This is a genomic window from Kribbella sp. NPDC004536 (genome assembly GCF_042873835.1).
GTDB lineage: Bacteria > Actinomycetota > Actinomycetes > Propionibacteriales > Kribbellaceae > Kribbella.
The window spans coordinates 57,029-168,945 of the sequence record NZ_JBIALY010000003.1 but is presented as its reverse complement, the minus strand read 5'-3'; the positions used below and the strand labels follow the sequence as shown (position 1 = coordinate 168,945).

Below are 111,917 nucleotides of genomic sequence, written 5' to 3'. Positions count from 1 at the left end.
GGTTGGTCAGCCTCGGATGGTAATCGCGGGGTACGGGGGCCGCCGGATAGCCGGCCGCGTGCACGAGGTCGTCAGGTACGCGGGATTCGGTCGCCATGCTGTGCTCCTCCGGACCGGGCCACAACGCGGGATCGTGCGGCCGAGTAGCACGGAAAGCTAGACCTGCGGGTTTTGCGAAGCCAGGAATAATTCTGAATTCAGCTCAAATATATGATCTGCCCTTGCAAATATAGGAAAACCACGTTGTCAGGCCGGATCCGCGAAGCACTCGGGGTCGTCGGCGAACTCCGCGATCGCGGCCTTCAGGTGGGCGTAGTGCTGCTCCGACCCGGCCAGCAACGCATCGGTGTCGCGGGCGAAGTACGCCGCCACCAACTGCTCGTGGTCGGTGTAGAACCCGGCCCGTTCGTGCACCGGCACCCGCGCCATCGGCCGGGCCGGCTCGGTGATGTTCCAGGCGGTCTCGTACATCCGGATCAGCCGGTGCATCCCGGACGGCTCGATCAGCGCGAAGTGGAACCGGCGGGTCGCGGCGGCGTACGTACGGTCGTCCATGGACGAATCGGCGCCGGCCAGCGCGGCGTGGGCGGCGCGGATCCGTTCGTGGTCGGCCGCTGTCGCGTTGACGGCGGCCGCCCGCAGCGCCGCGGACTCCAGCGCCTGGCGGACGTCGTACAACTCGCGGAACTCGAGGAACGTGAGCTTGGCGACCCGGTATCCGACGTGCGGGCGGTGCTCGACCAGCCCCTCCCCGAACAGCGTCTTCAGCGCCTCCCGCACCGGGATCGCACTGACGCCGAAGAACGCCGCCACCTCGTCGATCGGCACCGACGTCCCGGGCGGCTGGTCCCCGGTCAGGATCGCGTGCCGCAGATCGCTCTCGACCGCCGGCATCTCCCCCGCCGGGGCCGCAGTCCGTACCAGCCGCGACGTGAACTCCGACGGTCTCCGCATCTCCGGACGATAAGCCTCCGGCGAACCGCGTGTCGAGGAACTACCGGAGGACGCGAAAACGCAGGTGGGTGACGCCGCTGCCGGCCTCGACGACGCGGTCGCGGGCCAGGTTCACCGTCGGTCCACCGAGCAGGTCGAACAGCCGGACGCCGTCACCGAGCAGCACCGGCACCAGGTGCACCTGGATCTCGTCGAGGAGTCCCGCGGCCAGCGCCTGCTGCGCGGCGGTGGCGCCGTGCAGGCCGACCGTACGGTCCCCGGCGGCGGCGCACTGCTCGGCGCGCTCGACAACGCCAGCCAGCGGTACGGCCTGGCGACCACGGCCGGCAACGTCTCGCACACCGGCGTCGGCGGACTGACGCTCGGCGGCGGCATCGGCTGGCTGGCCCGGGCGTACGGACTGACCTGCGACAACGTGGCGTCGTACCAACTGGTCACTGCCGACGGCGCCGTCCTCCGCGTGACCGATTCCGAACACCCGGACCTCTTCTGGGGCCTGCGCGGCGGCGGCGGATCGTTCGGAGTGGTCACCGAGTTCGAGTTCCGCCTGCATCCGGTCGGTACCCAGGCAATGACCGTCGACCTGTACTACGACCTGGACCAAGCCGGTACGGCGCTGCGCCGCTGGCGGGACCTCTGCGCCGAGGCACCGCGCCAAGCAACCCCGGTCGCCCGGGTCGGCCGCGCCGACGACGGCCGCCCGATCGCGAGCGTCGGCTACGTGTGGGTCGGTGACATCGAGGACGGGCTCCGGCTGCTCCCGTCGTACCAGGCGATCGGGCGGCCGGTCGAACAGCGGATCAGCGAGCTCAGCTACCTGGACCTGCAGACCCGGTCCGACGACACCGAGCGGCACGCGCTCCGCCGCTACTGCAAGGGTCACTACCTGCGCGCGCTGCCGGACGCGGCCATCGACGCGTTCCTTGCCCAGGACAACAACCCGGGCGCGCGGCTCACCCTCAACGGCGGCGCCGTCACCGACGTACCCGACGCCGCCACCGCCTACAGCCACCGCGATGCACTGTTCGAGTTCACCACGGGCGACGACTGGACCGACCCCGTCGAGGACGAGCCCCGGATCAGCGCCACCAGAACCTACGCCGCGGCGCTGGAGCCGTACACCAGCGGCACCTACGTCAACACGATCGCCGACGAGGACCCGAACGCGGTCCACCGCGCCTACAGCCAGGAAAAGCTCGCCCGCCTGCACCAGCTCAAGCAAACCTACGACCCGGCCAACGTCTTCAACCGCACGGCCCTGAAGATCTGACCGCAAGCGGGCGGGCACCCGACCAGGTACCCGCCCGCCCGCCCGTCCTCCTTAGGTTTGGACCGGGCCGACCCAGCTCTGGTTGCGGGTTCCCACGCAGTCGTAGATCTGCAACTGACGCCCGTTGGTGAAGTCGGCGTCGGGCAGGTCGAGGCAGCGCCCGGACGCCAGGTTGATCAGGCTGCCGAAGTTGCCCTGTCGCCAGTGCTGGTTGCTGCCGCCCGTGCAGGTCGCGACCCGGACCAGTGTGAAGTTCGCCGTCTGCCCGGACGGCACCTCCATGCAGACGCCCGCCGTCTCGAGCTGGCCGAGACCGTCGAGGCTCCAGGTCTGGTTGGCGTTCGCCAGGCAGGTCCACAACTGAACCTTGCCGGAGGCCACATCACGGTCGACACACATGTCCTGCCGGGTGGTCGAGACGATGCCGCCGGCCGGAGCGGTACCGGCGCGCGCGGGCGTCCAGGTCGACCCGATCGGAGAGAAGCTCAGCGACGTCAACGTGACCCCACCACCGGCCGCGTACAACTGGATCCCGCGGCTGCCGGCCCCCGAGTCGAACGCGACGTTGTCGCTGACGACGGTCTTCCCGCCGTTACCGAACACCTCGAGCTGCCCGCGGTCCACCAGCAGCCGGATCGTGACCTGGTTCGAGATCGGTGGCATCGACACCCCGTACAGCGTCTGCGCCCCGACCGCGTACGCGACCGTGCGGTCGCTCGAGCCGTCCGCACGTACGTGCAACCGGAACCCGAACTCCGAGGCCGTCACCCCGGTCAGGTCGAACTGTGCGTTGATCTCGTAGGTGTCGGCCGAGATCCCGGTGAACGGGTCGGTGGCCGGATCGGTCGTGATCGTGCGGGATCCCCAGGTCTGGGTCGACGTCCGGATGGACGAGATCTCGCTGACCGGATTGCGGGTGATCCGGATGCCGTCGGAGTAGGTCTTCAGCCCGAGCTCGACCGGAAACGACGCGTTGCCGGTCCAGGTCACGCCGGCGTTGCTCGGCTGCCAGCCCAGCTGGACGATCCGGCCGTTCGGCAGCTGGTTGAAGGTCTGCGACGCGTACCAGGTGGACGGCGGGAACGCCGCGCCGGACACGCCCCACTCCATCCGTTGCTGGGTCGTCGAGTCCGCGACGAACAGTCCGTTGGCGTCCAGCGATCCGATCACGTACTCGCCGCTGGCGTCCTGGAGCACCCATTTCTTGTTGTTGGTGTCCCCATCGACCGGCAACTGGTACAGGTCGGGACACTCGACGAACCAGCTCGCCGAGTAGGCGCCCCGGTACGTCCAGTCGAGCAGGTTCGTCGAGGTGTAGAAGGCGGCGCCGGTTCCGGCCCGGAACGTGACGAGTTCCCAGCGGTTGTGCTGCGGGTCCCATTGCACCTTCGGGTCGCGGCTCTCCACCGGATCGGTGATGACCTTCGCGCCGCCGTTGTACATCTGGAAGGTCTTCGCCCCGTCGGTCGAGTACGCGATGCTCACGCCGTTGGTGTTGGTGAACAACAGGATCGGGTCGTCGGACCCGGTCTTCAGACCCGTCACGTTGTTCACGTCGACCCAGCCGGAACCCGACCACAGGGTGGCGTTCTGCACGCCCGGTTCGAGGCTGATGGGTTGCTGCGTCCAGTGCACCAGGTCGGTACTCGTCGCGTGTCCCCAGTGCACCGCCGCGTCCCAGCCGAGTCCGTGGGGATTGTGCTGGAAGAAGAGGTGGTACACGCCGCGGTAGTACAGCGGGGCGTTGATGTCGTTCATGAATCCGTTCTGCGGGCTGAAGTGGAACTGCCCGCGGAACGGTTCGGTGTAGTCGGTGGAAGCGTACGGGTACTCGGGGTAGTCCGACGGCGAGCCGGCCGTCGCGGACGGCAGCACCGTCAGCCCGGTCAAGGCGAGGACCGCGGCGAGGAACGCGGCGACCCGCCTCATGGCGTGGCTCGGAAGCCGTACGTCGCGCCGGTCAGGGCCTGGAACTCCGCGGTCGTACCGCAGTCCAGGACCTTGGTGTTGACGGTCGATCCGTCCAGGACGACCGTGTGGACGGCGACGTTCGCGGCCGTGTGGTTGGTCGCTACGTAGTTGTTGCTCCCCGACTTCACCAGGACCATCGTCGGGGTCGCTCCGGACGGCGTGATGTTCGCGGTCGGCACGTCGTACGAGAAGTGGTTGCCGACCACGGTGTTGCCGCTGCCGTTGAGTTGTACGAGGCCGAACAGGTCGTCCAGACCGTTGTTGAAGCCGGTCATCGCGGGGAACGATTCGGGCACCCGGAGGAAGTGGTTCGACCCGATCAGGTTGTTGTGGCAGGCGCCTTCGCACTGGATCATGCCCGGGTAGAAGGCGTGCAGGCGGTTCGCGCTGATGTTGTTGTTCGTGGAGTTCTTCAGGTGCACCGAGCTCTTGCCCCGGGGGAAGATGTTGTTGCCCGAGATGATCAGGCCGAAGTGGTTCTCGGCGAAGATCGAGAAGCCGACGTAGCCGGCCCCGATCATGTTGCCGCTGACCATGCTGGCCTGTCCGGAGCTGACCAGCTCGACGCAGTTGCCGTTCTCGCAGAGGAAGTTGTCCTGGATGTGCAGCGCGTCGGCGTCGGTGATCACGATCGCGTGCTCGAGGTAGATCATCCCCAGGCCGCGGATCCGCAGCGAGTCGGTGGCGGTGGTCGACCGGATGCCGTACTTGCCGTTGAGGTAGCTGTTCTGGTTCGGCGTGAACGAGACGCCGTCCAGGCAGAAGTCCAGCAGTTCGATCGAGCTGAGCCGGGGGTCGCCGCTGCGGCTGATCAGGATGGCCTCGGCGTTCCCGTCGGTGTTCTCGACCCGGATCCGGCTGCCGCCCGGCCAGATCTCGTGCCAGGCCGAGGTGTTGCCGGCGTTGTAGCGGATGCTCGACGACGTGAAGCCGTGGCCGGATCCCTTGATCTGCAGGTAGCTGATGTCGATCACGATCCGGGTCTTGAGCGAGTAGTCACCCGGCGGGATGTAGATCACCGCGCCCGGCTTGGAGGCCTGGTTCGGCTGGTTCGTCTTGATGTCCGCGATGATGCTGTTCACGATCGCGCCGATGTCGGTGTACGCGGTGGTCGACGGGCTGCTGGGGATGGTCCAGGTGGTGACGTCGTAGATCGTCGAGGGCATGGTCGTCCTTTCGTACGGTGAACTGCGGAGGGTCAGAGCAGGCCGAGGAGCGTGTTGTGCGGCCGCGGCGCGGGGGTGGCGACGACGACGGCCGCGGCTGCCGGCGTCCGCGGAAGCTGGAGGTAGCCCGCGGCGCCCACTGCGGCCGCGGCGGTCAGCAGGGCCCGGCGCGACAGGCGTGCGTACGGAGGGGTGGAGGAGTTCACGGCGGCTCCTTCTCGAGATTGCCAAAAGGTTTTGGCAGAGCTGAATTGATCCGAAGGTAGGACCGCGGCCAGGCGGCGGCAAGGTCGCCGCAGGTGCCAAAAGTTTTGGCACCTGTTTGGCGGAAGTTTGGCGTTGACCGACCGGCCCCAGCGGGCCAACACTGCAGCCAAGACGTTTTGCCAAAACGTTTAATCACCTTGAACGGAGTCGGAGTATGAAGCTTCGCAGCACGGGCGGTCGTCTCCGGACCGCGGCGGCCGGTATCGCGGTCCTGACGAGTGCGGTCCTGGCGATGGCCGGGTGCGGCGCCGGCGGCGGCAGCCCGGCGGGGACGGCCGGCAAGCTCACCGTCCTGGTCGAGGGCGGTGGCAAGGCCGAACTCCAGCCGATCGCCGACCTCTACCAGAAGCAGACCGGTACGACCGTCGACCTGGTCGAACTGCCGTACGACGGTCTCTACGACCGCATCCAGACCGAGCTCGGCGCCGGGAAGGCGTCCTTCGACGTCGCGGCCCTCGACGCGATCTGGCTGAGCGCGTTCTCGGCCGGTCTGTCGCCGCTCGACGACCAGTTCACCGACGACGTCAAGCGCGACCTGTTCCCGGGCCTGGTGACCGAGGCACAGGTAGGCGGTTCGTACGTCGGCATGCCGGTCTGGACGAACTCGGAGATCCTCTACTACCGCAAGGACCTGTTCGACAGCCCCAAGGAGAAGGCGGCCTTCCAGGCGAAGTACGGGTACCCGCTCGTACCGCCGACCACCTGGAAGCAGTACAAGGACGCGGCCGAGTTCTTCACCCGCGACACCAACGGCGACGGCCAGACCGATCTGTACGGCACCGACGTGAAGGGTGCGGTCGAGACCGAGTGGCTGGCCACCGTCTCGCAGACCGGCGAGAAGACGATGGTGCTCGATCCGAAGAGCGGCAACGTGACCATCGACGACGCCGACCACCTGGAAGCGCTGAACTACTACACGAGCCTGTTGCCGTACGCGCCGCCGGGCGCCGCGCAGCTCGACTGGGCCGGCGCACAGAACCTGTTCTACCAGGGGAAACTCGCGATGATGCGGTTCTGGGGCCACGCGTACACGCAGACCCCGGCCAACGCCAAGGTCTTGGGCAAGATCGGTGTCGCCCCGATGATCGCCGGCCCGGGCGGTATCGCCGGCGTACCCGGCGCCTGGTACCTGTCGGTGCCGAAGGCAACCAGTAAGCAGGCCGAGGCGAAGAAGTTCATCGCGTTCGCCTACCAGCACAACGATCTGTCGATCAAGACGTCGCTGGGCCTGGTCTCGCGGATCTCGGCGTTCGAGTCGCAGGCCGGTGTCGCCGGGCACGAGAACTACCCGGCCATCCTGACGACGCTCAAGTCCCCCGCGACGATCGCGCGGCCGGCGACGCCGAAGTGGCAGCAGATCGTCACCTCGGTACTGACCCCGATGCTGCAGAAGGCCGTCGTGAAGGGCGCGGACAACGCGGCCCTGCTGAAACAGGCGAAGACCCAGATCGAAGCCATCGAGAAGTAGCCGACTCCGAAGGACACCCCTGTGCGCTTCACCGACCGCCGGTTCGCACTCGCCCTGATCACGCCGGCCGCACTGTTCCTCGCCGCCTTCGTGGCGTGGCCACTGCTCAGATTCGTCAGCAACGCGTTCTACCAGATCTCGCCGATCGCCGGCGGCCCACGGAAGTTCGTCGGCTTCGGCAACTTCGCGACGGCCTTCGGCTCACCGGCGTTCCAAGGCGCGGCGCTGCGGACGATCGTCTACACGCTCATCGTGGTCACGCTCGAGTTCACCTTCGGCCTGGCCGTCGCGTTGCTCTTCGCGGCGCTCGGCGACCGGTCGGCGGTGTTCCGGACCGTGTTCATGTATCCGCTGATGGTCGCGCCGGTGGTCGCCGGCCTGCTGTGGCGGTTCCTGTTGATCGACAACTTCGGCATCCTGAACGAGCTGCTGCGCCGGATCGGCCTGCTGCACAGTACGGACCAGATCGGCTGGTTGAGCGACCCGAAGATCGCGTTGTTCTCGGTCGCGATGCCGGACATCTGGCTCACCACCTCGTTCATCACGCTCGTCCTGTTCGCCGGGCTGCAGAACGTGCCGGGCGACGTGATCGAGGCGTCCCGGATCGACGGCGCGCGGTTCCCGACGTTGCTGTTCCGGATCCTGCTGCCGCTGCTGCGGCCGGTGATCGCGGTGGCGCTGATCGTCCGCGGCATCGACGCGGCCCGGGCGTTCGACATCATCCTGATCCAGACCAACGGCGGCCCGCAGGACAGTACGACCACCCTCAGCCTGCTGATCTACCGCACGATGACGCGGAACGGGGACCCGGGCCTGGCCAGCGCCATGGGCACGGTGTACCTGATCGCGATGCTGGCCGTCGCCGCGGTCGCGATCCTCGCGATCTGGCGGCCGGGTGGTGGGCAGGCATGAACGGTCTCGAAACCCGTCGCCGGCCGACGCGGATCGTACTGTGGGCCGCGCTCGCCGCGGTGCTCGTGCTGTACGGATTTCCGTTCCTCTATCTGCTGCTGACGTCGTTCAAGACGCCGCTGAACGCGATCGCCGTACCACCTCAGGTGCTGCCGTCGCAGTGGACGCTCGACAACTACGTCGCCGCCCTCAGCAAGGAAGGTGTCGTACCGGCACTGATCAACAGCGTCGCGACCGCGGTTCTCAGTACCGCGTTCTCGCTGCTGCTGGGAGTGCCGGCGGCGTACGCGATCACCCGCTACCGCACACCGAGCGGCCGGGTCTTCGTGATCGCGGCGCTGGTCACCCGGATGGTGCCGACGATCGCGATCGGGGCTCCACTGGTCGAGACGATGCGCAGCATCGGCATCTCCGACACCACGATCGGCCTGGCGATCGCGCACACCACGATCTCGTTGCCGCTGTCGATCTGGCTGATGTCGAGCTTCTTCGAGGCGGTGCCGGCCGAACTCGAAGAGGCCGCCAAGGTCGACGGCAGCGATCGGCTGCAGGCGTTCCGGCACGTCGTACTGCCGGTCGTCTCCGGCGGCCTCGCCGTGACCGCCATCTTCGCCTTTCTCGCGTCCTGGAACGAGTTCCTGTTCGCGCTGCTGCTCACCTCGGTGCGGGCGCAGACCACACCGATCGTGATCGCCAACTTCCAGACCCAGTTCGGTCTGGACTGGGGCGGGATGACCGCGCTGTCAGCGGTCTACTCGGTCCCGGTCATCCTGCTCACTCTCGCGCTCCAGCGACACATCGTCGCCGGTCTGACCCTCGGCGCCGTCAAGGGCTGACACCACACCTCACTGGAGAAGACATATGGAATTCTGGCAACCCAACAGCCCGCTCGGCGGCCTCGCCCACGTGAAGTCCGGCCGCTCGCGCCGCGAGTCGAGCTGGGACCGCAGTGGGGGCAACCGGGACTTCAAGGTCGTGCCGGCCGGCGAGACGTTCGTGATCGCCGACATCGCCGGTGCCGGACGGATCGAGCACATCTGGCTGACCACGCGCTGCTACTCGGAGAAGTACCTGCGCAAACTCGTGATCGAGATGTTCTGGGACGGCGAGGACAACCCGAGCGTCCGGGCGCCGCTCGGCGACTTCTTCGGGGTCGGACACGCCGTCGCGAAGCACTACATCTCGCTGCCGCTGAACGCCGTGTTCGGTCCGCGGCGAGGTCCGAAGGGGCCGTTCGCGGCCGCGATGAACAGCTACTTCCCGATGCCGTTCGGCAGCCACGCGAAGATCCAGATCCGCAACGAGAGCGACCAGCCGATCGAGAACCTCTTCTACTACGTCGACTACGAGCTCAGCGCGGAGCCGATCCCGGACGACGTGGCCCGCTTCCACGCGTACTACCGGCAGGAGAAGCCGACGACCGCCGTACGGCACTCGACCGAGCTGGAGAACCCGGCGCCGTGGGACCTGCCGGGGACGAACCTGACCGGTGACGACAACTACGTGATCCTCGATGCGACCGGCACGGGGCACTACGTTGGCTGTGTGCTCAGTATCGACAACTTCGACGCCTCCAACCAGGTGTTCACCTGGCCTGGCGAAGGCGACGACATGTTCTTCATCGACGGCGAGGTCTGGCCGCCGTCGTTGCACGGAACCGGTACGGAGGACTACTTCGGTGCGGCCTGGGGATTCCCCAGCGGAGAGTACGCCGGTCCGTACCACGGCATCACGCTCGGCGCGAGCCCGCAGGAACACTTCGGGCTCTGGAGCATGTTCCGCTGGCACATCGAGGACCCGGTCCGGTTCGAGAAGAGCCTGCGGGTGTCGATCGAGCACGGCCACGCCAACGACCAGGGCAACGACTACTCGAGCGTCGCGTACTGGTACCAGCTCGGTGCGCACGCGCCGCACGCCGACCTGCCACCGGTGGACGAACGGTTGCCGCGGCGCTGGCCGGAGCACGGCCTCTGGGACGAGTGAGGTCGAACCGATGACCGGGGCAGACCAGGAAGCGGTCACGCCGAAGGTGGGCATCCGGGACGTCGCGCGCGTCGCGGGCGTCTCGGTGACGACCGTCTCGCACGTACTCAACGAGACTCCGCACACCCGGACGAGCGAGGCGACCCGCGAGCGGGTGCGGTCGGTCGCGCGGGACCTCGGGTACACCCCGAACCGGCTCGCCCGCGGCCTGCGGACCCGGACGTCGGACATGATCGGGCTGCTCACCGAGGAGATCGCCACCACCCCGCACGCCGGCCGGATCATCCTCGGCGCGCAGGAGGAGGCGAGCCGGCACAACCTCACGCTCGCGATCATCAACTCGCACCTGGACGCCGGCGCGGACGCGCGCCGCGCCGACGCCCGGGCGCTGATCGAGCGCCAGGTCGACGGGATCATCTACGCCACCGTGTTCCACCACGAGGTGTCGGTACCGCGCGAGTTGCGCGCGGTACCGGCCGTGCTGATAGGAGCCCTGGACCGGCAGGGCGTCGTACCCGCCGTACTGCCCGACGAGGCCGGCGGCGCGGTCGACCTGGTCGGGCTGCTGGCCGAGGCCGGGCACCGCCGGATCGCGTTCGCGAACTCGAGCATCGAGGTGCCGGCCACCCAGGGCCGGCTGGCCGGCTACCTGCGCGGCCTCGAGCAAGCAGGCCTGCCGCACGACGACCGGCTGATCGCCTCCGGGGTGTCGGAGGCGATCGGTGGCTACACGGCCAGTCTGGAGTTGCTCGACCGGGCCGACCGGCCGACGGCGATCTTCTGTTACAACGACCGGATGGCGATGGGGGCCTATCGCGCGGCGCAGGAGCTCGGCCTGCGGGTCCCCGACGACCTGTCGATCGTCGGGTTCGACGACCAGGCGCCGATCGCTGGCAGCGTTCATCCGGCGCTCACGACCGTCGCCCTGCCGCACTACGAGATGGGCGCCTGGGCGGTGGCCACGCTGACCCGGCTGATCCAGAGCAGCAGCAAGACCTGGTACCGCTCGACGCACCCGACCTGGCTGCCCTGCCCGGTCGTGGTGCGCGAGTCGGTTGCCCAGGTCAACCGCTGACGGCTACCAGATCCGGACCCGGTCTTCCGGGGCGAGCCACATGTCGTCGGAATCCGTTGTCTTGTAGGTGGTGTGGAAGACGTCGATGTTCTTCACCACCGCGTTGCAACGGAACTCCGGCGGCGAGTGCGGGTCGATGGTGAGGCGGCGGGCAGCTTCCTCGGGGCGGGTCTTGGTCGCCCAGGCGTGCGCCCAGGCGGCGAAGAAGCGTTCGGCGCCGGCCTGCAGTTCCTCGTCGGGCTCGGTGCCGTCGAGGGACAGTTGGTAGGCGACGTACGCGATCGACAGGCCGCCGAGGTCGCCGATGTTCTCGCCCAGGGTGAGCTTGCCGTTCACATTCTGGCCGGGGACCTCGGCGGGTGAGAGCGCGTCGTACTGCGCGACGAGCTTGTCGGTGCGCTGCTCGAAGGCCGCGCGGTCCTCGTCGGTCCACCAGTCGTTGAGGTTGCCGGCCGCGTCGTACCGGGAACCCTGGTCGTCGAAGCCGTGGCCGATCTCGTGGCCGATCACGGCACCGATCGCGCCGTAGTTGGTGGCGTCGTCGGCGTCCAGGCCGAAGAACGGCGGCTGCAGGATGCCGGCCGGGAAGACGATCTCGTTCATCCGCGGGTTGTAGTACGCGTTCACGGTCTGTGGCGTCATCCGCCACTCGTTCCGGTCGACGGGCTTGCCGAGCTTGTCCAGGTCGCGCGCGGTCTCCACCGCGACCGAGCGGCGGACGTTGCCGAACAGGTCGGCCGGGTCGATCTCGAGCGCCGAGTAGTCCTTCCACTCGTCCGGATACCCGATCTTCGGCACGAACGTACCGAGCTTGTCCAGCGCCCGCTGCCGCGTCTCCGGACCCATCCAGTCCAGTGCCTCGATCCGCTGCCGGTAGGCGGCGACCAGGTTCTGCACGAGCTCGACCATCCGGGCCTTGGCGTCCGGCGGGAAGTGCTCGGCGACGTACAGCTTGCCGAGCGCCTCACCGAGCGCGGACTCGACCGCACCGACGCCGCGCTTCCAGCGCTCGCGCAGCTCCGGTGCACCGGTCAGCGTCTTGCCGTAGAAGGCGAAGTTCTCGTCGACGAAGGCCTGGCTCAGCAGTGGCGCGGCGTTGTGCACGACCCGCCAGCTCAGCCACTCCTGCCACCGGTCGACGTCGACCTCCTGCAGCGCGGCGGCCGCGGCGGTCAGGAAGTCCGGCTCGCGGACCACGACCTCGTCGAACGCGCTCTCCGGTACGCCGGCACCGGCCAGCCAGCTCGACCAGTCGAACCCGGGCGTCAGCTTCTCCAGCCCGGCCCGGTCGAGCTTGTTGTACGTGAGCTGGACGTCGCGCTCCTTCACCCGGTCCCAGTGCGCGCCGGCGATCCGGGTCTCCAGCTCGAGGATCCGGTCCGCTGCCCCGGCCGGATCGGCGACGCCGGCCAGCTCGAGCAGCTTCGCGACGTGCGCGACGTACGCCGTGCGGATCTCGGCGAAGCTGTCCTCGCGGTAGTACGACTCGTCGGGCAGGCTGAGGCCGCCCTGGGTCAGGTGGACGATGTTCTGGTCGGACTGCTTGGCGTCGGCGTCGACCCAGTAGTGGAAGACCCCCGGCACGCCCTGCAGCTCGAGCTGCCCGAGCACCGAGACCAGACCAGCGGAGTCCGTCACGCCCTGGACCAGCGCGAGCTGCTCGGCGATCGGCTCGGCGCCCAGCCGCTCGATCGTCTCGGTGTCCAGGAAACTGGTGTAGAGGTCGGCGATCTTCCGCGGCTCGCTGCCCTCCGGGTGCCCGGCGGCGACGGTTTTCTCAACGATCGCGCGCACGTCCTGCTCGGCGGTGTCCCAGAGCGCGTGGAACGCGCCGTGGATCGCCTTGTCCGCGGGGATCTCGTGCTCCGCCAGCCACGCGCCGTTCACGAACCGGTACAGATCGTCCTGCGGGCGCACCGCCTGCGCGCCGTCGCTGTCTGCTGTCATCCCTGGCCCCTTGTCCCAAGTCGAGTTGCTGCCAGCGAACATACCCGGTTCGCGTTCGGCGGGTCCGGGGATATCCACAGGACCGGTGGTCGAACCGTTCCCCGCAGGCCGTTCTGAGATCTACCGTGGGCAGTGGAGGACTCATGAAGATTCGTCGCGTCATCGCCATCCTCGGCCTGCCCGTCCTGCTGCTCGGCCTCGTCACCACCTCGGCAGCCGCCGGCAGCGCCCCCTCACAAGCACCCGCGATCGTCAACCATTCCGTAGATCACGAGCACTGCGACCCGATCCGCTTCCTGAAGCCCTAGGTCACAGTCCGTCGTGGTCGTGCCAGTGGTGTTGCCAGCGGGTGTCGATGGCGGCGTCGGCGCGTTGGTAGCGGATGTCGGTGGAGAGGCGCATGTCGTCGGAGACGTTGTCCAGTGCGGCGTGGACGGTGTGTGCGCTGTGTACGACGACGTCACCGGCCCGGTAGTCCGTGACGAGCCAGTTGGCGTCGTACTCCGTGGCCAGTGCGGGTAGGTCTGCCGTGATCGACGCCGCAGGCCGTTTGAGCCGGCCGGCCGCCTCTTCGGCTAGTACGCGGTGGTGACTGCCCTCGAGGTAGGTCAGACCGCCGCGGCTGACCGGACAGTCGCCCAGGGGGATCCAAGCGGACAGCACCTGGTCGCTGCCGCCACGCAGGTACACCAGGTCGTAGTGCGCCTGCGTCGCCGTACCAATGCCGTTCTCACCCGGCGCGGTCTGCCGGATGATCTTCCTGCGGTGCAGGAACGGCTCTCCGTCCAGGAACCACTCGAACCACCCCTTGAGCGCCGGCTGCGCGCAGAAGGCGGCGTACTCCGGCCCTGGCACGATCTCCTCGAACAGAACCTTCCTGTACGTCGCCCTGTCCGCGGCAGCACCTGTGAGGCCGAAGTAGTACTCCCGGAACGCCAACACCACCGCGGGGTCCAGCAGGCCGGTCAGGTACAGGTACCCGTCCCGCTGCAAGCGCGCCCGCAGTACGTCCCGATCAGCACGCTCCGCTTGCGGTACTGGGGCCAACTCACCGAGTCGTCGCTCGTCCAGTACGTATCCGTTAGACGTCAGCACCTGTCCATTCCAGCGGCGCACTGCAGCGGACGGAATGGACGCCAGTGATCCGATTCTTGGACTCTGGTTCGCTCTTGGGGCCGATTTCCTCCCTTCGGAGGAGGCGCCCGCTACTTTCCGACGTGTAAAACCGTTCAGTGGGGTGACGTGTCCGGGGCCCTGGCACCGATACGGTCATGGGTATGAGTGAAACGCAGCCCATCGACCCGCGCTACGCGAACCCGTCGCCGCGCCGCCCGAAGAAGCGGCGTAACTGGTTCCTCCGGACCGTCGGACTGATCGTCCTGCTGTTCGTCCTCATGCTCGCCGGCGTCCCGCTGTACGCGTGGAGCCGGATCGACAAGATCGACGCGATGCCGACCGGCGACCGGCCGGCCAAGACCTCGGGTACGACGTACCTGATGGTCGGGTCGGACGCCCGCGAGGACCTGTCCCGGGCCGAGCGCGCGCGGCTGCACACCGGCGGTGACGCCGGGCCGGCGCGGACCGACTCGATCATGCTGATGCACGTACCGAAGTCCGGGCCGACCGTGCTGATCAGCATCCCGCGGGACAGCGCGGTGAACATCCCGGGCGTGTCCGGCAAGCAGAAGATCAACGCTGCGTTCAACAAGAGCCCGGCGCTGCTCATCGAGACCATCGAGAACGTCACCGGGCTGCACATCGACCACTACGTCGAGGTCGGCTTCGGCGGGTTCGCCTCGGTCATCGACAGCATCGGCGGGATCAAGATGTGCTTGCCGAAGGCAATGAACGACGACAAGGCGCACATCAACCTGCCGGCCGGCTGTCAGAAGCTCGACGGCGTGAACGCGCTCGGTTACGTCCGTTCCCGGCACGCCGACGGCCAGAACGACTTCGGCCGGGTCGAGCGGCAGCGGCAGATGGTCGGCGCGATCGCGAAGAAGGCCAGCTCGCCGTCGACGTTCCTGAACCCGTTCCGCTACTACAACGTCGCGACCAAGGGCGTCGACGCGCTCACCGTCGACAAGGACATGAGCCTGTTCGACTTCATCCGCTTCGCCCGCGGCATGCGCGCGATCTCCGGCAGCGGCGGCGTGACCCTGACAGTCCCCGTCAGCAACGACAACTACCAACTCGGCCACGGCCGCGGCGTAGCCGTCAAATGGGACACCACCAAGGCCAAGGCCCTCTTCGACGCCATCAAGAACGACAACACGAGCGGGCTGAAGAGCAGTTGAACCTCGACGACCTGGCCGGGTTGGCTCTCACCTACGACGAGGTGGGGTGTACGCATTACGACGAGACTCCGCCTGGGATGCACCGGCTGGAGTACCGGGAGCTGATCGGGCGTGGGGACGAGGTGTTTCGGCGGGCGGGTGATGCGTTGCTCGCGTGGCGGATGCAGCGGGTTGCTGGGTTGGCTATGACCGCGACGGACACGCCTCCTCGCGTTGGTACCAACACGTTGGCCATGCTCGGGCTCGGCATTCTCAGCAGGCGACTGCAGAGCCGCGTAGGGCTGCCTGTCCCTTGCCGGGTCGTCTGGACTGCTGACGAGCCGGACCGGATCGGTTTCGCGTACGGAACGCTGGAGGGACATCCTGAGTCCGGGGAAGAGTCCTTCCTCGTCACGCGCGACGGTGACGCCGTGTACGCCACGATCCGCGCCTACAGCCGCGGAGCCGCCTGGTACGCACGTCTCGGCGGCCCCGTCACCCGCAAGGCCCAGCACTACGCAGCCAGGCGCTACGTATCCGCCCTACGCCGACTGGCGACATAGCAAAGGCCCCGCAAGCTCATACCTTTGCGGGGCCGCATCCTTTGTACAGTCCGTAGCAAGACCAGCGTTTGATCGACACGCGAACAACAGGCAACAACCCGGGATCCAAGCGAACCGCAGGACTGCGCGACTGTGGCCGGTGACGCAACGCGCCGGTGAGGTGCTCAGACGATTATCGGTAAGGTCACCTGCTGATTGGCGCCACCATCGCAGGTGTACTGCCAGACGCGCGCCCCGGCATTCGTGTAGTCGCCTTCAACGTCCATGCACTTGCCAGTGGCAGCATTCACCACCTCGTAGCCATTGTCGACCGGTACCAACCGCCACTCCTGACGGAGCGTGAGGTTGCCCCAGACACAATACTGCTGTGCAATGCGTACACGGTCAGCCGAGCTACTGCCTTCGGGAGCGAGGCACTTGTTGTTGTCTTCGACGCGAAATGCCCACGCATCCGTATCCTGGTCGTACCACATAGTAAAGCGGCTGAACGGATTATAAGTGCACCCAGCCTGGATCGCGCGATTTTGATCGGTATACCCCGACGGGATGATATGCAAACACAACTGACTGTGCTCGAAACGCATCGACACCGGGCCTGTAGCAGCGTGTGCACCCCCAGCCCCAACCACACAAGCAATCAATGCCGCAAGCGCCGCGACAACTACCGCCCTGATTTTAATCGAAATCCTCCAATGTTGCATGAAACCTCCGTCTTCGCTTCCAATGCCCTCCGACGTGGGTATCTGATTCAGATGAGCATGTCCCCCGTCGAGCCACACATAAGTTAGTGTGACGGCTGAATTTCTCCTGATCCGGATCAGAAGGGGCGCCCCGGGGTGCAGCGCGGGCCGCAGGACTGCAAGACTGTGGCGGGTGAGTCCTAAGACGTTGGCGGATCTGGTGGCGCCGGACTGGGCCGAGGCGTTGGCCCCGGTCGAGAACACAGTGACGCAGATGGGTGAGTTCCTGCGCGGAGAGATCGCCGCGGGTCGCGCCTACCTCCCGGCCGGCGAGAACGTACTGCGTGCGTTCCACCGGCCGCTCGCGCAGGTGAAGGTGCTCGTCGTCGGCCAGGACCCGTACCCGACGCCCGGCCACCCGGTAGGGCTCAGCTTCTCGGTCGCTCCCGACGTACGGCCGATCCCGCGCAGCCTGCAGAACATCTACCGCGAGCTCATGGCGGACGTCGGCGTACCGGCGCCGTCGAACGGTGACCTGACGCCGTGGGCCGACCAGGGCGTACTGATGCTCAACAGGGTGCTCACAGTGCAGCCCGGGAAGTCCGGCGCACACCGCGGCAAGGGCTGGGAGTCCGTCACCGAGCAGGCAATCCACGCACTGGTGAACCGCGGCGGCCCACTGGTTGCGATCCTGTGGGGCCGCGACGCCCAGACCCTCAAGCCCATGCTGGGCAGCACACCGTACGTCGAAAGCGCCCACCCGAGCCCCATGTCCGCCGACCGCGGCTTCTTCGGCTCCCGCCCCTTCAGCCGCGTCAACACCCTCCTAACAGACCAAGGCGCCGAACCGGTGGACTGGCGCCTTCCTTAGTGCAGTCTGAGGTGCATGACGCGCTACGTGATCGATGCACCCACCCTCCTCCACCTGGCCGACGGTGAGCTGACCGTCGCCACACACCATCAGCTGGTGGCGCCCGTGGCGATCCGCTCGGAAGCGCTCGAACAACTGCTGCACGACGTACGTCTGGGCACGCGCACCGAGCAGCAGGCGCGGCAGCTGCACACCCGGATGACCGAGGTGAAGCTCCGCGCGCTCGGCGACCGGGTGTCCCGGTGGACCGCGTCGAAGATCGCCCGCGAGCAGGACTGGGACACGCTCCGGGACGCGGAGTATCTCGATGTCACCCGGCTACAGGCGGACGCCCTGGTCACGGTTGATCCGCGGCTTGCCGCAGTGGCCGCAGGAATCGTCGCGGTGCAGCCGGTGGAGAATTTGTTCGAATGATCCATTGCAGGATCGTTCAACAATCTCCTATGGTGAGCGGAATCGCCCTCTCCCCGGGAGGAACCATGTGGGTTCTGCTCGCCATCGCGGTGGTGGTCGTCGGGTTCGCGCTCCGGATCAACTCGATGCTGGTCGTCACGGCGGCCGGGATCGTGGCCGGGCTGATCGGCGGCCTGTCTCCGGTCAAGATCCTGGATGCGTTCGGCAACGGCTTCGCCGGTAGCCGGTCCGTCACCGTCTTCATCGTCACGCTGCCCGTCATCGGGCTGATCGAGCGCTACGGCCTGCAGCACCAGGCCCGCAAGCTGATCAGCAAGCTCAAGGTGCTGACCACCGGCCGGCTGCTCGCGCTGTACATGGTGATCCGGCAGGGCACCGCGGCCGTCGGCCTGACCAGCATCGGCGGGTACGCGCAGGCGGTCCGCCCGCTGATCCACCCGATGGCCGCCGGCGCCGCCGAGCGCAAGTACGGCAAGCTGCCGGAGAAGATGCAGGAGAAGATCAAGGGCTTCGCGGCCAGCGCCGACACGGTCGGGGTCTTCTTCGGTGAGGACATCTTCGTCGCGATCGGCTCGATCCTGCTGATCACCGGCTTCGTCGACACCACGTACGGCCTGAAGCTCGAGGCGATCGACATCGCGGTCTGGGCGATCCCGACCGGTATCTGCGCGCTGCTCATCCACGGCACCCGGTTGTGGCTGCTCGACCGCCAGCTGGACAAGCTCGCGGCCGAGGCGGACCTCGAGGCCAAGGAGGCCGCGCGATGATCAAGGTCGAGTGGTTCTACTGGCTGTGCGGGATCCTCTTCGTGCTGATCGCGCTGCAGGTCGTCAACGACCGCGGCAACCCGAAGCGGCTCGGCAGCGCCGCGTTCTGGGGCCTGCTCGGGTTGTCGTTCGGCTACGGCACGTTCGTCGTCCACAAGCAGGCGCCGGCCTGGGCGCTCGGCATCGCGGTGATCGCGATCGCGGCGCTGGCCGGTTTCGGCTTCCCGGCGCGCGGCCAGGAACGTACGACGTCCCCCGCCGAGCGGGAGCACTTCGCGAACAAGTTCGGCAACAAGCTGTTCCTGCCGGCACTGGTGATCCCGGTCGTCGCGGCGATCTTCGGCGCCTGGCTGGCCAAGGTGAAACTGGGCAACGGCAAGCTGCTGCTGGAGACCGGCTCGGCGACGATCATCGGCCTCGGCGTCGCGTCGGTCCTGGCGCTGATCGTCGGCCTGGTGCTGTTCCGGCCGAAGGATCCGGCCGCCCCGCTGCACGAAGGCCGGCGGCTGCTGGAGCACATCGGCTGGGCCGCGATCCTGCCGCAGATGCTGGCCACCCTCGGCCTGCTGTTCACCGCTTCAGGCGTCGGCAAGGCCGTCGGTCACGTCACCAACCACCTGATCCCGAAGGGCTCGCTGATCGCGGCGGTCGCGCTGTACTGCATCGGGATGGCGATCTTCACGATCATCATGGGCAACGCGTTCGCGGCGTTCCCGGTGATGACGGCCGCGGTCGGCTGGCCGCTGCTGGTGCAGCAGTTCCACGGCACGCCGGCGGTCGTGTTCGCGATCGGGATGCTGGCCGGCTTCTGCGGCACGCTGTGTACGCCGATGGCCGCCAACTTCAACCTGGTCCCGGCGGCGCTGCTCGAGATGAAGGACCAGTACGGCCCGATCAAGGCCCAGATCCCGACCGCGATCCCCTTGCTGGCCTGCAACATCGTCCTGATGTACGTCTTCGCGTTCTAAGGGAGCCTCATGAAGTTCGCCGCCGCTTGGGCCGACATCGCCTGTCAGGTACTCGACACCACCTACCCGTACGCGACGCAGCACGCGTCGACCGGTCCGGACGACGTCGACGTGACGCCGGACCGTCTGCACCCGGCGTTCCACGGTTCGTACGACTGGCACTCCAGCGCGCACATGCAGTGGTCCTTGGTCCAGCTGCTGACGCTGGCACCAGAGGAGGTCGGGCAGCGTCCCGTCGACCTGCTGAACCAGCGGCTGACACCAGAGACGATCGCTGTCGAGGCGGACTATCTGCGGGCACGGCCGTCGTACGAACGCCCGTACGGGTGGGCGTGGGCGGCCATGCTCGTCGCAGCAGCCCGCAAGGCGCAGTGGGCTGATGCGCTCACACCGCTGGGTGACGTGATCGCGGACCTAGTACTGGCGTGGCTGCCGAAGCAGGTCTACCCGGTGCGGCACGGCGTACATCTCAACTCCGCTTTCGCGTTGGCGTTGTTGCACGAGGCGTACGACGAGCTCGGCCGGCCGGATGTGGTCGAGGCGATCCGGCTGCGGGCGCTGGAGTGGTACGGCGCGGACACGGCGTACGACACACGCTTCGAACCGTCCGGAACCGACTTCTTGTCGCCTGCGTTGACCGAGGCGGAGTTGATGCGGCGGGTGCTGCCTTCGACCGAGTTCGCCGACTGGTTGACGGCGTTCCTGCCAGGGCTCGGCGCGGACGCGCATCAGCATCTGCTGGACGTGCCGGTGACTGACGACTCGGGGGACGGCCAGCTGGCACACCTGGGTGGACTGGCGCTGTCGCGCGCCTGGCAGCTGCGGACGATCGCTCCGGCGCTTCCTTACGTCGGAGATGTACTACTGGCCGCGGCTGATCGTCAGATGGAGGCCGTGCTGCCGACGGTGACCGACGGGGACTTCATGTCCACGCACTGGCTGGTGTCGTTCGCCCTCCTGGCCGACCAGGCGTAGCCGTACCCGTCCCCCCTGCAGGCGTTGACACCCGCGTCACTTCCGCCGTACGGTCTCGCGATAATAGGAAACTTTCCTAACAGTCTCGCGATTCAGCGCGGCGAGTACCCGCGGGCGGCGAAGGGAGGCAGGGTTGGCTCATGGCAACGACACCCGGAACGCCGCGCCTGCTGCGCGCGATGAACGACCGCGCCGCCCTGGACCTGCTGCTCAGCCAGGGCCCGCTCTCCCGGACCACGCTGGGCAACCTGACCGGGCTGTCCAAACCGACCGCGTCGCAGCTGCTGGCGCGGCTGGAGGCGGCCCACCTGGTGCGCCCGAGCGGGACCACCGCGGGCCGTCCGGGGCCGAACGCGCAGCTGTACGAGATCAACGGCGAGATCGCGTACGTCGCCGGGCTGGACGTCACGCCGACGCGGATCCGGGCCGCGGTCGCAGACCTGACCGGGAAGGTCGTCGGCCGGTACGAGCTGGCCACCCCGGGCCGCAGCGCCAAAGGCACGGTCGACCGGGTGGTGAAGGCACTCGAGGGCGCGGCCGGCGAGGCGGGCCTGAGCCGTGACCGCCTGCGCCGGGTCTCGATCGGTACGCCGGGTGGTTTCGACCCGACGACCGGCCGGCTGCGGTACGCGACCCACCTGCCCGGGTGGCACGCCCCGCACCTGCTCGAGGAGCTGGCGGCGGCGGTCGCCGTCCCGCTCGAGGTGGAGAACGACGTCAACCTGGCCGCGGTCGCCGAGCAGCGGATCGGCCATGCCCGGGAGCACGACAACTTCGTACTGCTCTGGGGCGAGGAAGGCATCGGCGCGGCGATCGTCATCAACGGCCGGCTGCACCGCGGCGCGACCGGCGGCGCCGGCGAGGTCGCGTTCCTGCCGCTGCCGGGTACGCCGCTGATCCGCAACGTCGGCCGCAACAACGCCGGCGGCTTCCAGGAGCTGGCCGGTGGCGAACCTGTCCTCGAACTGGCGCGCGAACACGGCCTCAAGGCCCGGACGGCGGACGCCGCGATCGCGGTCGCGCTGCAGACCGAGGGCGCCGGCGACGCCGTACTGAACGAGTTCGCGCACCGGCTCGCGGTCGGCCTGGCGGCGATCGTCGCGGTCGTCGACCCGGAGCTGATCGTGCTGGCGGGTGGCGTCATCACCGCAGGCGGCGAACGCCTGCGCGGGCTGGTCCAGGACGAGCTCGCCGAGCTCGCCGTACCGCGCCCGCAGCTGTTGATGACCGCGATCAGCACCGACCCCGTGCTCTCCGGAGCACTGCAGTCCGCACTGAGCACCACCCGCGACGAGGTCTTCGACACCGCGGGTCCACCGATCACCTAGTAGGAGCGTGCAGCGTGAAACTCACAGTCGTTGGTGGCGGATCCACGTACACGCCGGAGCTTGTCGACGGGTTCGCCCGGCTCCGCGACACGTTGCCCGTATCGGAGCTGGTGCTGGTAGACCCAGTGGCCGACCGGCTGGAGCTGGTCGGTGGCCTGGCCCGGCGCATCTTCGCCAAACAAGGGCATGCGGGCCGGGTGATCACCACCTCCGATCTGGATGCCGGCATCGACGGCGCGGACGCCGTACTGCTGCAGCTGCGCGTCGGTGGACAGGCTGCGCGCAACGAGGACGAGACGTGGCCGCTTGAGTGCGGCTGCGTCGGCCAGGAGACCACAGGAGCCGGCGGCCTCGCCAAGGCGTTGCGGACGGTACCGGTAGTACTCGACATCGCAGAGCGCGTACGGCGTACCAACCCGGACGCGTGGATCATCGACTTCACCAACCCGGTCGGCATCGTGACGCGGGCGTTGCTCTCACACGGGCACAAGGCCGTCGGACTGTGCAACGTCGCGATCGGGTTCCAGCGCCGGTTCGCCGCGCTGCTGGGGGTTACGCCGGACCAGGTGGCGCTCGACCACGTCGGATTGAACCACCTCACCTGGGCGCGCGCAGTACACGTCAACGGCGAGGACATGCTGCCTCAGCTGCTCGACAAGCACCTCACGGACATCTCGGACGACCTCCACCTTCCGGCGGACGTAGTACAGCAGCTCGGCGTCGTACCGTCGTACTACCTTCGCTACTACTACCAGCACGACGCTGTGGTGCAAGAGCTGCTCCACAAGCCGTCGAGAGCGGCCGAGGTCGCGGCACTCGAGAAAGAGCTGCTGGAGCTGTACGCGGACCCGAAGCTCGACGAGAAGCCCGCACTGCTCGAACAGCGTGGCGGCGCGTACTACTCCGAGGCAGCGGTCGCTCTCGCCTCGTCTTTGCTCAACAACACCGGCGACGTACAGGTGGTCAACACCCTCAACAACGGGACGTTCCCGTTCCTCGCGGACGACGCAGTCATCGAAGTACCAGCCACGGTCAACGCTACGGGCGCGACGCCTGAGCCTGTCTCCCCGCTGGAGCCCCTGTATGCCGGACTGGTCGCACATGTGACGGCGTACGAAGACCTGGCGCTACAGGCGGCCGTGAAGGGTGGAGCAGACAGGGTGTTCCAGGCACTGCTGGCGCATCCGCTGGTCGGGCAGATCTCTACGGCACAGGAGCTGACGGACAAGCTGCTCGCACACAACAAGGCGTACCTCCCGTGGGCGCGCTAGTCCCTGGCGGCGTACTCGCCTTCGACGCCGGCAACAGCAAGACCGACGTCGCACTGGTCGCCGCGGACGGCACAGTGCTCGGTACGGCACGTGGCGGCGGGTTCGAACCGCAGAAGCTCGGTGCAGACCTCGCGGTGGACGGGCTGGAGCCATTGGTTCGGGCCGCGGCCGCAGCAGCCGGCTTGCGGGTTGGCAACGTACCGCTCGTGCAGCAGGTGTCGGCGTGCCTGGCGAACGCCGACCTACCCGTTGAGGTCGAAGAGCTGACCAGGGTCTTCGAAGAACGTGGCTGGGCAGAGTCCGTGTACGTCACCAACGACACGTTCGCGCTGCTGCGTTCAGGAGTGGACGAGCCGCGTGGTGTGGCTGTCGTGTGCGGTGCGGGCATCAACTGCTCGGGCATGCTGCCTGACGGGCGTACCGCACGCTTCCCGGCGCTGGGGAAGGTGACCGGCGACTGGGGAGGCGGTGCGCAGCTCGCCGAGGAGGCGTTCTGGTCGGCATCGCGCGCGGAGGACGGGCGGGGGCCGGCGACCGCGTTGGTAACGGCACTGCCCGCCCACTACGGCAAGCCTTCCTTGAATGCGGTGATCGAGGCGTTCCACTTCGGCGAGTTTCCGATCGAGCGTCAACTCGAAGCCGGACCGGTGCTGTTCCAGGTCGCGGCGGCCGGCGACACCGTTGCCCTGGGCATCGTTCAGCAACAGGCCGAGGAGATCGTCGCGATGGCGTCGAGCGCGTTGCGGCGCCTCGACCTGCTGGACGAGCGCGTCACCGTCGTACTCGGCGGTGGCGTCCTGACGGCAGGGCACTCCGTTCTGCTCGAACGGGTCTCGCGGTTGCTCGCCGAGGTCGCACCGAAGGCGGTGCCGCGGGTGGTCGACGTACCGCCGGTGGTTGGTGCCGCTTTGCTCGGGCTTGATCACACCGCGGCGGGAACGACGGCTCAGGAACGGTTACGCGCAGCATTCGCACCACCGCCCGCCGCTTGATATTGCAAGCATGTTGCAGCGGCGTCGGCGGCAAACTCCCGGGTCGGATCTGGCGTCCCACAAGTAGGACCACATCCACTCGGGAGGTCGATGATGATTCGAAGGATCATGAGTCTTGGCGCCACGACGGCACTTGCGGTCACCGCACCGCTCGTCCTCGCCGGCGCCACACCCGCCAGCGCCGCCGCCTGTGCGGGTTCGGTGGCGGGCGTTTCCGCTACGACGTACGCCGACCGGCTCGTCCGCGCCTGGGGCAGCGGCAACACGGCGACCGCGAACTGCTATGCCTCGACCGCCACGTCACGCACGCTCTTCGGGCAGGCGTCGCCGGGCGGGATCCACTGGCGCCGCGTCTCCACCGAAGGAGCCGCCGGGACGATCTATGTGACGTACCACGACGACGCACGCGGCGGGAACCTCACGATCGGCGTACAGAACGTCGGTCTGCGCGCGGGCAACGGCTGGCACGCGGCGTACACCGCCAAGTTCAGCAACGAGCCGAAGGCGTGGAACGCGGTGCAGTGGTCGGACAACCTGGTCCGGGCCTGGGGCCGTGGCGACGCCAAGTGGACGGCGTACTACGCGACACCGGCCGCGGTGCGCAGCCTGCACAAGGTGGCCGCCGTGGGTGGCTCGCACTGGACGCGGATCGCCACGGAAGGTGCGGCCGGTACGACGTACGTCACCTACCGGAACGACGTCACCCGGCACACCCTGGTGATCGGCGTGTCCAACGTCGGCCTGTCACAGGGCGACGCGCACGCGGCGTACACCGTGCAGTACCACTGATTACTTGAGCTCGAACTGCTTGGGTGTAATCATGATTACATGAGTACACAGACCGAGCATGAGAAGGTGCGGGGCTGGCTGACCGGGCGGTTGCCCGGCGACTGGTTCGACGGTGAGACCGAGCTGTCGATCGACCGGGACGAGATCCTGATCGTCGGCCGGATCCCCGCACCCGAGCAGAACCAGGACGTGAGCGCGGCGGAGCGCTCCGCCGCCGAGGACGGCCGGATCAAGCAGTTCCGCGAGGACACCCGCGAACGCCGGATCGAGATTGCCCGCGAACTCGAACACGCCGCCCGCCGTAAGGTCGCCTGGGGCGTGCGCTGCGGCGAGACCAGGACCGTCTTCACCTCGCTGTCCGCGCCGGTGATGACCCGCCTGCGTCAGCCCGAACGCCAGGTCCTCGACACCCTCGTCGACGCCGGCGTGGCCCGCTCCCGCAGCGACGCCCTCGGCTGGTGCGTCAAACTCGTCGCCCAGCACAGCGAAACCTGGCTCACCGACCTCCGCGCCGCCATGACCAAAGTAGAAGACGTCCGCCGAGCCGGCCCCGACACCGACCAGGACTGAACACAGGTGACGGGCGGCAACCCGGTTCGGATTGCCGCCCGCCGGTAGGGGTTCTACTGGCCCTGTTGCCAGTTGCCGTTCTGGGGGGTGCCGTTGGACCAGCCGGCGCTGTGGGTTGCGGGGTGTTGTTCGGGCTGGGTGGGCTGCTGGTAGCCGCCTTCGTAGTTGCCCTGGTAGTTGCCCTGGGTCGGGTAGGCGGCCGTCGTGCCGTTGTCCATGGTGCCGTTCTGGCCGGCCGGCTTGACCATCTTGTCCTTGTCGAACAGGTTGCCCAGTGCACGGCCGGCCATCTCGCGGCCCCCGAGACCGAAAGCGAGGCCGAGAGCAAGCGCAGCGCCCGCGAGAACGATCAGCAGGGTGTTACCGGTCAGCTGGACCGCCACCCCGAGCTGGGTCAGCGCGGCGAACGCGGCGTACACGAGAACGGCGTACCGGGCCACCTTGGCCAGGGTCTCGTTGCCGGTGGCACCGCGGATGATCGCGGCCAGGAAGTTCGCGAACAGCGCCGCCAGGCAAACGATCACGATCGCGGCGAAGATCCGCGGGATGTAGCCGAGCATGTCGCTCATGAAGTTCGAGATCTCCGGCACGCCGAGCGCGGAGGCGAACATCGTGAAGCTGATCAGGAACACGAACCAGAACACGACCTTGCCCAGTACTGCCGAAGCGGTCAGCCCCGTGCCCGACCGTTGCAGGATCCCGGACACGCCGGCCCGTTCCATCCAGTGGTCGAAGCCGACCCGGCCGAGGAGCTTGCCGACGAGCTTGCCGAGCACCTTGGCGACGAAGTACCCGATCACCAGGATGACCAGGCCGCCCAGCAGGTTCGGGATGAACGACAGCAGCTTGCTGAAGGCATCCTCGAACGGCTGGGTGAAATCGATAGCTAACGCTGACATCGGATAACCTTTCAGACCTGGCCCGCATCCGCTGTCGGCGCATGACTGCCCCAACCCCGGCACGGGCGGATGCAGTGGTGTCCAGTATGACTCGTACCCCTTGATGCCTGAGGCAAACAACGCAACCCGGCGAGGCGTCCAACGAAAGGTGTTTGCGTAAGGCAATCACCGTCGTCGCAGTTCGCGCCTTACCCCGAAGACTGAACCGCTTCAGGTGTTTGCGATCCTGGGCGCATGAACGAGCTCGTCATCCGCCGCGCCACCGCCGCCGACGTCGGCCCGATCGTCACGATGATCGCCGACGACCAGCTCGGCGCGACCCGGGAGTCCACCGCCGACCTGACGCCGTACCTGGCTGCCTTCGAACAGATCGACGCCGACCCCAACCAGCTCCTCGTGGTTGCCGAACGCAACGACGAGGTGATCGGCACGCTGCAGCTGACGATCATCCCCGGCCTGTCCCGCCGCGGCTCCACCCGCGGCCTGATCGAAGCCGTCCGGGTCGCCGCGCCCGCGCGCGGCTCCGGCCTCGGCAGCAGGCTGATCAACTGGGCCGTCGAGGAATCCCGCACCCGCGGCTGCACCCTCGTCCAACTCACCTCGGACAAGTCCCGCACCGAAGCCCACCGCTTCTACAGCAACCTGGGCTTCGAAAACACCCACGAAGGCTTCAAACTCAAGCTCAGCTGACCCGTTTTGATGGGGCGGCCCACGTGTTGCACGCTGCGGGTGACTTGGCGGTGAAGGCCTTGTCGGACCAGTACGTGCTGCTCTTGCTGGAGCCGTGGTCGCGTGGGGTCGACGGGTCCTCCTCGTCGCCGACGTACGCCGCGTCGTGGTAGGCGGACAGGCGTTCGCCGTGGAGGTTCAGGGTTTCCTGGTTCGCGCCGAGGAAGGCCGCGGCGAAGCAGGTTGCCTGGAGCTCGTGGCGGCGGGTCTGCTCGAGCTGCGCGGCACCCTTGGTCCGATCCCAGCGCTCGTCGTAGTACTGCGAGATCGCGACCAACTGCTGCACGTGGTGCCCGTACTCGTGCGCCATCACGAACTCCAAGTACGTCTGCGCCCACACCTTGTCGTAGTCCTCGTCCGCGACATGGTCCTTCCACCCCAGGTAGATGGCGTCGTTGCCGTCGCAGTAGAACGCGTCCGCGCCGTCCTCGTCGAACGGCCCACAGGCCGTACGGTCACCATCGTCGACGACGTACACCTTCGTCGGCTCGTAGACGACGTCCGACCGCTCCACCACCGGTTTCCAGGCACGCTCGAGACAGGGCAGTACTGCGGTCGCGTACTCCCGTACGTCCTTCCGCGTCACCAGCGGGCTGTCCGGCAACTTGCACGCCACAGCAGGCACCCGCCCCGCCGAGTAGACCTTGCTGTGGAGGAGATAGATATCGTCCAAAGACTCGTACGACGGTGAACTCCGCGTGGGAGATACCGCCGACGGGCTCGGAACAGGGGTGGGTGTAGGGGTCGCGGTCGGTGTGGAGACGGCAGCTGGAGCAGTGGGTGTGCAGGCAGTAGCCGCGAAGACTACGAACAACACAACCAAGACCCGACGAGACATCAGCTGACCTTCGGTGGTCGCGCCGTGAACGTGTTGCAGGAGCCTGCACTCCCACCGCGGAATCCTTGGTTACTCCAGTAGGCGTGGCTCTTGCGAGAACCGTGGTCCCGCGGCAACTTCGGCGCATTCTCGTCGCCGGCCGTGCTGACGTAGTACTCGAACTAATCGAGCCTGCTGCCGCTGAGCCCCAGCGCATTCTTGTGTATCCCCATGAACACGGCCGCCAGACAACTGGCCTGTAGCTCCATGCGGCGGTTGCGCTCGAGATCGCTGGACGCGGTCTGCAGTTGGCCCAGGTCGTAGGTCGTCATGATTCCAGTCAGTGTCTGGAGGTGATGGCCGTACTCATGAGCGACGGTGTGCTGCAGCTGGACCGTTCGCCAGTCTCGGTCCGACTCGGCGGCGAACGTACGGCCGTCGAGACAGATGGTTGACTTGCCGGTTGCGTAGTAGGCACCACGATGGAAGACGTCGTCCTGCCGGTCACAGTCCCCCGTCCCCAAGGCGACGAGTCGGGCCGGCATGAACACAGCATCGGCGCGCGGGAAAAGCGGCGCCCAGGCGCTGTTCAAGCAGCCGACCAGGGTCCGGGCGTAGCGGAGTACTCCGGCGCCGTTCGTCGGTACGACGTCGGGCAGGGTGCATCGGACCGCGCGCATCGTACCGGCCGCGTAGAGGCCGTTCGCGACCAGGAGCGGCTCGGGTGTCGGAGATGGCGCGGCGACCGGCGGCACCACCTTCGTACGGCGTGGAGCCGGCGGCGGAGTCGGCGTCCGAGTTGCCGACGCGGCCGGCGTCGGTGTGGGCACGGCTGCCGGTGCGGTGGTGGCGCAGGCGGTTGCCGTCAGTACGAGGAGCGCCGTCACCATCGCCCAGCGGGGCATCAGCTGACCTTGGCGGGTGGGGCTGTGAAGGTGTTACAGGACTTGGGGTTTGCGGTGGTGAAAGCGGGGCCGGACCACGCCCAGTTGTTCTTGCGGGAGCCGTGGTCGCGGATCTTCTTCGGGTTGTACTCGTCGCCGGAGTGCTGGACCTCCCACTCCCACTTCGCCAGCTTGTCGCCGGTCAGGCCGAGGGACTTCTTGTTCGCGCCGAGGAACGCGGCACCGAAACAGGTGGCCTGCAGTTCGCGGCGGCGGGCCCACTCGAGCTTCATCGCCTTCGAGTTCGTCCAGCCTTCGCGGGAGAACGAGGCGGTGATCATCTCGGTCATCTGCTGGACGTGGTGCCCGTACTCGTGCGCCATCGTGTCGAGCATCCACACCCGGGCGGCCACCGGCTCGTCCCGGTAGTACTGGAGGTCCTTCTTCCAGCTGATGTTGATGCTCTCGTCCTCGCTGCAGTAGTACGCCGTGTTCGACTCGCCGGTGCAGTCCTGGTCGTCGGTGACCTGGCTGGTCTGCAGCTTGACCTTCGGCGAGCGGAAGTCGTACCCGGCCTTCGTCACGATCGGCTCCCAGGCCTTGTTCAGGCAGGGCAGCAGCGCCTGGTAGTAGCGCAGGATCGCGGACTGCGAGTTCGGCTTGATGTCCGGCTCCTTGCAGCTGACCGACACCACCTGGCCGGAGGTGTAGATCTTGTTCTGCTGCAGGCGGACCATGTCCGGGATTCCCTGGACCGTGACCGTGACGGTTGGGTCGGGGGGTACTGGGATGGGGGCCTGGGACTTTTTGACCGATGGCTGGGAGAGGGGGCGTTGGACGCCGTACGAGTTGACCAGTTTGAAGCCGCCGATGCTCGCGGCGGTCAGCATGACCACCACCAGGACGGACAGGCCCGCGACGACCAAGCGTGAGGACTGGCGGGGTGGTTTGAGCGGCGGGGGCTCCGAGGTGAACTGGGCGCCGGCGCGGGACGGGTTCGCGTGCCAGCCGGAGGTACGGGGGCCGCCGGGGCGGCGCGTGCCGGTCAGCAGGGTCGGGGGCGGCGCGGTGAGCGGCGCCGCGGGCGGGCCGCTGTACTCGCTCTCGGTCCCTGGGTCGGTCGGGAGCGGACGCGCCTTGCGGCGGGCGGACGAGTCGTCGAACCCGATCGAGCGTGCCTTGCCGAGGCCGGCGGGCTGGGCGCTGCGCAGGGTCAGCGGCCGGCTGCCCGGCGCGGGCTCCCCGGTGCTGAAGTGGCCCGGCTTCGGTACGCCGTCGTCGGAGTCAGGCATCGATCGTTCCCATCTGGGGTCAGCTCACCTTGGCGGATGCGGCCACGAAAGTGTTGCAGGCCCCGGGGTTGGTTGTCGCGAAGCCCTGGTTCATCCACAGCGTGACGCTCTTGGTGGAGCCGTGGTCGCGGGTCTTGTCCTTGGACTTCTCGTCGCCGCTGCGCTTGACCAGGTCGTTCCACTGCGCGAGCAGTTCGCCGCGGAGCGGGAAGCTCGCCTGCGCGGCACCGAAGAACACCGCCCCGAAGCACGACGCCTGCAGCGCGGCCCGCCGGTGGACCTCCAGTTCGGCGGTCTTGTTCGCGGCGGTGTCGGCGAGGTTGTCGGCGGCCTCGGCCATCCCGGTCAGGTTCTGCACATGGACGCCGTACACGAAACTGAAGGTCTGCGCCATCTCGGCGCGGGTCTCCGCCTTGTGCTTCGGGTAGTTCTCGACGATCTTCTGCCACGGCATCGTGACGCTGCCGCCCTGGTCGTCCTGGCAGTACAGCGCGAGGTTCTGCTGTACGCCGCACGCAGTCTCCTCGCCGTCGTCGAAGACGATCAGCCGCGGCGAGCGGAACGTGAACCCGGCCTTGGTGACGATCGGCTCCCAGGCCTTGTCCATACATGCGGTCAGTGCCTGGTAGTACGAGCGCACGTTCTCCTTGGAGGTCGGGCGGAACGCGGGCTCCTGGCACTTCACCACCGGCAGCTTCCCAGCACTGTAGATCGCGTTCTTGCCGACGATGTCCGCGTCCGGCGTGCCCTTCGCGACCGGGCCGGTGGTGGCCGTCGCTCCGTCGCTCGGCCGCACCGACGGCGTACCCATCGGGTTCGCGACGTAGTCGTCGAACTTCGGCAGGACCTTGAGCACGAACGTCACGCCGCCGCCGACGGCGAGCAGTACGGCGACGACGATCAGTGCGACGAGGCCTTTCGAGCGCTTCTTCGGTACGAACGGGATCGGTTCGGGACGGAACACCTCGCGGTACGCCGCGGCCGCCCGGTCTTCCGCGGGCGGCGGGCCGAGCCGCGTGCCGGACAGCGTCGTACGGCGGGAGTCGAGCCGGCTACCCGCGAGCTGCGGCTGGACCGCGTCCCGGTCGCCGCCGAGCCGTGGTGTGGGTGCCGCCAACGGTGCCGCGGCACCTGGATTCCGGGTTTCGGCCTCTGCCGCGCCCTGGTCACCGTCGCCCCCGGGTAGGAAATGACCAGGCTTCGGTGCCGGCTTGTCCGCCATGTTCTTCCGCTTCTCCCCAGTACCGGACGAAGGCCGGTCCCCAACAGAATGGCCGGAACACCCCCAGTGCCGGCCGCCGGCTGATATTACGGCCTGGACCGCCATTCGGAGAACCGGATTGCAGCTATTGACATCGTTTCGCGACCGCTGTCACGGAACGCGGTCAGCCGGCTACCCGACCGTAGGCGAGGAAGTGCGGGCTTCCGGCGCGGAGATTCGGGTCGGACTCGACGAGGCGCGCGAAGAGGACCGCGGACGGGAGCAGGTTGTCGATGTTCTCCGGCGCGGCGTTCTGGAGGATGTTCGCGGCCGGGCCTTCGACGCCGAGTACGTCGACGTCCTGCAGGCCGGCGGTGGTGAGTTCGCCGGCCAGCTCGTCGGCGTGGTGGAAGTACGCGACCGTGAAGCCGTACGACCCGTCGATCGCGCCGGACGCGAACGCCTCGGTGAACAGGTGCACGTTGTCGTCGGTCAACGCCCCGTTGCTGCCCGCCTCGAGCAACCCGCCGTACCGACTGATCCCGGCCGCGACGACCACACCGCCGGGCCGGGTCACTCGTACCGCCTCCGCGAGCGCCAGCGCACGATCCGCCGGATCGACCAGGTGGTACAGCGGCCCGAGCAACAAGGTCACGTCCACGCTCGCGTCCGCCTGCCGCAACGCCCGCGCATCGCCGACCTCGGCCGCGAAACCTCCGACCGCGGCGGCCGCCGCGACATGCTCCGGTACGGGATCCACCAACGTCACCTGGTGCCCGTCACCCGCCAGCCAGCGCGCATGCACGCCGGTCGCACCTCCAACGTCCAGCACGACGGCCCCAGGCGGCAACCACCGCCGCAACAACTCCTGCGTCCGCAGGAACTCGAGCCGCCCGTGCCCCCGCACCACCAGCCGCTCGTCCTCGGCATACCGATCCCTGTAGAACGCCCGAATCACCGGATCAAGCTCAACCATCCCCCAACCCTCCCGCACCAAAATTCTCCCCACACCCCCTTTTCCCCCCGCTACCCTGTGGGAGCTCTGTGCGCCTGGCATGCTGGGGGTATGAGTTGGGCTGTGTATGCGGTGCGCGGACCAGGAGGCGTACGTCGCCTCGACGACATGCCGGTGGATTACGAGCCGCCTTCAGTGGGGACGGCGACCGATGTGGTGGCGGCGGTTCGGGAGGTGGTGCCGGACGTCGACACCAGCAAGCCTTCGTGGCTGGCGTTGCGGAGTGCTGACTTCGATGTCGAGATGACGATCGGCAAGGGTGTCGAGGTCCGCGACATCACGTTCTACCTGAACGACGGTCCGCGGTCGATCCCGATCGTGATGGAGATCAGCCGCAAGCTCGGCGTCACCCCGTACGACACCGAGTCGGGCAACTTCCTCACCGAGGAGTCGCGGCCACCGGTCCCACCGCCGATGGAGCCGGACGAGATCAAGATGAACAAACCGAAGTGGTGGAAGTTCGGCCGCAAGTAGGTCTCGCCCAGCCCGGGTCTTGTGCCCGGGCTGTTCTCGCGGTGCCGACGGCATCCATTCCGCCGTACGACGGGAGGTGTTCGGGTCGTCGTACGTCAGGTTTCTCGGGTTTCACACGGCGTCGTCGTTCGCGGTGCAGCGTACGGCGGATCCCGGCGTACCGGCAGCTACCCGGGCCGCGATCAGGTCGGCGTACGAGGGCCTGGGGTGGGTGGTGCCGCAGGCGCTGGCGTTGTGTCCGGACCAGGTTGCGCAGGTGGTGATGCCGCGGTGGAGTTCGGGGCGGGTGGTGCTCGTGGGTGACGCGTGTGGTGCGGTGTCGTTGCTGTCCGTCAGGGCGCTTCGCTGGGAATCGCGGGTGCGTATCTGCTCGCGGACAAGCTGGTCGCGGCATCGTCTGTCGAGGTGGGGATGTCCGCGAGGCTGCCGGTGTACCGACGAACGGGTAGTGGTGGCGTTTCGGCGGTGCTCGGAGCGTGAGGGTGGCGGGTGAAGTGGGGGTACTACCCGTTCTTCGGTACAAGAGTGAGGTCGGTGGGGCCTAGGCGGAGGATGCCTGAGGTGAGTGGGGTGGCGCGGATGCCGCCGTGGTTGCGGAGGGCTTTCATGGCGCCGGGGGCGAGGACCTTGTCCATCCAGGCGCACGGGTTCGCGGGGCGGTTGGCCTGGAAGGTGATGCCGCCGAGGGTGAAGCGGCGGCCGGGGACGCGGGTGCCGTCGGGGGTTCGGCGGGCGGCGAGTTCGTCGATCGGGAAGCCGCGGAGGGTGATGTTGCGGCGGGTCAGGTGCGGGTCGAGCGGCGCGGGCAGGCCGAGTACGCGGACCACTTCGTCGAGGGAGGCCTCGTCGATGAGGGTGACGGCGGCGTTCTGGTGGATCGCCTGGCCGTAGTACCGGTCGCCGACGATGCCGAGGCCGGCGCGTACCTCGACCTCTGTCCGGGCGACCGGCTCCGGGTCCGGGCGCGGCCCGTCGTCCGGACGGCCCTCGAAGGCGTGCCGGCTGGATACGGTGAGCGCGACGATCTCGACCGCGGTCATGTTCAGCCCCAGGTCAAGGGATCGAGGAGCCGGAAGAAGTGCAGGCGGCGCGGGTCCGGGTCGGGTACGCCGTACGCCTCGAGGAACGGCGCCGGGTCCGCGGACCACTCGTCGTGCAGCTGGATCGTGGTGAGCGCGAGGTCGGCGTACCGGTCGGCGATCCCCAGCCGTCCGAGGTCGATCAGGCCGGTCACCTCCAGGGTGTCCGGATCGAAGAAGATGTTGGGCAGGCAGGCGTCGCCGTGGCAGACGACGGGTTCCAGCACCTTCTCCACGTAGGTGCTCTCGGCAACTACCTCCGCGAGCAGCTCCTCCGGGGCAACCTTCCGCCACTCGTCGGTCAGGAAGTCCGGGTTGACAGCACCCCGCCGTACGACGTCCGCCGCCGAGCTGATCACGTCCCCCAAAGGCCGCTCGAACGGACAGTTCTCCAACGAATGCAACTCCCGAAGAACCCGCCCGAGACTACGCATCGCCCGCCCATGCGAGCCAGCAGGAAGCAGATCCCCAGCCACACCAGGCACCGCAGTAGTCAGCAGGCACCCACCTTCGACCGACTCCAGCCAGTCCACAACAGTTGCTCCGGGCAAGCCAGTCCCGGACAACCAGCTGATTCGGTCGCGTTCGGCGGACAGTTCGGCTACGCCGGACGGAGCGCAACATTTGGCATAGACGTCTCCGCGGCGGTAGACCGTCGTGTCGGACTCGCCGACCTCGACCGGTACCCAACCGTCACCCGATGGCTTGAGCAAGTTTTTCCCTGGTGTGGTTGAGGATCGGAGTGACCGGGCGGCCCGTCACCAGCTCGCCGCCGGCGACGAAACCTTCCTCGCGGCCGGTCAGGTCCTGGATCAGCCGCGCACGCCAAAGATCTCGCAGATCCGGCCGCGCCGCCACCAGATTGTGCAGCTCCCCCGGATCCTCCTCGAGGTCGAACAGCTGCTCCACGCCGCGCCCCGAACCCCACACGTACTTGATCTTCCCGTCGGTCACCCACTGCAACGACTGATCGAAGTGCAGATGCTCCCCGTGCAACCACTCGCGCACCGGTACTTCCGACCCCCGCAGGAACGGCGCCAGCGACACCCCGTCCACCGACGGCGGCACCGGCACGCCCGCCAGGTCCAGCAACGTCGGCATCAGGTCCCGCAACTCGACCACCTGGTCAACCACGCCACCACGAACAGCACCACCGGCCGAAGCACGATCCGCCACGATGAACGGCACCCGCGCCGACCCTTCGTACGGTACGGACTTCCGGAACATCCGGTGGTCGCCCATCATCTCGCCGTGGTCGGACGTGAACGCGATGATCGTGTCGTCGTACACCCCGAAGTCGACCAGCGCCTCGCGGATCCGGTTGACCTGCAGGTCGATCTGCGCCATCAACCCGTAGTACCCGGCCCGCGCCCGATGCACTACGTGATCCGGCAGGTCCCCGATCGACGCCTGGTAGTCCCCGTCCCGCCGGAACTCGTCCCAGTCCGCCTCCCAGTCGCCAAGCACCTGGGAGTACGGCGGCAACGAGGCGTACCGGTCGAACGCCCACGCCGGCGGATCGTACGGCGGATGCGGCCGATGGAACGACAGGTACAAGAAGAACGGCCGCGTCGGATCCCGCCGGTACAACCAGTCGATCGTAGAAGTCCCCACCCACGACGTCGGGTGCAACGACTCCGCCTTGTCCCACGGCCGCGCGACCACCGAGTTGCAGTTCACACCATGGTCGAAGTACTCCGCGTCAGGCGACACCCCGGGCTGCCTGCGCAACCACGGCACATAGTCGTCGAAGAACCCGAACTGCTGCCGGTGCACCCGCCGCGAGTGGTGCAGGAACCCGTCGTGCAGTACGACGTCGTCGAACCCGAGCCGCGCCCGCTCCGGCCACACGTGCATCTTCCCGATCGCCTGCGTGTGGTACCCGGCCCGCCGGAACTCGCCCTGCACCGTCACCGGATGCGCGATGTCGAACGGCACCCCGTCGGTGTACCCGACCCGCCCGTGCCGCTCCTGCGACTGCCCGGTGAACAACGCGACCCGGGCCGGCACGCACGTCGGCGTCGCGGAGTACCCGCGGCTGAACCGCACCCCGTTCCGCGCCAGCTCGTCCAGATGCGGCGTCTCGACGTACGGATGACCGGCGCACGACAACGCGTCGCCCCGCCACTCGTCGACACAGATCAGTACGACGTTGGGCTGACTCAAGAAGACTCCCGGACGATCAGTTGCCAGGGGAAATCGAACACTTCGCCCGGAGCGCCCTCGCGATCCGTCAACCGCCCGACGATGATCCGCGCGAGCGCTTCATTGAAGCCGACCGGTCCGACGGTGGACAGCGACGGGTCCAGCGTCTCGCCCTCGGGCGTGTTGCCGACCCCGACGATCGCGAGGTCCCGCGGTACGTCGATCCGCAGCCGGTGCGCCGCCCGGACCGCGGCGATCGCGGCGAAGTCGGTCGTGCAGTACAGCGCGGTCGGCCGGTCGGGCTTGGACAGCAACGCCATCGCGGCCCGGTACGCGCCCTCCGGGTGCTGCTCGAACACCTCGACCTGATCGCTGTCGATCGGCTTGCCGGCCGCGCGGAGCGTGTTGACGTACGCGTCGAAGCGGGCGAACCCCGTCGTCCGGGAGGTGAGCGCGCCGACCCGGTCGTGGTGTTCGAGCAGGTGCTCCACGGCGAGGTGGCAGCGCGGCTCGGCGCCGGAGCGGATCACGTCGAAGCCCTGTGGCTCCAGGGTTTCGCTGAACACGACGATCTGTACGCCCTGTGCGGCGAACGCGGCGAGCTCCTCGGCCTGCGAAGGGTCCGGGATGCTGTCGATGAAGATCACGTCCGGCGTCCGGTTCGACAGCACGGTCCGCCAGTCGCCGTCGGCCACGATCAGCGCGGTCTTGCCGAGCGGGGTCACCGCCGTACTGACCGTCGCCGCGACCGCCTGCGACCACGGGTCCGCCAGCACGGTCAGCGACAGCAGGACCAGATCCGACTTCCCGGTCCGGATCGCGCGGGCCGCGTCGTTGCGTCGGTAACCCAGGCGCGACGCGGCCTCGCGGACCCGGTCCGCGGTCGAGTCCTTGATCGTGTGGCTGCGGTGCCGTCCGGAGAGCACATAGGACACGGTCGCGACCGAGACACCGGCCTCCTTCGCCACCATCCGCAGCGTCGGCCGTTCGGCCAAAGGTGAGGACATGAACCGAGCTTATGCCCTAGCCCTTGACCGCACCCGTGATGACGCCCTTGGTGAAGTGGCGTTGGAGGAACGGGTAGACCATTGCGATCGGTACCAGGGCGACGACCACGACCGCCATCTGGAGGGACTGCGGCTGTGGCGGCGGGTGCACGCCGAGCTGGTCCGCGGACAGCGATTTGCCCTGCAGGACGTACGTCCGCAGGATCACCTGCACCGGCCACTTCGACGTGTCGTTCAGGTACAGCAGCGCGTTGAAGAACGCGTTCCAGAACCCGACCGCGTAGAACAGCCCGACGACCGCGATCACCGCCTTCGACAGCGGCATGACGATCCGGCGCAGGATGGTGAAGTCGCTGGCGCCGTCGATCCGCGCGCTTTCCAGCAGCTCACCCGGCACGTTCATGAAGAACGTCCGCAGGACAACGAAGTTGAACGCTCCGAGTGCGCCCGGCAGGATCAGCGACCACAGGCTGTCCAGCAACCCGAGCTGCTTCACCACCAGGAACATCGGGATGATGCCGGGCGCGAACAGCAACGTGAACAGCACCATCAACAACACCGGCCGCCCGAACAGCACGGGTCGCGAGGTCGCGTACGCGAGCGCGATCGTCACCGCCAGCGCGATCGCCGTACCGACGACCGTGACGAACACGCTGACGAGAATCGCCCGGCCCATCAGCCCGCCGGAGAAGAGCGTCTGGTACGCCTTGAAGGTCGGGTGCGACGGCCACAACACATACCCGCCCGCGTTGATGATGTCGCGATCGCTGGCCAGCGACGTCGAGATCACGACGAGGATCGGGATGACGATGACGAGCGCAAAGCCGCCCAAGATGACTGCTTTGATTGCCTGGTACCCAGGAGATGGGTTCTCCTTCCAGACAGGTCTCATGACGCCCCTCGTTTCTGGAAGATCCCGGGTTCGCCGAGGCGGTGCGCCAGGGAGTTCGCGCCCCACAAGAGGAGTGCTCCGACGACACCCTTGGCGAGACCGGCCGCGGCGCCGCTGCTCCAGTCACCACCGACCACACCCGCGTAGTACGTGAACGTGTCCAGTACTTCGGCGGCGCCCGGGCCGACCGAGTCGCGTTGCAGGATGAACTGCTCGAACCCGACGCTGAGGATGTCGCCGATCCGCAGGATCAGCAGCAGCACGATGACGGTCCGCAGCGACGGCAGCGTGATGTGCCACATCCGCCGCCAGCGCCCGGCACCGTCCGCCGCGGCCGCCTCGTACAGCGAGACGTCGATAGTGGTCAGCGCCGCGAGGAAGATGATCATCGCCCAGCCGGCGTCCTTCCAGATCAGCTGCGCGACGACCAGCAGCGGGAAGGTGTCCGGGTTGGTCATGAACGGGATCGCAGACAGGCCGGCCTGCCGGAGCAGGTTGTTCACGAACCCGGCCCCGCCCAGCGACTGCTGGAACAGCGTCACGACCAGCACCCAGGACAGGAAGTGCGGCAGGTAGGCGATCGTCTGGAACCATTTCCGGAAACGGTTGCTGACCAGCGAGTCGACGATCAGCGCGAGCCCGATCGGTACCGGGAAGAACAGCAGCAACTGCACGCCGGCCAGCAGCAGCGTGTTCCGCAGCGCGTCCCAGAAGTCCGGGTTGTCGTAGAGGTTGACGAAGTTCTGCAGGCCGTTCCACTCGCTGTGCATGATCCCGAGGTACGGCTGGAAGTCCTGGAACGCGACCACGTTGCCGATCACCGGCAGGTAGAAGAACACCAGCAGGAACAGCACACCGGGGATCATCAGCAGCACCATCTGCCAGTCCCGGGCCCACTTCGCCTTCAGCGGCAGGCCGTTCCTGGCCTGCCGCTTCGACGAGTTCTGCTTCAGCATCAGGACACCGGCACGCTGGCAGGCAGTACGGCGGCGAACTCGTCGCGCATCTTGTCACCGCCGCCGGACTTCCAGCGCTTCAGCGCCGCGTCGTACGCGTCCATCTTCTGCCGGCCGGTGACGATGTCGACGATCGTGTCCCGGAACGCCGACGTCAGCTTCGGGCCGACCTTGCTCGACGTGTCCGAGTACGTGCCCGCGGTCGGGTTGCGCATCGCGTACTTCAGGAGCTTCTGCTCGGTCTCGTAGATCTTCTGCGTGTCGGAAGGGAACGCGGGGTTGAAGATCACGCTCTCCGGCGAGTTCATGATCTGCAGCGCGCTGACCAGACCGGGCGCCTGCTGGTTGCCGGCCTTGGTCAGCACCGGGTTCTTCTGCGCGTCCAGCGTGTACTGCTGGCCCTCGACGCCGAAGTTCTTGATCAGGTACTCCTTGGTGCCGAACGGCGCCGACAGGTAGTCCATCAGCGCCAGCAGCTCGCGGATCCGGCCCTCGTCGGTCTTCTTGAACGGCGTGAACCCGACCGTGCCGTAGCCCATGTCGTACGTCGGCTTCGCCTTGCCGTCGTGGCCGAACGGGATCATCGTGTCCACGAACAGCGTCGGGTCGAGGTTGCGGAAGTCGGCGGTCGCCCGCGGGCCGACCACGACCTGCGCGGCGATCTGCCCGTTCACGGTCTTCGGCGTCGCGTCGGCCAGGTTGAGGTCCGGGTAGAACACCTTCGCGGCCCAGAGCTTGGCGGCGTACTCGACGGCGGCCTTGTAGTTGTCGGTCTCGTACAGGTGGGTCAGCGACCGGTCCTGGTTCACCCGCCACGAGTTCGGGGCGCCGAACCACTCGCCGAACATGTGCAGCATGTTGATGATGGCCGGCTCGAGCGCGTAGTTCGTACCGTTGGTCAGCTCCTTGCACTTGGCAAAGAACTCGTCGGCCGTCGAGCACTGCAGCCCGCCCACCTTCTGCCAGGTCTTCGGGTTGCCCATCATCACCTGGCCGAACGGCGTGGACGGGATCGGCGCGCCCCAGATCTTGCCGTTGACAACGGCCGTCCGCCAGGACGCCGGCTTCAGCGCGGCCAGGTTCGGGTACTCCAGGACGGCGTCGCCGGACAGGTACTTGGTCAGGTCCTGGAACTTCGCCTCGAGCATCGGGCCGATGTTCGGGATGCCCTGGTTCGGCGGCAGCCACATCAGGTCCGGCAGCGAGTCGCTGGCGAGCAGCGTGGCGAACTTCTCCGGGTAGCCCGGGTCGGTGATGGTCAGCTTCAGGTCCGCGCCGAGCGCCTGGTTCAGGGCCTGCCACATCGGGTTGCTGCCCATCGGTGGCGGCGGGGTCGCGAACGTCTCGGTGAGCGCGGTCACCGCGTTCTTCAGCGGCGGCGCCTTCACGCTCGACACCGCGTCCGCCGGGAACTTCAGGAACCCGGGCTCCAGGCCCGACTCGGCCCCGGGGAGATCCGGGTGCAGGCCTTCGAACGGTTTGTACGTCGGCAGCTTGAGCTCGCTCGACGCCTTCGCACCCCCGCCCGAGGCTCCACCGTCCCCGCAGGCCGCCAGCGTCGAGGCGCCGATGGCTGCCCCGGTCACCTGCAGAAACCGCCGCCGACTGATCATAGTTGCTCCAAGTTTCGAAGAAGTGCTCACTAACACTCACTTAAACGTTAACCCGGACCGTAAACCTCTGCCACCCCTCAACGCAAGACACAAACAGAAGCCGGCGGCCGCGGGGACTCGAGAACCCGCGGCCGCCGGCCGTCTTCGGTGATTCAGTTGGTGTGTCAGGTGGTGATCAGCAGCGCACGACCAGCCCGGTCAGCGCCGTGCAGGTGCGGCTGGCCTTGTCGTTCGACGCCACCGGGTCGTCCGGCGAGCTCGCCGTCCGCTGCGCGGTCGCGGTCAGCGAGCCGACCGTGAGCAGCGTGGTGTCCACCGTCAGCGTGCGGGTCGTACTCGCGCCGACCGCCAGCGACGCGATGTCGCAGTTGACCGATCGCGTCGTACCGACCCGCGCACAGGTCGAACCCGCCCAGACCAGCCCGGCCGGATAGGTGCCGACGACCCGGATCCCGGACGCGTCGCGCGGCCCGTTGTTCTTGACCGTGATCGTGTACGTGATCCGCGCGGTCACCAGCGTCTTGACCGACGCGGTCAGCGACACCGCGACGTCGGCCGCCAGCGGCACGACCGTCAGGGTCGGGCCTGCGTACGCCGGGTATCCGTAGTTGTCGCCGAGGAACACGTGCCACAGGACGAACGACCCCAGCGGCGCATTGTCCTTCACCCGCAACGTCCACGTCACCGTCCGGCTCTCGCCCGGCCCGACGTCGCCGAACCCGGCACGGAACTCCTCGCCGTTGTAGACCCCGCAACCCGCCGTTGCCTCAGGGCAACTGACGATCTCGAGCCAGTCGGGCAGATTTGCCCCCGGGACGTACAGCGTCGCCTTGCCGGCCACAGCGGTGAAGGCCTGGTTGTTGTAGACCGTCTGGGTGACGGTGAAGGTGTCCCCTGGACTCAGAGTCGTCTGGCTGACGACCACCGTGCTGGTCGGCGGGTCGTCCGCCGACGCGACCGCCGGCACCGCCAGCGACGTCCCGATGATTCCCGTGATCAGCACAGCGCGAATCAACTTCCAGGCATGCATAGCGTGCCCCCCTTGTTCCCCATGAAAGTTCCCCATGAATCTGGCATGAATCCCCAGCTGCCCCCACAGCCCGCCGACTGGCGGTGAAAGCAGTATGTAGTCAGCACTGTCAGTGGTCAACAACCTGGAATTCGTGCCCAACCTTTCACCCCTTCACGGTGTCTCACTGGTTGTGCCGCTCAACAAGGAGCCGCACAGAATCCTGGGGGAAACACATGATGAAGCGGTTCGTTACCGGTGTCGCAGCGCTGGCCGGTGCGGGTGCACTCTTACTCGGCGGCGCGCTGCCGAGCCACGCGGCGACGCAGTCCGTTGCAGCCAGCAACAGCGCGACCGTGACGTACAAGCTGCGGTACTTCAACCACTCCAGCGAGGGCTACCACGCGAGCGCCGTCCTGCCGGCGACCTGGAAGGCCGTCCAGCTGTCGATCTGGCACGCGCGGTTCGACGACAGTGCGCACAACCGGATGATCCGGATCAACACGGCGTACAACCCGAACCTGGGCACGATCACCGCGCTGAACCAGAAGATCAAGTCGCTGAAGAACACGCGCGGCCTGCACATCGTCGGTACGTCGACCGTGACCATGAAGTCGACCACCGGACAGGGTCCGCTGCGCGCGAGCACCGTCGTCTACACGTACCGCAGCGGCAGCACGACCCGCTGGGTCGCCACCCGGTACGTCGGCTGGTCCGGCCGGAACGCCGCCGACGTCGAGTTCTCGACGGCAGGTTCCCCGAAGGACAGCAAACTCCTCGGCACCACCCTCAACAAGGCCACCGTCTCCCTGACCCTCGCCGGCTGACCGCCGGGTGGCGTCGTCGGCCGGACGCGTCGTGCGCGACACTGGTACGGGTCCGGCCGACGTCGACGAGAGGTTGCGTGATGGACAGCAAGGCGAAGTTGCGGGTCAAGGATGCTCTGCTGGCGCATCTCGAGGCACATCTGCGCTCGACCGGCGCCGCGGTCGGCCGTGAGGACTCGGCCGCCCGGCTCGATCCGGACACCGTCGTCTCGGTCGACGAGCGGTCCCAGTCCGACGAGGCCGGCGATCTCGGCGGCCTGTTCGAACACGTCGAGGAGCGCGAACACAGCACCGTCGCGACGGCCGAGCAGCTCGACTTCGGCCCGGCGGACGAGGTCCGGCCCGGCGCGATCGTCGTACTCGACGACAACCACTACGTCGTCGGCGTGATCAGCTCGCCGTTCGAGAGCGACGGCGTGACGTACGAGGGAATGACCACGGACTCCCCGCTGTACGACGCGATCAAGGGCCTGCACGCCGGAGACACCTTCACCTTCGACGCCACCGACCACCGGATCACCTCGATCGACTGACGCCGCCAACACCGACCGCCGCGCAACCGGGCACCCGGTCGGGGTGAGGTTTGGGTGGGTCGGGACACTGTTGGGGTGGCGACGACGACCGACGTGGCGGGTAGGTCCGTCAGCGAGCGTTTTGCGGGTTTTACCGGTGTTGTGGTTCGGCGACTGCCGGGGAACGTGCCGGCCAGTCTCGTCGGGTTCGCGCTGATCAACGGGTTCACGTTCTGCGTCGATCTCGCGTTGTTGACCGTGCTGCGGTCGTGGGTGCAGTTGCCGTTGTGGCTGGCGATCACGATCGCGTACAGCACGGCGTTTGCCTTGAGCTACGTTCTCAACCGGGCGTTCAACTTCCGTTCACACGCACCGGTCGGGCCGCAGTTCGCGAAGTACGTGGTCGTTGTCGTGGTCAACTATCTCGTACTGATCCTCGGCCTCGGCACCGGCTTGTCGGCGCTCGGCGTCGAGTACCACCTGGCGCGGATCGTCGCCGGCCTCAGCGAAGGCGTGTTCATGTACTGCGCCCTGCGCTGGCTCGTGTTCAGGACTCCGTCTCGCCCGCGGGCGCCGAGATGACCCGGTTCCGGCCGGTGTCCTTGGCCTGGTACATCGCCAGGTCGGCTGCGATCTGAAGCTCGTCGAGGGTGCTGCCGGAGTGCGGATACGTCGCGGCGCCGATCGAACACGTGAGGCTGTCGCAGACCACCGGGCCGCCGGGGGTAGTGATGGTGATCGCGAGCGCGGCCACCCGAAGGCGGATGCGCTCCGCGGCCAGGGCGGTGTCGTCGGCCGAAGTCTGCGGCAGCAGGATCGCGAACTCCTCGCCGCCGAGCCGCCCGACGAGGTCGTCGTCGCGGACCTCGTGGCGCAGTTGGTCGGCGACGGCCTTGAGCGCTTCGTCGCCGGCCAGGTGCCCGTACGTGTCGTTGACGGTCTTGAAGTGGTCGAGGTCGAGGTACAGCACGCCGAGCGGCGAGTTCGTCCGCTCCGCGCCGGCGAACTCGCGGCGGGCGATCTCGTGCCAGAACCGCGCGTTCGCCAGGCCTGTCTTCGGATCCGTCCGCGACTCGGTCTGGAACTGGTCGACCAGCAGCGCCCGGTGCAGCCCCAGGATGGTCAGCAGCAGTACGGCGACGGCCCACGGTTGGCTGAGCAGCAGCGCGGCGGTGGCGACGCCGAGCCCCAGCGAGCCGGCGACGATGAGCTGATCGGACAGCCGGCCGACCGCGTTCCGGCCGGGCGCGTCCGGGTTGGACAGCATGATCGCGCCCACGATCAGCGCGTAGTTCACGAACCAGTACGCCAATCCGGCCGCGACCACCGCGATGAGCCCCAGCGGGCCGGATGGGTAGCCCGGATAGACACCAGGACGGATGGCGGCCAGTACGACGGCAGCCGCGGCACCGGCCAGCACCAGGGTCGTCGCGGTGAACACGGACCGGAACGGCGGAACCCGCCGCACCCGCAGCCAGGAATGCAGGTACGTACAGAAGATCAGCGCGACCGCCATCGGAGGCGGCAGCAGCAGGACACCGGCGAACGTCCACATCCCCTTGAGGTTCACGTACGGGATGCCTTCGGCGCCGACCTTGCGGAGCCGCTCGATGTCGCGCGCGGCCTCCAGGTGGATCGCCGATCCGGCCAGCAGCACACCGAACCGGATCCAGTCACTCGCGGTCACCGAGACCAGGCCGAACGTCGACACGACCACGATCGCGGTCAGGAACTCGACGCCCAGCACGTACCCGAGCACGATCCGCGGCTGCTTCCAGAGCGCCCAGCGAGACGGGATCCAGGCATCATCGTTGCGCCGGCGCAGGCGACGTTGTGCCAGCCGATGCCTGATACTCATGACAAGACCCCCGCCTCACAGTCGGTCCTTGTCACAGAGTAGCCGCCACATTCACGCAATGTCACGGCCACCCCTGTCACTGCCTCAGATTCGCGAGAGGAGGCCGCCCTCCATGCAGAACAACGACTGGTGACCATCACCCGGCGGGCTGCCGCGTCGCGTGCACATATCCGTACGCCGCTCCCGCCGCTACCAGAACGCCGAAGATGCCGGCCGCTGCCACCACGAAGGCGGGCGCCCATCGATCCGCCGCGGCCCCGGCGGCCAGGACACCTATTCCCTGGGAAACGATCAGCGCAGTGCGGGCCAGGCCGAACGCCTGCCCGCGCTGCGCGTCCGGCACGTTCAGTACGAACGCCGCGCTCGCAGCCAGCTGGTACGACGCGCACAGCCCCGACAGCACCCACAACCCGACAGTCACCCACAACCCGGGCTGCACGATGCAGCCGATCAGTGGGGCACACGAGCCGATGGCCAGCGGACCCATCAACGTGAGCCGCCGCTCCGGTGCCGCACGGGTCAGCAGCATCATCCCGACCATCTGCCCGGCCGGGTTCGCCGCCAGCAGGATCCCGACCGCGGCGGGTCCGCCGCCGACGGATGCGGCGTACGGCGCGGCGAGTCCTTCGATACTCACGTAGAACCCTGCCACACAGGCGAACGCGACCAGGTACCGCAGCTTCCGATCGCTCCAGACCAGCTGCGCACCAGTCGACAGCGAGGCCCACCAACCCTTGCGCGCCTCGCTCACCGCGGGCAGCGGGCGCTCCTGGACGCCGAACTGGAGCAGCAATGCCGACAACGCGAACGTCGCCGCGTCCACGAGCAAGGCGTTCCCGGCGCCGAAGGCCGCCACCAACGTGCCGCCGGTGACGAACCCGGCCAGCTGCGCCGCCTGGGCGGTGATGTTCGAGACCGAGCTCGCCAGGACGAACTTGTCGCCGGTGAGAATCGCAGGCAGCAGCGCGGCCCGCGCCGACTGGAACGGGGAGGCCAGCAGCTGCACGGCGATCAGCAGCACGCACAGAACCCACAACGACGCTCCGGGCACAGCCATCGCTGCGACCAGTACGGCCCGTCCGATGTCGCACAGGATCATCAGCCGACGCCGTGGGTACCGATCCGCCAGCCCTGCCAGCAACGGTCCGCCGACGATGTCGGGCAGGAACGTCAGGGCGTACGTGACCGCGGACAACCCGGCCGAGCCGGTCCGGTCGAAGACCAGCACCGCGAGCGCGACCCGCGCCAGCTGATCCCCGGCCACCGAGCCCAACTGAGCGAACCAGAGCCACCTGAACTCCGCTACGGCGAAGACTTCTCCGTAGGTCGCAGGATCTGTGGACGATGCATCACCGGGGCGGGTCACCCGCCCACGCTACCGACCATCCCCCGCGGCCGCCCGTTCTAGTTGCCGTTGGCGGTGTCGGCGGCGATCTGCTCGTGGTGGCGGATGACCTCGCTGATGATGAACCCGAGCAGCTTCTCCGCGAACGCCGGATCGAGCTTCGCGTCCTCGGCCAGCCGCCGCAGCCGCGCGATCTGGTTCGCCTCCCGCTCGGCGTCGGCCGGCGGCAGCACGTGCTCGGCCTTCAGCCGCCCGACCTGCTGGGTGTACTTGAACCGCTCCGCCAGGATGTACACGATCGCCGCGTCGATGTTGTCGATGCTCCCCCGCAGCCGCTCGAGCTCGGCCCGAACATCTTCCCCACTCGTGATCATGCCGGCCAGCATAGGCCGAGCCGGCGTCCAGCGATCGGCCTCCGGTTCTTCTAGCCTGGTGGGATGCGGAGGGGATTCGAGGTCCTGGGGCTGACTCTCGTGGTGCTGGGAGTTCTGAGCGGAGTGGTCGTCGTCATCACGGTCGCCACGCCGGCGACCGAGGACGACGTTCGGCAGTGGTTCGACGCGGTCGGTGGAGTGATCTCGGCCGCCGCTGCCGTCGTCGTCGCGTTGATCGGGTTCCGGGCGCAGAAACAGCAGGCGCGGGAATCCGCCGCGGAGCAGCGGCAGCAGGCGCGGGAGTCGCTGGAGGCGTCGCGGCTGGTGGCTGCGGAGGCCGCGCAGGAGGCTCGCCAGCTCGAGGTCGAGCGGTTCGAGAACCAGCGGCGGCTCGAGCAGGAGCGGCAGGACTCGACGCTCGAGTTCAGCAAGGCGTTCAGCCTCGGCAACGAGCGCCGCAACCACTACGGCGACCTGATCGCGTGGGCGCACCGGCAGTTGACGCGCCGGGACGACGTCTACGACTCCGGTAGCGAGTACGGTCGCGCGCTGGCAATTGCTTCGGATGCTGTGCGGCGAGCCCTCGAGGACTTCGAGCGTAGCGACGAGAGCGGGCGGCAGTTGGCGTACGAGCGACTTGTTGCGACGATCCGGCGGGAGTTGGGCTCCGACGAGCTCTCGGGGCCTTTACCGTCCAGCTAGTACGGCGACGGTTGCGTTCCTCAGGACCTGGCCGGGGATCGGGCCGGTTTCGTACGGGAGTTGGAGGCCGGGCCGCCACGCCAGCAGCCGGATGCGCGGGCCTGCGTCGAGGGCGATCGCCAACCACCGCCCGTCGGCCGAGAACGCCAGTCCAGGGGAGCTTTTCGCGGGTAGTTCGATCCCTGGCACGATCTCGAGCCGGCCGGTGTCGAGCTGCAGAACAGCGATGTCGCTCGGCCGCATCGGGTGACCGGCGTACCTGGGGTCGTCCGTGGACCGCTCGAGCAGGAACGCGACCAGCTTTCCGTCGGGGCTGACGACGCCCGAACAGCACACCGGGCGGGGCACGCGGTACGTGCTCGTCGAACCCGTGCGCAGCCGGCGACGGTGGAGATCGCACGGACCGCCGCCGCTCGGGTCGCAGCCCGTTGTCCAGACGATCTGGCCGATCCCGGTCGCGACCGGCTGCGCGTCCTGTCCGAGATCGGCGAGCTTACGGCCGGTGGTCGCGCTGACGATCACCAAGCGGCTCGGCGGCCCCGACTGGCTCGGATCCAGCAGCCCGACCAGCTCGTCACCGCTGACCGCGTACGGCGTGAAGCCGACGGGCAGGCGCGTCCAACGATCCGAATCCAATGGCCTGACGAAGCCGTCACCGTGATCGGTGTCAGGAGGGAACGTCACCACCCACACACCACCGGGGCCGGCCAGCAAGCTCTCCAACGAACCGAGAACACTGAGCTTCTCGCCGTCACCGAGGCGCAGGATCCGGGATCCTCCCAGCGCACAGGTCCTCGTCACAACCAAGCCGTTCCCCAGGACGTCGCCGAACTCGCCCGGCCGCAGCGCGCCGACGGTTGCGACCGGACCGCCGTCGAAGTCGACCGTACGAACACGGTCCCCACCCAGGAGTACTCGAAGCCCGGTGCGCTCTTTCGGCGGCGTGCTCGACACGATCGCCAGGTCATGCACCGATGCACAGGCCCCCTGCGCCGACGGCCACGGAGCTACGACAGCCTGCGTTGAATCCTGCCCCGGCCAGACCCGAACAGCCACTAGCACCAGAGCCGCAAGCCCCACCAGCACCAGCCCGCCGACCCGCCCCCAGCGCGGCCACCGCGGCCCACCGAACTCGACGAACTCCTCGTCACCCACAGCTCCATCAGAGCACCCCGGCCACCGGCCGGACAGATCGCGGACCGGCACGCGAGCCGAGGTTCAGCCGGCTTCCACCATGCCGGCGCGGAACGCGAGGATCACAAGTTGCACCCGGTCACGGGCGTCGAGTTTGGTCAGCAGATGGGCGACATGCGTCTTCACGGTACCGACCTCGATGTGCAACCCGGCGGCGATCTCGGCGTTCGACGCCCCGCCCGCGACCAGCAGCAGGACCTCGCGTTCGCGGTCGGTGATGGGCGGCAGCCGACGTACGGCCGGTTCGGCGCGGCCCACGAACTCGTCTATCAGCCGTCGGGTGACGGACGGCCCGAGCAATGCGTCGCCGGCGGCGATCACGCGCACTGCGGCCAGCAGATCAGGCACCGCCGTATCTTTCAGCAGGAAGCCGCTCGCGCCACCGCGCAAGGCGGCGTACACGTACTCGTCGAGGTCGAACGTGGTGAGGATCAGGACCCGCGCGGCCGAGGTACGGGTGATCGCCCTGGTCGCCTGCAGACCGTCCATGCCGGGCATCCGGATGTCCATCAGGACCACATCGGGTCGCACCCGCGCCACCAGCTCGACCGCGGCCGCCCCGTCGCCGGCCTCACCGACCACTGTCAGGTCCGGCGCGGTCTCGACGATCCCCGCCAGGCCGGCTCGAACCAGCGGCTGATCCTCCGCGATCAGCACCCGGATCGTCACCGCGGCTCCGCCAGCGGAAGGACGGCAGACACCCGGAACCCCTTGTCCGGAAGGGGTCCCGCCTGCAGCGTCCCGCCGTACAGCGCGACGCGTTCGCGCAGCCCCGCCAACCCGTGCCCGGCACGCGGTACGTCGGCGCACCCGGCGCCGTGGTCGACCACCTCGACCGCCAACTCGCGGCCGCGGCACACGACCGACGCGGACGCGACCGGCACCGCGGCGTGCTTCACGACGTTGGTCAGTGCCTCCTGGACGATGCGGTACGCCGAGAGCTGAACGCCGGCCGGCAGCTCGGGAGATAGACCGCTGACGGTCAGGTCGACGCGTACGCCCGCCTTACCGGTCCGGGCGACCAGCTCCTCGAGCTCCGCCAGGCCAGGAGCCGGGGCGAGCTCGACCTGTTCGTCGGACCTGAGCACCCCGAGAAGACTGCGGAGTTCGGCCAACGTGCGTCGCCCGGTCTGCTCGATGGTCGCCAGCGCTTCGCGCGCCGCCTCCGGCCGGCTGTCGATCACCGCGTGCCCGTAGCCGGACTGCACCGTGATCACTCCCATGCTGTGGGCAACGATGTCGTGCAGCTCGCGCGCGATCCGCATCCGCTCCTGCTGCACCACCAGCTCCTCCGACTGCCGGCGGTACCGCGTCGCCAGCCGTCCGACGATCCACGCGGCCAGCACCATCGACCCGAACGGCGCGATCCCGCCGCGCTGCCGGAAGTCGGGGAGCGCGGTCGCGAGCACGCCGACCTCGACGGCCGCGACCGCGAGCAGCGATCGCCGTCGGTCCGCCAGCCGGAAGACCGCCAGACAGGCCACCGGTACGGCGATGAATCCGACCGACGGCTCGATCGGCGACAACATCAAGGCCACAAGGCAACAGACGACCGACCAGACTGGACGGCGGCGGACCAGCGCGAGCCCCGCCGCAGCCGCGGCGGTCCCGATCACCGAAGGCGCGAGCTGACCTTTGTGTGCGAACAGTCCCCAGGCCAGGAGGCCGTACAGAACAGCGCCTGTCCATTCGACGACAACGAGCCGGACCGGCCGGGTCAACTGGACTCCCATGGGCACGACGGTAGGCCGCACCGCAGCGGCAGTCATCATCCTCCGGACAGATATCGCCCGACAGAAGTAGCGGGTCGCAGATCCGTCTTCGGCCAGATGCCGCCGACGACCGGCCGAGTCGAAGCTGAGGGCATGATCGAACTGACCAACCTCAGCAAGAGCTACCGGACGGTGCGGGCCGTCGACGACCTCACGCTGACTGTGCATCCCGGCCGGGTGACCGCCTTCCTGGGACCGAACGGTGCCGGCAAGTCCACCACGTTCCGGCTGCTGCTCGGCCTCGACCGGGCCGATTCCGGTACGGCGCTCGTCGACGGGTCGCCGTACGCCGTGCTCCGCGACCCGTTGCGTGCCGTCGGCGCCCTCCTCGACGCCGACGGATTACACGGCGGCAGGTCCGCGTACCACCATCTGCTGTGCGTCGCCCAGGCCGCCCGGATCCCCCGGGTCCGGGTCGGCGAGGTGCTCGAGCGGACCGGACTGGGCGAGGTCGCTCGCCGGCGGGTCGCAGGGTTCTCACTCGGCATGCGGCAACGACTCGGGATCGCGGCAGCCCTGCTCGGTGACCCCGCCGTGCTGCTCCTCGACGAACCGATGAACGGCCTCGACCCGGAGGGCATCCGCTGGCTCCGCGGCCTGTTGCGCAGCCTCGCCGACGAGGGCCGGACCGTCTTCGTCTCGAGTCATCTGATGAGCGAGATGGCGCTGGTCGCCGACCAGCTGGTGATCATCGGTCGCGGCCGGCTGATCGCCGACAGCGCGCTCGCCGACCTCACCCGCGACGGCCGGTCGCTGGAAGACGCCTACCTCGACCTCGCCGACGCAGAATTCCGGAGCAACTGATGATCAACGTCCTCGCCTCCGAGTGGACCAAGCTCCGCTCCGTCCGGTCGACCCCGCTCAGTTTGCTGGCCGCGGCCGCGGTGTCCGTCGCCGGTGCGCTGGTCTCCTCGACCGGTCGCGCCGCCGACTACGCGAACCTCTCGCCCGCCGACAAGCTGGCGTTCGACCCGGTCAACCTGAGCTTCGACGGCCTCGCCTTCGCCCAGCTCGCGTTCGGCGTCCTCGGCGTCCTGGCGGTCAGCTCGGAGTACACCACCGGTCAGATCCGTACGACGTTCACCGCCGTCCCGCGCCGCCCGATCGTCGTGGCCGCGAAGGCCTGCGTCGCAGCGGCGCTCGCGGTCGTCGTCGGCGGCGCCGTCTCACTCGCCTGCTTCTTCGTCGCACAAGCAGGACTCCACAAGGCCCACCTAGGCGTCTCGCTCAGCTCGCCGGGAGCACTCCGCGCGGTCCTGGGCGCCGACTTCTATCTCCTCACGCTGACTCTGCTGGGCGTCGGTCTCGGCGCCCTGATGCGGCACACAGCGGGCGCGATCAGCACCCTGTTCGCGCTGGTCTTCATCCTCCCGGTCGTTGCCGCCAACCTCTCCAGCTGGACCACCTGGCCCGGCAAATGGAACCTGTGGTCCGCGGGCAACGCCCTCATCAGCACCCAGCCTCCCGGCGTCAACTCGCCGTCGACAGGACAAGGCCTGTTGATCTGTGCGGCGTACGCGATCATCCCGCTCGCCTTGTCGGTCGTGGTGGTCGCCCGGCGCGACGCCTGAGGTGACGGGTGGCCGTCATTGGCCTCGTGGACGCGTCGCCGGCGTCGGTCCGGCGGTTACGTCGACAGGCCGCGGCGGACGGTGATGTAGAAGGCGGTGAGGTCGTCGGTGAGGGCTTCGACCTGTTGCTTGTCGGTCAGGTCGGCGTCGAGGAGCCAGTCCGCGATCAGGTCGAACATGCCGCCGACGAGCCCGATCGCGACGCTGTGCCGTACGGAGCGCTGTTCCTCCTTCTGCTTGCCGTCGTACCGCTCCCAGAGCTGGACGAGGAAGCCGGCGGCCCAGCGGCGATTGGCCCGGCGTTGCCGCTCGACCGACTCCGAGATGCCGGACGCCATCCCGAACGTGACCTTGGTGATCCGTGGATCGTCGACGAGTGCATGAACGAAGATCGCGAGCAGGCGTGGCGCTTCCTGCCGCTCGTTCCCGCTCGCCTGCGCGGCGGCCTCGGCCATCTGCTGTTCGAGGCGTTCGGAGGTACGTCGCAGCAGCGCGAGGTAGCACTCCTCGCGGCTCGCGAACAGCTCGTAGAAGCTCTTCGTCCCGATGTACGCCGTACTGCAGATCTGCTCGATCGACGTACCGAGATAGCCGTTGGCGGCGAACAGCCTCAGCGCCGAGTCCAGCAACTGCTCGCGTCGTTCCGCCCGGCGCTGTTCGGCGTCGAGACCCCGTATGGTCCTACTCATGCGCTGGACGTTACCCAAAGCAGCTGGTTGATAACCAATCGTTCTTGTCAGCAACACGACATCTTGTTTATAACCGGCGATCATGCTCGACTGTCCGTGACATAGCCGTCACGCAATCCACTTCACGGGGAGCTGTCATGAAGGTTCGTCTTCGCCGAGCGGGCGCCGGCTTGTTCGCCGCAATCCTGCTCGCCACCTCGCTGACCGCGACGACAGCGAACGCCGCGACCTCTTCAGGGTTCGACGACTGGACGTGCAAGCCGTCGGCCGCCCATCCGGAACCACTCGTTCTGCTGCACGGTCTGGGCGGCAACGGCCCCGGCAACTACTCGTACCTCGGTCCGTACTTGGCCGCGAAGGGCTACTGCGCCTTCACCCTCACGTACGGGCAGGCGACGCCGTCGATCCCGGTCGGTGGCACCGTCTCGATCGCCCGGTCCGCGGCGGAGATCGAGGCCTTCGTGGAACGGGTCCGGCAGACGACCGGAGCCGCGAAGGTCGACATCGTCGGGCATTCCGAGGGCGGCTTCCAGAGCATCTACGGCCCGAAGGTTCGCGGATACGCCGGCCACGTCGGCAGGGTGGTTGCCCTCGCGCCGCCGACGCACGGTACGACGTTCGGTGGACTCGTGAGCGTGGGCGACTACCTTGGTCTCGGGCCGCTGGTCGACCAGGTGCTGCAACAGTTCGGCTGTGCGGCGTGCGACGAACTCATCGTCGGCGGCTCGGCCGTCGCGAAGCTGACCGCGGGCCCGATCGCCCAGCCGGGCGTGCGGTACACCGTGATCGCGTCCCGCTTCGACACCCTCGTGACACCGCACGAAACCTCGTTCATCCGAGAGCCCGGCGTGACCAACGAATACGTCCAGGACAGTTGCCCACTCGACCCGGTCGGCCACGTCGGCCTCGCCTTCGACCCGTCGGTGGCCCAATTGGTTGCCAACGCCCTCGACCCGGCCCACGCAACCCCAGTCATCTGCGCCTTCGGCCCACCACTCTGAACCGGCAACCAGCCCGAAACCCCAACGCTGTCAGGTGCGGCGGGGCCGAACTCGACCACGACCGGCGACCAACACCAACACCGGCGACGCCCAGTTCACCGGCTGCTCGCACGGGACGTTCAAGGGCGCCGAGCACACGAGTGTCGACGTCACCAACTGGTGGGTCGCCGCCGGTAGCGCGGGGCCGAACACCCTGTTCACCGACGAGGTCGACACCACCACATTCCGCGGTCAGACCGACGTAGCTGAGGCCCGGCGGATGTTGGTCAGGGCCTCTTGTGCCACGCGGTACGACGTCAAACACACCAGCGCATCGCAGCACCGCGGCTCACCGACGATCCGGAAGGAGGCGCGCGGTCCGTCGACGCTCCGGCTCAAACGAGCCCGTCCAACGGCAGACTGACGACAACGGCGAACCCGTTCGTCGCGACTTCACACTGAGGCTGACGTGTTCCTGCTACTGGCAGCGGGCAGGGGCGCGATCGCTTCTGTCGCTCCCATCGTCGCGCCTGCTACGAAGGCATTCTCGAAGGCGAGTTTGCCCATCGCCTCAACCAGCGATCCTCGTAGATCCTCGTCTGCCACCTCGAGGCGCCAGGTTCGCCCGCTGGCGGCTTCGCGCGCGGTGTGCGCTGCACCGAGGAGGATCGCCGCGCGTTGCGGATTGCCTTGGGCAAAGAGCACCGCAGCAAGTGCCTCGAGTGCCTCGACGAGGACGAATGACTGTCCGGCGTGCGTGACAGCGTCGATGCACGAGCACAGAAGGTCCTCCGCACGCGCGAGGTGCCCGAGTTCACGCGCATGATCTCCGAGCATGTACAGCGCCCTGCCGGCGCAGCGCTGGTCGCCGAGGCGGCGTAGCGTGGGTAAGCACTTCTCCATGATCTCCGTCGCATGCGCACGATCGGCTTGCAGCCACGCGAGCTGGGCGAAACCCACGAGTGCATGCATCTGATCCTGCTCGCTACCGACAGCATCGGCCAAGGCCTGACTTTCCACCAACCATTCATGCACGTTGTCGGCGACGCCTGCCTGCATCGACCGTTGCGCCAGGATGAACAGCGTGTTCGCCGCAAACACACTGTCTCCAACCTCGCGAAACAATGCGACGCTTTGCTGTCCCGTGTTCAGCACCTCGGCCAGCTCATTCCCAGCTTGTGCAAGGCATTGCAGTGTCACCGCGGTTTCCCAGCGATGATCGTTGCCAAACCTCTCCAACGCTTCGTGCAGGGACGGCAGTACCAGTTCCGGCTGAAGCCAGAACGATCCCATGCCGACGGCCCGGGCTGCACGAGCGCGACTTATGTCGTCGAGACCAGCTGCCAGCTGCGCCGCCTGGTTGGCGAGTTCGAAGGCGATCTGGGCATCTGCCGGCTGCAGGATCTCGCTGGCCGCGGCGAGCCCAGCAACGACCGCCGAAGTAGCGGGCGGCCTGCTGATCGCCAGGACCCGCTGGATCCAGTCGTGGGCTTCACGGCGCTGCCCAGTGATGTCCCAGAATCGTTGCAGCGCTGCGATCCAGCGCCAGGCAGGCTCCGGGGCGTCAACGCTGATGTAGTGGGCTAGCGCCGTACGCAGATTGGGCTGCTCTGCAATCAGTCTGTCGAGCCAAGCCAGCTGGTCTGATGACCGTAATCGCTCACCGACTTGCTCCGCCCAAACGAGGTAGTGCGCAGCATGCAGTTGTCTGGCCTCGAGCTGGGCGTTCGACGTGGCCAATCGTTCGGCCGCATACATCCGAACTGTCTCAAGCAGGCGGTAACGACCATGCCCAACGCTGGACACCAGAGACTTGTCCACCAGCTTCGGCAGGACCGAAAGCACCCCTCCGGCCACGCTCGGCGCATCGCAGACCGATTGCGCAGCTGCATAGTCGAAGTCCGCGGGGAACACGCCGAGCCGATCAAAGCAAGCCCGTTCCTCGTCGTCGAGCAGCTCGTAACTCCAGTCGATCGCGCCGCGCAGCGTGCGGTGCCGCGGTAGAGCAGTACGGGCGCCGGCGGAGAGGAGCTCGAAGCGTTGGTCCAGGTGTTCCACGAGCTCAGCGACACCAAAACTTCGGACCCGGGACGCGGCCAGCTCGATCGCCAGCGGAAGCCCGTCGAGCCGCTTGCACAGAGTCGCGACCGCCGGCGCAACGGAATCGGTGAAGCTGAAGCCTGGTGACGCGGCGGCCGCACGATCGACGAACAGCTGGACCGCATCGAAATCCTTCGCGGCTTCGGCGCGGAAAGCATCGCGTTCGGTCGGCACCGACAGAGTCTGCACCGGGTAGACAACCTCGCCCGGTACCCCGAGTGGTTCGCGACTCGTAGCAAGAATCCGCGACTGCCCACCAGCAACCAGCAAATCCGCGATGATCCCGGCGGTCTCCGCGATCACCTGATCGCAGTTGTCCACGATCAGCAGGCAATGCATCCCGCCCAGTACCTCGCGCAGGGCGTCGCGTGTCGACCATCCCGGCTGCGGTGCGATGTGCAAGACCCGGGCCAGCGTGTCGCTGACGAGTTGCGGTTCGACTGGAGCCAGATCGGCGGACCTGGCGCCGTCACGGAACGAGTCGGCGCGAGCCGAGGCGACGCGAAGCGCCAGCCTGGTCTTACCGACTCCGGCAGGACCGATGAGGGTGACCAGTCGGTGTGCGTCAACGAGTGCGGACACCTCGCTCGTCTCGCCCTGCCGGCCGATGAGGTTTGTCAACGGCGCGGGGAGCGTCGAGCCGGCCTGACTCGTCCGGCGGAGCTCCGCGGCCAGCTCAGACAGTTCAGCGCGGTCAGTCACTTCCAGCTTTCGCAGCAACGCGCTGATGTGGCTCTCGACCGTACGTACGGAGACCTGGAGCCGATCAGCCATTTCGCGGTTGCGGAGCCGGCCCGCCACCAACCAAAGCACCTCGGCTTCACGTTCGGTGACACCAGCCCGAATCAGCCGCTGGTTCAGCACAGCTCCGCGTCCCGTCATACATCCATTGTGCTTCGATCCCGGCAGGCCGAATCGAGGACCGTACGAAGATCCGTAGTTCCCACGGATGAGTTGTGGACCGCAGCCATCGACGATGGTGCGGCAAGCGATGTGCCGAAGCACGTCACGCAGTGCTGATGCCATTGCCGAGTCTTCGAAAGTCTCGTCACCAAGCTGGTCAACCGGAGGCTGGTCAACATGTCCAGGAACCACCGCCGCCACGACGTCGTCGTGGTCGGTGCTCGCGCTGCAGGCGCCGCCACCGCGCTCCTGTTAGCCCGACTTGGACATGACGTGGTCCTCGTCGACCGAGCCACCTTCCCCGCTGACACGCTCTCCACGCACCAGATCGCGCGCACGGGCGTTGTGCAACTGCACCGCTGGGGTCTCCTTCAGCCCGTTCTCGACAGCGGAGCTCCAGCCATCCGTCAGGTGACGTTCACTGCCAACGGTGAGTCAATGACCAGGAGGATCAAGGAACGGGCCGGTGTCGACCTGCTTGTCGCTCCCCGGCGCTACATCCTCGACGCCATCCTCGCTGACTCAGCACGCGCCGAGGGGGTCGAGGTGCGACTCGGTTCGACCATCACCGGTGTCTGCATCGACGATGCGGGGCGAGCGACAGGTGTCTACGGCCGGAACAATGCCGGTGCACCGCTTCGGATCGACGCCCGCTTCGTGGTCGGCGCGGACGGTCTGCGGTCGAGAGTTGCTCGCGCGGTCGGAGCGGCGCTCATCGAGGACCGCGGGGACGCAGGCGCGGTTCAATATGCCTACTACGCCGGCCTTCCCTGGTCCGGCATTGAGCTGATCGTCGCCGATCGCGCGCTCACCGGAGTCTTCCCGACCCACGACGGCCAAGCGTGCATCTGGGTCTGCAGTCCCTCCGAGCAAGCCCGTGCAGCTCGACGTCAGGCCACCTCCCGCGAAGACGCGTTCACGAACGAGCTGAGTCGCACCGCACCCGAGCTGGCTGAGCGCCTGCGCGCTGGGCAGCGCACATCCGCGGTCACAGGCATGCTGCGCACTCCCAACTTCGTTCGCGCGGCTCATGGCCCCGGTTGGGCTCTGGTCGGCGACGCCGGATACCACCGCGATGCAGTCACCGGCCATGGACTGAGCGACGCCTACCGCGATGCCGAGCTGCTCGCCACTGCACTCGACGAGACGTTGCGCGGCGAGACGGACGAGAGCAGCGCATTGGGCGGCTACCAGCGCCGGCGTGACCAGGCACTGCGCAGCATCTTTGACCTCACCTGCAGCCTGGCCGGCTACCCGCCCGTTGCCGAGTTCGTGGACCTGCAGAAGCAGCTCAGCGTCGCTATCGACATCGAGGCGACCGAAGCCGCCGCCCGCCAATTTCCAGCTAACCGACAGCTCATACGCGACTGATTCTGATGTGGAGAATTCTCATGCAAGACGATCACGAAGACGTCGGCTTCCTCACAGCTCCGGACGTCACCCCTGCTGCCCAGCGCATGTTCGACGAAGACATCGAAGAGCTCGGCTACGTCATGAACGTCTCCCGGCTCTGGGCCTATCAACCAGCGACAGTGGCGGACCTGTTCAAGCTGCTACGGCAAACGAGTGCGACGACCAACCTCAGCGTTCGTCATCGCTTCATTCTTGTTTCCGCCTTCGCCCCGGTCTTCGGTGACTCCTACTGCTCGTTGGCGTGGGGCAACAAGCTCGCCAAAGCGAGCGACGCGCAGACAGCTGCCGCGGTCCTCCGAGGCACCGACGAAGGTCTGAACAACAGCGAGCGCGCACTCGCCACCTGGGCTCGTCATATCGCGCGAGATCCCAACAACACCAGCGCATCAGATGTGCAGGCGTTACGCGACGCCGGTTTCAGTGACTCCGAGATCTTCACGATCACCGTATTCGTTGCACTCCGTCTCGCATTCTCCGCCGTCAACGACGCACTTGGCGTCCGTCCCGACGCGGCGCTTCGCACGAATACTCCGAAATCTGTGCTCGACGCCATCACCTTCGGTCGGCCGATCCAGGATGAGGCATGAGGTGGCCGAGCCCGCTGACCCCGGAATGAATGCGATGTCGCGGGTCGATCCCGACCGCGCGTTCGCTCGGCAACTTGCCGCGGACTCCATTGCACGCGGCGACGAAACCGGGTGGTTCGAAACGCTGTATGCGGCAGCCGAGCAAGGCACGGTGACCATACCGTGGGCCGATTTCTCACCCTTTCCGCGCCTGATCTCCGCCCTCGCCCGGCACACCGGCACAGGGCGCGCGATCGTCATCGGCTGTGGATTCGGCGACGACGCCGAACACGTCGCGTCCCTCGGGTTCACCACGGTCGCTTTCGACATTTCACCGACAGCGATTGCCACCGCTCAACGGCGTTTCCCGCACTCGACGGTGAGATATGTGACGGCGGACCTGCTGTCACCGCCGGAGACCTGGATCGCGGCCTTCGACCTTGTGATCGAGGTGTTCACAATTCAGGTGCTGACCGGCGCGGCGCGAAGTCAGGCCGTTGCCCGGGTCGCCCAACTGGTCGCTCCAGGCGGCCGACTGCTCGTCATCGCGGGAGCGCGCGAGCTCGACGACGACACCGGCCGGATGCCCTGGCCACTCACCCGACAGGAGATCGAGTCGTTCTGTGACTGCGGCCTGATCGCGGACTCGATTGACGACTACGTCGACAACGAACGCCAGGGACCGGTTCGCCGCTGGAAAGCCTGGTTCCACGCCCCTCCGAGGCCGTGATCAGCGACGCGACTTGCGAGTTGTCCGGACGAGGACAGCCCAGGTGACAACCAGGAATACCACGGCAAACGCCGCGAGTATCAGCCAGTAGGCCCCAACGGGTCGTGTACCCGCGTTACCGTACGAGTCGAGCAGCGGCGGCCCGAGCGGTGAGCCGCCCTCGGCCAGGATCCTGCGAGCCCCGAGGTCGTGGCCAATGGCCTCGAACGCCCAGCGGGTCACCATCACCGTACTGAAGGCCGCCCCGGGTTTCGCCATGAGGTGCACCGGAAGAATGGCGCCGGAGAACAGCACAGCAGGAAAGCACAACATCGGAAGGGCCAGAGTCGCCTGAGGAACGTTGCTGACACCGGCGGACGTCAGCAGGCCAAGTCCCAGAGCCGCGACCGAGCACAGCGCAAGACCCACCCCGATAGAGGCGTACGTCGACAATGGGCGACTTGGCAAGCGGTCCAGCAGGCGAAGGACCGCCAGCATTCCGACGACGACCGCCAGGAGGAACGGCACAAGAACCGTTACCTTGGACGCGAGGTAGGCCCCAAGTCGCAGGCCGACCAGATGCTCGCGCCGCAGGATTGCTCGCTCCGTACAGATCTGCAGCAAGCCATAGGTGAGGCCGAAGAAGAACGCGGCGAATACCACCCAGAAGCCGATCATGACCATCGAGCTCGGGCTCGGGTTCTCGAACTCGAAGGCGCCAGACTCAAAGAGGGTGGCGAACATGCCGATAACCATCGCTGGAGACCCGAGCAGAATCGCCAGCGTCATGCGATTCCGTACCAGCGTCTCGAGCGTGCGCCTCGTCAGTACACCCCATTGCGTCAGCCCGTTTGCGATACGTCGGCTCGGCATCGTTGCACGAGGTACCTCGGTTGACGATCGGAGACCGGCAGTGACGGCCGGACGATGCTTGGCTTCCGGATCGGTCAGGTGCCGGTAGAGCTCGGACGCCGAGTCGACGCCATACAGCTTGAACGCCTCGTCCAGGGTCCCGACGAAGCCGAGTCGCCCACCGCGGGTCACGCAGACAACGCGGTCGCAGGCCAGTAGGTCGTCGACTGAATGCGTCGTGAAAACGACTGTCGCCGAGCGGCTGGCCAGCTCGCGCAGACGACCGATCAGCTCGGAGCTGGTGATCGGGTCGAGACCGGATGTCGGCTCATCGAGAAAGAAGACGTGCGGGTCGGTGAGCAGCTCGACGGCGATGCTTGCCCGCTTGCGCTGTCCACCGCTGAGGGCGGCAACCCGGACGTGGGCCTGGTCAGTCAGGCCCACGGCCTCGAGCGCAGTGCGGACAGCCGCATCGACAACCTCTACCGAGGTCGATGACGGCAGTCGCAGACGAGCCGCGTACCGAAGCGTTCGATCAAGAGGCAAGTCGAGATGGATGATGTCGTCCTGTGGAACGTATCCGAGCACGCTGCGGAACGCATCGAGATCGCCGTACAAGTCCACGCCGTCGAATCGCACCGACCCCGAACTCCCAGGGGCAACCCCCGCAACGGCCTCCAAGAGCGTCGTCTTGCCGGCTCCACTGGGGCCGACGATCGCGACGAGCTCGCCGGCCGGGACCGCGAACGACACCGCGTCGAGCAGCGTCAGCTCTTCTCGACCGCGCACGCTGACCCTGCGGGACAACTGATCGACATCGATCCGCACGCCGTTTCGCTCACCTACCGCGACACGGTCCCGTTGCGGCAGCTCAGGCATCACCACTCCTGCCGTTCAATAGCCTTCTTGCTCAAACACAGCGCGATCACTCATTTTCAAGAAAATTCCTTGAACAGCCCTGAACTGAGGCTGAACTCGCTCAGAGCCGCCTCGCCGTCGGCGTCACAACATCGATCGATGCGGAGGGTTCGACCAACGAGCAGTCGACCGGGTACGCCCAGTTCAACTACTGGCTCTGGGGTCGCGCCGCGACCGTACTGCAAACTGCGGCGTCGACCCGGGGACGACGATCTCCACGCGACGCGCGCTGTTGGCGCAGTGGCCGGGACGCCGCTTGAGTATGCCGGGTCCGGTGGCGCCGCCGGCGTGCCGCCCTCGGAGCAAGTGGGCGTGTACTCCGCAGGGCATGTCTTTGGCCGGTCTGGTTGGGGGACAGACGAAGCCTTTCGCGAGCGAATCGACGTACAGCATCCGCTTCTGCCCCGCTCGGGCAATGCACGGCCACAGCGATCACACGTCGATCACATACAAGGTCCGAGGCGGCGACATTCTCATCGACGGTGGGCACGCCGGCTATCAGAACGATGTCTGGCACGCCTGGGTGAAGGGTCCCTTCGCGCACAATGAGCTCACCACCCCGGGACGCCGGTGGCGACCATGAACGCGATCTTGATCACCCGGCCGCCTTCGCGGACTTTCATCGTCAACGCGTCGGCGACCAGGAACATGTAGGGCCCTTCGTTCGGTGGCCGTTCGCGGAAGTCGCGGACCAGCTCGTCTCGTTACGACGAGGAACGACACCGACTACAGCAGCTTCTGCCAGCGCTTCTGCTTGCAGTCGGCTAGCACCACACCACGTGATCACTGTCGATCGACACCATTTTGCACCACGACCGACACCACGGTCGTCCAGCCGAGCTCCGGTCGGGCGATGAGACCAGCTCAGGCTGCTGGTCGGCGAGTTATCCACGTGGCACCGAGCGTAGCCAGCCGATTGGAAGAAGAATCGGCCGACGTGGCTGGAGTCGGGGCGCGGGGCGTAGCCCATGTGCCGCAAGTACCGGCTGCCGAGGCAGCCGTGCAGCACGTACAACGCGCCCGCAGAACGGGCCAGCTTCGGCAGGAACGCCTGTGTCACGCGGTGCGTGCCGAAGAGATTCACGACGAGGTGCTCGTCGACCACGGCTGGATCACTCAGGTCGCCGTAGTGCGCGATCCCGGCGTTGTGCACGAGCATGTCGAGAGCCTCCACCTGATCGGCGGCCACCGAACATGGTTGCCGTCTGTCACGTCCAGCGTCAGGGGAGCAACGCGGTCGTCTGCGTAGGCCATCTGCGGCGTACACCCGCTTCGCGCCTCGGCGCAGGGCGCTTCTACCAGCGCCCGGTCGGTACCACGATTGCTGCCGGTCACAAGAACTGCATTGTCGGCAATGCTGACAATGTCGCCGAGTTCCTTCTGTAGGCCCCCGTACACGTTTGGCGCGGCTTTGCGATGAGTTTCCGGAGCGCCGGTTGTCTGTATCGGTAGTCGGTTCGAACGTCATGACGACCGGCCTTACCGCTACGGAATGGAGCAAGGACGTGCTACTCAGGAACAAGAACGCGGTGGTGTACGGCAGCGCCGGTGCAGTCGGCAGCGAGATCGCGCGCACCTTCGCCCGGGAGGGAGCGCGGGTATTCCTCACCGGCCGGCATCGTACGGCGCTCGAGCCGATCGCCAAGGAAATCGCCGCTGCGGGCGGTGCGGTTGAGATAGCGGAGGTTGATGCACTCGACCCCGAGGCGGTGGACAGCCACCTCGACACCGTGCCGACGGTGGATGTGTCGTTCAACGCGATAGGGATCCCACAGACCGGTGTCCAGGGTTCCCTGCTCGGGGACCTGTCGCTGGAGAGCTTTCTCCTGCCGCTCACCACTTACACCAAGGCCCATTTCGTCACCGCCCGCGCTGCCGCACGCCGCATGGCGGCTCAACAGTCAGGCGTGATCTTGATGCACACGGCGCAGGCCGGCCGCTCCGCAGTGCCGAGGCTTGGTGGGATGGGGCCCACCTGGGCGGCACTCGAGGCACTCACCCGGCAGTTGTCGGTGGAGTACGGCGAGTACGGCGTCCGGGCGGTCTGTCTGATCACAACGGGGATGGAGGAAACGCCGCTGATCGACGAGGTCTTCGGCATCCATGCCGACGTCTACGGGGTCACGAAGGAACAGTTCGCATCCCAGGTCGTCCAGTCGGGACACCGTAAACGTCCCACCTCGCTCGCCGAACTGGCCGAGTTCGCCGCCTTCCTCGCCTCCGCCAAGGCAGCGGCCATGACCGGCGCGATCGCGAACCTCACCGGCGGAATCATCACCGACTGAAACGAGGCAACGTCGTGAGCGAGTTCGATTTCGAACCTTTGAGCCAGACCCAGATCGACGAGTACAGCAGTACCGCCGGGAAGGCCTTCTCTCGTGCCGACTGGGACGCACTCAACGAGCAACAGATCGCCCTGTTCCGCGTCAACAACGGGACAATTGCCGAAGGCCCGTTCCAGGGGACACCGACGCTCTTGCTGTCCACAATCGGTGCGCGCACCGGCGCGACATACACCAATCCGATGGGATACACGCGCGACGGCGATCGCTATATCGTCGCGGCATCGAAACTCGGGGCACCGAAGAATCCCGCGTGGTACCACAATCTGCTCGCCAACCCGATCGTGACCGTCGAGGTCGGACCAGAGCGCTTCCAGGCCGGCGCGTCCGTCGCACAAGGAAGTGAGCGCGATCGGTTGTGGGTTTCACACACAACCTTCTGGCCGAATATCGCCGAGTACCAACGTCACACGCAGCGCGTAATACCGATCGTCATCCTTGAACGACTCCCGCAATAGACGTCCTGCACCAGGTGCATGGGTGTCATGCGGGCCGGCGTTGGCTCGCGGTCAGGTAGGAACGGAGTAGTGCGCCGCCTACCTTGTCTCGCCAGGACGCGTCGGGTGCGGCACGGTACATCGGCGCGAACGTGGTCTCGGCGAATTGCTCAAGGGTGGTCGGCGTGGTGTTGTGCGGCGACCGCGGTTCGGCGTGCACCATGCCGGTGTCCATCGCGCCGCTGATCTGCAGGACGAGCCGAGCCGCGTCGGGTGTCAGACCACCGGAGTTGACCATGCCTTTGCGCAGTACGTCGTCCGTGAGGCGGAAGTAGCGCAGGTCGGGCCGGCCGATCGACTCGCCGAGAATCCTTGTTACCTCGGTCATCGTGTAGTCACGCGCGCCGTTGAGGTAGTGGACCGTGCGCCCTTCGAACGTCAGCGAACGCAGGTAGTCGACGGCGACGGCGGCGATGTCAGGCGTGGCGATGGCGGGAATCGGTTTGTCAGCACCGACTGTGGACCCGTTGATGCCCACGGACTTGATCAGCGCGATGTTCCACAGAAAGTTCTCCATGAACCAAACCGGCCGCAGGTGGACCCTGTGCAGGCCGTCGATTTCGTCGAGTACCTGCTCGAACCAGTGGCAGGCGATGATCCCGCCGACCGGTTCGGTGAGCTCGGCTCCCCAACTACTCAAGAGGACGACGCGCGGCACCGCCGAGTCTCGGATCGCGGCCGCGGTGGCGTCGACAACAGCGCGTTGGACGGCGTTGACGTCCGGCGCGGACACGTCGACCGGGGTGAGTACGAACACGGCGTCGACACCGCGCATGAGCTCGGTCAGATGTTCGCGGTCACGCAGCGATCCCGCTCGCACTTGCGCCCCCAGCGCCACGAGATCACCGAGCCCGTTGGGGTCACGGGTCACGACCCTCACCGTGTGCCCCGCCGCGAGCAGTTGCCGCGCGACGACCCCGCCGACCCTCCCCCGAGCCCCGCAGACCGCGTACGTGTTCCCCATCGTGTACCAACTCCTCAGTTGTCGCCTCACCATGAAGACAAACCGCAAGCCGCAAAATGATCGCCGTGGCGAGAACAACTGGGGTGACGTGAATCGCAAGGGCTCGCATCATGACCCCTGCCGGTCGGCGCTGAATTCCGCACGCCTCTTCAACTGGTCCAGTGTTCGTGCCCCGGATTGGTCCTGGTGGCAGAACCGCTTTCACCACAGGCTGGAGTCCTTCGAACGAGAGGAGCGGTTCCCGTGTCGTTATCGGTGCTCGACATGTCGGTGTCCCTGGACGGGTACATCGCGGATCTCAACGACTACCTCGGCGGTGCCGACGACCACCGGTTGCACAATTGGCCGGAAGGCGACTTCCTGGACGAATGGAACGCGTGCGGCGCGGTCGTCGCCGGCCGGCGTACCGCCGAACTGATGGATCACTGGGGCGGCGACCACAACGGCGCACCGATCTTCGTCCCGAGCCACCGCCCGCCGAGCCCTGCCGCCCGCTGGGGCTATCCGCTGGTCACGTACGTCACCGACGGGATCGCCAGCGCGATGGAACAGGCCAAGGCCGCGGCCGGCGACAAGGACGTGCAGGTACGCGGCGGCTACACCGGCCAGCGCGCACTCGAGGCCGGAGTGCTGGACGAGATCCAGCTCCACCAGATCCCGTTCCTGCTCGGCCAGGGCCACCGCCTCTTCGACGTCCTACCGACCCAGATCGAACTCGACATCATCCGCGTCATCGACACCCCCCAAGCAACCCACCTCCGCTACCGCGTCCGCCGCTAGCACCTGCGGAGCGCGCGGGGGCTGATCGGGTTCAGCCGGCGGTGGGGAGGGCGAAGTGTTGGCGGTAGCGTTCTGGGGTGGTGCCTAGGCGGCGGGCGAAGACGCGGTGCAGGGTTTCGCCGTGGCGGTAGCCGATTTGGCGGGCTATTGCGCCGACGGTCAGGTCGGTGGATTCGAGCAGGCGGCGGGCTGCCTCGACGCGTAGGTCCTCGATGTAGGCGGCCGGTGTGACTCCGGTTTCGGCGCGGAAGGCGCGGGCGAAGGTGCGTTCGCTCATGCCCGTACGGCGTGCCAGCGTGGCTACCGCGAGATCGTCGGCGAGATGCTCGGGCAGCCATTGCTGTACGGAGCGGATGGCGGGCGTCTTGGCGGGTTGCGCGCGCAACTGTGCGCTGAACTGTGTCTGCCCGCCAGGCCGCCGGGCGAAGACCACGTACGCCCGAGCGATCATGGCTGCCACCTCACGGCCGTGATCGTCTTCGACCAGCGCCAGCGCGAGATCGATGCCGGCAGACATCCCGGCTGAGGTCCAGCGGTCGCGGTCGCGTACGTAGATCCGGTCCGGTTCGACCGTGACCCGGGGGAAGCGCTCGGCGAGGATGCCGGTCGTCGCCCAGTGCGTGGTCGCGCGGTAGCCGTCCAGGAGCCCGGCGGAAGCCAGCAGCAGCGCACCGGCGCAGACCGACGTCACCCGTCGTGCCTTGCGTGCCAGCGCCGGCAATTCCGGTACGACGTCGACGGCGCCGGGTCCGAAGACATCGCCACCGACGACGATCAGCGTGTCGAAGTCGTCGCCTGCGGCGATGTCCTGGAGCGAATGCTCGACCGACAGCGTCATACCGCCGTCGAGCTTGATCGGGCGGCCTCCGGGCGAGGCAGTCAGCAAGCGGTACGGCAGTGTGACGGAACCGCCCGCGGATGCCTGCCAGCGGAGCTCCGGGGGCAGCTGGTGGGCCGGCCGCTCGGCGATGCTGTTCAGCACCGCGAACACATCGAGCGGACCGGCCAGTTCGGAGATCTGCATGCCCTGGAAGACGACGAAGACGATGGTGCGAGGCGCCGACACCTCGCCATCATCGCAGTTCGTGCTACCGGTCGGCACGGTCAATTGCTGGTCGATTCCGACGTACTGTGGGCATCCAGGAACGGCACGACGAGCGCGGCGACCTCGGCAGGGAACTGGGCGTGGGGATAGTGACCGCCCTTGTCGACGATGGCGACCTGGCCGAGTCCGGTCGGCAGTGCGGCCACGATCCTGCGGCCTTCCGCGTCGGGATGGGCGAAGTCCGGGTCCTCCGAGCCCATGATCACCAACGCCGGACAGCGGACCTCGGCCGTCCGCGCGTGTGCGTCGGCGGGCGTCGTCTTGCCGGTCTTCATGAACTCGGCCCACCGCCCGGGCTGCCGCAGCAGCTCCGCCAGGTCGGCGAGGTACTTGTCGTGGTCCGCGGGCTTCGTCGGGTACGCCACCCCGTTCAGGTAGCGGAACCACAGCTTGGGCGACTTCAGCAGTTGCGTACCGATCAACAACGGCATCCCATGGCGGTACCGGCGGATCGAGAACAGTGCGCCGAAGTCGAGGCCCTGAGTCAGCGTGAACGGGTTGATCTCGACGACGGCCGACACCAGTTCCGGGGCCTCGGCGGCCGCGATGGTGGCCGAACCGCCGGACAGCGAGTGCCCGACGATCACGGCCGGTCCGCCGAAGTGCCGGATGACCTCGAGCAGGTCGCGGGCTACGTCGGTACGGCTGATCGCGGCCTTGCCGGTCACCGACGGCCAGTTGAGGCTCGATTCGCCGTGGCCGCGCATGTCGACGTTCACCACCCGGTATCCGGCGGTCACCAGCGGACCGACCAGGTGACGGAAGTCCTGGCGCGACGTGCCCATCCCGTGTGACAGCACCACGAGCGGCCCGTCACCGGCCACGTCACAGGCGAGCTGTCCGTGCTCCAGGGTCACAAACTCGGTCATTCCCGGTCCCTCCCAGCAATCTCAACCTCCGGCCGCGGTTGCGGCACGCTGGAATTGAACGCCAGGGACGGGGGCTTGACCGAGGGGCCGGGCGGTACGAGTCAGTCGTCTGGCTGATCCGGTCAGTCGCTGACGACTTCGACGGTTGCGGCGTGACGTTCCGCGAGCGCGTGGTACACCGCTGCGTTGTGGTCCACGAAGAGTTTCGCGGTGCCTTCCAGCGGGACGATCTTCTTCGCGGGGCTGCCCATGGCGACCGATTCCGGCGGAATCACCGCGCCCGGTGTGACCGTCGAGCCGGCCGCCACCAGGGAACGTGTGCCGACGACCGCACCGTCCAGCACGATGGCGCCGTTTCCGACCAGGGCCTGTTCGCCGATGGTGCAGTCGTGGATCAGGCACTGGTGGCCGACGGTCGCGTTCGGGCCGACCTCGCAGCCGTTGTGGCCGACGTGGATGACGGTGTTGTCCTGGATGTTCGCGCCGGCCCGGATCGTGATCGTGCCCAGATCGGCGCGGATCACAGCGCCGTACCAGATCGACGCCCCAGCCTCGACGACCACGTCGCCGACGAGCGTCGCGGTCGGCGCGATCCACGCATCGGGATGAACGTTCGGACGCTTACCTTCGAACGAATACAACGGCATACGGCTGACACTAACCTGCACCACCGTGAAAGCAGTGGGCAAGCAACGGGGGCGCGGTTACGGTGGGCGGGATCGACCGAGGAGGGTGGCATGACGGAGATTGCGAAGTCGGGGGCCGCGGTGATCAGCCGGGCCGACGGGCGGAACGACGGCGAGGAGTGGACCGAGAACTACACCGAACTGCCCGGTGGCGCGGGTGTCTCGCTGATTCTCGAGTCGACCACGCAGGAGGGCGCCGGGCCGCGGTTGCACAAGCATCCGTACGCCGAGACGTTCATCATCCGGCGTGGTTCGGCGACGTTCACCGTCGACGGCGACGAGATCGTCGGTACGGCCGGGCAGATCCTGGTCGTGCCGGCGGACACGCCGCACAAGTTCCGGACCGGGCCGGGCGGCTACGAGGCCGTCCACATCCACGCGAACCCGACGTTCGAAACGATCTGGCTGGAGTAGCGGTCACTCCGGGACGCGCGCGCCCGGAGGTGTGTACGCGGCCAGCAGGGTCGCGGTGATGTACGGCGCTGCGTCGGCGGAGCTGATGCGTCCGGCAAGGATGTCGCCCGCGGCGCCGTGCATCACGTTGTGCATGACACTGACCAGCCACGACGTCGGCAGGTCGGTCCGGAAGTCCCCTTCGGCGCGGCCGCGCTCGATCAGCCGCTCCACCCGCGCCATCGGGTCGGCGTGCAGTTCGCGTACCCGGCCGGGCGGCAGCGCCTCTTCGGCCGCGATCAGCAACGCCCGGAACTGATCCACGAGCTGCCAGCTCGAGTCGATCAGCCGGGCCAGCGCCGCGCGCGGCTCGCCGGTCAGGTCGACCTGGCCGAGCGTCTCCTCGCCGATCGCGATCGCCTGCACGAACACCGCGTCGACGAGCTCGGCCCGCGACGGGAAGTGCCCGTACAGCGTGACCCGCCCGACCCCGGCGGCCTTCGCGATCTCCGACGTACTCGCGGCCGGGTTCCGGCTCAGGCACTCGGCCGCCGCGGTCAGGATCGCCGCGATGTTCCGCTGCGCGTCGGCACGCCTCGTCGTCGTCGCCACCAGCGCCTCCTCGATCTCTCCGAAGGATCTCGAACACCGCTGTACGAATTCCTCTTGTCGAACACCAGTGTACGAGTTAACCTGACGAAACAACCCGTACACACCTGTTCAACTTAAGGACGAGCTGATGAATCAACCGGACCCCCGGCGGTGGCGGCTGCTGGGGCTGCTCGCTGTCGCGCAGTTCATGCTGATCCTCGACGTCACCGTGGTGGCGATCGCGCTCCCGAACATCGAGACCGACCTCGGCCTGCGCCGCGAGACCCTGACCTGGGTGGTCAGTGCGTACACGCTGATGTTCGGCGGACTGATGCTCCTCGGCGGTCGCGCCGCAGACCTGTTCGGTTCGCGCCGCGTCGTACTGACCGGGCTCGGCGTCTTCACGCTGGCGTCGCTGGTCACCGGTCTCGCGAACGGCCCCGAGGTCCTGCTGGCCGGCCGGGTCGCGCAGGGCATCGGCGCCGCGATGCTGTCACCAGCGGCGCTTTCCGTTGTCACGAAGACGTTCGACGGCGACGAGCGCAACAAGGCGCTCGGCATCTGGTCCGCGATGGGCGGCGGCGGTTCCGCGATCGGCGTGCTCCTCGGCGGTCTGCTCACCGCCGGCCCCGGCTGGCAGTGGGTGTTCTACATCAACCTGCCGATCGGCCTGGTCGTCTTCGTACTGCTGCTCCGCATGCTCCCCGCCGACCAACCGGCCGAGCAGCAGAGCCGTCTCGACGTACCGGGTGCGCTGCTGGTCACGGCAGGTACGGGTACGGCGATCTACGCGCTGATCAACGCCGGCGACCGCGGCTGGCTCTCCGTCGCCACGCTCGGGACGCTGGCCGGCGCACTCGTGCTGTACGGCGTCTTCGCCTGGGTGCAGAGCACCGTACGGTCACCGTTGATGAACCTGCGGATCCTCACCCGCCGACCCGTTGCCGCAGGCACCTTCATGATCCTGGTCGCGACCGCGCTGATGATCTCGATGTTCTTCCTCGGCTCGTTCTACCTCCAGCACTTCAAGCAGTACGGCGCTCTGCGCACCGGGCTGCTGTTCCTGCCGGTGGCGGTCGCCGCGATCGTCGGCGCCCAACTGGCCGGGCATCTCGTCGGGAAGGCCGGCGCGCGGCCGATCGCGATCGCGGGGTTCCTGGTCACCGCGCTCGGCGTGGCCGCTCCCGGGCTGTGGGAGGGTGCAGCTGTGATCGTGATCGGGATGAGCATCGGCACGATCGGGCTCGGCGCCGCGTTCGTGGCGTCGTCGACCACGACGTTCGCACAGATCGACCACCGCGAGGCTGGGCTGGCGTCCGGGCTGCTGAGTACGTTCCACGAGTTCGGCGCGTCGATCGGGGTCGCGGTGGTGTCGAGTGTCGCGGCCGCGAGTCTGTCCGGAACCGTGACCACCGGTTTCACCCGTGGCTTCACGTTCGCCGCCGTCACCGCTGCGGTGGCCGCCGTACTGGCGCTGCTGGTCGTACCGTCGTTCAAGCCTTCGAGGGGAGAGGTTCATGTCCACTGAGATCCGCCGTGCGGTGGTCGCGGATGCGCAGACCGTGCTGACGATGATGGGCGAGCTGGCCGACTACCAGGACCAGCGTCAGTACGTGACCGCGAGCGTCGCGGACTGGAAAGGGTTCCTCGCTCAGGAGAACGTTGTCGTGCTGATCGCTTCGGTCGAGGGGGCCGATGCCGGGTACGTTTCCGCGCTGCGCCGGCCGTACCTCTGGGTCGGCGGCGACCAGCTCGCGCTCGACGATCTCTACGTACGCAAGGAGTTCCGCGACGCCGGGGTCGGCCGGCAGCTGATGCTGGCCCTCGCCCGGATCGCCCTGCCCGACCTGCTGCCGATCGGGTGGGGGCTGCGGCTGGAGAACACGGCCGGGTACCGCTTCTACGAACGCCTCGGCGCTCGGATGGTCACCAAGACCGCGGCCTCATGGTCGCCAGAGGCGTACGAAAGTCAGCTGAGCGAGTAGGTCGCCGCGACCGGCAGGTGGTCGGAGGCGAAGCTCAGCGGGATCGACGCGGCGGTCGGCACCAGCTGCGGACTGTGCAGCTGGTAGTCGATCCGCTTGGTCGGCAACGGCACCGGGCTGGTCAGGCCGAGCCCGAGCCCCTTCTCCGGCCACGTGTCGGTCCAGTGCGTCGTCAGCGTCTTCACCTCGGCCGACGTCGGTACGGCGTTCAGGTCGCCGACGAGCAGCGTCGCCTCCGGAGCGTCCTCCAGCAGCGCGACGACCGCGTTCACCTGCTCGATGCGCTCGCCGTCGTTGATCGTGGTGAGGTGCGTGTCGGCGAACCGCAGCGGCGTGCCGTTCACGTCGATCAGGGTCTCCAGCAGACCGCGCTGCTCACTACCGGCGTGCAGCGGCAGCAGTGAGTTCCGAGAGTCGACGATCGGGTACTTCGAGAGTACGAGCGTGCCGTACTGCCGCCGCGGCTTGCCGGGCTCGGCCGGATCCCAGTCGAGGTTGGCGGCGAAGACGTAGTTCATCTTCAGACGTGCCGCCAACCACGCGGGCTGGTCCACCCAGTTGCTGCGGGCATCGAAGTACTTGTCGACCTCCTGCAGCCCGACCACGCCGGCGCCGGACGCCTCGATCGTCTGCGCGACCCGCTCGAGGTCGAGCTTCCCGTCGACGCCCGCGCCGTGGTGGATGTTGAACGTCAGTGTCTTCACCGTGGTTGACGTCGCCTGTGCGGTCAACGGCGTGACGGCCATCAGCAGAGCCAGTGCAGCAATGATCCCCGAACGACGCATGACCGTCAGTATCCCGGTGCGCGGGTTCACCTACCGGGCTCGGTCGGACAGCTCCTGCCAGTCGGCCCAGGTCTTCAGGCGGTCCGCGTACGCCTGCTCGACCAGCTCGCGGCCTCGCCCGAAGAAGACCCGCAGCGGCGGGTTGGGAGCGTCCGCGAGCTCGAGGAGCGCCTGCCCGGCCGCGGCCGGATCGTCGAGCTCGACCGTCGCTACGTACGCCTGCAGAGCGGCGCGCTGCTCGTCGTAGAACGGTTTCGGAACGGCTGAATCACCGCCGTTGAAGCCGTTGGTCGCATACCCGCCGGGCTCGACGATCGTGACCTTCACACCGAATCCCGCGACCTCCTGCGCGAGTACCTCGCTCAGACCCTCGAGTGCCCACTTGGAAGCGCAATACGCGCCGCCGAGCCCAAGCCCGACGAGGCCCGCCACCGAGGAAACCTGCAGGATGTGACCGCTGCCTTGGTCACGCAGGAACGGCAGAGCGGCCTGTACGACCCACACCGGCCCGAACAGGTTCGTCTCGAGCTGGTCGCGGAGTTGCTGCTCGCCGAGCTCCTCGACCGCGCCGGACAGGCCGTAGCCGGCGTTGTTCACGATCACGTCGAGGCGGCCGAAGTACGCGTGCGCCTGTTCGACGGCTTCGAAAACCGCCTTCTTGTTGGTGACGTCCAAAGCGAGCGGCAGAACTGCGTCGCCGTATTTCTCCGAGAGTTCCGTCAGGCTTTTGCGGGCCGTCGCGGCCACCTTGTCCCCGCGGGACAAGGCAGCTTCGACGAACGCGCGACCGAGCCCGCGGGACGACCCGGTGACGAACCAGACCTTGCTCATGCCGGCCGTACGTTGTGGTTGGCGGCGAACACGTTTTCCGGGTCGTACTCACGCTTGATCTGCGCGAGTCGCTCGTACGTCCCGGCCGGGTAGACGTCCGTGGCGTCGGCGTCGGACAGGAAGTTCGCGTACGCGCCGTTGACGTGCGGGGCGAGCGTTCCCCACAGCTGCTCGCGGGCGGGCCGCGTCGCCTCGATCACCGGCGGCGGACCGACCACCGTGGTGGCGAACATCAGCTCGGCCTGCCGGTGCGCGTACGCGGTGGCGGTTTCCGGAACTTCCGAAACCGCTCCGCCGACGCTCCGGATCGCGATGATCGGCGCGCCCTGCGCGGTCCCCGCCGCGGCCAGGATCCGCAGCACGTCCGGTACGGAATCCTTGTCGACAAAGGCACTTCGCGTCACCAGCTGGATCCCCGGTGGCGGTACGGCGCCGTCGACGAGCACCTCGGCGTACGGCGTCAGCACCACGTCGTCGGCGAGTACGGTACCGAGCGCGCGGATCGGGTCGATTGCCTGCGCGGCGAGCTCCGGGTCGTCACCGTCGTACGCGACCTGGATCTCCAGCGGCGCTTCCGGTCCGCCGAGGAACGGGTTCGCGAACGAGGCGATCGAGGTGAGCTCGGCCGGCGCGGTCGGCAGGTAGTCAGCCCACCGGGGCAGTACGTCTGCGATCTCGGCGGCCGGGAACACGACCTTTCCGAAATGGATGTCGGTGGTCGGGTGGGCCGCGAACTCGAACGCGGTCACCACGCCGAAGTTCCCGCCGCCACCACGGACCGCCCAGAACAGGTCCGCGTTCTCGTCCGCCGACGCACGTACGACGTCACCGGCCGCCGTCACGATGTCCACCGCGACCAGGCTGTCCAACGCGAGACCGTACTTGCGGACCTTCCACCCCATCCCGCCGCTCAGCGTCAGCCCGCCGACGCCCACGCTCTTCGTGTCACCCGACGAGATCGCCAGGCCGTGCGGTGCCAGCGCGGCCGCGACCTGTCCCCAGGTGGCGCCGCCGCCGATCCGCACAACATGCTTGTCCTTGTCGACGATGTCGACCCCGGCCAGCCCGGACAGGTCGATCACCACGCCGCCGTCGTTCGTCCCGAACCCCGGGAACGAGTGCCCACCACCGCGGACCGCCAGCGCCTGCCCGGCGGCTACGGCGTAGTGGACAGCCTTCTGTACGTCGCTGACGTTCGCCGGCCGGAAAACGGTGGCCGGACTGCCCTGCACCAGAACGGTCCGGCTCGCCGCGTCGTACCCTGCGTCCTGGGGCTCGACGATGTCCCCTGCAAATCCCTCGACCACTGCGCTCATGACGTTCCTTCGTGTTTGCCCTCATCGAACAAACACCTGACGTCCGCCGGCCGAACGATGTGACGTGAACAACCCCACATCACAAACCAAGACGCTATTTCGTCTGGGCGTCGGACTTCTGGGCGAAGGCACACTTCCAGCCGGCCGGTGTTTCCACCCAGACCTGACTGATCCACTCGTCCGCCGAGTACGGCGTACCCTCCCAGGTCCCGGTGCTCGTCTTGCGCGCCGTCAACACAACCGCGTCCCCGACCCGCGCCACACGTTCCCCGCCGACAACCCGCATGCTGTGGTGCGCAAGCCGCCCGTCGGCGATCCACCCGGTGATGTCAGCCTTCGTCACCACCCCGGTCGAACTGACATACACCCAGTCATCAGCCATAAACGCCCCAACCACCTCCGCGTCGTTCCCCACCACAACCCGATCCCACTCAGCCGCAACCACCCGCACCTGATCCTCGCTCGTCATCCACTCATCGTGACAGGTGCGAGCGAGCCCGCATCGGCGTACCGACGGACGGGTAGTGGTACCGGTTTTGCCGGTTTGGTTGGCGCGTGTACTGCGGGAGGGCGGCCCGTGGGAGGGGGGACTACCCGTTGTTCGGTACGGCGCCACACGACAGGTGTGGCGCCGTACCGAATTACGGGAGTGCCCACCGTTGGTTGAGGCCGCCGTTGCATGTGTAGAGGATCAGCTTGGTGCCGTCGGCTGATGAGGCGCCGGTTGCGTCCAGGCATAGTCCGGACGCGGCGTTCGCCAGTGCGCCGCTGGTCTGTGGGATCCAGCGTTGGCCGGCCGAGCCGTCACAGGTCCACAACACCGCGGCAGTCTTCAGCGCCGTGTCGCGCGCCGACAGGCACTTGCCCATCGACCGTACGGTCCCGTCGTCGGTGGACGGCGTCCACTGCTGGTTCACCGAGCCCTTACACGTGTAGAGCGTCGTCGGCGTACCGTCCGTGGTCAGTGCCTGGTAGACATCGATGCACTTGCCGCCGATCCCCACGCTCGACCCGGTGTCGCCGAACACCCCGAACTCCCAGAACGAGTAGTAGCTGCCGGCAACGGCCCGCTGCGTCGCGACCATCCGGACGTAGCGCGCATAGATCGGCGCGAACGTCACGTTGTCCGTACCGCCGTCCCCGCTCACCGTCGACGCAACCGTCTTCCAGGTCCGTCCGCTGCCGGAAACCTGGAGCTGGTACGACTTCGCGTACGCGGTCGACAGCCAGTTCATCAGCACCCGGTTGACCAGCTGGACCGAACCGAGGTCGACCTGGTACCACTGCGGATCGGTCCGCGCGCTCGACCACGCCGTACTCAGCGAACCGTCGACCGCCTTCGACGCCTCACGGCCCGCGGTATAGGTGCTCGAGGCAACGGACGGTCGCCCGAGCGCGAGGTTCCGCTTCGCCGCGTACATCGCCGTGTACGTCGCCGGACTGGCCGGCGCGAACAGGTTGTGGTCGCGCGTCCCGCCGTCCGTCCAGGCCCCGAACCGGTACACCTGGTTCGCCACCGGTTGCCCCGGATCCGCCGACACCGACACGCTCGACCCGACGATCGTTGTCCCGACCAACGGACTCTTCCCGCTCGTGTTCCCGAGCGCGACCGGCATCCCCGCCGGCCAGGAGTTGGCCGTCAGCTTGACCGTCTGCGGGTTCAGCAGCACGCTCTTGGTGTCGGTCAGCCCGCCGGAGTCGGTCGCCGTCAGCTTCAGTTCGAGGTACGACGGGTACTCATGGTCCGGCGCCACGAACGAACCACTCGCCCCGGTCATCGACGTGATCGTGTGCGTGTGGCAGTCACTCGGGCAGTGGTGCATGATCAACGTCCAGGTCAGCGCCGACCCCGGCAACGTGCCCTGCTCGGGATCCGTCGCGGTTCCCGAGAAGTTGATGGTGTCGCCAACCTTCCAGGTCGTCGCGGGACCCGGCGAGGTGATCGTTGCCGTCGGCGCCGTGTTCGCCACATTGATCTGCGTCGCCGTCGTGGTCGACGTCTTCCCGTCGGAGACCCGCAATCGCGCGGTGACCGAGCCTGCCGTCGTGTACGTGTGCTGTACGGTCGCCGCGGTCGAGTCGCCGTACACGCCGTCGCCGTTCAGGTCCCACGAGTACGTCAGCGGATCGCCGTCGGCGTCGTTGGACGCGGTCCCGTCGAACGTCACGGTCAACGGCGTCGGACCGCTCGCCGGGTCCGCATGGATGATCGCGGTCGGCGGGTTGTTCGTGCCGTTGTACACGTACCGCAGGATCCGGCCGTTGTCGTAGTCCACCGCGAACAGGTCGCCACCTGGGCCGGTCTGCAACCGCACGGCGCCGTATCCCGACGCGAACAGCTGGATGTTCGACGGATCGGGAAGCCCGTTGCTGCCCGGCATCATCGCCCACGTGCACTTGCGGCTGTAGTCGGTGAAGAACAGCGCGCCGTCGTACTGCGCGGGGTAGTTTCCGCCCTTGTAGAAGGACATTCCGGAGATCGACGAACTCCCGGTCGAGCACGTGCCGCCGACCTGGGCGCTGTGGTTGTACGCGTAGTACGGCGCCGCGACCGCGGACGAGCCGGCGGCGTACAGGTTCTGGCAGATGTTGAGCTTCGCCGACGCGTACCCCGGTTGCTGGGCAGGCCCCTCGTAGCACGGCCAGCCGAGGTTGGTGACGGCCGCCTTCGGGTCGGGGATCCGGTCGATCTCCTCCCAGGTCGAGTACCCGACGTCACCGATCCACAGCTCGTTCGTACCGGGCCGGAAGGTGAAGCGCATCGGATTCCGCAGGCCTTCGGCCACGATCCGGCGCGCGTTCAGGTCCGCGCTGCTGGTCAACGGATTGCCCGGCGCGGCCTGCCCGGTGTCGGGGTCGATGCGGATGATCGAGCCGTCCAGCGTGGTCGGGTCGTTCGGCGTACGGAGGTCCTGCGCACGCAGCGCGCCGCCCTCGGCCGTCGGTGGCGTCAGCGTGGTGCCGACCGCCGCAGGCCCATCACCACAAGGGTTTTCGGGCGAGAGGTCGGACGGCGGATTGCTGTTCTGCCCGTAGTCGACGTAGTTGAAGCTCCCACCGTCGCCGCCACCGGCGTACAGCATCCCGTCCGGGCCGAACTCGATCGACCCGATCGAGTGGCTCGGGAACACCTGGCACCAGTCCTCGACCAGCACCTGCTCCGCGCCGTTCGCGTTCAGTACCGAGAGCCGCGCGCTGGCCAGACAGCCGCGAGCCGTCGGTCCGGGCGGCGACGGGCACGGGTCCGCGTCGGTGCCCGGCGTACCCCACTTCGGCGTCGGACCGCCGATCAGCCCGTCGTGCGTGTACAGCACGTAGATGCGTGGATCCGTTGGGAAGTTGGGATGCAGCGCGATCCCGAGCAGCCCGCGGTCCCAGTAGTTGTAGACCTCGGTGCGCAGGTCGGCGTACACACTCGGCGTCGGGTCGTCGAGCGAGTCGAAGACCTTGATCAGCCCGCTCTTCTCCGCCACGAAGACGCGCCCGTCCGGCGAGAACGCCACGTTCGTCGGACTGCTCAGTCCGCTGAACACGACCTGCTCACTGAAACCGGACGGTGTGACAGCGGCGCGTGCCGGTGCGATCACGGCGAACGGCAGCAGCAGGACGACACACAATGTGGGCAGCGCACAGCGCAGCCACCGGGCAGATTTCCTCACAAAGCCCCCCAGGCCCCAACTCCGGTACCCGTCCTCACAACCCCCTGCGAGCACTCGGATCGCCCGCCAGAATGACGGCACGTGACGACGTTGCGCAAGACCTGCCAGACATTCGTTTCAAACCTGGCGCCGGTCGATCACGCGGGCGATCGGACCGGGCACACTGGGCTGATGATCCGCAGCGTTCGCGAGCTCCCGGACGGTCCGGGCGTCTACCGCTTCCGCGACGACGCCGGCAGGGTGCTGTACATCGGCCGGGCTCGCAACCTGCGCCGTCGCGTCCGGTCGTACTGGGTGAACCTCGGCGACCGTCCGCACCTGGCCCGGATGGTACGGCGGATCGCCCGCGTCGAAGGTGTCTGGTGCGACTCCGAACACGAAGCGGCATGGCTCGAACGCAATCTGCTGGAGCATTCGAAGCCGCGCTGGAACCGGACCGAGGGCGGCGCCGAGGTGGTCGGGTACATCCGGCTCGGCGACGGCGCGCGGCCGGGGCTGCGGTTCGAGCATGTGGTCAGCGGTACGGCGCCACACTTCGGGCCGTACCTCGGTGGGCTGCGGATCCGGCAGGCGATCTCCGGCCTGCACCGGGTCCTGCCGTTGCAGTACACGGTCGCGGGCGACGGGTCGGCGGAGGAGTTCGGCCGGCTGTTCGGGATCGGTCCGGGAGATCGCGAAGCGCTGGCACGGACCGCGATCGCCGTACTGGAAAGGGATCCGGCGGCGGTCGGGAAGTTGCGGGGCGAGTTGGAACGGCGGCGTGATCGGGCCGCGGGAGAATTGCGGTACGAGTTCGCGGCCAAGGTACAAGGGGAACTCGAGGCGCTGGACTGGATCGTCGCGGAGCAGAAGGTCGCCTGGCTCGAGCCTCGGGATGCTGACGTCTACGGGTGGGCGGACGGGGTGCTGGTTCGGTTCGAGTTGCGGGCGGGGCGGATGTGTACGTGGACGCAGCGGGCGGTGGGAGAGGCTGCGGCGCGGGCTCGGGTGGATTCGACGCCGGAGTTGTGGCGGGAGTTCGCGCAGCGGAACGCGGAGTTGGCTGCGCGGTTGGTGACTTCCTGATTACTTAGCATGGTCGGCATGACGCAGCCCCCGTACCAGCCGCCCGGCCCTAGTGGCCCGCCCCAGGGTCCGCCCGGGCAGCCGCCGTTCGGTCCGCCTCCTGGTCCGCCGATGTTCGGGCCGCCGCCGAAGCGGTCGTCCCGCGGACCGCTGCTCGTCGTCGGCGGTCTGGTCCTGCTGCTCGTGATCGTGGTCGGCGTCGCCGTCACGTTGCTCGTCACCCGCACCGACGACACGCCTGCGGCGCATGACACCCCGGTGGTCCGTACGAAGCCGTCCGACCCGAAGGCCGTGGAGTTCCGCCGCGTCCTCACCTCGACGACCGGCACCTGCCCGACCCCGGCTGCGGACGGTACGGCGTGTGACGACAAAGGCATGCGCTACACGCTCGGCAAGGTCGAACTGGACGGCAGCCACGTCACCGACGTGAAGTCCGACTACGACTCCACGAACAACTATTGGTACGTGATCATCACGCTCGACCCCGAAGGCGACAAGCTGTTCGCCCAGCTCACCGGCGCCCTCGCGAAACAGGCCCCACCGGCGAACCTGCTCGCGATCGTCGTGCACGGCCGGGTCGTCTCGGCCCCGTCCGTGCAGTCCGAGATCACCGGCGGCCAGGTTCAGATCACCGGCAACTTCGACCGTACGGCGGTAGAGGCACTGGCCAAACAGATCACCGGTTAGTGACCTCGAACGCAACGATCGCCGCCGCGACGGCGACGTTCAGCGACTCGACTCCGGCATGCAGCGGAATCTGCAGGTCGGAGTCGGTGGACACCGTGATTCCGTTCGTTTCCCCGCCGAGTACGTAGACCGCGCGCGGAGCCAGTTCCGTCTTGAACAGCGAGTCCTGCGAACGAGCCGACAGCCCGTAGACGTGGTAACCGGCGGTGCGCAGCAGTTCGACCGCAGTCTTGGCCGTCGACGTGTTCACGATCGGGGCCTGGAACGCGACACCGGCGGATGCCTTGATCACCAGCGGTCCGACGTGCGGCGTGCCCGCCCGGGGCAGGATCACACCGTCGAACCCGGCACCGGTCGCGGTCCGCAGGATCATCCCGACGTTCCCGGGGTTGGTCACGCCGTCGAGCAGGAAAACGTTCGTCGGCCGTTTCCCGCGGTTCCGGACGAACTCCTCCAGCGGTGTCATCCGCGGCGCGTTCACGTCCGCGACCACGCCCTGGTCGTGCTTGCCGTTCCCAGCCAGCCACTTCACGCGGCTGGCCGTCGCCCGCTCCACCGGCGTACCGAACTTCTCCGCGGCCCGGAGGATCTCCTGCATCGAATGGCCGGTCGCGTTGTCCGCGAGCACGATCTTCGCCACCGAAAGCTTCGGGTCGTGCAACGCCTCCAGCACCGGCTTCCGGCCGTAAACGGTGATCCACTTGTCCCGCGGCGATGTCTTCTCTCCCACCCACCTACCGTAGCGCCGGGTTCGTTACCTTCCCATCCAGCCAGAGCATGTTGCTCGGGTCGGAGTGCGTGCCGGTCGTACCGACATGCTTGTCGCTGATCTGCGGGCCGTTCTTGATCACGTGCACCAGGGCCATCCCGTGGCCGCGGCCGAGCTCGTAGTCGGTCTTCAGCCAGTCGAGGATGACGCCGGCCTTGACGTCCGCCGCGCCGTACCCGCGCTGATGCGCTTCGTCGACCAGCGCCCGCGGGGTCTTGCCGGTCTTCTCCTCGATCTTGTCCAAGTACGCCTGGAACGACATCGTTTTCCTCCTGCGTTGGTGGTCCGACACCCCTGCGTCGACCAGCCCCGCCGGAAATCGACACGACCCCGCCGGATCAAACGGTCGTTCGATCCGGCGGGGTCGTCAGGGTCACTTGGTGATCGTCAGGTAGCTGGGCTTGCTCGCGACGCCCGCGACGACGACGCGGAACTGGAACTTTCCGACCTTTCCGCTGGAGACGTACACCGAGTACGTGCCCTTGGAGGTCACCGTGGTGGTGGCCGGGAAGTTGACCCACTTCTTGCCCTCGAGACGCTGCACCTGCACCTTGGTGCCCTTCGCGATCCCGGTGGTCTTGCCGAAGTACCGGACCTTGGCCCACCGCGGGACGATCCAGTCGCTGGCGTCGACGGTCACCGACTTCTTCACCACCACGGCCGCGGCGGCAGAGCTGGTGTGCTGGGTGGCGGCGTCCGCCTGCAGCGCGCCGATGCCGATGTAAGCGCCGGCGGCGATGCCGAGACCGGCGCCTACGGCAACAATCCGGCGACCGAAAGACTTGTTCATCTTGGTGTTTCCCCTCCCGTGTGGCGGCTCCTTGTGAGCCCGCCGCATCAAGAGACGCACCTAGTCGCGGATAAGTTGGTCACGAATTTTCAGCACGGTTTCCGCGGACCGGTCGATGTCGTCCGGGCCGGTCGTCCAGTTGGTCACCGAGATCCGCATCGCGGCCCGGCCCTGCCACGTCGTACCGGACATCCAGCAGGTTCCTTCGTCCTGCACCTCCCGGATCAGTTGCCGCGTCACCGCATCTGTCCCGAACCGGACGAGGACCTGGTTCAGTACGACGTCGTTCAGCACCTCGGCACCGCCGTCCTGCAAAGCGTCCGCGAACCGCCCGGCCATCGCGTGGCACCGGTCGACGATCTCCGCGATCCCGGTACGTCCCAACGCGCGGATGGCCGCGTAAACCGGGATGCCCCGCGCCCGCCGCGAGAACTCCGGGTTGTAGTCGAGCGGATCCCGCTCCCCGTCCTCGTCCTGGATCAGATACGCCGCACGGATCGACATCGCGGCCCGATGGGCCTCGGGGTGAGCGCAGAACACCAGCCCGGAGTCGTACGGCACATTCAGCCACTTGTGCGCATCCGTCGCCCAGGAGTCCGCCAACTCGACCCCGTCCAACAACTCCCTGAGCTCGCCGCTGACCGCCGCCCACAATCCGAACGCCCCGTCCACGTGGACCCAAGCCCCGGCCCCGTGCGCAACACCACAAATCTCCCGCACCGCATCAAAGGCGCCCGTATTCACATTCCCGACCTGCGCGCAGACGATCGTCGGAACCCGGTCCACATCGCCCAATGCGGCGGCGAGCGCGTCCGGGCGCATCCGGCCCTGCTCGTCGACCGCGATCGGCTCGATGCAGTCCGTACCAAGCCCCAGGAACCTCAGCGCCCGGTCGACGGTGTCATGCCGCTCGGCGCCTGCCAGCACCCGGATCCGCGGCGCCCCGATCAGCCCCTGGCGCTCCACGTCCCACCCGGCACGGCGCAGTACCTCGTGCCGCGCCGCCGCCAGCCCGGTGAAGTTCGCCATCTGCGCACCGGTCACAAACCCCACCGACGTACCAGCCGGAAGCCCGAACAACTCGTTCAACCACCGCGCCGTGATCTCCTCGACCACCGCAGCCGCGGGCGAAGCGGCGTACAGCCCTGCGTTCTGATCCCAGGTCGACGTCAACCAGTCGGCCGCCAGCGAAGCCGGTGTCGCCCCACCGAACACGAACCCGAAGAACCGCCCACTCCCGCTGGGCAGCAGCCCGTCCTCGACACCCTCCGCCAACTGCGCAATCACCGCCCGCGGGTCCGTCGCCCCGTCCGGCAACTCCCCACCGAGCGCCGCCCGCAACTCCGCAGCCGTCGCCCGCGGTCCGACCCGCCGCTCCGGAAGCCCCGCCAGGTACGTCGTCGCCCGCTCGTACGCCTCGGTGAGCGGCCCCTCCCAATCCACCATTCCTCCTTTGTACGCCTCCATTTCCGCGGCCGGGGCGCGTACAGTTCGCGCATGCAAATCCGGAGCCGGTGGTCGGCGATCGTTGGCTACTCCCTCGTCGGCGCGGCCACCCAGCTCGTCTGGCTGAACTTCGCCGGCGTCACAACCGTCACGGCAGCGCGGTACGGCGTTTCGGAGAGCGCTGTCGGCTGGTTGGCGCAGGTCTTCCCGCTCCTGTACGTCGTACTCGCGATCCCGTGCGGCCTCGCACTGGATCGTTGGTTCCGCCCCGCTCTTCTCGCAGGCGCCGTACTGACGGCCCTGGGCGCGGTCGTACGGCTGATCGGGAACGACTTCGGTTGGTTGCTCGCGGGGCAGATCCTCGCCTCGATCGCCCAACCGCTGGTCCTGAACGCGGTCACCGGAATCACCGGCCGCTATCTGCAGGAGAAGGACCGGCCGACCGGCATCGCCGTCGGCACCGCGAGCATCTTCGCCGGCATGGTGATCGCGTTCCTACTCTCCGCAATCTTCACCACCTCGGCGTCGATCCCCACGATGCTGATCATCACCGCGGCCTTCTGCGTGGCGGCAGCCGCCGTACTGACCACCGCCCTCTACACCCTGAAACCCTCCTTCACCCCCACCACCGTCCCCACACCCGCCACCGCCGCGCCGCCGGCTCCCGCCGCCGCGACGCGCCCGGACTCTGCCGCCGTGGCGCCTCCGGGCTCTGCCGTCGCACCCGGTCTGGTCCCGGCCGGCGCGCAACCGCCCGGCCGTCCGGACCGCGGCGCGCTGGCGGCCGCCTGGGGAGACCCTTTGATCCGCCGACTCTGCGTACTCGCGATCTTCCCGTTCGGCGTCTTCGTTGCCATGAGCACCTTCGCCCAGGCCCTCCTCGAACCAGCCGGCGTCTCCGGCGGCACCGCCAGTACGATCCTCCTCCTCCAGGTCGTAGCCGGCGTCGTCGGCAGCGCCACCATCCCGATCCTCGTCGTACGCCGCCGAGCCGAGTCCTTGCTCTTGGTCGTCAGCCTGACCGTCACCGCCGCAGCCTGCGCCCTACTGGCGCTGGCCCCCGGCACCGCCACAGGTTTCCTCTCCATCACGGTGATCGGCCTGCTCCTCCTCCCCGCCCTCCCGATCGTCCTCGAACTCGTAGAACGCCGCACCGGAGAAGCCGAAGGCACCGCCGCCGGCCTCATCTGGATGTCCGGCAACCTGGGCGGCCTCGTCGTCGCGGTAGTCGTCGGCCTCCTGGTCGATCACCCGTACGCCGCCTTCCTGGTGATGGCCGCGATCGCTCTCATCGCCGTACCGGGAGCCCGCGCCCTCCGCCGCCCGATCGCCGAACTCCGATCGCAGTCACAGCCGTAGCGACCAACCCGCCGGCGCCCGCGGTCACGAACGTCGTCCGCGCGTCGGTGTGCTGAAGGAGCAGCCCGCCGCCGACGTACGAGAGACCGGCCGCGACGCCGACAGCCCCGTACAGATTCCCGAACACGCGGCTGCGAAGGTGCACCGGTACGACGCGTTGCAGGTGCGTGTTGACGCCGACGTCGATCCCGGCGATCCCGAGCCCGCGGATCACCTGCAGCGCGAGCGCCGCCCAGATCGCCCACGCCAGCCCGGTCACGAGGTTCCCGAGACTGCTGACGGCGAACCCGAGCAGCATCAGTACGGGCATCCGCAGGCGGCCCGCGTACCGCGCCAGGATCGCGAACCCGACGAGCAGCCCGATGCCGACCCCGGCGTACAACGTCGCCGACGCCGAGTCCGTACCGTGCAACTCGTCCTTCGCGAGGAACACCATCGCGACGTCGTCCACCCCGTTGAACGCAACCACCGCGAAGAACCCGATCCCGATCACCCTGAGCGGCGCGGACCGGAGGATGTACCCCAGCCCGTCCCGCGCGTCCTTGATGACACTGTGCCCCGACGGATTGGACGGCGTGATCCCCGGCAGCCTGCTGAGCAGCACCGCGGAGACGAAGAACGTGACGGCGTCGATCAGCAGGATCCCGCGGACGTCGGTGACCAGGAACAACCCCGCCGCAACGATCGGACCGACCGCCTCGAGCCCGTTCGTACCAACCCCCAGCGCGGAGTTCGCCGTCTCAAGCTGATCGTCCCGCACCAACGCCGGCATCGCACTCCGCGACGCGGCCTGGAACACCTGTGCCACAAGACCCCGGACCGCAACCGTCACCAGCAGCACCGCGAGCGGCGGCAGTACGACGGCCATCCCGACCGTCAACGCCCCCTGAACCAGCTCACACCCCACCATCACCCGCCGAAGCTCGAACCGATCCCCCACCACCCCCGCGAACGCCCCGAACACCCCCGGCACAAAGTCCCCCGCCAACAGCAAGAACGCCACCGCCACCGCCGCTCCCGTAGCCCCCTGCACATACAGCAGCAGAGCCACCAGCCCCACCGAATCCCCCAACACCGAGACCGCCCGAGCCCCCCAAAGCCCCCGAAACCCCGCAGACCCCCGCAACACTCCCCACACAATCCACTACTATGTACCCGCACACCCGCCGGTGTGGCGCAATTGGCAGCGCACCGCTCTTGTAAAGCGGGGGTTAGGGGTTCAAGTCCCCTCACCGGCTCTCTGACCTGGGGACATGCCTGGGAGGTCATGATCCAGAGACCTCCAGGCCGTGGTTTACCCATGGTTTCCTCGTCCAGAGCTCCCGGCATGAGGCCATCGAGCGGCTGGCAGCCTCCGGGTTCCGTGCCTTCCGACCGAAGTACACATCCTGCGTCATCGACGGGCGAGACTGCCCGAGCTGGTCTGCCACCTGCCGCGCAGTTTGGCCGGCCTCATCGAGGGCCGTCGCTGTCGTCTTGCGGAAGATGTGGGACGTGACCCAGGCGAGCTCGTCAGCTACCGAGGGTTCTCCGGCGCGTACGACGAGATCGAGGATGGACACACGGACGGCGCGTGGCGTGCGGTAGAGATCCAGTAGCCGCCTCGCCTCCGATGAATCGATCCGTACCCGTGCGGTCTCCACCAGGCTGACGCGGTTCTTCGACCATCCGAGCCGCAATGCAGCCGCCGTCTGAGTGAGGCCAGCTTGTCGACCTGCCATTCGCAGATCCTGTCCGAGTTCGCGGCGGACCTGGCTGCCGATCGGCTGTCGCGCTAGCCGAAGGTCCTTTCGGACGTTATTGGGATCTCGGAAGCCACCCAGAGCATCAGGGAACACAGGGCTGTCCAGTCGTACGCCAGTGCTGAACCGCCCCTCCAGCATGGCGACGCCCTAGGTCGGCAAGCTGAGTACGCGGTTGCCTGCGCGGGACTTGGTGCGTCGCCGAACCAACCCCTGTCCCTTGACCCTGTTGTCCTGACCAGGGAGGTTGGTTAAGCGGGTGATGGGTGGTTGTTTGTTGGTGGCGATGTGGGGGCGATGGTGGTTGTAGTGGTGGAGCCAGGCGGGTAGGGCGTCGCGGCGGCTTGTTCGGTGGGATAGAGCTTGTTTGAGGCCCAGCCGTCGGCGAGGGTGCGGTGAAATCTCTCGATTTTGCCGTTGGTTTGGGGGCGGTAGGGCCTGGTTTTCTTGGGTGTGATGCCGAGGTGGGTGCAGGAGTCGCGCCACAGGTGGGAGCGGTAAGCCGAGCCGTTGTCTGACAAGACACGTTCGGTGGTGATGCCGCGGTCGGCGAACCAGGCGACGGCGCGGCGCAGTACGGCGGTGGCGGTGATGGCGGTTTCGTCGTCGTGGATTTCGGCGTAAACGACCCGGGAGTGCTCGCCAAGGACGGTATGCACGAACGCGGTGCCGATCTTGTTGTTGTAGTAGGCGTTGCGGGGTTTGCCGTGGGTGGCGGCGCGGTTCTTCAGGCCCTGGGCGCGGCCGAGGTAGCGCCAGCACACCCCCACCATCGCCCGGTTCCTAGATGCCGCAGTAACCGCAATGCTCAGCCAGGCGGCAGTTGCCGACGGTCCGCTGTTCGAGCTTCCAAGCGCTCGTACCAGACTTGCCCACCTTTGCCGCAATTGTCTCGGATTGCGAGTTTTAGACTGCGAGTCCGAGCATTCAGATTCCGCACCTCTTGCAGCAACGCATCCCGTTGATTCCGTAACCATTCACGGTCGCCGCCAAGTCCGCGCGTAAAGTCCACGAATTGTCGCAGCTCTACGTTCAGTTGTTGCCGCTCCGCGTGCGAATCCGCTGCATTTCGCTCCTTGCGCACCCGTTCGCGGGTAGCGGCAGATCTGCGATACGCGGTCTGAACACTGTTGTGCGAATCGCGAGCATGTTCGAAGGCAGTATGGACAGCCTGTGCGAGATTGTGGCTCTCCCAGTGCAGTTGCCTCAAGTATTGGAATGATGTCTCGTCCTGTAGGCGCTGTAAAGCATTCTCGATCTCGTGGCGCTTCTGCTGTACCTCTTGAAGGACGACTCGATATTGCTCGTTCCATTGCTGCCGCGCTCTACGCGCTGCATTTCGACCCAGCACAGCAGCGATGACAAAAACGGCAATGAAGGTGGCGGCGACTACCATCCAGGTAGGCATGCAAGCCCCTCAGGTCGCTGGGGGCAGATAGTTGTACATCATTGCACCCTGACCGTTTAACACTGAATCGACTATGGACACCAATTTGTGGCCGTTCGCCTTATGAAGTCCAACCAGACCCTTGGTCAAAATCTCGACCGTCCCTTGCGCCATGCGCCGCTCATCATCCGAGATTAAACGGCTCGCCATCATGCGTGAAGCGATACCAAGGGCATCGTGAAGTCCATTGAGCGTGCCTGATTGGCTGGCGGCGTCAAGGCGAAGGGCTTGGAGCGCAAACTCCACCTCCCTGCGGCGTACCTCAATCAATTCGAGCGTGATTTGCCTTGCAGTCGCGATTTTCTGGCTTTCAATCTCGAGCTGTCGCAGCTCCGTCACGCACGCCGCCAGTTGCGCGACAACGTTGGCAGCGAGGCCAAGTGGGCTCAGCGCCGCAGCGAGGTGCGAAACCCCCTGACTGTACGAAACCCGCCGACCTTCTACATGGACCAATTCCTTCATCAAGGCTCCTCCCCTAACGGTCCGGTGGAGACCCGAACCGCAACCCTTCGATGAGCGTAGCCTGCTATCCGCCGCTTGACACCCTCGCCGTGGGCCAGGCTGGCTCGTTGCTTCACGTGAGTGGTGTCAAGTCAGGCTGCGCGCAGCTGCACGCCCTCTTGTGAGCAATCTTGTCGCGCGTTATTTGTGGCTGTGGTCCCTGTGGTCCCTATGGGTCCCGTCGTCGCCTGACAAGTTTCTTGTGATCCGACAAGTTTCTCTACGTCTTCAAGTTTCTCTACGTCTTCAAGACGGGCCCCTCCAGGGCCCGAAAGCGCGCCGCCACCACAGGGCGGGACGCCTGCCTCCCGCTTCGCTTCGCTGCGCTCCCGGCGCGTCCCTTGGCTTGGCGCGCACGTGCCAAAGGGTGTCGGGCCGTAGACAGCAGAACTCGCCATCAACGATCGACACCCTGTTGTGCGGTGGTCCCGAAACGGCCGGCTATTCGCCGACCGCGAACGTGTGCTCCAGTCTGCCGGTGGGTCCCGCATCGCCCCGCTAGCAATCATGGAAGGGACCGGTACGGCAGCTATCGGGGCGATGCGGGAGGTCTGCCCGTGCGCTTGACACGTAACCGTCAACTATGGCCGGGTCCGCGTGATCCTGACATCCTGACCCAATGCAGCATTTCTCGGTTGAGGGTCATTGGTGGCTCCCAGATCACACTGAGCGTCGAGTCAGCGGAACGCTAAACTTCACGGCAGACGGTCTTGAGCTGGTCCTGTATGAACAACTGCGTCATTTTCCGGAACCAGGCGAGGGTGAAGTAGTCACGTTCGAGCCAGGAGAGTGGTCGACGACACCGATCGTGCATGGACAGACACGCGAATGGAAAGACGTCACTCTATTCAGTGTTGAAGGTGTCCCTTTCAATGGGGCCATGCCGGGTAGCGTTCGCGAAAGCTACCGAGTTACACTCGCCCTCATTGGATGTCATACAGAAGTCAACTCTTTCTCTGGCGCGTTGGTTGAGTTCGACAAATTGAATTCCTGGGCAGATGCACCGTCAATAGTGGACGACGTGCTGACCCGAGGTCCGAGGGTTGAAGTTCGAGTCGAGAACGTCAAACTGGCTGAGGTGGCGATGGATGACAGTCAAGTTGAATTGCACTCAGGGGCTGTCGGCAATGTTGGAACCTCTCGCGTACATCTTGATCAATCCGCGGACTTCAGGACTGAGTTCCACTCGCCCTTGAGTGCAGAAGAGATAGTTGAATCCAATGTCCGTCCGCTTCAGGACTTGTTGATCTTCTCTCTTGGTCGCGTCGTTAGACTCACGTCGCTGCAACTGAGACCGGCTGAATCTGGTGACGTGCGTAGTGGATACTGCGACGCGTATTTCAACGCGATCCAACCTCTTGAGGAGCAAGGGGAGGCCTCGCGGACCTCGCCCTGGAGCTATTCGGAGCCAACTCTCATGACAGCGGGGAACTCGCCTCTGCCGCTGGGCGATCTGATAGCAAGCTGGTTTAGGTTGTGGCGAGAGATGCGAGATGTCATTGTTCCCCTGCATGCCCCTTTCTATGCGTCCTTCATGTACAGCGAGAACCGATTCGCCTCGGTGTTTCAAAGCGCCGAGGCGCTTCACAAGAGGCGATTCGAATCCAGGGAGGTGAGCAAGTCGGCTCATAAGAACCGTGTTCGAGCAATTATCGGACCGGCTCGAAGGGCAAGAGTTGATGCTGAAACGTTGGCCTGGGCTGACCGAGTACTCACTTCCCGGAATGACAAGCCGCTTCGGATGAGAATCGACGAGCTTGTAAGATCGACAGGCGCCGTCGGGGTGGCCGTGTATGCGGCTAATCCAAAGTTCGCCGAATTGGCGACCTATGCACGCACCGGCGTATCGCATGGCGGCAGACTGACGGGTTCTGAACAAAATATTCGCCGCTTCTGGCATGGGATGGTTCTGAATTGGGTTCTGCGCAGTCGTCTGCTTCTCGACCTCGGAGTTCCGCTCAATGAGGTCGAGAGGCGAACCCTTGCTAGAGGTGCCTTCCATCACGCGCTTCAACAGATGCAGGCGAGCATTGAACAGGAATCTGAGCCAGACAAGCCCACTTGAAGGTCTCGTGTCGCGCGCTGGCTCGTCTCCCTTGGCCATGTGTTGCTCACGTGCTCGAGGTCGGCCCGGGCGTTGGGGTCCGCGGATCGTGTCACGCGCTAGTCTCGTGCGCGCACCTGGCGAACGACGCAGGCGAGGGATCGGATTAATCCTGGACATCAGCCTGGATGGCAGCCCATGGTTTAGCCCATGGGTTTCAACGCGAGATGACGCGCGATGGCAGCAACTGACCAGACTGCGTGGTAGCTGGAACCCTTGTGGCGCAAGGGATCTGAGCAGCAACGCACAACAACGGTAGGTGAGTGCCCAGAAAGCGGGGGTTAGGGGTTCAAGTCCCCTCACCGGCTCTGACCTGGGAAGATGCCCTGGAGGCGACGGCCACCCGGGCACAACTCACGCTTTTGCCTCGGCCGCCGATCAGACGGGCCGCATACCGCTGGATACAGAGCGCACAAGCCAGCGTCATCGGAAGGTCATCATGGATGCATGGCGGCCAGGGACTTGGTTTTTCAGCCGGGCGACACAGTCCGCACCTCCGGCCGGTTCGTCTCCGGTCCGGACGGCGACTGGCTCGACCTGCAACGCGTCCACGATCTGATGATCAAACCGCCCGGCTGGAAGTCGGACCTGTCGATCCGCCTGATCGGTGCCGACGCAGCCGCCGTCCCCTCCGAGTTCGGCCCGAATCAGGTCCCGGGCTACATCACGGTGGTCGGGCGGTGGCATGCCCCCGCACCCGGTCAGCAAGTACGGCTCGGTGACGAAAGCATCGAGGTCGAGACACAGACTCCGGAAGGCCCTCCTTCACGGCCATGTGCGGACAGGACCCACCCACCATGCCCGCCACCTCCCGGGGGCTGGCCACAGAACGTGGTTTGGTACGAGGGCTGGCCACATAGCGATGTCTCGGATCTGGATCTGGACATCCGTGACCTGGAATCGTCCGGGGCGATGGTCCATCGGGCGATCTTCCGCCCCTCGGAAGACCAGCAAGTACTCGTCGTAGCGGCCACCGACGTCGAAGCGGTCACCCGCCGGCTGTCCCCGAGCCTCCCGGATCAGCTCTGCGTAGTCCGAAGCCGCTTCACCCGCGCCCAACTGGACGAGGTCCGCGACGTACTCCATGCGCATTTCCAGGAGTGGCGCTTGGAAGTCTTCGGCACCGGCAACTCCGATCCCCAAGGCCAACCATTCGCCAGAGCCGAACCCGTTCGCGTCGCCCCCGAACTCGCCGCCTGGGCCGACACCCTCCCCGAAGGCCTACTCGTTCTCATCCCGACGATCACCCCCGCCTGAAGACCAGCAGCCCAGCCGACAGACAGGACAGCCGGTGCACCGGCTGGGCTCACCTGGCGGTCGGATGGGGCTGATCACCTCCGCCACCCACCACGCGCCGCTTCACGATCCGCACCCGCCAGGCACTCGTCCGCGAGCGGCAGCTCGCAACCGGCGGCGCAAGCCGGCAACCCCCGGCGCAAGCCGGAAACTCCCGGCGGCAGCCGGAAACTGATGATCCGGGCGCCAGCCCGGGGGTGGGTGGGGTGTGTGGAGCAGGTGCGGGAGGGAGCGCAGCGACCGGAGCACCTGCGGAGCACGCGAGGGGCTGACCACCTCCGCAACCCGCCGGCGGCAGCCGGAAACTGATGATCCGGGCGGTAGCCCGGGGTGGGTGGGGTGTGTGGGGCGGGTGCGGGAGGGAGCGGAGCGACCGGAGTGCCTGCGGAGCACGCGGGGGGTCGACGGGTTCTTCTAGGTTCGCCAGGTGTAGCGGCGTTCGGGGCGGCCGGTGGTGCCGTAGCGGAGGGTTACTTCGGCTTGGCCTTGGGTGGTGAGGAATTCCAGGTAGCGGCGGGCGCTGACGCGGGAGATGCCGACGAGTTCGGCGCATTCGGCGGCGGAGAGGTTTTCGGGGGTGTTGCGGAGGGCCGTGGTGACCAGGTCGGTGGTTTCTTGGGACAGGCCCTTAGGCAGGCGGTTGACGACAGGACGAGCGGGGGCGAGTACCCGGTCGACATCGGCCTGGGAGGTCACCTGCGCGGGGATGCTGGCCCGGCGCCGGGCGTACTCCTGCAACCGCACCCGCAGATCCTCGAAACCAAACGGTTTCAGCAGATAGTTGACAACCCCTTGCCGAACAGCACCCCGAACAGCTTCCGCCTCACGAGCAGCGGTGATGACGAGGATGTCGACCGACGGTTGTACGGCGCGCAGCCGGGCGATCAGGTCCAGCCCGAACACGTCCGGCAGGTACAGGTCCAGCAGTACCAGCTCAGGCGCCAGCGACTCCAGCGCGGCAACGGCCTGGTCGCCGGAGTTCGCCGTACCGACGACCTCGAAGCCGTCGACGCGGTCGACGAAGCCGCGGTGGATGCGGGCCACCATGAAGTCGTCGTCGACGACCAGGACCTTGATCATCGGGCTCCTTCCGGTGTGCGCTGGGTGGACATCCGGGCGATGAACGCGGCGCCGCCTTCGGCCAGGTTGGTGACGGCGACCTCGCCGCCGCGACGGCGGCAGACCATCCGGGTCATCGCGAGACCGATCCCACGTTCGCCTTCGGCCGCGGCCTTGGTGGTGAACCCGTGCGCGAACACCTCCTGCGCCAGCTCCGGCGCGACTCCCGGTCCGGAGTCGCGTACGACGATCTCCACCGAGGCCGCGTCCTGCCGGAGTTCGACCTCGACCCACGCGGGCGTCAGCGGCGTACCGGACTGGGCGGCGGCGTCGACGGCGTTGTCGACGAGGTTGCCGAGGACGGTCGCGATGTCCGCGGACAGCGACGGGTCGAGCCGGAGCAGGGTGGTCCGCTCGGACACCCGGAGCTCGACGCGGCGTTCGGCAGCGAGCGAGGACTTCGCCATCAGCAGGGCGGCGACCGTGGTGTCGTGGACCCGCCGGGTCACGGTCAGGTCGAGCGATTCACGATAGCGGTTGAGCGCGCCGACGTACGTGACCACCTCGTCGTACTCCCCGATCTGGATCAGCCCGGAGATCGTGTGCAGCTGGTTCGCGAACTCGTGCGTCTGCGCGCGCAACAGTTCCGCCGACGACCGGAACGACCCGAGTTCCCGTTCCAGCTGCGCGAGTTCGGTGCGGTCCCGCAACGTGGTCACGGATCCGAGTGACCGGCCGTCCTTCTGTACGTTCATCCGGTTCATCACCAGCACCCGGCCGCGCCGTACGACGACCGCGTCGAGCGACTCGTCCTCGCCGGACAGCACCTCGCGCAGCCGGCCCTCGATGCCCAGTTCGCGAAGCGATTTCCCGACCGCGTCCGACGGCAGGTCGAGCAGCTTACGGCCGACGTCGTTCACCAGCGTCACGCGCGAATGGGGGTCGAGGGCAACGACTCCTTCGGCCAGCCCGTAGAGCATGGCTTCGCGGTGTTCGGCCAGGCCGGCGATCTCCCGCGGCTCGAGTCCGAGCGTCTGGCGTTTGATCCGGCGGGCGAGCAGCCAGGACCCGAGCAGCCCGAGTACGCAGGCGATCCCGAGATAGATCGCCAGGTACGACGAGGCGCCGCGGAGCCGCTGCAGTACGGACGGAGAATGCTCGCCCACCATCACCGTACCGATCTGATCGCCGAGCGTGTCCCGGCTGTCGCTCAGCACCGGGACCTGCGCGACCAGTTCACCGCCCAGCTGACCGGACCACCCACGACCGTGGGCAACCTCGGGCACACCCAACGTGAGCACGGTCCCGATCAACGTCGGATTGGTTGCCGCGATCACCTTTCCGTCGGCGTCCGCGACCGTGATCGAACTGACGCCGGACTGCGCGAGGCTCGTCTGCAGCGTCGGCGCCAGCGTTTCGGCCGGCGCCGGGTTCCGGATGTTGAACCGCAACGCCGGACTGGACGACAACTGTTCGGCGAGCAGCGTCACCCGCCGCCCTTCGACCCGGTTGAACGTCGCCGCGGACTGAGCAAGCGACACAGCGGCAACAGCGACGAGTACGACGACCACGATCGCCAACTGCAGCACCAGCAGCTGGCCGGCCAACGTTGGCCGGCTCCGCAGTCGTACGTTCATGGTCACCTCTTTCCGCACCGCATGATCACCGGTCCGGCGCCGGAGTGCCACACTTCAGCCAGGTTCGGCCCGTGACCACAATGAACTCAACCACCGCTGCGGCCACAACGCAGACGTACAGCCCGCTGGAGGCCCACGATCGTCGCCACCTGAACTCCTCGCGAAAGGAATCCGCCAAGATGAGGTCCAGGCGATTGCTGACAGTGACGACGGCCCTGGTTGCCGTACTCGGCTTCACCGCCTGTGGTGCGACGGCGAACAAGTCGGACAGCACAACACAGGACAGCGGGAAGCCTGCCACCGGGCTGCGGCTGATGGTGCCGAACACGGCCGGCGGCGGGTACGACACCACCGCGCGGACCGCCGCGAAGGCGATGGAGGACGCGAAGATCGCGACCGGCGTGCAGGTGTTCAACCTGCCCGGCGCCGGCGGCACGGTCGGCCTGCAGCGGATCGTGAACGAGAAGGGCAACGGCAAGCTCGCCATGCAGATGGGCCTCGGCGTCGTGGGTGCCACCTACACGTCGAAGTCCAAGGCGACCCTCACCCAGACCACCCCGATCGCGAAGATGATCGAGGAGGCCGGCGCGATCGTGGTGCCGAAGAACTCGCCGTACAAGACCATCCAGGACCTGGTCACCGCCTGGAAGGCGAACCCGAAGGGGATGGCGGTCGGCGGCGGTTCGTCGCCGGGCGGCCCGGATCACCTGCTGCCGATGCAGCTCGCGCAGGCGGTCGGCATCGACCCGAAGAACGTGAACTTCGTCTCGTACGACGGCGGCGGCGAGCTGCTGCCCGCGCTGCTGGGCAGCAAGATCGCGTTCGGCACCAGCGGGTTCGGCGAGTTCCTCGACCAGGTCGAGAGCGGCCAGGTCCGGGTCCTCGCGGTGAGCAGCGAGCAGCCGATCGACGCGCTGAAGGACGTACCGACGCTGAAGAGCTCCGGGATCGACCTGGTGTTCACGAACTGGCGTGGGATCGTCGCGCCGCCCGGGATCAACGACGCGGACAAGAAGGTCTGGATCGACGCGCTGACCAAGATGCACGAGTCCGCGGAGTGGAAGGCGCAGCTGCAGAAGCACGGCTGGACCGACGCGTTCGTCACCGGTGACGAGTTCGGCAAGTTCCTCACCGACCAGGACAAGGCCGTCGCCGACATCCTGACCAAGCTCGGATTGGCGGCATGACCGCCGGTACCACGCGGCGGGACGCAGCGCAGTACGGAGTGTGTGGGTTCCTGGCGGCGGTCGGCGTCCTGGTGATCGTCGACGCCGCCCGGCTCCAGCACATTGCCACCAGCAACGATCCGATCGGCCCGAAGCCGGTCCCGATCGTGCTCGGCGTACTGCTGCTGGTGGTCGCCGCCGTGTACGCCCTGGATGTCGCGCGCGGCGGTACCGGTGCAGCCGAGGAAGGCGAGGACGTCGACGTGACGTCCAAGGTCGACTGGCGCACCGTACTGCTGCTGATCGCCGCGTTCGTCGTCAACCTGGTGACGATCGAGCCGCTCGGCTGGGTGATCAGCGGGACGTTGCTGTTCTGGGGTTCGGCGTTCGCGCTCGGCAGCCGGCACCACGTCCGCAACCTGGTGATCGCGGTCGCGCTGTCGCTGATCACGTTCTACGGGTTCGCGATCGGGCTCGGGGTCGGCCTGCCGGCCGGCGTACTGCAAGGGATTCTCTGATGGACAACCTGATGAACCTGCTGAACGGGTTCGGCGACGTCCTCGCGCCGGTGAACCTGCTGCTCGCGCTGCTCGGTGTGACAGTCGGTACGGCGGTCGGCGTGCTGCCCGGGATCGGTCCGGCGATGACGGTCGCGCTGCTGCTGCCGATCACGTACGGGCTGGAACCGGTGCAGGCGTTCATCATGTTCGCCGGCATCTTCTACGGCGGCATGTACGGCGGCTCCACCACGTCGATCCTGCTGAACACGCCCGGCGAGTCGTCATCGGTGGTGACGGCGATCGAGGGCAACAAGATGGCCCGGGCCGGACGGGCCGCGCAGGCGCTGGCGACCGCGGCGATCGGATCGTTCGTCGCCGGCACGATCGGGACCTTGCTGCTGGTGCTGGTCGCGCCGCAGGTGGTGAAGTTCGCGATCAGCCTGGGCGCGCCGGACTACCTGGCGATCATGTTGCTCGCGTTCGCGGGCGCGACGTCGGTACTGGGGTCCTCGCGGATCCGCGGTTTCGCCGCGCTGCTGCTCGGACTGGTGATCGGGCTGGTCGGGATCGACAAGGTGACCGGCCAGCAACGGCTCACGCTCGGCATCCCACAGCTTGCTGACGGCATCGATGTCGTCGTGGTTGCCGTCGGCATCTTCGCCGTCGGCGAGGCGCTCTGGGTGGCGGCACACCTGCGCCGGAACCCGGGTACGGTCATCCCGGTCGGCCGCCCGTGGATGGGCAAGTCGGACTGGCGGCGGTCCTGGAAACCGTGGCTGCGCGGTACGGCCTACGGGTTCCCGATCGGTGCGCTGCCGGCCGGCGGCGCCGAGATCCCGACGTTCCTGTCGTACGCGACCGAGAAGAAGTTGTCCAAGCACCCGGAGGAGTTCGGCCACGGCGCGATCGAGGGCGTCGCCGGACCGGAGGCGGCGAACAACGCATCCGCGGCCGGGACGCTCGTACCGATGCTGGCGTTGGGCCTGCCAACGAACGCGACGGCGGCCGTGATGCTGGCCGCGTTCACGTCGTACGGCATCCAGCCCGGACCGCTGCTGTTCCAGCGCGAGCCGAAGCTGGTGTGGGCGCTGATCGCGAGCCTGTTCGTCGGCAACCTGTTCCTGCTGCTGCTCAACCTGCCGCTGGCGCCGGCGTGGGCGAAGCTCCTGCAGATCCCGCGCCCGTACCTGTACGCCGGGATCATCTTCTTCGCCTCGATGGGTGCGTACGCCGTGAACGCGCAGCCGCTCGACCTGCTGCTGCTCCTGCTGCTCGGCCTGCTCGGGTTCGGGATGCGCCGCTTCGGGCTGCCGGTACTCCCGCTGATCATCGGCGTGATCCTCGGCCCGATCGCCGAACGGCAGGCCCGGATGGCGCTGCAACTGTCGAACGGCGAGGTCTCCGGGCTGGTCGGCGGGCCGGTCGCGTACGTGATCTACGTGGTGATCCTGCTGATGATCGGCTGGCCGCTGATCGCGAAACTCCGGCGGAGAATTATGACGAAAGATGTCATAGTTTCGGGCTGACAGTAGGTTCATGAACGACGTACACAGGGCCTGGCTGGGTGTGGTCTCCGCGGAGCACACCCAGCGCGCCGTATCCGAAGGCTTCATCCAGCTCAACCACGGCAAGCGGTACGGCGTCGCGCGCCTGCATCGCGGCGACGGGTTCGCCATCTACTCCCCGACCGAGCGATACCTCGAGAAGCGCCCGCTGCGGGCGTTCACCGCGCTCGGAGTGGTCGCGGACGACGAGCCGTACCAGGCGGAACCGATGTCGATGGGCGACCGCGGCATCGTCCAGCCCTGGCGCCGGCGCATCGAGTTCTTCCCGGTACACCGCGCCGCGATCCGCGACGTCGACCTAGCACTGACACAAACCCCCAACTGGGGCTACCAACTCCGCCGCGGCTTGGTCCCCCTCGAATACGCAGATTTCGAGGTCCTTCGCACGGTCATGACGTCCTAGTCGGTCAGCCGATGCAGGTCGCGCGCGAAGGAGGAGAGCTCGTCAGGCGAGACGTCGATCGAGGTCTCGACCCTCCAAAGCCGTCGGCGCATGCCACCGTCCTGCAGTTTCATCCAGAGGACCAGATGATCCGGACCGAGGGCAGGTCTGGGCCCACGATAGATCTCGAGTTGGAGTGCACTGCTCTTTCCCCAGGTCGCCGAGGAGTTCTCCCACTGGGGCCAGTTCGTCACGACCTGGTCGAAGAACTGCGCAAGGCCGGAGTAGTTGGACCAGAGGTCGAGCCGAGCGGACGCGGTCAGTTCCCGCATCCGGATCTCGGCATTCAGGTAGCGGCGCTTCTCCCTCGAGACGTACTCCGGCGCCTTGTCCGACGGCCAGCGGACCGCCGTGAGGCGGAGGTGTTCCCGGGCTGTTCCGATCGTGACTGACTGCATGAGCCCAGTGTTGCGCTATAAGTGGGGATTATGGCTGCCGTGGGCGACGAGGTCTCGACGGGGGTTGCGCGGCGGATTGCTCTGGGGGCGCAGGGGTTCGGGGGCGGGCGGCCGCGGCGGGTTGATGTGCGGGCGGTACGGCGGGCGATCCGGCAGGCCGGCGTACTGCAATTGGACTCGGTGAACGTGTTGTGCCGGTCGCATTATCTGCCGGTGTATTCGCGGGTCGGCAACTATCCGCGGGCGATGCTCGACGAGCTGAGCTGGGGCGCGGAGCGGGAGCTGTTCGAGTACTTCTGGGGACACAAGGCCGCGCTGATCCCGCTCGAGAACTACCCCCTGATGCGCTGGCGGATGCGTGCGGCGGAGCGGCAGGTATGGGCCGACGAACTCAGCCCGGAGGTGACCGCGCCGTGGTCGGTGGTCGCGGGCATGCGCCGGCTGACGGCCGAGCGACCCGGGTACGTCGACGAGGTGCTCCGGCTGGTCACGGAGCAGGGACCGCTGACCGCGGGCGAGGCCAGCCCGGACGGCGTACGGCGCAAGCGCACCGACCCGGATCCCGATCCGACCACCGGCAAGATGTGGAACTGGCAGGACGCGAAGATCGCAATCGAGTATCTGTTCTGCGCGGGCCTGGTGACGATCGCGGGGCGCCGGCACTTCGAGCGGGTCTACGACCTGACGGAGCGGGTGCTGCCGGCCGACGTTCTCGAGGCACCCGAGCCGACCGCCGACGAGGCGCGGCGCGAACTGGTGCGGATCGCCGCCCGCGGTCTCGGCATCGGTACGCTCCGGGAGCTCTGCGGGGGCAGCGGCCAGGCGCACTTTCCGTTGCCCGCAGCAACCGGCCGCGAGGTGATCGGCGAACTGGTCGACTCCGGCGAACTGATCCCGGTCCGCGTCGAGGACGTGAAACAACAGGCGTACCGCTGGCACGAAGCCGAAGACCAACCCGTCGACGCGCGGGCGTTGCTCTCGCCGTTCGACCCGCTGATCTGGAACCGCGACCGCACGCACCGCCTGTTCGACTTCTTCTACCGGATCAGCATCTACACCCCCGCACCGCAACGCATCCACGGCTACTACGTCCTGCCGTTCCTCCTCGGCGACCGCCTGGTAGCCCGGGTAGACCTCAAGGCAGACCGCCAGAACTCAGCATTGGTCGTACCAACCCTCACCCCCGAGCCCAACGGCGCCGACTTCGTCGAACCCCTGGCCGCCGAACTCCGCCAACTGGTCACCTGGCTGGCGCTCGACCACATCCGGATCACCGCCACCTCCCCCGCCGCCAAGTCCCTCACACAACACGTCTGAACATGGCGTACCGATGGACGGGTAGTGGTGGGGTGCGGGCGGTTTCGGCGGGCGTGGGGTGGGGGTGAGGTTGGCGGCGGAGGGGTACCTCTACCCGTTGCTCGGTACGCGTCGCGGCGGCTAGGAGACGGACCGGACTCGGGTGACGAGTACGCCGGCCAGGACGGTGACGACGGAGGCGAGGAGGTAGAGGACCGGGTAGCCGCCGAGGTGTTTGACGATGGGGGCGGCGATGACCGGTGCGAGGACCTGTGGGAGGGAGTTGGCGATGTTGATGACGCCGAGGTCCTTGGCGCGGTCGCGGGCGTTCGGGAGTACTTCGGTGAGCAGGGCGAAGTCGACCGACAGGTAGACGCCGAACCCGGCGCCGAGCACGATCGCGCCGGTGATCGCGCCCGGCCAGGTCGGCCAGAAGGCGAGGATCACGCCGGCCGCCGCCATCACCCAGCCGGAGGCGGTGACGAAGATCTTGCGGCGGGCCGAGCGGTCCGACCAGCGGCCGAAGCTGATCGCGGTGGTGAGGACGCAGACGCTGTAGATCGCGGTCAGGATGAGTACGCCGGTGTCGGGGTCGGTGATTCCTACCTCGTCCTGCAGGTAGTAGAAGAGGTACAGCGTGCCGAGTGCGTTGCCGACGTTGAACAGGAACCGCGTCAGCCAGGCCCATCCGAAGTCGGGGTAGCGGCGCGGGCTGATCCAGAAGCTCGTCACGAAGTCACGCAGTACGAACGGCGGCCGCTCGAGCAACGGTTGGTCGTGGCTGCGTAGGACGTACGGGACGACCGACAGCAGCAGGAATGCCGCGCAGGCGACGTAGCCGAGGGTGTAGTTGTCGAACGCTGCCGCGAGGGCCGTGCCCACGAGGGCGCCGAGTACTTGAGAGATGGCGACCCAGCCGCCGACGACGCCCCGTTGAGCTACTGGCACTCGGTCAGGGATTACGGCCGTTGCTGCTGCGAGGAGCGCGTTGCCGAACAGTTGCATCAGGCACCAGCCGATGAGCATCAACGCGATCATCCGGGCGCCCGACAGGATTCCCAGACCGATGGCGCCACCAACGGCACCGGCGAGCACCCACGGCACCCGCCGACCGAGCCGCGAGGCCGTCCGGTCCGAGATCGCCCCGAACGCCGGGTTCGCGACCACCGACACAGCCGCCCCGACGCCCGTCACCAACCCGAACACGAACTCCTTGTTGCCCGGCGCAACCGCCTCCGACTGCTTCGCCAGCAACACCTGAATAGGCCCAAGCCAAGCAGCAAACACCCCGATGTTCGCCAGCACCACAGCGGCAGTCCACCCACCGCCCACCCGAACAACAGGCTCCGCGAAGGCAGCCGCCACCCCGCCGGGCGGGGTGGGGCGCGGGTGGCCCGGCGCCTCGGCACCCGCGGTCGGGCGCGAGCCGCCCGGGGCCTCGGGGCGGGTGGTGGGGTGCGCGTCGCCGGGTGGGCTCGGCTCGGTCAGGCCCGGCGGGTCTCCCCCCTCGGGAATCATCGGCGGTTCTGGGCTATCAGGGACTGGAGCCAGAAGTAGGACTCCTTCGGGGTGCGTTCGAGGGTTTCGAAGTCGACGTGGACGAGGCCGAAGCGTTGCGAGTACCCGGCCGCCCACTCGAAGTTGTCGAGCAGCGACCACTGGAAGTACCCGCGGACGTCGATCCCGTCGTCCATCGCCGCCTTCAGCGAGCGCAGATACCCGTCCAGGAAGTCGATCCGCCGCTGGTCGGACACTCCGTCGTTGATCGCGCAGCCGTTCTCGGTGATGTAGATCGGCGGCAGCTTGTCGCCGTACCGGTCCCGGAAGATCCGCAACGTCTCCCCGAACGCGTCCGGCACGATCGGCCAGCCGAAGTCCGTCGTCGGGTAGCCGGCCAGCGTCCGCGGCTCGAACGGCAGACCGGGCGGCAGCTGCACCCCGTCGGTCGCCGCGGTGTCGCCGGAGCCGGTCGCGACGCCGACGGAGACCGGCGCGTAGTGGTTGATGCCGAAGAAGTCCAACGGCGTCGAGATGATCGCGAGATCGTCCGCGACCGGGCCGGGCATCCCGTCGCCGATCCCCGCCGGATACTCACCGCGGATGATCGGATCGGCGAACATCCAGTTGATCAGGTTGTCGTACAGCCCCGCTGCCTCGACATCCTCAGGACTGTCACTGGCCGGCCAGGTCGGCGCGTGGTTGGAGGCGATACCGACAGACGCGGCACCGGCCGCCCGCAGCGCCTGCACTGCGCGCCCGTGCGCGAGCAGCTGATGATGCGCGACCGGAAGCGCGTCGAAGAGCAGTTGCTTGCCCGGGGCATGGGCACCCAGCGAGTACCCCATCAACGTCAGCACCATCGGCTCGTTGATCGTGATCCACAACGGCACCCGATCGGCGAAATGCGCACCCAGCAGCGCCGCGTACTCCGCGAACCGTTCGGTGATGTCGCGGTTCAGCCAGCCGCCGGCGTCCTCGAGCGGCTGCGGGGTGTCCCAGTGGTACAGCGTCGGCGCCGGCTGGATCCCGGCGCCGAGCAGCGTGTCGATCAGCCGGTCGTAGAAGTCCAGGCCGGCCGCGTTCCCCGGTCCGCTCCCGGACGGCTGGATCCGCGGCCACGCGAACGAGAACCGGTACGTGTCCACGCCCAGTTCCCGCATCAGCGCGACGTCCTCGGCGTACCGGTGGTAGTGGTCGCACGCGACCGCACCGGTGTCGCCGTTCAGGATCTTGCCGGGCTCGGCGCAGAACGTGTCCCAGCTGGAGGGGCCGCGGCCGTCCGCGGCCACGGCACCCTCGATCTGGTACGCCGACGTCGACACCCCCCACCTGAATCCGGGCGGAAAGATCAGGTCAGCCGTCATTCGCATCATCCTCATCAGGGGTTGAGTCCTGGACCCGCGGCGGCTCGACCTTGCGGACGACGACCGCCGTACCGTACGCGGCAACCTCGCTCATCGTCTGGGCGATCTCGTTGCAGTCGAACCGCATCGCGAGGATCGCGTTCGCGCCCATCTGCTGCGCCATCTGGCACATCCGCATCACCGCGACGTGCCGCGACTCGGCCAGCATCTGGGTGTACTCCGGCACCTCGCCACCGCCGAGCGACCGGAAGCTCGCGGTGAAGTTCGATCCGAAGTCCCGGCTCCGTACCGTCAGCCCGAACACCTCGCCGAAAACGGTGTCCGCGGTGTACCCGGGCAGGTCGTTCATCGTCGAGACCAGCACCGGGTACGGCGAACCCTGCGGCGCGACATGCGGCACGTTCGACGGCGCCGGCTGCTGGTATCCACCCTGCTGGTACCCGGGCGGCGGCCCCTGCTGGTACCCAGGCGGCGGGCCCTGGTACCCGGGAGGCGGACCTGGCTGGTAGCCCGGCTGCTGCGGCGGATACGGCTGGTTCGGAGGAAAGTTCTGTGTCATGCGCTCATCCTGGCATCACCATCTGAACACCTGGAACTCATACAGCGAATAGCCGTACGACGTCGCCCGCTGAGTCCCCGTGACACGGACGTATCTGGCCGGTGCCGGCGCGAACCGGACCACGTCCTCGCCACCGTTGCCGGCCGTCGTCGCGTACACCTGTTGCCACGTCGCCCCGTCCCGCGAGACCTCGACCTTGTACGCCTTCGCGTACGCCGCCTCCCACTGGAGCACCACCCGGCTGACGGTCTGCTCGTTGCCGAGATCAACCTTCAGCCACTGCGGGTCCGACCAGTCGCTGGCCCACCGGGTGTCCAGCTTCCCGTCGACGGCCTGCGCCGGCGGCGAGTTGTACCAGCCCTTCTCGTAACTGCTCGCGGTCGCGGTCTTCCCGGTCGCCAGGTTGCTGATGTCGTCGCCACGCCGCGCCGGGAACTCGACCACCTGCTGGTACGTCGGCCGGTTCACCCACGCGATCCGGTCCTGGGTGATGCCGCCCATCGGGTTGTGCGCGATCTGGTCGGCGCAGAACTGGTCACCGGCGGCGCAGTCGGCGGTCGCCGGGTACGTGGTCGTCGCCGGGACCTTGGTTGCCGCCAGCAAGGTGTCTGACAGCACCGCTCTACATCCCGCCAGGGTTCCACCTCCGCAGAACGTGACCGGTTGCGACGCCTTCACCGGGTCGCCGAGGACCTTGCGCATGTCTCGCTGGACGAAGCCCCACCAGCCGCTCTGGAACGACGAACCTTGGGCGCTGGGCCGCTCGTCGATCTTGAGGTTGGCGGTCAGTGCGCCGTAGAGGCTTGGTCCGAGGTCCTTGAACTCTGTCGGGACAAGCAGGGGCCACCAAGCGTCCATCAGTTCGATTGCGTCGGCGTGGTCATAGGTGCGAGACGACGCGTTGGGGGTCTTGCGGTGCACGCCAGACTGTTGCCACGCCGTCAGCTTGGTGACTGCGTCGGCGACGGCCGGGTCGGTGATCGGGGCAGACTTCAGGACGCGCAGGAGGTACGGCAGCACCTGGTCGCCGCGGAGGTCGACGGTGGCCGCGTCCTCCATCGCCTCGACCAGCTTGCCCCGGGTGAACTTCTGGCCGCTGTTGATGACCGCCTTGATCCGGTCGTCGAGCGGCTGGCTGCGATAGACCGCGTTGTAGCCCCACTGCCCGTCCGACGCGGAGTACCCCGGTGCCTGCTTGTTGTTCCAGCTGGTCAGGTAGTCCTGGTTGACGACCTGCGGGTGCTGCGCCGGCGGCGTGTACGTCGCGCGGTTGGTGTCCGGGTCCCAGCCCTTCCACTCGTACGAACTCCAGGTCGGCAGGTTCGGGTCGGCGCCGTCCGCGCGGACCGGGTTGTCCCCGGAGTTGAAGTACGCGATCGAGTCCTTGTCGGTGTAGAACCAGTTGAACGTGTACCCGATGTTCGCCGCGGCCCGCTGGAAATCGGCGGCCGAGTGGATCCGGTCCGGGTCGTTGAACTGCATGAACCCGAGCGCCGACCCGGCCTCGTTGCCGTACGTCGACCGGTTCTTGGTGAACAGAACCGGCTTTCCGCCGACCGTTCCGCGATGCGTGACGATGCCGTACTTGGTGCGCAGGGCAACCAACGTGTACGAGCCGGCCGGCTCCGACGAGCCGAGGCTGGCGTACCAGGAGTTGTGCCGCTCCAGCCGCTCGATCGGTACGCACTGGCCGCGGAAGACGTAGTACTGCGAGGATTTCGTCGGCGTTCCGCCACCGGGTTCGCACAGCGGTACGGCGAACGTGTCGGTGATGTCCTGGCCGGCAGACGTCGCGCTCCACGAGTAGTCCTGGCCGCGACCGATCAGCGTGTAGAAGTTCAGGCCGGCAAAAGCGATACCGCGCGAGCTGACGCCGGGGCCTTGCAGTTCCTGGCGCATCAGCAACTGCGGCGCGAAGTACCCGGTCTGCGGGCCGTAGACCGCGATCGGGTTTCCGGACTGCGTGTGCGCGCCGGAGACGAGCAGCGCGTTCGACATTGCCTTCTTGCCGAAGCCCTCCGGGAAGAGGCCCTTGTCGAAGATCCCCTTCAGCGCTTCGGATCCCGCGGGCGCAGGCTTGGCGGCGGCGGCCTTGTTCGCGGTCTGGTCGATCACCTCGGGTTCCGGGGTGACCGAGCCGCGGTCCGGCATCGCGCGTCCGGCCGGGTTCGGCCCGGTGGTCCCGTACGGGAAGGTGGTGCCGTTGTGCACCGTCGTACTGGCCTCGGGGTCGTTCTGCGAACGGAACGACTCCCACACCTTGGTGCCTTCGGCAACGCCGTACTTCGCCTGCGCCTCGAGCAACGCCAACGCCGACGTGACCTCCGAGCCGCCGCCCGTGCCGAAGATGCCGGCGACGACGGCCGCGGTCGCGACCACGTCGGTCACCTTCCAGTGCGGGGTCGGCCACTGCAGACCGAGGGCGACGTACTCACCTGGGTACGCGATGCCGACCGTGTCGATGTAGTGGTTGACGCCGTCGACCCAGGCCTGGATGTCCTCCTGCATCTTCACGCCGTCGGCGCCGTACAGCTTCGGCGCGTCGTCGAACTGCCGCTGCAGGTCGGCTTCGGTGTACGGCGCGGTCCGCCAGAACTCCTGCTCGAACTCGCGGTTCGCCGCGGCACCGCCCGCGAACGGTGTCAGCTGACCGCGCCCGAGGTGCCGGAACACGTCCATCACGAACAACCGGTCCTGGGCGCCGGCGTACCCGGCTCCGAACATCGTGCCGAGCCGCGTGCTCCCGAAGATGTGCGGGATGCCGCGCGACTTGTCGCGGATGATCGTGACGTCGCTGCGCGGCTGGACGGTGCTTGCCACGTCGTCCGGTTTCACCCCGAACGACGAGTCGTCGAAGTACGGCGCGAGCCCGTCGTCGGTGATGCCCTGCGAGTTCCAGACCAGGTCCTGGTACGGCTTCAGGCTGTCGCTGAAGTGCGCCGGACGGACCCCTAACGCCTTGAAAGCAAGGAGATCCGTGAACGTGGCGTTGCCGTTCTGGCCCGGCGGCAGGATGTCGCGACATTGCCCTAGGCAATAGTCATCGGGGGTGGCGCCAACGGCTTGTGGACTGGCTTGGGTCGGTGTCGGCAGGGCTGCGACGACGGCGGTGACGGCGACCGCGGCGAGCGCGGTCCGAAGGCGGGTTCGAAGTGCGGGGCGGGGCACGTTCCCTCCTCAGGTCGGTAAAAGTGAGGATGACTCACCAGTAGCTTGTGGTCAATAACTCGCACCGACAGAGTCTCGCCAATTGCGGTCCGTGACCACTACGCTCAGCTACACCATGAGCATCCACGATCGTTATCGATTGAGTGTGGTGATCAACGCCAAGGGGACTTACACGCCACTGGGGGTGTCGCGGAGTTCCGACGGGGTCGCGCAGGCCGTCGCACAGGCTTTACCTGAGTTCTTCGTGATGGACGAGCTGGGCGACCGCGCCAGCGAGGCCATCGCGCAGGTCACCGGCGCGCAGGCAGGTGCCGTCGTGCACTGCACCGCGGCCGGTGTCACGCTGGCGGTCGCGGCCACGATGACCGGCGGCGACCCTCGCCGTACGGCGGCGTTGCCGGATGCAACCGACATGCACAACCGCGTCGTGCTCCCGGCCTGCCACGTGGTCGACTACGGGCACTCGAACCTCCAGGGCATCCGGCTCGCCGGCGCGCAGGTGGATCTGGCCGGCGACGAGGACGGCTGTACGATCGCCGACCTGGAGGCCGAGCTCGACGGGCCGGACGTGGCGTGCCTGATGCTGGTGTCGTCGCGGCTCACCCGGGGCGAGCCGATCGATCTGGCGGCGGCGATCAAGGCCGCGCACCGCCGTGGCGTACCGGCGATCGTCGACGGCGCGGCACAGTTCCCGCGGATCGCGGACCTGCTCGCGACCGGCGCGGACCTGGTACTGGTCAGCGGGCAGAAGTACCTCGGCTCGCCGACCGCCGGACTGGCCGCCGGGACCTGGTCGCTCGTCCAGGCGCTCCGGGCCCAGGAGAAGGGCATCGGGCGGGTGATGAAGCCGACGAAAGAGGCGATCGTCGGCGTCCTCGCGGCGCTCGAGGAGTGGCAGGCGTTCGACCGGGTGAAGTGGCAGGCGGACGAGCGCGCGAAGGTGGATGCGTTCGTGGCCGCGGTGTCGCGGATCCCCGGCATCACGGTCGAGGCCGTACCGGATCCGACCGGCCTGCAGGTGTCACGCGTACTGCTCAAGGTCGCCGACGCGAAGCGCGTCGCGACCGAACTGGAAGCCGGTACGCCGCCGATCTATGTGATGACGGACCGGATGTCCGAGGGCGAGCTGATGCTCGAACTGATCCCCTTGGACGCCGACGAGATCGAGACCGTCCTCGCCCGGCTCTGGGCGGTGCTGGACTGACCCGTTGAACAAAATGCGGTGGCCCGGCACAGGTTATTTCCTGTGCCGGGCCACCGTTACTTGTGCCAGGTCCCGACGGACGGCTCAGTGCTGGTAGGACTTTCCGCCCTCGTAGCGGTTGCCGTCGCGACGGGGGCCGTTGCCATTGCGGCGCGGTCCGCTGCCGCCGCGACCCTCGTGCCCACGGCCCGGGCGGGTGCTGCCGAAGCGGCGGCCGCCCTTGTTGTTCCGCGGCTTCGGGGCCGGCAGCTTCACCGGGTACCCGGACGGCTTGTTGCCGCCGGTCAGCCCGGTCATCACCTCGTCGCCCGGACGGACCCGGACCGGCTCGACGTCGACGCCGGCCGACTCGGCCAGCCGGACCATCCCGCGCCGCTGGTGCGGCAGTACGAGCGTCACGACGGCGCCCTCGCCGCCGGCCCGCGCAGTGCGGCCGGCCCGGTGCAGGTAGTCCTTGTGGTCCGCCGCCGGGTCCGCCTGGACGACCAGGCCGACGTCGTCGACGTGGATACCGCGGGCCGCGACATCCGTTGCCACCAGCACCGGCACCGAACCGTCCTTGAACTGCTCGAGCGTCCGGTTCCGCGCGCCCTGGGTCAGGCCGCCGTGCAGTGCCGCGGCCAGCACGCCCCGGTCCCGCAGCTGGGTGGCGACCCGGTCCGCGCCGAGCTTGGTCCGGACGAACACGATGGTCCGCCCGTCCCGGCTGGCCAGCTCCGCGGTCAGCGACTGCTTGTGCGCCGGCTCGATCACCAGCAGGTGGTGCTCCATCGTGGTGACGGCAGCCTGCGCGGCGTCGGTCGAATGGATCACCGGGTCCTTCAGGTACGTCTTCACGATCGTGTCGACGTCGTTGTCGAGGGTCGCGGAGAACAGCAGCCGCTGGCCCTCGGGCGGGGTCATGTCGAGCAGCGTGGTGACCGCCGGCATGAAGCCCATGTCGCACATGTGGTCCGCCTCGTCCAGCACCGCGACCTCGACCGCGCCGAGGTCGGCCGCGCCCTGCTCGCACAGGTCGATCAGCCGGCCCGGGGTGGCGATCAGCAGGTCGACACCGCGCCGCAGCGCCTCGATCTGCTTCGGGTACGGCAGGCCGCCGGCGATCAGCTTCAGCGACACGTTCATCACGTGCGCCAGCGGCTCGAGCGCGTCGTGCACCTGCATCGCGAGCTCACGGGTCGGTACCAGGATCATGCCGCGCGGACGGCGCGACTCGGTCCGGCCACCGGCCAGCCGCATCAGCGTCGGCAGGCCGAAACCGAGCGTCTTGCCGGAACCGGTCTGGCCGCGGCCGAGTACGTCCTTGCCGGCCAGCGCGTCCGGGATGGTCGCGGCCTGGATCGGGAACGGCGTGGTGATGCCGTCCCGGGCCAGTCGCTGGACCAGCCGCGGGGCGAGCCCGAGCGCGGCGAACTGGTTGTCGTCGGCAACAGTACCGAGGTCCTCCACCGGCTCCGCGGAGCGGATCGGCTCACCACGGCGAGCCTCCTGCGACGCACGCCGCACAAACGGCTTCTCGTCCCGCCGATACTGCGACCGGTCGTCCCGGTTGTACTGCGAACGGTCGTCTCGGCTGTACTGCGACCGGTCGTCGCGGTTGTACGACGGCCGCTCGTCGCGGTCGTACCGCGCCCGACTGTCGCCGCCACGGTCATCCCGGCGGAACGACTGGTTCTCACCACGGTTGTAGGAGGAACGGTCATCCCGATTGAACCGCGGACGCTCGTCCCGGTTGTAGGACGAACGCTCGTCCCGGCTGTACGACGAACGGTCGTCCCGGTTGTACTGCGAACGGCTGTCCGACCCGCGATCATCCCGGCGGAACGACTGCTTCTCACCACGGTTGTAGGACGAACGGTCATCCCGATTGAACCGCGGACGCTCGTCCCGGTTGTAGGACGGTCGCTCGTCTCGGTTACGGTCGTACGTACGCTGACCGCGGTCGGCGCGGGGCTGCTCGGAGCGGTAACCCTTGACCGGGCGGTTCTCGCGAGGTGCGTCGTACGTCGGCTCCGCGGCAAGGCGTTCGCCGTACGACTGGTTCTGGTGCTTCTTGTGCCGCGGCTTCTTGTTCCGCCCGTCGGCGGAATCGGCGTCGAACTGGTGGTGCTGGGTCACGCAAACTCTCTCTCGTATTCACGGACGAGGGGCGCCGGATCGCAGCCGCAAGCGAGCGCCGGTCACGAAACATGACCGGACAGCAACGTGCAAGCAGGAGACGGGCATCGACCTGCGGGTGCTATCGCGTTGCACCCATGTCGCCGGAGTTTTCAGCCGGATGCTGAAACCGACGGGTCGGAGCGCCTGGAAAATCTCTGGTGACGCGACGCGCGCACCGACACCACAAAAGTATAACCGATCGTGACGGCCACCCCGACCACATCGGACCAGCCACTCAACTGGTCCGCTCCCACACCTCAAGCATGCTTGAGTGTTTGGAACCCCGTTCTAGGGTGGCGGTATGTCGGAGGAGAACGTCCCGAGCAAGGAGCACTGGCTCTCGATCGGGGAGATCGCGCAGCGGTCCGGGGTGGCGGCGTCGGCCTTGCGGTTCTACGAGGACCAGGGCCTGATCGCGTCCCGCCGTACCGCCGGGAACCAGCGGCAGTACCAGCGCAGTACGCTGCGCCGGATCGCGTTCGTGCAGGCGGCCCAGCGGGTCGGGCTGGCGCTGGCCGAGATCAAGCAGGCGCTGGACTCGCTCCCCGAGGACCGGACGCCGACCCGCGCCGACTGGAGCAAGCTGTCGAAGTCGTGGCGCAGCCGTCTCGACGAGCGGATCTCCGAGCTCGAGCGCCTCCGCGACGACCTCGACACGTGCATCGGCTGCGGCTGCCTGAGCCTGCAACGCTGCAACCTCTACAACAAGGAGGACCGCCTCTCCACCCGCGGCCCCGGCGCCCGCCTCCTCAACGTCGGCATCCCCGGCGAGGCCTAGGCGCTCCAAGGCAGGTCATAGCTCGGGTGGTATGGCCGGCATAGAACGATCTGCGTGAATCGCGGGTTATCCCCAGGGTTTCGGGAGAAGCGGTGCGGAACGGGCCGAGTCTTGGGAGCATCCGATGGTGGCGATCGGTAATCCGCCCGTCGCTATCCGCCACCGATTCGGAGTGAGGCCCTCCATGTCGCATCGCCGTATCATCGCCAGTCTCGCGGCGCTCGCCGCCGCCGCACTGGCCGTACCCGCGCTCGCAGCGTCCCCCTCGACTGCAGCGCCGGCCAACGTCTCGACCGCCGCGAGCCGCGCCGCGTACGTCGGCTCCCCGCAGGACGAAGCCGCCACCAAGGCGTTCTACGACGCCGTGATGAAGTCCGCCCGCGCCAAGATGGCCAAGCAGGCCGCGAAGGGCCGGAAGGTCACCGCGGTGACGGTCACGTACGCCGTCGACGCGCCGACGTTCGCGTCCCAGATCTCCTCCAGCACGCAGATCTGGAACTCGTCGGTGAGCAACGTGAAGCTCGTCGAGGGCAGCAACTACGACTTCTACTACACCGAGGGCAACGACTCCCGCGGCTCGTACGCGTCGACCGACGGCCACGGCAGCGGGTACGTCTTCATCGACTACGCGCAGGCCGACCAGTACGACAAGACCCGGATCGTCGCCCACGAGACCGGCCACGTCCTGGGCCTCCCCGACCACTACTCCGGCCCCTGCTCCGAACTGATGTCCGGCGGCGGCCCCGGCCCGTCCTGCACCAACCCCTACCCCGACTCCACCGAACGCTCCAAGGTCAACTCCTTGTGGGCCAACGGCTTCACAACCGCCGGCGCCTTCCACCTCTCCAAGTAACCCGGAGCCTGTCTTGGGGAGGATCTTCTGCCCGATCGGGCACAAGATCCTCCCCAAGCTCAGCGGACCGGGCCGGTGGAGGCGCGGACGACCAGTTCGGGGCGGAAGAGGAATTCGGTGTGGGGGGTGGTGTGGCCGCGGACCTCCTCCAGGAGGGATTGGACTGCGGCGAGGCCCATGGCCTGGACGGGTTGGCGGATGGTGGTCATCGGGGGGTCGGTGAACTCCATCATCGGGGCGTCGTCGTAGCCGACTACCGAGATGTCGCCGGGAACCGACAGACCGCGCCGGCGGGCGGCCCGGATCACGCCGAGCGCCATCATGTCGGAGCCGCAGACGACCGCGGTGACGTCCGCGTCGAGGAGTTGGCGGCCGGCCGCCGCGCCGCCCTCGACGCCGAACATGCTCAGGGCAACCATCGGGTCCAGGTCCTCGTCGGACAGGCCCAGCTGCGCCTTCATCGAGGTCCGGTAGCCGGCCAGCTTCCGCTGTACGACGATGAACCGCTCCGGCCCGGACGCGAACCCGATCCGCCGATGCCCGAGGGACACGAGGTGCGAGACGGCGAGTTCCATCGCGGCGTACTCGTCCGACGACACGAACGGCGCTTCGACCGACGGCAGCCAGCCGTTCACGAACACCACCGGGAGATGCCGCTCGACCAGCGCCTGGTAGCGAAGGTGGTCCGCGCCGGTGTCGGCGTGCAGGCCGGAGACGAAGATGATGCCGGAGACGCCGCGCTCGAGCAGCATCTCGACGTACTCCTCCTCGGTCGCGCCGGACGGGGACTGTGTGCAGAGCACCGGGGTGTACCCACGCTGCGACAGCGCCGACTCGATCACCTGCGCGAACGCCGGGAAGATCGGGTTCATCAGCTCCGGCATCACCAGCCCGATCAGCCCGGCGGACCGCCGCCGCAACCGGGCCGGCCGTTCGAACCCGAGTACGTCCAGAGCGGTCAGGACGGACTGTTTCGTGTCCTCGGCGACCCCCGGCTTCCCGTTCAGCACCCGCGAGACCGTCGCCTCGCTGACCCCCGCCTTGGCCGCGATGTCCGCCAGCCGCGCTCTACTGCTCACGCGGGGCACTGTACCCAGGCCGGGCTGACATTTCAGCAAGATCCTGCAAGAACTTGCAGACTGCGCGGGGGTGTCCACTCCGTGAACAGAATGGACACATCACACCCCACAAACCTTGTCAGGACGAGTGGGCCCGGGCGAGGATAGGCGGACTCCCCCGCCCGGAGGAGAACCTTTACTCGGATCGTCCGGCACGTTCCTGCCGGTGAAGGGAAGTACAGTCATGGCTACTGTGTCGTTCAAGGCGGCTACCCGGGTCTACCCCGGTTCGGACACCCCCGCCGTCGACAAGCTCAACCTCGAGATCGAGGACGGCGAGTTCATGGTGCTCGTCGGCCCGTCGGGTTGTGGTAAGTCCACCTCGCTCCGGATGCTCGCCGGCCTCGAAGAGGTCAACGAGGGTTCG

Annotated in this window: 111 protein-coding genes, 1 tRNA gene and 3 pseudogenes (2 of these 115 running past the window's edge); 53 read left to right on the top strand and 62 right to left on the bottom strand. The window is 67.5% G+C overall.

The features are described 5' to 3' along the window. From ACFYRU_RS25985 to ACFYRU_RS25975, 3 genes are all read right to left on the bottom strand, one after another. Positions 1–97 carry the 5' portion of an NCS1 family nucleobase:cation symporter-1 gene (locus ACFYRU_RS25985; protein WP_387663170.1) on the bottom strand. Its footprint begins 1,406 nt before the window's first position, so only the first 97 of its 1,503 coding nucleotides appear in the window; it begins with the start codon at positions 95–97; its stop codon lies beyond the left edge, outside the window. A 149-nt stretch (positions 98–246) separates the two neighbouring features. Beyond that, positions 247–954 (bottom strand): GntR family transcriptional regulator, encoded by a 708-nt coding sequence (locus ACFYRU_RS25980; RefSeq protein WP_387663169.1) that lies wholly within the window; start codon positions 952–954, stop codon positions 247–249. A gap of 40 nt (positions 955–994) precedes the next feature. Beyond that, the gene (locus tag ACFYRU_RS25975) at positions 995–1,135 is read right to left on the bottom strand and encodes a hypothetical protein (protein WP_387663168.1); all 141 of its coding nucleotides are present in this window, start codon (positions 1,133–1,135) and stop codon (positions 995–997) included. Here ACFYRU_RS25975 and ACFYRU_RS25970 point away from each other — a divergent pair. Then, the gene (locus ACFYRU_RS25970) at positions 1,130–2,224 is read left to right on the top strand and encodes an FAD-binding oxidoreductase (RefSeq protein WP_387663167.1); all 1,095 of its coding nucleotides are present in this window, start codon (positions 1,130–1,132) and stop codon (positions 2,222–2,224) included. The two genes, ACFYRU_RS25975 and ACFYRU_RS25970, sit on opposite strands and share 6 nt — an antisense overlap. 51 nt (positions 2,225–2,275) lie before the next feature. On the opposite strand, the gene ACFYRU_RS25965 is transcribed toward ACFYRU_RS25970, so the two are convergent. The 3 genes from ACFYRU_RS25965 to ACFYRU_RS25955 are packed head-to-tail and all read right to left on the bottom strand — an operon-like array spanning position 2,276 to position 5,567. Further along, positions 2,276–4,153, bottom strand: coding sequence for a ricin-type beta-trefoil lectin domain protein (locus ACFYRU_RS25965; protein WP_387663166.1), 1,878 nt, complete (start codon positions 4,151–4,153; stop codon positions 2,276–2,278). Further along, positions 4,150–5,361 (bottom strand): NosD domain-containing protein, encoded by a 1,212-nt coding sequence (locus ACFYRU_RS25960; protein WP_387663165.1) that lies wholly within the window; start codon positions 5,359–5,361, stop codon positions 4,150–4,152. The genes ACFYRU_RS25965 and ACFYRU_RS25960 overlap by 4 nt, the downstream gene beginning before the upstream one ends. 32 nt (positions 5,362–5,393) lie before the next feature. Further along, positions 5,394–5,567 (bottom strand): hypothetical protein, encoded by a 174-nt coding sequence (locus ACFYRU_RS25955; RefSeq protein ID WP_387663164.1) that lies wholly within the window; start codon positions 5,565–5,567, stop codon positions 5,394–5,396. 215 nt (positions 5,568–5,782) lie between these two features. Between ACFYRU_RS25955 and ACFYRU_RS25950 the strand changes: the two genes are divergently transcribed. The 5 genes from ACFYRU_RS25950 to ACFYRU_RS25930 are packed head-to-tail and all read left to right on the top strand — an operon-like array spanning position 5,783 to position 11,066. Continuing rightward, positions 5,783–7,096 (top strand): ABC transporter substrate-binding protein, encoded by a 1,314-nt coding sequence (locus ACFYRU_RS25950; RefSeq protein WP_387663163.1) that lies wholly within the window; start codon positions 5,783–5,785, stop codon positions 7,094–7,096. A gap of 21 nt (positions 7,097–7,117) precedes the next feature. Next, the gene (locus ACFYRU_RS25945) at positions 7,118–8,008 is read left to right on the top strand and encodes a carbohydrate ABC transporter permease (RefSeq protein WP_387663162.1); all 891 of its coding nucleotides are present in this window, start codon (positions 7,118–7,120) and stop codon (positions 8,006–8,008) included. Next, on the top strand, positions 8,005–8,844 hold the full coding sequence (locus ACFYRU_RS25940; RefSeq protein ID WP_387663161.1) for a carbohydrate ABC transporter permease: 840 nt from the start codon (positions 8,005–8,007) through the stop codon (positions 8,842–8,844). Before ACFYRU_RS25945 ends, ACFYRU_RS25940 begins: the two co-directional genes overlap by 4 nt. 25 nt (positions 8,845–8,869) lie before the next feature. Next, positions 8,870–9,991, top strand: coding sequence for a glycoside hydrolase family 172 protein (locus ACFYRU_RS25935; protein WP_387663160.1), 1,122 nt, complete (start codon positions 8,870–8,872; stop codon positions 9,989–9,991). A 10-nt stretch (positions 9,992–10,001) separates the two neighbouring features. Further along, on the top strand, positions 10,002–11,066 hold the full coding sequence (locus tag ACFYRU_RS25930) for a LacI family DNA-binding transcriptional regulator (RefSeq protein ID WP_387663159.1): 1,065 nt from the start codon (positions 10,002–10,004) through the stop codon (positions 11,064–11,066). A 3-nt stretch (positions 11,067–11,069) separates the two neighbouring features. On the opposite strand, the gene ACFYRU_RS25925 is transcribed toward ACFYRU_RS25930, so the two are convergent. Beyond that, positions 11,070–13,013: a M13 family metallopeptidase gene (locus ACFYRU_RS25925; protein WP_387663158.1), complete on the bottom strand. Its 1,944-nt coding sequence runs from the start codon at positions 13,011–13,013 to the stop codon at positions 11,070–11,072. A gap of 143 nt (positions 13,014–13,156) precedes the next feature. Here ACFYRU_RS25925 and ACFYRU_RS25920 point away from each other — a divergent pair, with 143 nt between their 5' ends. Beyond that, complete coding sequence (locus ACFYRU_RS25920) at positions 13,157–13,321, top strand: hypothetical protein (protein ID WP_387663157.1); 165 nt, start codon at positions 13,157–13,159, stop codon at positions 13,319–13,321. 1 nt (position 13,322) lies between these two features. Here ACFYRU_RS25920 and ACFYRU_RS25915 read toward each other — a convergent pair whose 3' ends face one another. Continuing rightward, positions 13,323–14,108, bottom strand: coding sequence for a phytanoyl-CoA dioxygenase family protein (locus ACFYRU_RS25915; RefSeq protein WP_387663156.1), 786 nt, complete (start codon positions 14,106–14,108; stop codon positions 13,323–13,325). A 182-nt stretch (positions 14,109–14,290) separates the two neighbouring features. Here ACFYRU_RS25915 and ACFYRU_RS25910 point away from each other — a divergent pair, with 182 nt between their 5' ends. Further along, positions 14,291–15,310, top strand: a complete 1,020-nt coding sequence (locus ACFYRU_RS25910; RefSeq protein ID WP_387663155.1) for an LCP family protein — start codon at positions 14,291–14,293, stop codon at positions 15,308–15,310. Continuing rightward, positions 15,307–15,852: a DUF1990 family protein gene (locus ACFYRU_RS25905; protein ID WP_387663154.1), complete on the top strand. Its 546-nt coding sequence runs from the start codon at positions 15,307–15,309 to the stop codon at positions 15,850–15,852. Before ACFYRU_RS25910 ends, ACFYRU_RS25905 begins: the two co-directional genes overlap by 4 nt. A gap of 164 nt (positions 15,853–16,016) precedes the next feature. Here the strand turns inward: ACFYRU_RS25905 and ACFYRU_RS25900 are convergent, their stop codons facing one another. Then, positions 16,017–16,631, bottom strand: a complete 615-nt coding sequence (locus tag ACFYRU_RS25900; RefSeq protein ID WP_387663153.1) for an RICIN domain-containing protein — start codon at positions 16,629–16,631, stop codon at positions 16,017–16,019. A 94-nt stretch (positions 16,632–16,725) separates the two neighbouring features. Here ACFYRU_RS25900 and ACFYRU_RS25895 point away from each other — a divergent pair, with 94 nt between their 5' ends. The 10 genes from ACFYRU_RS25895 (at position 16,726) to ACFYRU_RS25850 (ending at position 25,477) form a co-directional block, all read left to right on the top strand. Next, positions 16,726–17,403: a uracil-DNA glycosylase gene (locus tag ACFYRU_RS25895; protein ID WP_387663152.1), complete on the top strand. Its 678-nt coding sequence runs from the start codon at positions 16,726–16,728 to the stop codon at positions 17,401–17,403. A 15-nt stretch (positions 17,404–17,418) separates the two neighbouring features. Then, positions 17,419–17,817: a hypothetical protein gene (locus tag ACFYRU_RS25890; RefSeq protein WP_387663151.1), complete on the top strand. Its 399-nt coding sequence runs from the start codon at positions 17,419–17,421 to the stop codon at positions 17,815–17,817. A gap of 65 nt (positions 17,818–17,882) precedes the next feature. After that, a complete protein-coding gene (locus ACFYRU_RS25885; RefSeq protein WP_387663150.1) occupies positions 17,883–18,584 on the top strand; it encodes a DUF969 domain-containing protein in 702 nt (233 codons plus the stop codon). Further along, complete coding sequence (locus ACFYRU_RS25880; protein WP_387663149.1) at positions 18,581–19,552, top strand: DUF979 domain-containing protein; 972 nt, start codon at positions 18,581–18,583, stop codon at positions 19,550–19,552. Before ACFYRU_RS25885 ends, ACFYRU_RS25880 begins: the two co-directional genes overlap by 4 nt. Before the next feature lie 9 nt (positions 19,553–19,561). Next, the gene (locus ACFYRU_RS25875; RefSeq protein ID WP_387663148.1) at positions 19,562–20,527 is read left to right on the top strand and encodes a DUF2891 family protein; all 966 of its coding nucleotides are present in this window, start codon (positions 19,562–19,564) and stop codon (positions 20,525–20,527) included. A 140-nt stretch (positions 20,528–20,667) separates the two neighbouring features. Then, positions 20,668–21,855 carry an ROK family protein gene (locus ACFYRU_RS25870; RefSeq protein WP_387663147.1) on the top strand — a complete coding sequence of 396 codons (1,188 nt, stop codon included), beginning with the start codon at positions 20,668–20,670 and terminating at the stop codon, positions 21,853–21,855. A 14-nt stretch (positions 21,856–21,869) separates the two neighbouring features. Then, a complete protein-coding gene (locus tag ACFYRU_RS25865) occupies positions 21,870–23,126 on the top strand; it encodes a 6-phospho-beta-glucosidase (RefSeq protein WP_387663146.1) in 1,257 nt (418 codons plus the stop codon). Next, on the top strand, positions 23,114–24,118 hold the full coding sequence (locus ACFYRU_RS25860) for an N-acetylglucosamine kinase (RefSeq protein ID WP_387663145.1): 1,005 nt from the start codon (positions 23,114–23,116) through the stop codon (positions 24,116–24,118). Before ACFYRU_RS25865 ends, ACFYRU_RS25860 begins: the two co-directional genes overlap by 13 nt. Positions 24,119–24,226: 108 nt before the next feature. After that, positions 24,227–24,907, top strand: a complete 681-nt coding sequence (locus ACFYRU_RS25855) for a hypothetical protein (RefSeq protein ID WP_387663144.1) — start codon at positions 24,227–24,229, stop codon at positions 24,905–24,907. A gap of 39 nt (positions 24,908–24,946) precedes the next feature. Beyond that, positions 24,947–25,477 carry a hypothetical protein gene (locus ACFYRU_RS25850; protein ID WP_387663143.1) on the top strand — a complete coding sequence of 177 codons (531 nt, stop codon included), beginning with the start codon at positions 24,947–24,949 and terminating at the stop codon, positions 25,475–25,477. A 53-nt stretch (positions 25,478–25,530) separates the two neighbouring features. Here ACFYRU_RS25850 and ACFYRU_RS25845 read toward each other — a convergent pair whose 3' ends face one another. Next, a complete protein-coding gene (locus tag ACFYRU_RS25845) occupies positions 25,531–26,376 on the bottom strand; it encodes a hypothetical protein (protein WP_387663142.1) in 846 nt (281 codons plus the stop codon). Positions 26,377–26,610: 234 nt separating this feature from the next. Here ACFYRU_RS25845 and ACFYRU_RS25840 point away from each other — a divergent pair, with 234 nt between their 5' ends. Next, positions 26,611–27,066 (top strand): GNAT family N-acetyltransferase, encoded by a 456-nt coding sequence (locus tag ACFYRU_RS25840; protein ID WP_387663141.1) that lies wholly within the window; start codon positions 26,611–26,613, stop codon positions 27,064–27,066. Here ACFYRU_RS25840 and ACFYRU_RS25835 read toward each other — a convergent pair. The 5 genes from ACFYRU_RS25835 to ACFYRU_RS25815 all read right to left on the bottom strand — a co-directional run bounded on the left by ACFYRU_RS25835 (position 27,059) and on the right by ACFYRU_RS25815 (position 32,275). Further along, positions 27,059–27,721 (bottom strand): neutral zinc metallopeptidase, encoded by a 663-nt coding sequence (locus ACFYRU_RS25835; protein ID WP_387663140.1) that lies wholly within the window; start codon positions 27,719–27,721, stop codon positions 27,059–27,061. The two genes, ACFYRU_RS25840 and ACFYRU_RS25835, sit on opposite strands and share 8 nt — an antisense overlap. A gap of 383 nt (positions 27,722–28,104) precedes the next feature. Next, positions 28,105–28,827 (bottom strand): neutral zinc metallopeptidase, encoded by a 723-nt coding sequence (locus ACFYRU_RS25830; RefSeq protein WP_387663139.1) that lies wholly within the window; start codon positions 28,825–28,827, stop codon positions 28,105–28,107. Next, positions 28,827–30,098 (bottom strand): neutral zinc metallopeptidase, encoded by a 1,272-nt coding sequence (locus ACFYRU_RS25825; RefSeq protein ID WP_387663138.1) that lies wholly within the window; start codon positions 30,096–30,098, stop codon positions 28,827–28,829. The genes ACFYRU_RS25830 and ACFYRU_RS25825 overlap by 1 nt, the downstream gene beginning before the upstream one ends. A 19-nt stretch (positions 30,099–30,117) precedes the next feature. Beyond that, complete coding sequence (locus tag ACFYRU_RS25820; RefSeq protein WP_387663137.1) at positions 30,118–31,320, bottom strand: neutral zinc metallopeptidase; 1,203 nt, start codon at positions 31,318–31,320, stop codon at positions 30,118–30,120. 163 nt (positions 31,321–31,483) lie between these two features. Continuing rightward, positions 31,484–32,275 carry a class I SAM-dependent methyltransferase gene (locus tag ACFYRU_RS25815; RefSeq protein ID WP_387663136.1) on the bottom strand — a complete coding sequence of 264 codons (792 nt, stop codon included), beginning with the start codon at positions 32,273–32,275 and terminating at the stop codon, positions 31,484–31,486. 90 nt (positions 32,276–32,365) lie between these two features. Here ACFYRU_RS25815 and ACFYRU_RS25810 point away from each other — a divergent pair, with 90 nt between their 5' ends. Next, positions 32,366–32,788 (top strand): hypothetical protein, encoded by a 423-nt coding sequence (locus ACFYRU_RS25810; protein ID WP_387663135.1) that lies wholly within the window; start codon positions 32,366–32,368, stop codon positions 32,786–32,788. Between the two features lie 503 nt (positions 32,789–33,291). Here the strand turns inward: ACFYRU_RS25810 and ACFYRU_RS25805 are convergent. From ACFYRU_RS25805 to ACFYRU_RS25770, 8 genes are all read right to left on the bottom strand, one after another. Continuing rightward, positions 33,292–33,828, bottom strand: coding sequence for an MOSC domain-containing protein (locus ACFYRU_RS25805; protein WP_387663134.1), 537 nt, complete (start codon positions 33,826–33,828; stop codon positions 33,292–33,294). Between the two features lie 2 nt (positions 33,829–33,830). Continuing rightward, positions 33,831–34,580 carry a phosphotransferase gene (locus ACFYRU_RS25800; protein WP_387663133.1) on the bottom strand — a complete coding sequence of 250 codons (750 nt, stop codon included), beginning with the start codon at positions 34,578–34,580 and terminating at the stop codon, positions 33,831–33,833. Then, positions 34,561–36,033 carry an arylsulfatase gene (locus tag ACFYRU_RS25795; protein WP_387663132.1) on the bottom strand — a complete coding sequence of 491 codons (1,473 nt, stop codon included), beginning with the start codon at positions 36,031–36,033 and terminating at the stop codon, positions 34,561–34,563. Before ACFYRU_RS25795 ends, ACFYRU_RS25800 begins: the two co-directional genes overlap by 20 nt. After that, the gene (locus ACFYRU_RS25790; protein WP_387663131.1) at positions 36,030–37,019 is read right to left on the bottom strand and encodes a LacI family DNA-binding transcriptional regulator; all 990 of its coding nucleotides are present in this window, start codon (positions 37,017–37,019) and stop codon (positions 36,030–36,032) included. The genes ACFYRU_RS25795 and ACFYRU_RS25790 overlap by 4 nt, the downstream gene beginning before the upstream one ends. A 16-nt stretch (positions 37,020–37,035) precedes the next feature. Then, complete coding sequence (locus tag ACFYRU_RS25785) at positions 37,036–37,911, bottom strand: carbohydrate ABC transporter permease (protein WP_387663130.1); 876 nt, start codon at positions 37,909–37,911, stop codon at positions 37,036–37,038. Then, entirely contained in the window at positions 37,908–38,867 is a 960-nt protein-coding gene (locus ACFYRU_RS25780) for an ABC transporter permease (protein ID WP_387663129.1), read from the bottom strand. Before ACFYRU_RS25780 ends, ACFYRU_RS25785 begins: the two co-directional genes overlap by 4 nt. After that, positions 38,867–40,480, bottom strand: coding sequence for a sugar ABC transporter substrate-binding protein (locus tag ACFYRU_RS25775; protein WP_387663128.1), 1,614 nt, complete (start codon positions 40,478–40,480; stop codon positions 38,867–38,869). The genes ACFYRU_RS25780 and ACFYRU_RS25775 overlap by 1 nt, the downstream gene beginning before the upstream one ends. Before the next feature lie 175 nt (positions 40,481–40,655). Next, complete coding sequence (locus tag ACFYRU_RS25770; RefSeq protein ID WP_387663127.1) at positions 40,656–41,483, bottom strand: hypothetical protein; 828 nt, start codon at positions 41,481–41,483, stop codon at positions 40,656–40,658. A gap of 245 nt (positions 41,484–41,728) precedes the next feature. Between ACFYRU_RS25770 and ACFYRU_RS25765 the strand changes: the two genes are divergently transcribed. From ACFYRU_RS25765 to ACFYRU_RS25755, 3 genes are all read left to right on the top strand, one after another. After that, positions 41,729–42,316 carry a hypothetical protein gene (locus ACFYRU_RS25765; RefSeq protein ID WP_387663126.1) on the top strand — a complete coding sequence of 196 codons (588 nt, stop codon included), beginning with the start codon at positions 41,729–41,731 and terminating at the stop codon, positions 42,314–42,316. Between the two features lie 80 nt (positions 42,317–42,396). After that, positions 42,397–42,849, top strand: coding sequence for a hypothetical protein (locus ACFYRU_RS25760; protein WP_387663125.1), 453 nt, complete (start codon positions 42,397–42,399; stop codon positions 42,847–42,849). A 141-nt stretch (positions 42,850–42,990) separates the two neighbouring features. Beyond that, a complete protein-coding gene (locus ACFYRU_RS25755) occupies positions 42,991–43,410 on the top strand; it encodes a GtrA family protein (RefSeq protein WP_387663124.1) in 420 nt (139 codons plus the stop codon). Here ACFYRU_RS25755 and ACFYRU_RS25750 read toward each other — a convergent pair. From ACFYRU_RS25750 to ACFYRU_RS25740, 3 genes are all read right to left on the bottom strand, one after another. Then, the gene (locus tag ACFYRU_RS25750) at positions 43,376–44,686 is read right to left on the bottom strand and encodes a diguanylate cyclase (RefSeq protein WP_387663123.1); all 1,311 of its coding nucleotides are present in this window, start codon (positions 44,684–44,686) and stop codon (positions 43,376–43,378) included. The two genes, ACFYRU_RS25755 and ACFYRU_RS25750, sit on opposite strands and share 35 nt — an antisense overlap. 136 nt (positions 44,687–44,822) lie before the next feature. Next, positions 44,823–46,052: an MFS transporter gene (locus ACFYRU_RS25745; protein WP_387663122.1), complete on the bottom strand. Its 1,230-nt coding sequence runs from the start codon at positions 46,050–46,052 to the stop codon at positions 44,823–44,825. A gap of 38 nt (positions 46,053–46,090) precedes the next feature. Continuing rightward, on the bottom strand, positions 46,091–46,405 hold the full coding sequence (locus tag ACFYRU_RS25740; RefSeq protein WP_387663121.1) for a chorismate mutase: 315 nt from the start codon (positions 46,403–46,405) through the stop codon (positions 46,091–46,093). 63 nt (positions 46,406–46,468) lie between these two features. Here ACFYRU_RS25740 and ACFYRU_RS25735 point away from each other — a divergent pair, with 63 nt between their 5' ends. Further along, positions 46,469–47,107: a hypothetical protein gene (locus tag ACFYRU_RS25735; RefSeq protein WP_387663120.1), complete on the top strand. Its 639-nt coding sequence runs from the start codon at positions 46,469–46,471 to the stop codon at positions 47,105–47,107. Here ACFYRU_RS25735 and ACFYRU_RS25730 read toward each other — a convergent pair. The 3 genes from ACFYRU_RS25730 to ACFYRU_RS25720 all read right to left on the bottom strand — a co-directional run bounded on the left by ACFYRU_RS25730 (position 47,093) and on the right by ACFYRU_RS25720 (position 50,034). Next, positions 47,093–48,262, bottom strand: a complete 1,170-nt coding sequence (locus ACFYRU_RS25730) for a hypothetical protein (RefSeq protein ID WP_387663119.1) — start codon at positions 48,260–48,262, stop codon at positions 47,093–47,095. The two genes, ACFYRU_RS25735 and ACFYRU_RS25730, sit on opposite strands and share 15 nt — an antisense overlap. Positions 48,263–48,325: 63 nt before the next feature. Next, positions 48,326–48,970 carry a response regulator gene (locus tag ACFYRU_RS25725; RefSeq protein WP_387663118.1) on the bottom strand — a complete coding sequence of 215 codons (645 nt, stop codon included), beginning with the start codon at positions 48,968–48,970 and terminating at the stop codon, positions 48,326–48,328. Continuing rightward, a complete protein-coding gene (locus ACFYRU_RS25720; RefSeq protein ID WP_387663117.1) occupies positions 48,967–50,034 on the bottom strand; it encodes a sensor histidine kinase in 1,068 nt (355 codons plus the stop codon). The genes ACFYRU_RS25725 and ACFYRU_RS25720 overlap by 4 nt, the downstream gene beginning before the upstream one ends. A gap of 132 nt (positions 50,035–50,166) precedes the next feature. Here ACFYRU_RS25720 and ACFYRU_RS25715 point away from each other — a divergent pair, with 132 nt between their 5' ends. Together ACFYRU_RS25715 and ACFYRU_RS25710 are read left to right on the top strand one after the other, a co-directional pair. Next, on the top strand, positions 50,167–50,877 hold the full coding sequence (locus ACFYRU_RS25715) for an ABC transporter ATP-binding protein (protein WP_387663116.1): 711 nt from the start codon (positions 50,167–50,169) through the stop codon (positions 50,875–50,877). Next, positions 50,877–51,644, top strand: coding sequence for a hypothetical protein (locus ACFYRU_RS25710; RefSeq protein WP_387663115.1), 768 nt, complete (start codon positions 50,877–50,879; stop codon positions 51,642–51,644). The genes ACFYRU_RS25715 and ACFYRU_RS25710 overlap by 1 nt, the downstream gene beginning before the upstream one ends. A gap of 56 nt (positions 51,645–51,700) precedes the next feature. On the opposite strand, the gene ACFYRU_RS25705 is transcribed toward ACFYRU_RS25710, so the two are convergent. Continuing rightward, positions 51,701–52,333: a TetR/AcrR family transcriptional regulator gene (locus tag ACFYRU_RS25705; RefSeq protein ID WP_387663114.1), complete on the bottom strand. Its 633-nt coding sequence runs from the start codon at positions 52,331–52,333 to the stop codon at positions 51,701–51,703. A gap of 137 nt (positions 52,334–52,470) precedes the next feature. Between ACFYRU_RS25705 and ACFYRU_RS25700 the strand changes: the two genes are divergently transcribed. Next, positions 52,471–53,334, top strand: a complete 864-nt coding sequence (locus ACFYRU_RS25700) for an esterase/lipase family protein (protein ID WP_387663113.1) — start codon at positions 52,471–52,473, stop codon at positions 53,332–53,334. 34 nt (positions 53,335–53,368) lie between these two features. After that, a complete protein-coding gene (locus ACFYRU_RS25695; RefSeq protein ID WP_387663112.1) occupies positions 53,369–53,737 on the top strand; it encodes a hypothetical protein in 369 nt (122 codons plus the stop codon). Between the two features lie 29 nt (positions 53,738–53,766). On the opposite strand, the gene ACFYRU_RS25690 is transcribed toward ACFYRU_RS25695, so the two are convergent. Beyond that, a complete protein-coding gene (locus ACFYRU_RS25690; RefSeq protein ID WP_387663111.1) occupies positions 53,767–56,295 on the bottom strand; it encodes an ATP-binding protein in 2,529 nt (842 codons plus the stop codon). Between the two features lie 198 nt (positions 56,296–56,493). Here ACFYRU_RS25690 and ACFYRU_RS25685 point away from each other — a divergent pair, with 198 nt between their 5' ends. From ACFYRU_RS25685 to ACFYRU_RS25675, 3 genes are read left to right on the top strand one after another with little or no spacing between them, the layout of a single operon-like run. Then, the gene (locus ACFYRU_RS25685) at positions 56,494–57,687 is read left to right on the top strand and encodes an NAD(P)/FAD-dependent oxidoreductase (RefSeq protein ID WP_387663110.1); all 1,194 of its coding nucleotides are present in this window, start codon (positions 56,494–56,496) and stop codon (positions 57,685–57,687) included. A 20-nt stretch (positions 57,688–57,707) separates the two neighbouring features. Continuing rightward, positions 57,708–58,316 carry a carboxymuconolactone decarboxylase family protein gene (locus ACFYRU_RS25680; protein WP_387663109.1) on the top strand — a complete coding sequence of 203 codons (609 nt, stop codon included), beginning with the start codon at positions 57,708–57,710 and terminating at the stop codon, positions 58,314–58,316. After that, a complete protein-coding gene (locus ACFYRU_RS25675; protein ID WP_387663108.1) occupies positions 58,222–59,025 on the top strand; it encodes a class I SAM-dependent methyltransferase in 804 nt (267 codons plus the stop codon). Before ACFYRU_RS25680 ends, ACFYRU_RS25675 begins: the two co-directional genes overlap by 95 nt. Here the strand turns inward: ACFYRU_RS25675 and ACFYRU_RS25670 are convergent, their stop codons facing one another. From ACFYRU_RS25670 to ACFYRU_RS25660, 3 genes and pseudogenes are all read right to left on the bottom strand, one after another. After that, on the bottom strand, positions 59,026–60,735 hold the full coding sequence (locus tag ACFYRU_RS25670; protein ID WP_387663107.1) for an ABC transporter ATP-binding protein/permease: 1,710 nt from the start codon (positions 60,733–60,735) through the stop codon (positions 59,026–59,028). A gap of 596 nt (positions 60,736–61,331) precedes the next feature. Further along, positions 61,332–61,475, bottom strand: a pseudogene (locus ACFYRU_RS25665) (transposase); the annotation flags it as partial. A 329-nt stretch (positions 61,476–61,804) separates the two neighbouring features. Further along, positions 61,805–62,242 (bottom strand): annotated as a pseudogene (locus ACFYRU_RS25660) (SDR family NAD(P)-dependent oxidoreductase); the annotation flags it as partial. On the opposite strand from ACFYRU_RS25660, the gene ACFYRU_RS25655 reads away from it, so the two are divergent. Continuing rightward, a complete protein-coding gene (locus tag ACFYRU_RS25655) occupies positions 62,241–63,059 on the top strand; it encodes an SDR family NAD(P)-dependent oxidoreductase (RefSeq protein ID WP_387663106.1) in 819 nt (272 codons plus the stop codon). The pseudogene ACFYRU_RS25660 and the gene ACFYRU_RS25655 sit on opposite strands and share 2 nt — an antisense overlap. 14 nt (positions 63,060–63,073) lie before the next feature. Next, complete coding sequence (locus tag ACFYRU_RS25650) at positions 63,074–63,574, top strand: nitroreductase family deazaflavin-dependent oxidoreductase (protein ID WP_387663105.1); 501 nt, start codon at positions 63,074–63,076, stop codon at positions 63,572–63,574. A 25-nt stretch (positions 63,575–63,599) separates the two neighbouring features. Here ACFYRU_RS25650 and ACFYRU_RS25645 read toward each other — a convergent pair whose 3' ends face one another. Beyond that, positions 63,600–64,577, bottom strand: coding sequence for an NAD(P)H-binding protein (locus tag ACFYRU_RS25645; protein ID WP_387663104.1), 978 nt, complete (start codon positions 64,575–64,577; stop codon positions 63,600–63,602). 243 nt (positions 64,578–64,820) lie between these two features. Here ACFYRU_RS25645 and ACFYRU_RS25640 point away from each other — a divergent pair, with 243 nt between their 5' ends. After that, a complete protein-coding gene (locus ACFYRU_RS25640; protein WP_387663103.1) occupies positions 64,821–65,357 on the top strand; it encodes a dihydrofolate reductase family protein in 537 nt (178 codons plus the stop codon). 31 nt (positions 65,358–65,388) lie between these two features. Here ACFYRU_RS25640 and ACFYRU_RS25635 read toward each other — a convergent pair whose 3' ends face one another. From ACFYRU_RS25635 to ACFYRU_RS25625, 3 genes are all read right to left on the bottom strand, one after another. Then, complete coding sequence (locus ACFYRU_RS25635) at positions 65,389–66,423, bottom strand: GlxA family transcriptional regulator (protein WP_387663102.1); 1,035 nt, start codon at positions 66,421–66,423, stop codon at positions 65,389–65,391. A gap of 38 nt (positions 66,424–66,461) precedes the next feature. After that, on the bottom strand, positions 66,462–67,331 hold the full coding sequence (locus ACFYRU_RS25630) for an alpha/beta fold hydrolase (protein ID WP_387663101.1): 870 nt from the start codon (positions 67,329–67,331) through the stop codon (positions 66,462–66,464). 122 nt (positions 67,332–67,453) lie between these two features. After that, the gene (locus ACFYRU_RS25625) at positions 67,454–67,978 is read right to left on the bottom strand and encodes a gamma carbonic anhydrase family protein (RefSeq protein WP_387663100.1); all 525 of its coding nucleotides are present in this window, start codon (positions 67,976–67,978) and stop codon (positions 67,454–67,456) included. 90 nt (positions 67,979–68,068) lie between these two features. Here ACFYRU_RS25625 and ACFYRU_RS25620 point away from each other — a divergent pair, with 90 nt between their 5' ends. Next, positions 68,069–68,431, top strand: coding sequence for a cupin domain-containing protein (locus ACFYRU_RS25620; protein WP_387663099.1), 363 nt, complete (start codon positions 68,069–68,071; stop codon positions 68,429–68,431). A gap of 3 nt (positions 68,432–68,434) precedes the next feature. Here ACFYRU_RS25620 and ACFYRU_RS25615 read toward each other — a convergent pair whose 3' ends face one another. Continuing rightward, positions 68,435–69,022, bottom strand: coding sequence for a TetR/AcrR family transcriptional regulator (locus ACFYRU_RS25615; RefSeq protein ID WP_387663098.1), 588 nt, complete (start codon positions 69,020–69,022; stop codon positions 68,435–68,437). 127 nt (positions 69,023–69,149) lie between these two features. On the opposite strand from ACFYRU_RS25615, the gene ACFYRU_RS25610 reads away from it, so the two are divergent. Both ACFYRU_RS25610 and ACFYRU_RS25605 read left to right on the top strand, forming a co-directional pair. Continuing rightward, positions 69,150–70,529, top strand: a complete 1,380-nt coding sequence (locus ACFYRU_RS25610) for an MFS transporter (protein WP_387663097.1) — start codon at positions 69,150–69,152, stop codon at positions 70,527–70,529. After that, positions 70,519–70,986, top strand: coding sequence for a GNAT family N-acetyltransferase (locus tag ACFYRU_RS25605; protein ID WP_387663096.1), 468 nt, complete (start codon positions 70,519–70,521; stop codon positions 70,984–70,986). Before ACFYRU_RS25610 ends, ACFYRU_RS25605 begins: the two co-directional genes overlap by 11 nt. Here ACFYRU_RS25605 and ACFYRU_RS25600 read toward each other — a convergent pair. The 5 genes from ACFYRU_RS25600 to ACFYRU_RS25580 form a co-directional block, all read right to left on the bottom strand. Then, positions 70,971–71,771, bottom strand: a complete 801-nt coding sequence (locus ACFYRU_RS25600; RefSeq protein ID WP_387663095.1) for an endonuclease/exonuclease/phosphatase family protein — start codon at positions 71,769–71,771, stop codon at positions 70,971–70,973. The genes ACFYRU_RS25605 and ACFYRU_RS25600 overlap by 16 nt on opposite strands. A gap of 30 nt (positions 71,772–71,801) precedes the next feature. Beyond that, positions 71,802–72,602: an SDR family NAD(P)-dependent oxidoreductase gene (locus ACFYRU_RS25595; protein ID WP_387663094.1), complete on the bottom strand. Its 801-nt coding sequence runs from the start codon at positions 72,600–72,602 to the stop codon at positions 71,802–71,804. Next, positions 72,599–73,918: an FAD-binding oxidoreductase gene (locus ACFYRU_RS25590; protein WP_387663093.1), complete on the bottom strand. Its 1,320-nt coding sequence runs from the start codon at positions 73,916–73,918 to the stop codon at positions 72,599–72,601. Before ACFYRU_RS25590 ends, ACFYRU_RS25595 begins: the two co-directional genes overlap by 4 nt. 94 nt (positions 73,919–74,012) lie before the next feature. Beyond that, positions 74,013–74,387: a nuclear transport factor 2 family protein gene (locus tag ACFYRU_RS25585; RefSeq protein ID WP_387663092.1), complete on the bottom strand. Its 375-nt coding sequence runs from the start codon at positions 74,385–74,387 to the stop codon at positions 74,013–74,015. A 172-nt stretch (positions 74,388–74,559) separates the two neighbouring features. Beyond that, positions 74,560–77,577: a PQQ-dependent sugar dehydrogenase gene (locus ACFYRU_RS25580; RefSeq protein ID WP_387663091.1), complete on the bottom strand. Its 3,018-nt coding sequence runs from the start codon at positions 77,575–77,577 to the stop codon at positions 74,560–74,562. 171 nt (positions 77,578–77,748) lie between these two features. Here ACFYRU_RS25580 and ACFYRU_RS25575 point away from each other — a divergent pair, with 171 nt between their 5' ends. Together ACFYRU_RS25575 and ACFYRU_RS25570 are read left to right on the top strand one after the other, a co-directional pair. Next, on the top strand, positions 77,749–78,642 hold the full coding sequence (locus ACFYRU_RS25575; protein ID WP_387663090.1) for a GIY-YIG nuclease family protein: 894 nt from the start codon (positions 77,749–77,751) through the stop codon (positions 78,640–78,642). Positions 78,643–78,660: 18 nt separating this feature from the next. Continuing rightward, positions 78,661–79,329: a hypothetical protein gene (locus tag ACFYRU_RS25570; protein ID WP_387663089.1), complete on the top strand. Its 669-nt coding sequence runs from the start codon at positions 78,661–78,663 to the stop codon at positions 79,327–79,329. Here the strand turns inward: ACFYRU_RS25570 and ACFYRU_RS25565 are convergent. The 4 genes from ACFYRU_RS25565 to ACFYRU_RS25550 form a co-directional block, all read right to left on the bottom strand. Continuing rightward, on the bottom strand, positions 79,319–80,059 hold the full coding sequence (locus ACFYRU_RS25565; protein ID WP_387663088.1) for a TrmH family RNA methyltransferase: 741 nt from the start codon (positions 80,057–80,059) through the stop codon (positions 79,319–79,321). The genes ACFYRU_RS25570 and ACFYRU_RS25565 overlap by 11 nt on opposite strands. A gap of 4 nt (positions 80,060–80,063) precedes the next feature. After that, positions 80,064–80,360: a DUF4287 domain-containing protein gene (locus tag ACFYRU_RS25560; protein ID WP_387663087.1), complete on the bottom strand. Its 297-nt coding sequence runs from the start codon at positions 80,358–80,360 to the stop codon at positions 80,064–80,066. 111 nt (positions 80,361–80,471) lie between these two features. Beyond that, positions 80,472–80,888 (bottom strand): hypothetical protein, encoded by a 417-nt coding sequence (locus ACFYRU_RS25555; protein WP_387663086.1) that lies wholly within the window; start codon positions 80,886–80,888, stop codon positions 80,472–80,474. Between the two features lie 60 nt (positions 80,889–80,948). After that, the gene (locus ACFYRU_RS25550; protein ID WP_387663085.1) at positions 80,949–82,331 is read right to left on the bottom strand and encodes a pyridoxal phosphate-dependent decarboxylase family protein; all 1,383 of its coding nucleotides are present in this window, start codon (positions 82,329–82,331) and stop codon (positions 80,949–80,951) included. Between the two features lie 54 nt (positions 82,332–82,385). Between ACFYRU_RS25550 and ACFYRU_RS25545 the strand changes: the two genes are divergently transcribed. Next, the gene (locus ACFYRU_RS25545) at positions 82,386–83,693 is read left to right on the top strand and encodes an MFS transporter (RefSeq protein WP_387663084.1); all 1,308 of its coding nucleotides are present in this window, start codon (positions 82,386–82,388) and stop codon (positions 83,691–83,693) included. Here ACFYRU_RS25545 and ACFYRU_RS25540 read toward each other — a convergent pair. Beyond that, complete coding sequence (locus ACFYRU_RS25540; protein WP_387663083.1) at positions 83,623–84,822, bottom strand: MFS transporter; 1,200 nt, start codon at positions 84,820–84,822, stop codon at positions 83,623–83,625. The genes ACFYRU_RS25545 and ACFYRU_RS25540 overlap by 71 nt on opposite strands. Before the next feature lie 36 nt (positions 84,823–84,858). Here ACFYRU_RS25540 and ACFYRU_RS25535 point away from each other — a divergent pair. Continuing rightward, a tRNA-Thr gene (locus ACFYRU_RS25535) sits at positions 84,859–84,931 on the top strand. Positions 84,932–84,958: 27 nt separating this feature from the next. Here ACFYRU_RS25535 and ACFYRU_RS25530 read toward each other — a convergent pair. From ACFYRU_RS25530 to ACFYRU_RS25515, 4 genes and pseudogenes are all read right to left on the bottom strand, one after another. After that, positions 84,959–85,576, bottom strand: coding sequence for a helix-turn-helix domain-containing protein (locus tag ACFYRU_RS25530; RefSeq protein ID WP_387663082.1), 618 nt, complete (start codon positions 85,574–85,576; stop codon positions 84,959–84,961). Positions 85,577–85,585: 9 nt separating this feature from the next. Further along, a pseudogene (locus tag ACFYRU_RS25525) lies at positions 85,586–86,193 on the bottom strand (integrase core domain-containing protein); the annotation flags it as partial. A gap of 50 nt (positions 86,194–86,243) precedes the next feature. Further along, positions 86,244–86,843 (bottom strand): hypothetical protein, encoded by a 600-nt coding sequence (locus tag ACFYRU_RS25520; RefSeq protein WP_387663081.1) that lies wholly within the window; start codon positions 86,841–86,843, stop codon positions 86,244–86,246. 9 nt (positions 86,844–86,852) lie between these two features. Continuing rightward, on the bottom strand, positions 86,853–87,344 hold the full coding sequence (locus ACFYRU_RS25515) for a hypothetical protein (RefSeq protein ID WP_387663080.1): 492 nt from the start codon (positions 87,342–87,344) through the stop codon (positions 86,853–86,855). A 658-nt stretch (positions 87,345–88,002) separates the two neighbouring features. Here ACFYRU_RS25515 and ACFYRU_RS25510 point away from each other — a divergent pair. Both ACFYRU_RS25510 and ACFYRU_RS25505 read left to right on the top strand, forming a co-directional pair. Next, positions 88,003–89,448 carry a HEPN domain-containing protein gene (locus tag ACFYRU_RS25510; RefSeq protein WP_387663079.1) on the top strand — a complete coding sequence of 482 codons (1,446 nt, stop codon included), beginning with the start codon at positions 88,003–88,005 and terminating at the stop codon, positions 89,446–89,448. A gap of 486 nt (positions 89,449–89,934) precedes the next feature. Next, a complete protein-coding gene (locus ACFYRU_RS25505) occupies positions 89,935–90,744 on the top strand; it encodes a hypothetical protein (RefSeq protein ID WP_387663078.1) in 810 nt (269 codons plus the stop codon). Positions 90,745–91,197: 453 nt separating this feature from the next. On the opposite strand, the gene ACFYRU_RS25500 is transcribed toward ACFYRU_RS25505, so the two are convergent. Both ACFYRU_RS25500 and ACFYRU_RS25495 read right to left on the bottom strand, forming a co-directional pair. Further along, positions 91,198–91,863, bottom strand: a complete 666-nt coding sequence (locus ACFYRU_RS25500) for a response regulator (protein WP_387663076.1) — start codon at positions 91,861–91,863, stop codon at positions 91,198–91,200. Beyond that, on the bottom strand, positions 91,860–93,479 hold the full coding sequence (locus ACFYRU_RS25495) for an ATP-binding protein (protein WP_387663074.1): 1,620 nt from the start codon (positions 93,477–93,479) through the stop codon (positions 91,860–91,862). The genes ACFYRU_RS25500 and ACFYRU_RS25495 overlap by 4 nt, the downstream gene beginning before the upstream one ends. 179 nt (positions 93,480–93,658) lie before the next feature. Here ACFYRU_RS25495 and ACFYRU_RS25490 point away from each other — a divergent pair, with 179 nt between their 5' ends. The 4 genes from ACFYRU_RS25490 to ACFYRU_RS25475 are packed head-to-tail and all read left to right on the top strand — an operon-like array spanning position 93,659 to position 97,113. Further along, positions 93,659–94,666: a Bug family tripartite tricarboxylate transporter substrate binding protein gene (locus ACFYRU_RS25490; protein WP_387663072.1), complete on the top strand. Its 1,008-nt coding sequence runs from the start codon at positions 93,659–93,661 to the stop codon at positions 94,664–94,666. Beyond that, a complete protein-coding gene (locus ACFYRU_RS25485) occupies positions 94,663–95,163 on the top strand; it encodes a tripartite tricarboxylate transporter TctB family protein (protein ID WP_387663070.1) in 501 nt (166 codons plus the stop codon). The genes ACFYRU_RS25490 and ACFYRU_RS25485 overlap by 4 nt, the downstream gene beginning before the upstream one ends. Next, positions 95,163–96,671 (top strand): tripartite tricarboxylate transporter permease, encoded by a 1,509-nt coding sequence (locus tag ACFYRU_RS25480; RefSeq protein WP_387663068.1) that lies wholly within the window; start codon positions 95,163–95,165, stop codon positions 96,669–96,671. The genes ACFYRU_RS25485 and ACFYRU_RS25480 overlap by 1 nt, the downstream gene beginning before the upstream one ends. Before the next feature lie 10 nt (positions 96,672–96,681). Beyond that, a complete protein-coding gene (locus tag ACFYRU_RS25475) occupies positions 96,682–97,113 on the top strand; it encodes a hypothetical protein (protein WP_387663066.1) in 432 nt (143 codons plus the stop codon). On the opposite strand, the gene ACFYRU_RS25470 is transcribed toward ACFYRU_RS25475, so the two are convergent. Then, positions 97,110–97,550, bottom strand: a complete 441-nt coding sequence (locus ACFYRU_RS25470) for a DUF6228 family protein (protein WP_387663064.1) — start codon at positions 97,548–97,550, stop codon at positions 97,110–97,112. The genes ACFYRU_RS25475 and ACFYRU_RS25470 overlap by 4 nt on opposite strands. Before the next feature lie 30 nt (positions 97,551–97,580). On the opposite strand from ACFYRU_RS25470, the gene ACFYRU_RS25465 reads away from it, so the two are divergent. Beyond that, on the top strand, positions 97,581–98,867 hold the full coding sequence (locus ACFYRU_RS25465; protein ID WP_387663062.1) for a winged helix-turn-helix domain-containing protein: 1,287 nt from the start codon (positions 97,581–97,583) through the stop codon (positions 98,865–98,867). A gap of 120 nt (positions 98,868–98,987) precedes the next feature. On the opposite strand, the gene ACFYRU_RS25460 is transcribed toward ACFYRU_RS25465, so the two are convergent. The 4 genes from ACFYRU_RS25460 to ACFYRU_RS25445 are packed head-to-tail and all read right to left on the bottom strand — an operon-like array spanning position 98,988 to position 105,437. Further along, positions 98,988–100,364, bottom strand: coding sequence for an MFS transporter (locus ACFYRU_RS25460; RefSeq protein ID WP_387663060.1), 1,377 nt, complete (start codon positions 100,362–100,364; stop codon positions 98,988–98,990). After that, positions 100,361–101,710 carry a GH1 family beta-glucosidase gene (locus ACFYRU_RS25455; protein ID WP_387663058.1) on the bottom strand — a complete coding sequence of 450 codons (1,350 nt, stop codon included), beginning with the start codon at positions 101,708–101,710 and terminating at the stop codon, positions 100,361–100,363. Before ACFYRU_RS25455 ends, ACFYRU_RS25460 begins: the two co-directional genes overlap by 4 nt. Next, on the bottom strand, positions 101,700–102,269 hold the full coding sequence (locus tag ACFYRU_RS25450; protein WP_387663056.1) for a YbjQ family protein: 570 nt from the start codon (positions 102,267–102,269) through the stop codon (positions 101,700–101,702). Before ACFYRU_RS25450 ends, ACFYRU_RS25455 begins: the two co-directional genes overlap by 11 nt. Positions 102,270–102,284: 15 nt before the next feature. Further along, positions 102,285–105,437 (bottom strand): penicillin acylase family protein, encoded by a 3,153-nt coding sequence (locus ACFYRU_RS25445; protein WP_387663054.1) that lies wholly within the window; start codon positions 105,435–105,437, stop codon positions 102,285–102,287. A 115-nt stretch (positions 105,438–105,552) separates the two neighbouring features. On the opposite strand from ACFYRU_RS25445, the gene ACFYRU_RS25440 reads away from it, so the two are divergent. Further along, a complete protein-coding gene (locus ACFYRU_RS25440; RefSeq protein WP_387663052.1) occupies positions 105,553–106,641 on the top strand; it encodes an aminotransferase class V-fold PLP-dependent enzyme in 1,089 nt (362 codons plus the stop codon). An 84-nt stretch (positions 106,642–106,725) separates the two neighbouring features. On the opposite strand, the gene ACFYRU_RS25435 is transcribed toward ACFYRU_RS25440, so the two are convergent. Continuing rightward, positions 106,726–108,759 (bottom strand): DEAD/DEAH box helicase, encoded by a 2,034-nt coding sequence (locus tag ACFYRU_RS25435; RefSeq protein WP_387663050.1) that lies wholly within the window; start codon positions 108,757–108,759, stop codon positions 106,726–106,728. Positions 108,760–109,102: 343 nt separating this feature from the next. Between ACFYRU_RS25435 and soxR the strand changes: the two genes are divergently transcribed. Then, positions 109,103–109,579 carry a redox-sensitive transcriptional activator SoxR gene (soxR, locus tag ACFYRU_RS25430; protein WP_387663049.1) on the top strand — a complete coding sequence of 159 codons (477 nt, stop codon included), beginning with the start codon at positions 109,103–109,105 and terminating at the stop codon, positions 109,577–109,579. 184 nt (positions 109,580–109,763) lie between these two features. Then, positions 109,764–110,432, top strand: coding sequence for a snapalysin (snpA, locus tag ACFYRU_RS25425; protein WP_387663047.1), 669 nt, complete (start codon positions 109,764–109,766; stop codon positions 110,430–110,432). 59 nt (positions 110,433–110,491) lie between these two features. Here snpA and ACFYRU_RS25420 read toward each other — a convergent pair whose 3' ends face one another. Beyond that, a complete protein-coding gene (locus ACFYRU_RS25420) occupies positions 110,492–111,511 on the bottom strand; it encodes a LacI family DNA-binding transcriptional regulator (RefSeq protein WP_387663045.1) in 1,020 nt (339 codons plus the stop codon). A gap of 223 nt (positions 111,512–111,734) precedes the next feature. Between ACFYRU_RS25420 and ACFYRU_RS25415 the strand changes: the two genes are divergently transcribed. After that, on the top strand, positions 111,735–111,917 hold the beginning of the coding sequence (locus ACFYRU_RS25415; protein WP_387663043.1) for an ABC transporter ATP-binding protein. Its footprint extends 897 nt past the window's final position; 183 of the gene's 1,080 nt are visible here — the first part of the coding sequence; it begins with the start codon at positions 111,735–111,737; its stop codon lies off the right edge, out of view.

Bases quoted from the DNA above. Each gene is read 5' to 3' on its own strand.
- ACFYRU_RS25440 (WP_387663052.1), top strand. From the start codon at position 105,553: ATGAGCATCCACGATCGTTATCGATTGAGTGTGGTGATCAACGCCAAG.
- ACFYRU_RS25645 (WP_387663104.1), bottom strand. From the start codon at position 64,577: ATGGGGAACACGTACGCGGTCTGCGGGGCTCGGGGGAGGGTCGGCGGG.
- ACFYRU_RS25785 (WP_387663130.1), bottom strand. From the start codon at position 37,911: ATGAGACCTGTCTGGAAGGAGAACCCATCTCCTGGGTACCAGGCAATC.
- ACFYRU_RS25850 (WP_387663143.1), top strand. From the start codon at position 24,947: ATGAGTACACAGACCGAGCATGAGAAGGTGCGGGGCTGGCTGACCGGG.
- ACFYRU_RS25750 (WP_387663123.1), bottom strand. From the start codon at position 44,686: ATGAGTATCAGGCATCGGCTGGCACAACGTCGCCTGCGCCGGCGCAAC.
- ACFYRU_RS25840 (WP_387663141.1), top strand. From the start codon at position 26,611: ATGAACGAGCTCGTCATCCGCCGCGCCACCGCCGCCGACGTCGGCCCG.
- ACFYRU_RS25760 (WP_387663125.1), top strand. From the start codon at position 42,397: ATGGACAGCAAGGCGAAGTTGCGGGTCAAGGATGCTCTGCTGGCGCAT.
- ACFYRU_RS25855 (WP_387663144.1), top strand. From the start codon at position 24,227: ATGAGTCTTGGCGCCACGACGGCACTTGCGGTCACCGCACCGCTCGTC.
- ACFYRU_RS25655 (WP_387663106.1), top strand. From the start codon at position 62,241: ATGACGACCGGCCTTACCGCTACGGAATGGAGCAAGGACGTGCTACTC.
- ACFYRU_RS25485 (WP_387663070.1), top strand. From the start codon at position 94,663: ATGACCGCCGGTACCACGCGGCGGGACGCAGCGCAGTACGGAGTGTGT.
- ACFYRU_RS25880 (WP_387663149.1), top strand. From the start codon at position 18,581: ATGATCAAGGTCGAGTGGTTCTACTGGCTGTGCGGGATCCTCTTCGTG.
- ACFYRU_RS25815 (WP_387663136.1), bottom strand. From the start codon at position 32,275: ATGGTTGAGCTTGATCCGGTGATTCGGGCGTTCTACAGGGATCGGTAT.
- ACFYRU_RS25455 (WP_387663058.1), bottom strand. From the start codon at position 101,710: ATGACGGCTGACCTGATCTTTCCGCCCGGATTCAGGTGGGGGGTGTCG.
- ACFYRU_RS25570 (WP_387663089.1), top strand. From the start codon at position 78,661: ATGACGCAGCCCCCGTACCAGCCGCCCGGCCCTAGTGGCCCGCCCCAG.
- ACFYRU_RS25890 (WP_387663151.1), top strand. From the start codon at position 17,419: ATGACGCGCTACGTGATCGATGCACCCACCCTCCTCCACCTGGCCGAC.
- ACFYRU_RS25820 (WP_387663137.1), bottom strand. From the start codon at position 31,320: ATGGCGGACAAGCCGGCACCGAAGCCTGGTCATTTCCTACCCGGGGGC.
- ACFYRU_RS25740 (WP_387663121.1), bottom strand. From the start codon at position 46,405: ATGATCACGAGTGGGGAAGATGTTCGGGCCGAGCTCGAGCGGCTGCGG.
- ACFYRU_RS25575 (WP_387663090.1), top strand. From the start codon at position 77,749: ATGATCCGCAGCGTTCGCGAGCTCCCGGACGGTCCGGGCGTCTACCGC.
- ACFYRU_RS25590 (WP_387663093.1), bottom strand. From the start codon at position 73,918: ATGAGCGCAGTGGTCGAGGGATTTGCAGGGGACATCGTCGAGCCCCAG.
- ACFYRU_RS25595 (WP_387663094.1), bottom strand. From the start codon at position 72,602: ATGAGCAAGGTCTGGTTCGTCACCGGGTCGTCCCGCGGGCTCGGTCGC.
- ACFYRU_RS25700 (WP_387663113.1), top strand. From the start codon at position 52,471: ATGAAGGTTCGTCTTCGCCGAGCGGGCGCCGGCTTGTTCGCCGCAATC.
- ACFYRU_RS25630 (WP_387663101.1), bottom strand. From the start codon at position 67,331: ATGACCGAGTTTGTGACCCTGGAGCACGGACAGCTCGCCTGTGACGTG.
- ACFYRU_RS25505 (WP_387663078.1), top strand. From the start codon at position 89,935: ATGGCGGCCAGGGACTTGGTTTTTCAGCCGGGCGACACAGTCCGCACC.
- ACFYRU_RS25685 (WP_387663110.1), top strand. From the start codon at position 56,494: ATGTCCAGGAACCACCGCCGCCACGACGTCGTCGTGGTCGGTGCTCGC.
- ACFYRU_RS25555 (WP_387663086.1), bottom strand. From the start codon at position 80,888: ATGAACAAGTCTTTCGGTCGCCGGATTGTTGCCGTAGGCGCCGGTCTC.
- ACFYRU_RS25470 (WP_387663064.1), bottom strand. From the start codon at position 97,550: ATGCAGTCAGTCACGATCGGAACAGCCCGGGAACACCTCCGCCTCACG.
- ACFYRU_RS25715 (WP_387663116.1), top strand. From the start codon at position 50,167: ATGATCGAACTGACCAACCTCAGCAAGAGCTACCGGACGGTGCGGGCC.
- ACFYRU_RS25545 (WP_387663084.1), top strand. From the start codon at position 82,386: ATGCAAATCCGGAGCCGGTGGTCGGCGATCGTTGGCTACTCCCTCGTC.
- ACFYRU_RS25780 (WP_387663129.1), bottom strand. From the start codon at position 38,867: ATGCTGAAGCAGAACTCGTCGAAGCGGCAGGCCAGGAACGGCCTGCCG.
- ACFYRU_RS25875 (WP_387663148.1), top strand. From the start codon at position 19,562: ATGAAGTTCGCCGCCGCTTGGGCCGACATCGCCTGTCAGGTACTCGAC.
- ACFYRU_RS25845 (WP_387663142.1), bottom strand. From the start codon at position 26,376: ATGTCAGCGTTAGCTATCGATTTCACCCAGCCGTTCGAGGATGCCTTC.
- ACFYRU_RS25625 (WP_387663100.1), bottom strand. From the start codon at position 67,978: ATGCCGTTGTATTCGTTCGAAGGTAAGCGTCCGAACGTTCATCCCGAT.
- ACFYRU_RS25490 (WP_387663072.1), top strand. From the start codon at position 93,659: ATGAGGTCCAGGCGATTGCTGACAGTGACGACGGCCCTGGTTGCCGTA.
- ACFYRU_RS25930 (WP_387663159.1), top strand. From the start codon at position 10,002: ATGACCGGGGCAGACCAGGAAGCGGTCACGCCGAAGGTGGGCATCCGG.
- ACFYRU_RS25530 (WP_387663082.1), bottom strand. From the start codon at position 85,576: ATGCTGGAGGGGCGGTTCAGCACTGGCGTACGACTGGACAGCCCTGTG.
- ACFYRU_RS25935 (WP_387663160.1), top strand. From the start codon at position 8,870: ATGGAATTCTGGCAACCCAACAGCCCGCTCGGCGGCCTCGCCCACGTG.
- ACFYRU_RS25830 (WP_387663139.1), bottom strand. From the start codon at position 28,827: ATGCCCCGCTGGGCGATGGTGACGGCGCTCCTCGTACTGACGGCAACC.
- ACFYRU_RS25775 (WP_387663128.1), bottom strand. From the start codon at position 40,480: ATGATCAGTCGGCGGCGGTTTCTGCAGGTGACCGGGGCAGCCATCGGC.
- ACFYRU_RS25460 (WP_387663060.1), bottom strand. From the start codon at position 100,364: ATGATTCCCGAGGGGGGAGACCCGCCGGGCCTGACCGAGCCGAGCCCA.
- ACFYRU_RS25940 (WP_387663161.1), top strand. From the start codon at position 8,005: ATGAACGGTCTCGAAACCCGTCGCCGGCCGACGCGGATCGTACTGTGG.
- ACFYRU_RS25765 (WP_387663126.1), top strand. From the start codon at position 41,729: ATGAAGCGGTTCGTTACCGGTGTCGCAGCGCTGGCCGGTGCGGGTGCA.
- ACFYRU_RS25805 (WP_387663134.1), bottom strand. From the start codon at position 33,828: ATGACCGCGGTCGAGATCGTCGCGCTCACCGTATCCAGCCGGCACGCC.
- ACFYRU_RS25920 (WP_387663157.1), top strand. From the start codon at position 13,157: ATGAAGATTCGTCGCGTCATCGCCATCCTCGGCCTGCCCGTCCTGCTG.
- ACFYRU_RS25680 (WP_387663109.1), top strand. From the start codon at position 57,708: ATGCAAGACGATCACGAAGACGTCGGCTTCCTCACAGCTCCGGACGTC.
- ACFYRU_RS25960 (WP_387663165.1), bottom strand. From the start codon at position 5,361: ATGCCCTCGACGATCTACGACGTCACCACCTGGACCATCCCCAGCAGC.
- ACFYRU_RS25480 (WP_387663068.1), top strand. From the start codon at position 95,163: ATGGACAACCTGATGAACCTGCTGAACGGGTTCGGCGACGTCCTCGCG.
- ACFYRU_RS25870 (WP_387663147.1), top strand. From the start codon at position 20,668: ATGGCAACGACACCCGGAACGCCGCGCCTGCTGCGCGCGATGAACGAC.
- ACFYRU_RS25910 (WP_387663155.1), top strand. From the start codon at position 14,291: ATGAGTGAAACGCAGCCCATCGACCCGCGCTACGCGAACCCGTCGCCG.
- ACFYRU_RS25495 (WP_387663074.1), bottom strand. From the start codon at position 93,479: ATGAACGTACGACTGCGGAGCCGGCCAACGTTGGCCGGCCAGCTGCTG.
- ACFYRU_RS25925 (WP_387663158.1), bottom strand. From the start codon at position 13,013: ATGACAGCAGACAGCGACGGCGCGCAGGCGGTGCGCCCGCAGGACGAT.
- ACFYRU_RS25515 (WP_387663080.1), bottom strand. From the start codon at position 87,344: ATGAAGGAATTGGTCCATGTAGAAGGTCGGCGGGTTTCGTACAGTCAG.
- snpA (WP_387663047.1), top strand. From the start codon at position 109,764: ATGTCGCATCGCCGTATCATCGCCAGTCTCGCGGCGCTCGCCGCCGCC.
- ACFYRU_RS25965 (WP_387663166.1), bottom strand. From the start codon at position 4,153: ATGAGGCGGGTCGCCGCGTTCCTCGCCGCGGTCCTCGCCTTGACCGGG.
- ACFYRU_RS25670 (WP_387663107.1), bottom strand. From the start codon at position 60,735: ATGCCTGAGCTGCCGCAACGGGACCGTGTCGCGGTAGGTGAGCGAAAC.
- ACFYRU_RS25710 (WP_387663115.1), top strand. From the start codon at position 50,877: ATGATCAACGTCCTCGCCTCCGAGTGGACCAAGCTCCGCTCCGTCCGG.
- soxR (WP_387663049.1), top strand. From the start codon at position 109,103: ATGTCGGAGGAGAACGTCCCGAGCAAGGAGCACTGGCTCTCGATCGGG.
- ACFYRU_RS25980 (WP_387663169.1), bottom strand. From the start codon at position 954: ATGCGGAGACCGTCGGAGTTCACGTCGCGGCTGGTACGGACTGCGGCC.
- ACFYRU_RS25450 (WP_387663056.1), bottom strand. From the start codon at position 102,269: ATGACACAGAACTTTCCTCCGAACCAGCCGTATCCGCCGCAGCAGCCG.
- ACFYRU_RS25885 (WP_387663150.1), top strand. From the start codon at position 17,883: ATGTGGGTTCTGCTCGCCATCGCGGTGGTGGTCGTCGGGTTCGCGCTC.
- ACFYRU_RS25705 (WP_387663114.1), bottom strand. From the start codon at position 52,333: ATGAGTAGGACCATACGGGGTCTCGACGCCGAACAGCGCCGGGCGGAA.
- ACFYRU_RS25585 (WP_387663092.1), bottom strand. From the start codon at position 74,387: ATGACGAGCGAGGATCAGGTGCGGGTGGTTGCGGCTGAGTGGGATCGG.
- ACFYRU_RS25605 (WP_387663096.1), top strand. From the start codon at position 70,519: ATGTCCACTGAGATCCGCCGTGCGGTGGTCGCGGATGCGCAGACCGTG.
- ACFYRU_RS25610 (WP_387663097.1), top strand. From the start codon at position 69,150: ATGAATCAACCGGACCCCCGGCGGTGGCGGCTGCTGGGGCTGCTCGCT.
- ACFYRU_RS25735 (WP_387663120.1), top strand. From the start codon at position 46,469: ATGCGGAGGGGATTCGAGGTCCTGGGGCTGACTCTCGTGGTGCTGGGA.
- ACFYRU_RS25465 (WP_387663062.1), top strand. From the start codon at position 97,581: ATGGCTGCCGTGGGCGACGAGGTCTCGACGGGGGTTGCGCGGCGGATT.
- ACFYRU_RS25620 (WP_387663099.1), top strand. From the start codon at position 68,069: ATGACGGAGATTGCGAAGTCGGGGGCCGCGGTGATCAGCCGGGCCGAC.
- ACFYRU_RS25560 (WP_387663087.1), bottom strand. From the start codon at position 80,360: ATGTCGTTCCAGGCGTACTTGGACAAGATCGAGGAGAAGACCGGCAAG.
- ACFYRU_RS25600 (WP_387663095.1), bottom strand. From the start codon at position 71,771: ATGCGTCGTTCGGGGATCATTGCTGCACTGGCTCTGCTGATGGCCGTC.
- ACFYRU_RS25690 (WP_387663111.1), bottom strand. From the start codon at position 56,295: ATGACGGGACGCGGAGCTGTGCTGAACCAGCGGCTGATTCGGGCTGGT.
- ACFYRU_RS25510 (WP_387663079.1), top strand. From the start codon at position 88,003: ATGCAGCATTTCTCGGTTGAGGGTCATTGGTGGCTCCCAGATCACACT.
- ACFYRU_RS25500 (WP_387663076.1), bottom strand. From the start codon at position 91,863: ATGATCAAGGTCCTGGTCGTCGACGACGACTTCATGGTGGCCCGCATC.
- ACFYRU_RS25810 (WP_387663135.1), top strand. From the start codon at position 32,366: ATGAGTTGGGCTGTGTATGCGGTGCGCGGACCAGGAGGCGTACGTCGC.
- ACFYRU_RS25720 (WP_387663117.1), bottom strand. From the start codon at position 50,034: ATGGGAGTCCAGTTGACCCGGCCGGTCCGGCTCGTTGTCGTCGAATGG.
- ACFYRU_RS25520 (WP_387663081.1), bottom strand. From the start codon at position 86,843: ATGCCTACCTGGATGGTAGTCGCCGCCACCTTCATTGCCGTTTTTGTC.
- ACFYRU_RS25790 (WP_387663131.1), bottom strand. From the start codon at position 37,019: ATGTCCTCACCTTTGGCCGAACGGCCGACGCTGCGGATGGTGGCGAAG.
- ACFYRU_RS25825 (WP_387663138.1), bottom strand. From the start codon at position 30,098: ATGCCTGACTCCGACGACGGCGTACCGAAGCCGGGCCACTTCAGCACC.
- ACFYRU_RS25950 (WP_387663163.1), top strand. From the start codon at position 5,783: ATGAAGCTTCGCAGCACGGGCGGTCGTCTCCGGACCGCGGCGGCCGGT.
- ACFYRU_RS25475 (WP_387663066.1), top strand. From the start codon at position 96,682: ATGAACGACGTACACAGGGCCTGGCTGGGTGTGGTCTCCGCGGAGCAC.